The sequence below is a fragment of the Alkalihalobacillus sp. FSL W8-0930 genome, assembly GCA_037965595.1.
Classification (GTDB): domain Bacteria; phylum Bacillota; class Bacilli; order Bacillales; family Bacillaceae_D; genus Alkalicoccobacillus.
Window position 1 is genome coordinate 3400000 of record CP150183.1, and the last position, 115343, is coordinate 3515342.

The 115343-nt window shown below is 42.1% G+C and carries 109 protein-coding genes (2 of these 109 only partly in view); 36 read left to right on the forward strand and 73 right to left on the reverse strand.

The window, feature by feature from the left end:
- The 3 genes from NSQ54_17720 to pepF all read left to right on the forward strand — a co-directional run.
- Positions 1 to 1223, forward strand: partial view of a PBP1A family penicillin-binding protein gene (locus NSQ54_17720; protein ID WYP26144.1) — the 3' portion only. 835 nt of this gene lie to the left of the window's left edge; 1223 of the gene's 2058 nt are visible here — the last part of the coding sequence; its start codon lies beyond the left edge, outside the window; the stop codon is at positions 1221 to 1223.
- Positions 1224 to 1240: 17 nt separating this feature from the next.
- On the forward strand, positions 1241 to 1432 hold the full coding sequence (locus NSQ54_17725) for a hypothetical protein (protein ID WYP26145.1): 192 nt from the start codon (positions 1241 to 1243) through the stop codon (positions 1430 to 1432).
- Positions 1433 to 1532: 100 nt separating this feature from the next.
- Complete coding sequence (pepF, locus tag NSQ54_17730; protein ID WYP26146.1) at positions 1533 to 3320, forward strand: oligoendopeptidase F; 1788 nt, start codon at positions 1533 to 1535, stop codon at positions 3318 to 3320.
- 263 nt (positions 3321 to 3583) lie between these two features.
- On the opposite strand, the gene NSQ54_17735 is transcribed toward pepF, so the two are convergent.
- Both NSQ54_17735 and NSQ54_17740 read right to left on the reverse strand, forming a co-directional pair.
- Entirely contained in the window at positions 3584 to 4513 is a 930-nt protein-coding gene (locus NSQ54_17735; GenBank protein ID WYP26147.1) for a Gfo/Idh/MocA family oxidoreductase, read from the reverse strand.
- 191 nt (positions 4514 to 4704) lie between these two features.
- A complete protein-coding gene (locus NSQ54_17740) occupies positions 4705 to 5232 on the reverse strand; it encodes a YwhD family protein (GenBank protein ID WYP26148.1) in 528 nt (175 codons plus the stop codon).
- A gap of 283 nt (positions 5233 to 5515) precedes the next feature.
- Between NSQ54_17740 and NSQ54_17745 the strand changes: the two genes are divergently transcribed.
- The 3 genes from NSQ54_17745 to NSQ54_17755 are packed head-to-tail and all read left to right on the forward strand — an operon-like array spanning position 5516 to position 7600.
- Positions 5516 to 6697 carry a processed acidic surface protein gene (locus NSQ54_17745; GenBank protein WYP26149.1) on the forward strand — a complete coding sequence of 394 codons (1182 nt, stop codon included), beginning with the start codon at positions 5516 to 5518 and terminating at the stop codon, positions 6695 to 6697.
- Complete coding sequence (locus tag NSQ54_17750; GenBank protein WYP26150.1) at positions 6694 to 7359, forward strand: class D sortase; 666 nt, start codon at positions 6694 to 6696, stop codon at positions 7357 to 7359. Before NSQ54_17745 ends, NSQ54_17750 begins: the two co-directional genes overlap by 4 nt.
- Positions 7360 to 7408: 49 nt before the next feature.
- On the forward strand, positions 7409 to 7600 hold the full coding sequence (locus tag NSQ54_17755) for a 2-hydroxymuconate tautomerase (protein ID WYP26151.1): 192 nt from the start codon (positions 7409 to 7411) through the stop codon (positions 7598 to 7600).
- 26 nt (positions 7601 to 7626) lie between these two features.
- Here the strand turns inward: NSQ54_17755 and NSQ54_17760 are convergent, their stop codons facing one another.
- From NSQ54_17760 to NSQ54_17775, 4 genes are all read right to left on the reverse strand, one after another.
- Positions 7627 to 7803, reverse strand: a complete 177-nt coding sequence (locus tag NSQ54_17760; protein WYP26152.1) for a hypothetical protein — start codon at positions 7801 to 7803, stop codon at positions 7627 to 7629.
- 109 nt (positions 7804 to 7912) lie between these two features.
- A complete protein-coding gene (locus NSQ54_17765; GenBank protein WYP26153.1) occupies positions 7913 to 8416 on the reverse strand; it encodes a YwgA family protein in 504 nt (167 codons plus the stop codon).
- A gap of 15 nt (positions 8417 to 8431) precedes the next feature.
- Positions 8432 to 9736, reverse strand: coding sequence for an HD domain-containing protein (locus NSQ54_17770; protein WYP26154.1), 1305 nt, complete (start codon positions 9734 to 9736; stop codon positions 8432 to 8434).
- Positions 9737 to 9850: 114 nt separating this feature from the next.
- A complete protein-coding gene (locus NSQ54_17775) occupies positions 9851 to 11098 on the reverse strand; it encodes a dicarboxylate/amino acid:cation symporter (GenBank protein WYP26155.1) in 1248 nt (415 codons plus the stop codon).
- 229 nt (positions 11099 to 11327) lie between these two features.
- On the opposite strand from NSQ54_17775, the gene NSQ54_17780 reads away from it, so the two are divergent.
- Positions 11328 to 12161: a lipoate--protein ligase family protein gene (locus NSQ54_17780; GenBank protein ID WYP26156.1), complete on the forward strand. Its 834-nt coding sequence runs from the start codon at positions 11328 to 11330 to the stop codon at positions 12159 to 12161.
- A 42-nt stretch (positions 12162 to 12203) separates the two neighbouring features.
- Here NSQ54_17780 and pta read toward each other — a convergent pair whose 3' ends face one another.
- Positions 12204 to 13196: a phosphate acetyltransferase gene (gene pta, locus NSQ54_17785; protein ID WYP26157.1), complete on the reverse strand. Its 993-nt coding sequence runs from the start codon at positions 13194 to 13196 to the stop codon at positions 12204 to 12206.
- Positions 13197 to 13480: 284 nt separating this feature from the next.
- On the opposite strand from pta, the gene hemQ reads away from it, so the two are divergent.
- Positions 13481 to 14230, forward strand: a complete 750-nt coding sequence (hemQ, locus tag NSQ54_17790) for a hydrogen peroxide-dependent heme synthase (protein ID WYP26158.1) — start codon at positions 13481 to 13483, stop codon at positions 14228 to 14230.
- Positions 14231 to 14612: 382 nt separating this feature from the next.
- On the opposite strand, the gene yidC is transcribed toward hemQ, so the two are convergent.
- From yidC to NSQ54_17825, 7 genes are all read right to left on the reverse strand, one after another.
- Positions 14613 to 15398 carry a membrane protein insertase YidC gene (gene yidC, locus NSQ54_17795; GenBank protein WYP26159.1) on the reverse strand — a complete coding sequence of 262 codons (786 nt, stop codon included), beginning with the start codon at positions 15396 to 15398 and terminating at the stop codon, positions 14613 to 14615.
- A 40-nt stretch (positions 15399 to 15438) separates the two neighbouring features.
- Positions 15439 to 15708, reverse strand: a complete 270-nt coding sequence (locus NSQ54_17800; GenBank protein ID WYP26160.1) for a hypothetical protein — start codon at positions 15706 to 15708, stop codon at positions 15439 to 15441.
- Positions 15709 to 15792: 84 nt separating this feature from the next.
- Complete coding sequence (locus tag NSQ54_17805) at positions 15793 to 17043, reverse strand: ABC transporter permease (protein ID WYP26161.1); 1251 nt, start codon at positions 17041 to 17043, stop codon at positions 15793 to 15795.
- On the reverse strand, positions 17036 to 17935 hold the full coding sequence (locus NSQ54_17810) for an ABC transporter ATP-binding protein (protein ID WYP26162.1): 900 nt from the start codon (positions 17933 to 17935) through the stop codon (positions 17036 to 17038). The genes NSQ54_17805 and NSQ54_17810 overlap by 8 nt, the downstream gene beginning before the upstream one ends.
- Positions 17932 to 18810: an ABC transporter ATP-binding protein gene (locus NSQ54_17815; protein WYP26163.1), complete on the reverse strand. Its 879-nt coding sequence runs from the start codon at positions 18808 to 18810 to the stop codon at positions 17932 to 17934. The genes NSQ54_17810 and NSQ54_17815 overlap by 4 nt, the downstream gene beginning before the upstream one ends.
- A gap of 9 nt (positions 18811 to 18819) precedes the next feature.
- Positions 18820 to 19197: a GntR family transcriptional regulator gene (locus NSQ54_17820; GenBank protein ID WYP26164.1), complete on the reverse strand. Its 378-nt coding sequence runs from the start codon at positions 19195 to 19197 to the stop codon at positions 18820 to 18822.
- A gap of 21 nt (positions 19198 to 19218) precedes the next feature.
- Positions 19219 to 19935: a hypothetical protein gene (locus NSQ54_17825; protein WYP26165.1), complete on the reverse strand. Its 717-nt coding sequence runs from the start codon at positions 19933 to 19935 to the stop codon at positions 19219 to 19221.
- A gap of 172 nt (positions 19936 to 20107) precedes the next feature.
- Here NSQ54_17825 and NSQ54_17830 point away from each other — a divergent pair, with 172 nt between their 5' ends.
- Complete coding sequence (locus NSQ54_17830; protein ID WYP26166.1) at positions 20108 to 20539, forward strand: cell wall hydrolase; 432 nt, start codon at positions 20108 to 20110, stop codon at positions 20537 to 20539.
- 20 nt (positions 20540 to 20559) lie between these two features.
- Positions 20560 to 21033 (forward strand): spore coat protein GerQ, encoded by a 474-nt coding sequence (gene gerQ, locus NSQ54_17835; protein ID WYP26167.1) that lies wholly within the window; start codon positions 20560 to 20562, stop codon positions 21031 to 21033.
- 54 nt (positions 21034 to 21087) lie between these two features.
- On the opposite strand, the gene NSQ54_17840 is transcribed toward gerQ, so the two are convergent.
- Positions 21088 to 21462, reverse strand: coding sequence for a DUF423 domain-containing protein (locus NSQ54_17840; GenBank protein ID WYP26168.1), 375 nt, complete (start codon positions 21460 to 21462; stop codon positions 21088 to 21090).
- A gap of 128 nt (positions 21463 to 21590) precedes the next feature.
- Between NSQ54_17840 and NSQ54_17845 the strand changes: the two genes are divergently transcribed.
- A complete protein-coding gene (locus tag NSQ54_17845; protein WYP26169.1) occupies positions 21591 to 22205 on the forward strand; it encodes a GNAT family N-acetyltransferase in 615 nt (204 codons plus the stop codon).
- Here NSQ54_17845 and NSQ54_17850 read toward each other — a convergent pair.
- The 9 genes from NSQ54_17850 to NSQ54_17890 all read right to left on the reverse strand — a co-directional run bounded on the left by NSQ54_17850 (position 22200) and on the right by NSQ54_17890 (position 31597).
- Positions 22200 to 23423, reverse strand: coding sequence for a helix-turn-helix domain-containing protein (locus tag NSQ54_17850; GenBank protein ID WYP26170.1), 1224 nt, complete (start codon positions 23421 to 23423; stop codon positions 22200 to 22202). The genes NSQ54_17845 and NSQ54_17850 overlap by 6 nt on opposite strands.
- Before the next feature lie 258 nt (positions 23424 to 23681).
- A complete protein-coding gene (gene putP, locus NSQ54_17855; GenBank protein WYP28585.1) occupies positions 23682 to 25109 on the reverse strand; it encodes a sodium/proline symporter PutP in 1428 nt (475 codons plus the stop codon).
- Between the two features lie 123 nt (positions 25110 to 25232).
- The gene (pruA, locus tag NSQ54_17860) at positions 25233 to 26783 is read right to left on the reverse strand and encodes an L-glutamate gamma-semialdehyde dehydrogenase (GenBank protein WYP26171.1); all 1551 of its coding nucleotides are present in this window, start codon (positions 26781 to 26783) and stop codon (positions 25233 to 25235) included.
- Positions 26784 to 26799: 16 nt separating this feature from the next.
- Positions 26800 to 27717, reverse strand: a complete 918-nt coding sequence (locus NSQ54_17865; GenBank protein WYP26172.1) for a proline dehydrogenase family protein — start codon at positions 27715 to 27717, stop codon at positions 26800 to 26802.
- Between the two features lie 231 nt (positions 27718 to 27948).
- Positions 27949 to 28233, reverse strand: a complete 285-nt coding sequence (locus tag NSQ54_17870; protein ID WYP26173.1) for a YwdI family protein — start codon at positions 28231 to 28233, stop codon at positions 27949 to 27951.
- Between the two features lie 70 nt (positions 28234 to 28303).
- Positions 28304 to 28549, reverse strand: coding sequence for a MerR family transcriptional regulator (locus tag NSQ54_17875; GenBank protein WYP26174.1), 246 nt, complete (start codon positions 28547 to 28549; stop codon positions 28304 to 28306).
- Positions 28550 to 28576: 27 nt separating this feature from the next.
- Entirely contained in the window at positions 28577 to 29308 is a 732-nt protein-coding gene (locus NSQ54_17880) for an exonuclease domain-containing protein (protein ID WYP26175.1), read from the reverse strand.
- A complete protein-coding gene (locus NSQ54_17885; GenBank protein WYP26176.1) occupies positions 29305 to 30324 on the reverse strand; it encodes a DUF294 nucleotidyltransferase-like domain-containing protein in 1020 nt (339 codons plus the stop codon). Before NSQ54_17885 ends, NSQ54_17880 begins: the two co-directional genes overlap by 4 nt.
- Positions 30325 to 30334: 10 nt before the next feature.
- Positions 30335 to 31597 (reverse strand): ammonium transporter, encoded by a 1263-nt coding sequence (locus tag NSQ54_17890; GenBank protein WYP28586.1) that lies wholly within the window; start codon positions 31595 to 31597, stop codon positions 30335 to 30337.
- A gap of 296 nt (positions 31598 to 31893) precedes the next feature.
- On the opposite strand from NSQ54_17890, the gene NSQ54_17895 reads away from it, so the two are divergent.
- Positions 31894 to 32544, forward strand: coding sequence for a spore coat protein (locus NSQ54_17895; GenBank protein WYP26177.1), 651 nt, complete (start codon positions 31894 to 31896; stop codon positions 32542 to 32544).
- Between the two features lie 631 nt (positions 32545 to 33175).
- Here the strand turns inward: NSQ54_17895 and NSQ54_17900 are convergent.
- From NSQ54_17900 to NSQ54_17920, 5 genes are all read right to left on the reverse strand, one after another.
- On the reverse strand, positions 33176 to 34225 hold the full coding sequence (locus NSQ54_17900; protein WYP26178.1) for an AbrB family transcriptional regulator: 1050 nt from the start codon (positions 34223 to 34225) through the stop codon (positions 33176 to 33178).
- A gap of 15 nt (positions 34226 to 34240) precedes the next feature.
- Positions 34241 to 34906, reverse strand: coding sequence for a uracil-DNA glycosylase (locus NSQ54_17905; GenBank protein WYP26179.1), 666 nt, complete (start codon positions 34904 to 34906; stop codon positions 34241 to 34243).
- Positions 34907 to 35013: 107 nt separating this feature from the next.
- Positions 35014 to 36375: a YjiH family protein gene (locus NSQ54_17910; protein WYP26180.1), complete on the reverse strand. Its 1362-nt coding sequence runs from the start codon at positions 36373 to 36375 to the stop codon at positions 35014 to 35016.
- A gap of 131 nt (positions 36376 to 36506) precedes the next feature.
- The gene (locus NSQ54_17915; protein ID WYP26181.1) at positions 36507 to 38189 is read right to left on the reverse strand and encodes a methyl-accepting chemotaxis protein; all 1683 of its coding nucleotides are present in this window, start codon (positions 38187 to 38189) and stop codon (positions 36507 to 36509) included.
- Positions 38190 to 38336: 147 nt separating this feature from the next.
- Positions 38337 to 40145 (reverse strand): methyl-accepting chemotaxis protein, encoded by a 1809-nt coding sequence (locus tag NSQ54_17920; GenBank protein ID WYP26182.1) that lies wholly within the window; start codon positions 40143 to 40145, stop codon positions 38337 to 38339.
- A 213-nt stretch (positions 40146 to 40358) separates the two neighbouring features.
- Between NSQ54_17920 and pdxK the strand changes: the two genes are divergently transcribed.
- Complete coding sequence (gene pdxK / locus NSQ54_17925) at positions 40359 to 41171, forward strand: pyridoxine/pyridoxal/pyridoxamine kinase (GenBank protein ID WYP26183.1); 813 nt, start codon at positions 40359 to 40361, stop codon at positions 41169 to 41171.
- 73 nt (positions 41172 to 41244) lie between these two features.
- Here pdxK and NSQ54_17930 read toward each other — a convergent pair whose 3' ends face one another.
- The 8 genes from NSQ54_17930 to NSQ54_17965 form a co-directional block, all read right to left on the reverse strand.
- Positions 41245 to 43653, reverse strand: coding sequence for a heavy metal translocating P-type ATPase (locus tag NSQ54_17930; protein WYP26184.1), 2409 nt, complete (start codon positions 43651 to 43653; stop codon positions 41245 to 41247).
- 52 nt (positions 43654 to 43705) lie between these two features.
- Positions 43706 to 43915: a copper chaperone CopZ gene (gene copZ, locus NSQ54_17935; protein ID WYP26185.1), complete on the reverse strand. Its 210-nt coding sequence runs from the start codon at positions 43913 to 43915 to the stop codon at positions 43706 to 43708.
- Between the two features lie 139 nt (positions 43916 to 44054).
- Positions 44055 to 45413: a type I glutamate--ammonia ligase gene (glnA, locus tag NSQ54_17940; protein ID WYP26186.1), complete on the reverse strand. Its 1359-nt coding sequence runs from the start codon at positions 45411 to 45413 to the stop codon at positions 44055 to 44057.
- A gap of 233 nt (positions 45414 to 45646) precedes the next feature.
- The gene (locus NSQ54_17945; protein WYP26187.1) at positions 45647 to 46081 is read right to left on the reverse strand and encodes a DUF4064 domain-containing protein; all 435 of its coding nucleotides are present in this window, start codon (positions 46079 to 46081) and stop codon (positions 45647 to 45649) included.
- Positions 46082 to 46107: 26 nt separating this feature from the next.
- Entirely contained in the window at positions 46108 to 46539 is a 432-nt protein-coding gene (locus tag NSQ54_17950; GenBank protein ID WYP26188.1) for a DUF4064 domain-containing protein, read from the reverse strand.
- A 150-nt stretch (positions 46540 to 46689) separates the two neighbouring features.
- Positions 46690 to 48213 (reverse strand): DEAD/DEAH box helicase, encoded by a 1524-nt coding sequence (locus NSQ54_17955; protein WYP26189.1) that lies wholly within the window; start codon positions 48211 to 48213, stop codon positions 46690 to 46692.
- A gap of 354 nt (positions 48214 to 48567) precedes the next feature.
- Entirely contained in the window at positions 48568 to 49047 is a 480-nt protein-coding gene (locus tag NSQ54_17960; GenBank protein WYP26190.1) for a thioredoxin family protein, read from the reverse strand.
- A 4-nt stretch (positions 49048 to 49051) separates the two neighbouring features.
- On the reverse strand, positions 49052 to 49471 hold the full coding sequence (locus tag NSQ54_17965; protein WYP26191.1) for a disulfide oxidoreductase: 420 nt from the start codon (positions 49469 to 49471) through the stop codon (positions 49052 to 49054).
- Between the two features lie 174 nt (positions 49472 to 49645).
- Here NSQ54_17965 and NSQ54_17970 point away from each other — a divergent pair, with 174 nt between their 5' ends.
- Both NSQ54_17970 and NSQ54_17975 read left to right on the forward strand, forming a co-directional pair.
- The gene (locus NSQ54_17970) at positions 49646 to 51184 is read left to right on the forward strand and encodes an FAD-dependent oxidoreductase (protein WYP26192.1); all 1539 of its coding nucleotides are present in this window, start codon (positions 49646 to 49648) and stop codon (positions 51182 to 51184) included.
- Between the two features lie 96 nt (positions 51185 to 51280).
- A complete protein-coding gene (locus tag NSQ54_17975) occupies positions 51281 to 51475 on the forward strand; it encodes a YwbE family protein (protein ID WYP26193.1) in 195 nt (64 codons plus the stop codon).
- Positions 51476 to 51483: 8 nt separating this feature from the next.
- Here the strand turns inward: NSQ54_17975 and NSQ54_17980 are convergent, their stop codons facing one another.
- Positions 51484 to 52461: a LacI family DNA-binding transcriptional regulator gene (locus NSQ54_17980; GenBank protein WYP26194.1), complete on the reverse strand. Its 978-nt coding sequence runs from the start codon at positions 52459 to 52461 to the stop codon at positions 51484 to 51486.
- A gap of 143 nt (positions 52462 to 52604) precedes the next feature.
- Between NSQ54_17980 and NSQ54_17985 the strand changes: the two genes are divergently transcribed.
- The 6 genes from NSQ54_17985 (at position 52605) to NSQ54_18010 (ending at position 60191) form a co-directional block, all read left to right on the forward strand.
- A complete protein-coding gene (locus NSQ54_17985) occupies positions 52605 to 53612 on the forward strand; it encodes a TRAP transporter substrate-binding protein (GenBank protein ID WYP26195.1) in 1008 nt (335 codons plus the stop codon).
- Complete coding sequence (locus NSQ54_17990; GenBank protein ID WYP26196.1) at positions 53609 to 54121, forward strand: TRAP transporter small permease; 513 nt, start codon at positions 53609 to 53611, stop codon at positions 54119 to 54121. Before NSQ54_17985 ends, NSQ54_17990 begins: the two co-directional genes overlap by 4 nt.
- 28 nt (positions 54122 to 54149) lie before the next feature.
- Positions 54150 to 55448 (forward strand): TRAP transporter large permease, encoded by a 1299-nt coding sequence (locus NSQ54_17995; protein ID WYP26197.1) that lies wholly within the window; start codon positions 54150 to 54152, stop codon positions 55446 to 55448.
- A 25-nt stretch (positions 55449 to 55473) separates the two neighbouring features.
- A complete protein-coding gene (locus tag NSQ54_18000; GenBank protein ID WYP26198.1) occupies positions 55474 to 57864 on the forward strand; it encodes a glycoside hydrolase family 31 protein in 2391 nt (796 codons plus the stop codon).
- A 206-nt stretch (positions 57865 to 58070) separates the two neighbouring features.
- Positions 58071 to 58598 carry a hypothetical protein gene (locus tag NSQ54_18005; GenBank protein ID WYP26199.1) on the forward strand — a complete coding sequence of 176 codons (528 nt, stop codon included), beginning with the start codon at positions 58071 to 58073 and terminating at the stop codon, positions 58596 to 58598.
- A 33-nt stretch (positions 58599 to 58631) separates the two neighbouring features.
- On the forward strand, positions 58632 to 60191 hold the full coding sequence (locus NSQ54_18010; protein WYP28587.1) for a flotillin family protein: 1560 nt from the start codon (positions 58632 to 58634) through the stop codon (positions 60189 to 60191).
- Between the two features lie 744 nt (positions 60192 to 60935).
- On the opposite strand, the gene NSQ54_18015 is transcribed toward NSQ54_18010, so the two are convergent.
- The 4 genes from NSQ54_18015 to NSQ54_18030 all read right to left on the reverse strand — a co-directional run bounded on the left by NSQ54_18015 (position 60936) and on the right by NSQ54_18030 (position 64547).
- Entirely contained in the window at positions 60936 to 62144 is a 1209-nt protein-coding gene (locus NSQ54_18015; GenBank protein WYP26200.1) for a class I SAM-dependent rRNA methyltransferase, read from the reverse strand.
- A gap of 48 nt (positions 62145 to 62192) precedes the next feature.
- Positions 62193 to 62666, reverse strand: a complete 474-nt coding sequence (locus NSQ54_18020; protein WYP26201.1) for a GNAT family N-acetyltransferase — start codon at positions 62664 to 62666, stop codon at positions 62193 to 62195.
- 142 nt (positions 62667 to 62808) lie between these two features.
- Entirely contained in the window at positions 62809 to 64251 is a 1443-nt protein-coding gene (gene aldA / locus NSQ54_18025) for an aldehyde dehydrogenase (protein ID WYP26202.1), read from the reverse strand.
- Positions 64252 to 64268: 17 nt separating this feature from the next.
- Positions 64269 to 64547: a thiamine-binding protein gene (locus NSQ54_18030; GenBank protein ID WYP26203.1), complete on the reverse strand. Its 279-nt coding sequence runs from the start codon at positions 64545 to 64547 to the stop codon at positions 64269 to 64271.
- 166 nt (positions 64548 to 64713) lie between these two features.
- Between NSQ54_18030 and NSQ54_18035 the strand changes: the two genes are divergently transcribed.
- Complete coding sequence (locus NSQ54_18035; GenBank protein WYP26204.1) at positions 64714 to 65013, forward strand: DUF3817 domain-containing protein; 300 nt, start codon at positions 64714 to 64716, stop codon at positions 65011 to 65013.
- Between the two features lie 90 nt (positions 65014 to 65103).
- Here the strand turns inward: NSQ54_18035 and NSQ54_18040 are convergent, their stop codons facing one another.
- Complete coding sequence (locus tag NSQ54_18040; GenBank protein WYP26205.1) at positions 65104 to 66042, reverse strand: ring-cleaving dioxygenase; 939 nt, start codon at positions 66040 to 66042, stop codon at positions 65104 to 65106.
- 157 nt (positions 66043 to 66199) lie between these two features.
- A complete protein-coding gene (locus tag NSQ54_18045; GenBank protein WYP26206.1) occupies positions 66200 to 66652 on the reverse strand; it encodes a MarR family transcriptional regulator in 453 nt (150 codons plus the stop codon).
- A 223-nt stretch (positions 66653 to 66875) separates the two neighbouring features.
- Between NSQ54_18045 and NSQ54_18050 the strand changes: the two genes are divergently transcribed.
- Positions 66876 to 67220, forward strand: coding sequence for a general stress protein (locus tag NSQ54_18050; protein ID WYP26207.1), 345 nt, complete (start codon positions 66876 to 66878; stop codon positions 67218 to 67220).
- Positions 67221 to 67293: 73 nt separating this feature from the next.
- Here the strand turns inward: NSQ54_18050 and NSQ54_18055 are convergent, their stop codons facing one another.
- On the reverse strand, positions 67294 to 68952 hold the full coding sequence (locus tag NSQ54_18055) for a bifunctional diguanylate cyclase/phosphodiesterase (GenBank protein ID WYP26208.1): 1659 nt from the start codon (positions 68950 to 68952) through the stop codon (positions 67294 to 67296).
- Between the two features lie 352 nt (positions 68953 to 69304).
- On the opposite strand from NSQ54_18055, the gene NSQ54_18060 reads away from it, so the two are divergent.
- Positions 69305 to 69859 (forward strand): YpiB family protein, encoded by a 555-nt coding sequence (locus NSQ54_18060; GenBank protein WYP26209.1) that lies wholly within the window; start codon positions 69305 to 69307, stop codon positions 69857 to 69859.
- Here NSQ54_18060 and NSQ54_18065 read toward each other — a convergent pair.
- Together NSQ54_18065 and NSQ54_18070 are read right to left on the reverse strand one after the other, a co-directional pair.
- Positions 69851 to 71086 (reverse strand): M20/M25/M40 family metallo-hydrolase, encoded by a 1236-nt coding sequence (locus NSQ54_18065; protein ID WYP26210.1) that lies wholly within the window; start codon positions 71084 to 71086, stop codon positions 69851 to 69853. The genes NSQ54_18060 and NSQ54_18065 overlap by 9 nt on opposite strands.
- A gap of 56 nt (positions 71087 to 71142) precedes the next feature.
- Entirely contained in the window at positions 71143 to 71508 is a 366-nt protein-coding gene (locus NSQ54_18070; GenBank protein WYP26211.1) for a hypothetical protein, read from the reverse strand.
- A gap of 296 nt (positions 71509 to 71804) precedes the next feature.
- Between NSQ54_18070 and NSQ54_18075 the strand changes: the two genes are divergently transcribed.
- From NSQ54_18075 to NSQ54_18090, 4 genes are read left to right on the forward strand one after another with little or no spacing between them, the layout of a single operon-like run.
- Positions 71805 to 72731: a zinc ABC transporter substrate-binding protein gene (locus NSQ54_18075; GenBank protein ID WYP26212.1), complete on the forward strand. Its 927-nt coding sequence runs from the start codon at positions 71805 to 71807 to the stop codon at positions 72729 to 72731.
- A gap of 2 nt (positions 72732 to 72733) precedes the next feature.
- Positions 72734 to 73492, forward strand: coding sequence for a metal ABC transporter ATP-binding protein (locus NSQ54_18080; GenBank protein ID WYP26213.1), 759 nt, complete (start codon positions 72734 to 72736; stop codon positions 73490 to 73492).
- Entirely contained in the window at positions 73470 to 74366 is an 897-nt protein-coding gene (locus tag NSQ54_18085; GenBank protein ID WYP26214.1) for an iron chelate uptake ABC transporter family permease subunit, read from the forward strand. Before NSQ54_18080 ends, NSQ54_18085 begins: the two co-directional genes overlap by 23 nt.
- Entirely contained in the window at positions 74363 to 75265 is a 903-nt protein-coding gene (locus NSQ54_18090; GenBank protein ID WYP26215.1) for a metal ABC transporter permease, read from the forward strand. Before NSQ54_18085 ends, NSQ54_18090 begins: the two co-directional genes overlap by 4 nt.
- 142 nt (positions 75266 to 75407) lie before the next feature.
- Here NSQ54_18090 and NSQ54_18095 read toward each other — a convergent pair whose 3' ends face one another.
- The 9 genes from NSQ54_18095 to NSQ54_18135 form a co-directional block, all read right to left on the reverse strand.
- Complete coding sequence (locus NSQ54_18095; GenBank protein WYP26216.1) at positions 75408 to 75905, reverse strand: GNAT family N-acetyltransferase; 498 nt, start codon at positions 75903 to 75905, stop codon at positions 75408 to 75410.
- Positions 75906 to 75919: 14 nt separating this feature from the next.
- On the reverse strand, positions 75920 to 76672 hold the full coding sequence (locus NSQ54_18100; protein WYP26217.1) for a Cof-type HAD-IIB family hydrolase: 753 nt from the start codon (positions 76670 to 76672) through the stop codon (positions 75920 to 75922).
- 28 nt (positions 76673 to 76700) lie between these two features.
- A complete protein-coding gene (locus NSQ54_18105; GenBank protein ID WYP26218.1) occupies positions 76701 to 78068 on the reverse strand; it encodes a dipeptidase in 1368 nt (455 codons plus the stop codon).
- Between the two features lie 150 nt (positions 78069 to 78218).
- Positions 78219 to 79892: an SLC13 family permease gene (locus NSQ54_18110; protein ID WYP26219.1), complete on the reverse strand. Its 1674-nt coding sequence runs from the start codon at positions 79890 to 79892 to the stop codon at positions 78219 to 78221.
- Between the two features lie 111 nt (positions 79893 to 80003).
- Positions 80004 to 80717 carry a response regulator gene (locus NSQ54_18115; protein WYP26220.1) on the reverse strand — a complete coding sequence of 238 codons (714 nt, stop codon included), beginning with the start codon at positions 80715 to 80717 and terminating at the stop codon, positions 80004 to 80006.
- Positions 80710 to 82326, reverse strand: a complete 1617-nt coding sequence (dcuS, locus tag NSQ54_18120; GenBank protein WYP26221.1) for a DcuS/MalK family sensor histidine kinase — start codon at positions 82324 to 82326, stop codon at positions 80710 to 80712. The genes NSQ54_18115 and dcuS overlap by 8 nt, the downstream gene beginning before the upstream one ends.
- A gap of 159 nt (positions 82327 to 82485) precedes the next feature.
- Positions 82486 to 84486, reverse strand: coding sequence for a methyl-accepting chemotaxis protein (locus NSQ54_18125; protein ID WYP26222.1), 2001 nt, complete (start codon positions 84484 to 84486; stop codon positions 82486 to 82488).
- A 461-nt stretch (positions 84487 to 84947) separates the two neighbouring features.
- Entirely contained in the window at positions 84948 to 85565 is a 618-nt protein-coding gene (gene nadD, locus NSQ54_18130) for a nicotinate (nicotinamide) nucleotide adenylyltransferase (protein ID WYP26223.1), read from the reverse strand.
- 18 nt (positions 85566 to 85583) lie between these two features.
- Positions 85584 to 87254, reverse strand: a complete 1671-nt coding sequence (locus NSQ54_18135; protein ID WYP26224.1) for a nicotinate phosphoribosyltransferase — start codon at positions 87252 to 87254, stop codon at positions 85584 to 85586.
- A 375-nt stretch (positions 87255 to 87629) separates the two neighbouring features.
- Here NSQ54_18135 and sinI point away from each other — a divergent pair, with 375 nt between their 5' ends.
- Positions 87630 to 87965: a DNA-binding anti-repressor SinI gene (gene sinI / locus NSQ54_18140; GenBank protein WYP26225.1), complete on the forward strand. Its 336-nt coding sequence runs from the start codon at positions 87630 to 87632 to the stop codon at positions 87963 to 87965.
- 81 nt (positions 87966 to 88046) lie between these two features.
- On the opposite strand, the gene NSQ54_18145 is transcribed toward sinI, so the two are convergent.
- Positions 88047 to 89246, reverse strand: coding sequence for an ornithine--oxo-acid transaminase (locus tag NSQ54_18145; protein WYP26226.1), 1200 nt, complete (start codon positions 89244 to 89246; stop codon positions 88047 to 88049).
- Between the two features lie 156 nt (positions 89247 to 89402).
- Here NSQ54_18145 and NSQ54_18150 point away from each other — a divergent pair, with 156 nt between their 5' ends.
- On the forward strand, positions 89403 to 90623 hold the full coding sequence (locus NSQ54_18150) for an MFS transporter (GenBank protein ID WYP26227.1): 1221 nt from the start codon (positions 89403 to 89405) through the stop codon (positions 90621 to 90623).
- A gap of 248 nt (positions 90624 to 90871) precedes the next feature.
- Here the strand turns inward: NSQ54_18150 and NSQ54_18155 are convergent, their stop codons facing one another.
- The 4 genes from NSQ54_18155 to NSQ54_18170 form a co-directional block, all read right to left on the reverse strand.
- Positions 90872 to 92290 carry an anion permease gene (locus tag NSQ54_18155; protein WYP26228.1) on the reverse strand — a complete coding sequence of 473 codons (1419 nt, stop codon included), beginning with the start codon at positions 92288 to 92290 and terminating at the stop codon, positions 90872 to 90874.
- 330 nt (positions 92291 to 92620) lie between these two features.
- Positions 92621 to 93967, reverse strand: coding sequence for an IS4 family transposase (locus NSQ54_18160; GenBank protein ID WYP26229.1), 1347 nt, complete (start codon positions 93965 to 93967; stop codon positions 92621 to 92623).
- Between the two features lie 285 nt (positions 93968 to 94252).
- Positions 94253 to 94897 (reverse strand): DAK2 domain-containing protein, encoded by a 645-nt coding sequence (locus NSQ54_18165; protein WYP26230.1) that lies wholly within the window; start codon positions 94895 to 94897, stop codon positions 94253 to 94255.
- 140 nt (positions 94898 to 95037) lie between these two features.
- Complete coding sequence (locus tag NSQ54_18170; GenBank protein WYP26231.1) at positions 95038 to 97431, reverse strand: EAL domain-containing protein; 2394 nt, start codon at positions 97429 to 97431, stop codon at positions 95038 to 95040.
- A 235-nt stretch (positions 97432 to 97666) separates the two neighbouring features.
- Here NSQ54_18170 and NSQ54_18175 point away from each other — a divergent pair, with 235 nt between their 5' ends.
- Complete coding sequence (locus NSQ54_18175) at positions 97667 to 98683, forward strand: acyltransferase family protein (protein WYP26232.1); 1017 nt, start codon at positions 97667 to 97669, stop codon at positions 98681 to 98683.
- Positions 98684 to 98967: 284 nt separating this feature from the next.
- On the opposite strand, the gene NSQ54_18180 is transcribed toward NSQ54_18175, so the two are convergent.
- From NSQ54_18180 to NSQ54_18195, 4 genes are all read right to left on the reverse strand, one after another.
- Positions 98968 to 100908: an LTA synthase family protein gene (locus NSQ54_18180; protein ID WYP26233.1), complete on the reverse strand. Its 1941-nt coding sequence runs from the start codon at positions 100906 to 100908 to the stop codon at positions 98968 to 98970.
- Positions 100909 to 101093: 185 nt separating this feature from the next.
- Entirely contained in the window at positions 101094 to 101717 is a 624-nt protein-coding gene (locus NSQ54_18185) for a flavin reductase family protein (protein ID WYP26234.1), read from the reverse strand.
- Positions 101718 to 101786: 69 nt separating this feature from the next.
- Positions 101787 to 102380, reverse strand: coding sequence for a hypothetical protein (locus NSQ54_18190; GenBank protein ID WYP26235.1), 594 nt, complete (start codon positions 102378 to 102380; stop codon positions 101787 to 101789).
- A gap of 146 nt (positions 102381 to 102526) precedes the next feature.
- A complete protein-coding gene (locus tag NSQ54_18195) occupies positions 102527 to 103312 on the reverse strand; it encodes an SDR family oxidoreductase (protein ID WYP26236.1) in 786 nt (261 codons plus the stop codon).
- Between the two features lie 152 nt (positions 103313 to 103464).
- Between NSQ54_18195 and NSQ54_18200 the strand changes: the two genes are divergently transcribed.
- A complete protein-coding gene (locus NSQ54_18200; GenBank protein ID WYP26237.1) occupies positions 103465 to 104370 on the forward strand; it encodes a methyl-accepting chemotaxis protein in 906 nt (301 codons plus the stop codon).
- A gap of 275 nt (positions 104371 to 104645) precedes the next feature.
- Here the strand turns inward: NSQ54_18200 and NSQ54_18205 are convergent, their stop codons facing one another.
- A complete protein-coding gene (locus NSQ54_18205) occupies positions 104646 to 105512 on the reverse strand; it encodes a MazG nucleotide pyrophosphohydrolase domain-containing protein (GenBank protein ID WYP26238.1) in 867 nt (288 codons plus the stop codon).
- A gap of 395 nt (positions 105513 to 105907) precedes the next feature.
- Between NSQ54_18205 and NSQ54_18210 the strand changes: the two genes are divergently transcribed.
- A complete protein-coding gene (locus NSQ54_18210) occupies positions 105908 to 106603 on the forward strand; it encodes a DsbA family oxidoreductase (GenBank protein WYP26239.1) in 696 nt (231 codons plus the stop codon).
- Between the two features lie 45 nt (positions 106604 to 106648).
- On the opposite strand, the gene NSQ54_18215 is transcribed toward NSQ54_18210, so the two are convergent.
- Positions 106649 to 108193 carry a PTS sugar transporter gene (locus NSQ54_18215; protein ID WYP26240.1) on the reverse strand — a complete coding sequence of 515 codons (1545 nt, stop codon included), beginning with the start codon at positions 108191 to 108193 and terminating at the stop codon, positions 106649 to 106651.
- Positions 108194 to 108370: 177 nt separating this feature from the next.
- Between NSQ54_18215 and NSQ54_18220 the strand changes: the two genes are divergently transcribed.
- The 3 genes from NSQ54_18220 to NSQ54_18230 all read left to right on the forward strand — a co-directional run bounded on the left by NSQ54_18220 (position 108371) and on the right by NSQ54_18230 (position 110461).
- Complete coding sequence (locus NSQ54_18220; GenBank protein WYP26241.1) at positions 108371 to 108547, forward strand: hypothetical protein; 177 nt, start codon at positions 108371 to 108373, stop codon at positions 108545 to 108547.
- A 42-nt stretch (positions 108548 to 108589) separates the two neighbouring features.
- Positions 108590 to 109408 carry an alpha/beta hydrolase gene (locus NSQ54_18225; GenBank protein WYP26242.1) on the forward strand — a complete coding sequence of 273 codons (819 nt, stop codon included), beginning with the start codon at positions 108590 to 108592 and terminating at the stop codon, positions 109406 to 109408.
- 105 nt (positions 109409 to 109513) lie between these two features.
- Positions 109514 to 110461: a zinc ABC transporter substrate-binding protein gene (locus NSQ54_18230; protein ID WYP26243.1), complete on the forward strand. Its 948-nt coding sequence runs from the start codon at positions 109514 to 109516 to the stop codon at positions 110459 to 110461.
- A 55-nt stretch (positions 110462 to 110516) separates the two neighbouring features.
- Here NSQ54_18230 and NSQ54_18235 read toward each other — a convergent pair whose 3' ends face one another.
- From NSQ54_18235 to NSQ54_18260, 6 genes are all read right to left on the reverse strand, one after another.
- Positions 110517 to 110771: a hypothetical protein gene (locus NSQ54_18235; protein WYP26244.1), complete on the reverse strand. Its 255-nt coding sequence runs from the start codon at positions 110769 to 110771 to the stop codon at positions 110517 to 110519.
- Between the two features lie 18 nt (positions 110772 to 110789).
- Complete coding sequence (locus tag NSQ54_18240) at positions 110790 to 111302, reverse strand: flavin reductase family protein (GenBank protein ID WYP28588.1); 513 nt, start codon at positions 111300 to 111302, stop codon at positions 110790 to 110792.
- A gap of 130 nt (positions 111303 to 111432) precedes the next feature.
- The gene (locus NSQ54_18245) at positions 111433 to 112563 is read right to left on the reverse strand and encodes a metallophosphoesterase (GenBank protein ID WYP26245.1); all 1131 of its coding nucleotides are present in this window, start codon (positions 112561 to 112563) and stop codon (positions 111433 to 111435) included.
- Between the two features lie 141 nt (positions 112564 to 112704).
- The gene (locus NSQ54_18250) at positions 112705 to 113985 is read right to left on the reverse strand and encodes a TRAP transporter large permease (GenBank protein WYP26246.1); all 1281 of its coding nucleotides are present in this window, start codon (positions 113983 to 113985) and stop codon (positions 112705 to 112707) included.
- 2 nt (positions 113986 to 113987) lie between these two features.
- On the reverse strand, positions 113988 to 114470 hold the full coding sequence (locus NSQ54_18255) for a TRAP transporter small permease (GenBank protein ID WYP26247.1): 483 nt from the start codon (positions 114468 to 114470) through the stop codon (positions 113988 to 113990).
- Positions 114471 to 114858: 388 nt separating this feature from the next.
- Positions 114859 to 115343 carry the end of a C4-dicarboxylate TRAP transporter substrate-binding protein gene (locus NSQ54_18260; GenBank protein WYP26248.1) on the reverse strand. The gene runs 517 nt beyond the window's last position, so the window shows 485 of its 1002 coding nt (coding positions 518–1002); the start codon falls outside the window, past its right edge; its stop codon occupies positions 114859 to 114861.

Below are 115343 nucleotides of genomic sequence, written 5' to 3' on the forward strand. Positions count from 1 at the left end.
ATCAACTGACTTCCATCTTAGATGTCACAGAGGATGAACTTGCTACAGCTGGGTACCATATCTATACAACACTTAACCCATCTATGCAAAAAGATGCTGAGCACTGGGTGGCAGAGGAAATGCCAGACACCGACCTGCAAACATCTCTTGTTGCGATTGATCCAAGATCGGGTGGAGTGCGAGCGATGGTTGGCGGAGTCGATTATGCAGAGAGCAGCTATAATCGCGCGACGCAAAGTAAGCGTGAGCCTGGATCGACGATTAAGCCTCTTCTTTATTATGAGGCCCTGCAGCACGGGTTTACAGCTGCTTCTACCTTTGTCAGCGAGCCGACCGATTTTACATTTGACGAGGGCAGGCAGACGTATTCACCGAGAAATTTCAATCAACACTATGCCAATGATTTTATTACCATGCAGCAGGCACTCGCCGTTTCTGATAACATCTTTGCCATCAAAACGCATTTATTTATTGGACCGGATAAGCTTGTTGAAATTGCCGATACGTTAGGGCTTGGACCCTTTAAAGATGTTCCCTCTCTTGCCCTTGGTTCTCAGGCTGTCAGCTTACTTGATTTAACAAACAGCTATGTCCCGTTTGCTAACGAAGGTCTGTACGGCGAACCACAGTTTATCGTAAAAGTAGAGGATTCGGACGGTGAGATTTTGTACGAGCAAGAACCTGGGTTAACTGAAACACTTGATCCTGTTTCAAGCTTCCTGATGACCGAAATGATGACCGGCATGTTCGACCCTGCTTTAAATGGCTATACGTCGGTAACAGGAAGCTCAGTTACACCCCTTTTACATCGACCTGTTGCTGGAAAGTCCGGCTCAACTCCGAATGATAGCTGGATGGTTGGATTCACACCACAGCTTGTTACAGGGGTCTGGGTAGGACATGACAAAGGACAGAAGCTGGATCAATATGCCGAGGGTCCAATCTCCAAAAAGATCTGGGCAAACTTTACCGAGCATGCACTGGAAGGTCAGTTAAAGTTGCCTTTCCATGTTCCACAAGATGTCGTTCAGGTTGAGGTTCATCCTGAGAGCGGGTTGCTTGCAAATGAATCGTGTCCAGGCGGGGTTCCAATGTTTTTTAAAGCCGGCACGGAGCCGACTTCAGCATGTGCGAGCCCGGAAGAAGAAAAACAGCAGGAAGACGCGAAGCATGAGAAGGAACGCTTTATTGATCGATTTAAGAAATGGTTTGGTGATCACTAAGGACGAGGTGATATAGCTTGAGCACACGAACACGAATAGCCTTAATCATTGCGCTATCCACTACATTTGGTCAGACCCTGATCTTTCTCGTTGCATCGATCCTCACTGGAAACTGGAAGCTTCTCGTATGGAGCTCCTCTTTCGGTGTACTTGTCGGCATACCTGTTTTGCTAATCGTCATGAGACAGATCCGTCTGAAAAAATCATAATCACCGTATGACATTGACCCGCTTTGCATACCTATAAAGAGAACTTCAGAATAGAACATGCTACACTATGCATACATCCATACCGATGAGGAGTGATCAAATGACAACGTATAAACATAGAAGTGAAATTCCTGAAGAAGAAAAATGGAACTTAGCAGATCTGTACGCCACAGAAGCTGATTGGCATAGTGATTTAAAAAAGGTTGAAGCACTCGCACAGGAGCTTGCAGGCTTTGATGGAAACATTAACGATGGACAATCCTTATATGATTTCTTAAAAAAGCAGGAGGATCTAAGTTTTATATTCACTAAGGTTTTTGCCTACTCCATGTTCAGTACAGACATTGATACACGTGACTCAAATGCCCAATCGCTTAAAGACCGCGCGACACAGGTCAGCGTGAAGGTCGGTTCAGCGACTTCGTTCTTTATGCCTTTTCTACTAACCCTAGATGAAGCAACACTTAAGGCCTACATAAGTGAAGTGAAGGAGCTTGAATACTTTGAGGAAGACTTATGGGATTCGTTCCGATACAAAACACATGTTCTCACAAAGGAAAAAGAAGAAATCCTTTCTGCACTTGGAGAAGCGCTCTCCTCTCCTGATCGCACCTTTGGCATGCTAAACAACGCTGACATTGAGTTCGGTCAAGTGACCAATGATGACGGCGAAAAAGTAGATATGACTAGAGGCATGTATTCAAAGCTCATTGAAGATGAAGATCGCGAGAAACGTAGGGAAGCATATAAGGCATACTATAAGCCTTACGTTCAACTTAGCAACACAATTGCTTCTACGCTGTCTTCAGCCATTAAAAATAACGTGACACTCTCTAAGCTGCGCAACTATGACTCCGCTCTTAGCAAATCGCTATTTGGAGACCAGGTTCCAACAGAAGTGTATGATAATCTGATTGCAACCGCTAAGAAAAATCTTGAACCGTATCATCGGTACACAGCGATTCGTAAAGAAATCTTAGGTCTAGATGAATTGCGACAATATGATTTGAATGTCTCGCTTGTAAGTGGCGCTAAAAAAGATATCTCGTATGAGGAAGCCTACGAAACGATGTTAACGGCACTTGCTCCTCTCGGAGACGATTACATCCAAACGCTTCGTGACTTTAAAGAAAAGCGTTACATTGATGTTCGTGAAACACCGGCGAAACGCTCTGGTGCTTACAATATGGGAGTATACGGGGTTCATCCGTTTGTCTTGCTTAATCATCACGATGATCTTGATAGCCTGTTTACACTTGCTCACGAGATGGGACACGCGATGCACAGTCACTACTCAAGCAAACATCAGCCTCAGATTACAGCGAACTATACCATTTTTGTAGCTGAAGTAGCATCGACTGTAAATGAAGTGCTATTGATTCACCACTTACTTGAACATTCAAAAGACAAGGACATGCGAAAGTACCTGCTTAATCACTTTATTGATCAATTCCGCGGCACATTCTTTACTCAGGTCATGTTTGCTGACTTTGAAAAGCAGACACATGAACTCGCTGAACAAGGTGAACCGCTAAACGCTGAAACGTTTAACGCCATTTACGAAAAGCTCTTCCGCGAATACAATGGTCCGGACATCGAATTTGATGAGGAAGTGAAATACGGCTGGTCGCGCATTCCGCACTTCTACCGTCCGTTTTATGTCTATAAATATTCAACAGGCTTCGCGTCTTCCATTCAAATTGCCAAACGCATCTTGAACAAGGAAGAAGGCGCTCTTGAAGACTATCTGACGTTCCTGAAAAGCGGAAGCTCTGAATACCCGCTTGAGCTACTGAAAAAAGCAGGAGTAGACTTAACCACACCTGAGCCGATTGAATCAGCGCTTGCCTATCTGGGTGAAATTGTTTCTGAGTTTGAATCGTTATAAAAGTGAGGTTTGGGCATATTAGTTAGTAAAACTTGAACATAGGAACAAATCCGCTACAGGAGAATCCCTCGCACCCACAAGAACGGCCTCAGCCCCCTCCGCGGGAAGAACGCCGCTACAGTGTCTTCACCGCGTTCTGTTCCATAGGAGTCTCGGGTTCACACCCGCTAGTCTGATTAAAAAGTACAAATGGCGAATGATTCGATCGTAGAATCATTCGCCATTTTCCAGTTATATTTTAGTTTTGCCTCAGCCTCATTCAATTAAAGCTTTCTGGAGTCCTCAATTAATTCTTCTAACAATTTTTGTGAAGCAAGTCCTTCTGTTGCCGACACAGCAGGCATTTCATCGTCAATCAAACACTGAATAAAATGTTCAATGGCTTGAGCAAAGCCCTTTTGTTCTAAAGTGGTTTCCCATGAGCCTGAAAATGAACTCGTGACTTGATTGTTCTTTTCACTTTCAAAGTGGTTCATGTTTTTCACACGATACACAGCGCCTTCGGTAATGAGTTCAATCTGCTCTAAATTCGTCCCCGCTCCCCTATGCATCGAGCTTGTCAGAAGAAGATTTTGCGCTGAGAGATACTGTTGCTTTGTATGAGCTAATTTGGTGTCATTCAGTTTAATGAACCCATTCTCAAATGTAACCTCGCCATTTGCTAACCAACGTACTGTATCCACTAAATGTAAGTAATCATCTAAAAGGATATGCTCATACGAATACGAATCATAGCTTGAATCCAGCCGATGCTTCTCAAGATTGATCCAGGCGCTATCCTGTTGTTTGACTAATTCTTTTAGCTTCACATACATAGGCGAAAAGCGGCGATTAAATCCAACCATTAGCTTCCTGCCAAGTTTTTCACTTAGTTGAACTAACTCTTCTGCTTGTTCCGTTGTTTCTGCAAGAGGCTTGTCTACATATACGTCTAAACCGTTTTGAAGCAATTGGGATACAATCTCATAGTGAGTTTTTGTTGAGCTATGTACAAAGACGGCATCACATGACTCACTTAATGACTGAAGATCTTCAAATGGTTTGATCCGATATTGCTTACAGATCTGTTCTCTTTTATCGGCATTCGGTGTATACGCGCCAACAAATGTCCAGTTCGTTTCTTTTGTTAATATAGGAAGGTACGCCTTTTGAGCAATTCCACCTAGGCCAACCATGCCGATTCTTGGTTTCATATGAAGTCCTCCAACAAAAAGTTAATTTATAAACCGATTTCAATTATTAGTATACATCTTCTTAGCGCCCGAGCAGCGGCGACAACACAAGAATGCCAACAAGTACACCTAAAATAAAAATCCCTACATACTTTTTCTTCATAACGCCACTCCTCCACATAAAGAAAAGAGCTATCGCTAGCTCTTTCCCTTTAGTCTTTTGCTAATGCCACGTGCAGCTCTTCTTCTGAGCGATTCCACATGTCTTCATTATGGTTTTTAAGAAACTCTGCAAGTAGGACACGGGATTTCTTTTCCATGTCATCCACTAAAATATGTCCTTTAAGCGACTTATCCATTTTATTTACGTGCTCCGGCATACTTTTATACCCACGTCTAATTTCTGTATCAACAAGCATTTCGCAGCCAGCCACCCCACCGTAATAGGGTTTGCCTTCTTTTGTTGAAATTGTTACCCATACTAACCAATACAGCTTACCATTTGGTACTTTATCTTTTTCCTTTAAAAACTTAATACGCTTCTCAACTGCAGATCGTGCATGAAGTGCTCCGAGATCAACAAACACTTCTTCTTCTGCTGGATCTACAAACACAGGTGTAATATTGTCTAGATTTAACGTCCCGACACCAAACCCACCATGACCATCCGTGGAATCTCCACTTAAAATCGTAAACCCATCCGTTTTCTTCTTTAAGTTTTTGTTATTTAAAAGATCCATTTGTATGAACTCCCTTTCATTATTCAGCCGTTAGTCATTCTTTCTTTTAGTTTAACATACCCCAACCCAATTGAACTATTGCAAGACCTGTGCAAATGTCGACAGCTTCCACCAAACGTTGACAGGAGTATTCAGTAGTTATGATGAACATTTAGGAGCATATGCGACTTGACAGACAATAATATAAAATATTTATAAAATATGAAAAAATATATGGAAATTTCAAGACTATCAGACTATAATCAGTTCAGCAGTATCAATATATTTCCTTGGGAGGAAAAAGATGAAGCGTTTTGTATCGATGTTTTTAGTGGTTGCACTATTAGTATTTACGGTACCAACAGTCAGTTTTGCTGCAGTAACGGATGAAGAGTTAGAAGGGTATTTAGCAGAAAAGAATATTACAAGAGAGCAGTTAGATGACTATTTTTCTATCTTTGATACAACGGTGGATGAATTTGAAGATATAGAAGATCTAGAAGGGTTCGTATGGATATTATCCGATGAAGTTGATGAAGGATACACGTTCCTCGATATGCTTATTGACAACTTTGAAACTACATACGAAGAACTTGAAGCGTTACTCGCCGAAAATAATACATCTGTTAATGAATTTATTTTCTATGAAGAACTAGAAAATTATTTATGGGAGAATTACGAGTGGGATCTTTCTTGGGACGAAGAATGGACTGAGGAAGAAGAATGGGAAGAGATTTCTTTTGATGGCCTTTTTGATGAAATCGGACTATCTGATAAAGAACTCGAAGCATTGTTCGAGCACCTAATTAACGTTGTTGAACAAAACCCTGAGGCAATTGATCAACTTCTAGCTCTTGCTGAGCGCATGGAAGCTTTCGGTGATTTTGAATCTTCTACCGAACTAACAGCAGAAGAAATCGCTGAACTCTTTGCCATTGGTAACGAATTAATTAAAGTATTACAAATGAACCCTGAGTTTTATCTAGCAAAACCAGGTGAGCAAAAGCCGATTAGCTTCGCTGATCTATTAAAGCTGACTGAGTTAAAAGGGTATGACTTACTTGTTGTACTCTATGATCTTGAAGGAAATAAGCTAGCTGATTTTATTATCACTGCAGAACTATTTAACGGGAACACACTTGGTAATGTTGGCGATGACTTGGGTGAGACCGGAGTAATCGTTGAAGACGTTGTAGAAAACAAGCCAGCAACTGAGAACAAACCAGCACCTACCCCAACCCCTGCTCCACCTGCTAACACAAAAGCAGAAAAAGTGGAAAAGGTAGCGAAGGACAACAAAGCTGCTCCTGCAAAACAAAGCGAGTCTAAAAAAGACAATACCTCTTCTTCTAAAAAGGTAACAAAAACAGTAGATGGTGCAAAAATGCCTAAGACTGCGACTGATTATCCGCTGTACACGTTCATTGGTCTTGGAATGACGTTAGTTGGATTCATCTTATTCCGTCGCTTTAAAATGGCATCATGAGTAGACACGTAAATAGGACGAAACGCTCTAACAAGCGTTTCATCCTTCTTTTTTTAGCTGTCGCTCTGATTGCAGGTGGCCTGTGGTTTACGACAACCAATACGTACAAATTTGCAAAAGGATATTTCTTGTTTAAGACCGATCAAGTGGTTAGTGCTGAAGCGCCCAAGGAGGAAAAACCTTCTACTGAGGAACCTGTAGATGAACCGACTGAGCCAATTGATTGGTGGCCGGAGCAAGGTGAGTTGATGGGTGAGCTTGAAATTCCCGTTTTGAATGCCACCCTCCCTATCTATCATGGGACCGATGATAATGAGCTTGATCAGGGTATCGGTCATTTTGCACAGAGCGTACTTCCTGGTGATCCTGATAACTCTGTGTTGTCAGGGCATCGTGATACGGTCTTTCGTAAGCTTGGTGAGGTTGGAGAAGGCGATACGTTAATTGTCCGCACGCGTATCGGTGAATATACATTTAAGATTTTCAGAGAACGTATTGTCGATGAGGATGATCGTACGGTGATTGTTTCGACTGAGGATGCGCAGCTTACTCTCACCACTTGTTATCCATTTGATTTTGTCGGCGCCGCTCCAGATCGCTACGTGCTTGAAGCGGAATTAATTGATACCACTCTTTATCCGGAACTTGTTGATTTTGAATGATCGGGTCATCTGCTATACTAGAGGCAGATGAGGAGAAGGAGGGTTAGACATGCCAATTGTAACGGTTAAAATGCTAGAAGGTCGTAATGACGATCAAAAGCGCGCACTGATTGAACAGGTGACAAGCGCAGTTGTAGAGACAGTCGATGCACCTCCAGAGAACGTAACGGTCATCATTGAAGAGATGAAGCATGAGCACTACGGAAAAGCTGGGAAACGTCCAGCGATTGTAGACAAATAAAGAAAAAGAAGGTCACCCGATATCGATCAGGTGGCCTTCTTTTTGTCTCTCTTTATATAATGATGGGATGCGAACCACACCAAGAAAATAATTGTTAACACCGTATACCCTGCACCTGGCTTTTCGATCATAAGCCACAGCATCAAAGGAATACCTGTACCAAATAATACCCAAAACAACACAACAAAACTGAAGAACTTCATGGGTCTCACCCTTCACGTTGTCAAAAGTCTACTTTTACTATATAAAAAGATGACTCTTGTTGACATCGTAAAGCTGTTAAAAAACATGTGAGATTATGTCAGTCCCCTTTTATTGAACCATATTCTCCAATTGTTGTTTGTAATCCATCGCTTTTTCAAATTCTTCATCGGTAAACTTTTGTTTTGGTTTCACAGAGGTCACCTTTTCCTTAAGCTCTTCGCCTTCTAAGTGGTCAAAATACAGCATGGTTGATAAAAGCTCCAAAAACCTTGAGCTTTGTTCATTTAAGCTTGTTGTAATTGGTGTCACATCGGGCATATCAATCGTTGACAGAGAAAGAAATTGAGTTCCTTCCTCTGACAAACGATAACGATACTGATAGTAGTGACCTTTGTCTTCTCGAACCTCGTCGAGTAATCCAAGATTGGTCAATTCTTCTACTCGAAGACTTAGCTCTTCTGAATACGGTCCATAGACGTGAAAGGTATACCGTTCCCTAAACGGCAGACTCAGCTTCTTTTCTATGTAGATCATCTTTTGTAATTTCTTACGGCCGACCACTTCCCCTGCTTGTGAGAAAAATGTCATGAGCTTCGCATGTTCATCTAGCATCTATGTGCAACTCCTTCACCCTTCTTTGTTTAACAGCATGTATATCTCTCTTTTTTCTTCCTCAAACGCATCCGTTGCCTCAAGCCAATCTCCAGGGTAATACAGCTTATGGTCCGTTCGTTTTTTCCCTGAGATGGATTCAACCACATCCGACTGTCTGGACAGCTCTCTTAGCTTACCGTTTGGCAAAATGAGATGAATCGGTACTCTTTCCTCTTCTTCTCCCGGTCGATAAAAGTCATAAGGTAGGTCTGATGATGAGTCCACAACTAAGTAATAATCTGGATCAAGTCCAGCTTTTGCAAATAATTCACGCAGCCGTGCCCAATCCCCCATTTGAATGTTCGGATTCACTTCCACGTACTTAAACAACCGACGATTCATGAACCTGACACAAAGATCCTGTAGAATCTCGTCCTGTTCTTCTTGCCATATTTGAAAATAGTAGAGAACAACCGATTCGTCAAGACGCAAATAATCCTCTAGTGTTGGACTCCCATCAAAAAAGGAAAATAAATGTGTAGGAGCCTGCTGAAATTCGTATCCTTGTTTGTATAACCACTTTGCCCGTTGGAAAATCTTACTCAAAATCACTTCCGCACTTCTTGTTACAGGGTGAAAATAGACCTGCCAATACATCTGGTATCGACTCATGATGTAATCTTCTACGGCATGCATTCCGCTTTGCTTAATCACTACTTGATCTTCTGTCGGTCTCATCACTCGAAGAATTCGTTCCATGTCAAAATGACCATAGCTCACACCGATGTTATACGCATCCCGTTGCAAGTAATCCATGCGATCCGCATCAATTTGACTGGAAATCATACTTGTTACCAGTTTGTTCGATGATGTTTTCTCAATGACTTCTGCCACATCTTTTGCAAATGTCGGACTAACAGATGTTAATACGTCATTTACTTCTGTATCTCCAAGGATAATCGCTCGTGTCCAGTCCTCGTGATCAGAATGAAATACCTTTTCAAACGAATGAGAAAAAGGTCCATGACCAATATCGTGTAGTAATGCTGCAGCTAGAGCCAGAAGCCTGTCCTGTTCGTTCCAATGAGGACGCCCCTCAAATACATTAATCATTCGCCTTGTGATCTCATACACACCAAGCGAATGCGTAAAACGAGTATGCTCCGCCCCATGAAAAGTCATATAGCTTGTCCCAAGTTGTCGTACACGTCTAAGACGTTGAAATTCTTTTGTTCCGATTAATGCCCAAATGACCTTATCCCGCACGTGTATATATCTGTGAACAGGATCTTTAAATACTTTCTCTTCATCAAGCATACCCTGATACGATTCTGTCATGGCCGTTTCTCTCCATTTATGTCGATAATAGATTTATTATACATGAGTGGGTGCGATCATGAAATGAAAAACCAAGACAATATCCAACAATTGTCTTGGTTTTTATACACTCTCTTAAGAGGTAGCTTGCATCTCTTTATCTTCGTCAATGTGACCATTTTTGCGTTCTCCGTGGTCCACAATAACAGCACATACAGCGTCCCCTGTAATGTTGACTGACGTTCTCATCATATCTAGAATACGGTCAACCCCAATAACAAGAGCGATCCCTTCTGGCGGAAGGCCAACAGATGTTAAGACCATCGCTAGCATGATCATCCCTACACCAGGTACTCCTGCTGTACCGATACTTGCTAAAGTGGCTGTTAAGACAATGGTTAATAGGTCAGGCACATCTAATGTTATTCCATATACCTGAGCAATAAAAACGGTCGCAATTGCCTGCATAATAGCCGTTCCATCCATGTTGATGGTGGCTCCGAGTGGCTGTACAAAGCTTGATACCGTCTTTGATACACCTAGGTTTTCTTGTGCAGATTTCATAGATAGTGGTAGCGTCCCGTTACTACTAGATAAGCTGAAGCCCATCGCAATCGCCGGGAAGAATCCTTTGTAAAATTTAACAGGATTCATCTTACCGAAGACCGCTACTGCTCCTCCGTATGTCACGATGCTATGAATAATTAAAGCTCCAATCACACAAAGCATATACATCGCGAGTGATCTCATTGCACCAATTCCCGCACTTCCTAATGCAGAGGCAATGAGTGCACCTGCGCCGTATGGAGCAACCTTCATAATGACTCCAACAAGGTACATCATAATCTCATTACCCTGTTCAAACAGCTTTGTTATTCCCTTTACCTTATCTCCTAAGATCGCAAGCGCAATCCCCACGAATAGTGAGAAGGCGATAATTTGAAGCATCTCTCCAGAAGCCATTGCTTCAATTGGATTAGAAGGAATGATATTTGTGATCGTCTCCATAATCGGAGGCGCTTCTTCTGCCGTATAATTTTGATCTCCTTCGCCAAGCAACCCTTCATCACCTGGTTGAACAATTAATGCAATGGATAAACCAATGGCTAAAGCAATAGCAGTGGTAATTAAGAAAAATCCAACTGTTTTCCCACCGATTCTCCCAAGCTTCTTTGGATCACCCATTCCAGCCGCTCCCAATGCAATGGAGAAAAATACGAGCGGAACAACAATCATCATAATCAAGTTAAGAAAAATCGTCCCAACTGGATCGAAAAAATATGTATCCACATATTGAAAAGCATCAGGTGCAAAGATATTAAAAATAACACCAGTTACCGCACCAACTAAAAGACCAATTAATATTTTTACCGTTAAATTCATCTTTGTGCTCCCTTCACCAATGAATATTAATTCATTGATACCCTCTTAAAAGAAAATTGAAACATTTTTCCATCTGCGTTAAATATCTATTTATAAAAAGATAATTGCCATTGTATAACACACCTTCACAGTCAATCAATGTAAAATAATCCCTATCAATCATGTGATAGCCTGTTTGGAACATGGTATAATAGGCTAATGACCGTAAGAGAAAAGGGAGAAATTTTTTATGAATTCAGTCAGAAATCAGCAGGATTTTGTAAAAACCTGGCGATATTTTGATCATACTCAGAATGGTTCAGGCTATAGTGCGCTTGAATCCTTTGCCTTTGATGATATGTTATGTCAGTCCGTAGGAGACACTGGGGCCGCAGCGTTCAGGGCATGGGTACATTACGATACCGTTGTTCTTGGCACTCAAGACTCAAGGCTTCCATATATTCAAGAAGGAATTGATTTTCTATCTCCAGAATACCAGTCCATCGTCAGAAACTCCGGTGGACTTGCTGTTATGCTGGACGAGGGTGTGCTTAATCTATCACTCATCTTTCAGGAAATGAAGGGCTGGTCGATTAATGCGGGGTACGACTTAATGCTTGAGCTCATTCGTTCAATGTTCCCAGCGTTTCGGGAAAAAATTGAGGCGCGTGAAATTGTTGGCTCTTATTGTCCGGGCAGTTACGATCTTAGTATCAACAATCAGAAATTTGCAGGCATCTCACAAAGGCGAACCCGAGGTGGTGTAGCCGTACAAATCTATCTATGCGTTACAGGAAGTGGATCTGATCGCGCTGAGGTGATCAGACAGTTCTATAAAGAGGCGTTAAAAAACGGTGACGCTCGCTATGAGGTACCAGACATTCGGCCAGAAACAATGGCCTCTCTTGAAGAATTGACGGTAGAAGCACTAACAGTGCCTTATGTGCTTGACCTTGCCAAACAAGCGATGGAGCAACTCGGAGCAACGATTAACCCTTCTGAACCAAGTGAAGACGAACAACGTGTATTTGAACAGCAGCTCGAACGCGTGACACAGCGTCACGAGCGTTGTCTCGCCCCATAGAAAAAACGCAGCGATTAGATCGCTGCGTTTTTTAGGTTCCTATTAAACCGTGACACGTTGGTTGATTGCTTGCATCGCTGTGATTAAGCTTAATTTAAAGACATCATCAGCGTCACATCCACGTGAAAGATCGTTCACTGGTTTGTTTAACCCTTGTAGGATTGGTCCAATTGCATCGTATCCACCAAGACGTTGAGCAATTTTGTAACCTAGGTTACCTGACTCAAGGCTTGGGAAGATGAATACATTTGCTTGTCCTTGAAGTGGTGAATTCGGAGCTTTCTTTTGAGCAACAGCTGGAACAAACGCTGCATCAAATTGGAATTCTCCATCAATCACTAAGTCAGGACGTGCTGCTTGAGCAATTTTTGTTGCTTCTGATACTTTTTGTGTCTCTTGTGAAGACGCAGATCCAAGTGTTGAGAAGCTAAGCATCGCTACTTTTGGATCAATATCAAATAATTTAGCTGTTTCAGCTGTTGCAATGGCAATCTCAGAAAGCTCTTCTGCATTAGGAGCAATGTTAATCGCGCAATCACCGAATACAAACTTCTGATCTTCTTTCACCATGACAAATACTCCAGACGTACGCTTGATACCTGGTTGTGTTTTGATGATTTGAAGAGCAGGACGTACCGTGTCACCCGTTGAATGAGCTGCACCACTTACAAGTCCTTCTGCTTTATCCATATAGACAAGCATCGTTCCAAAGTAGTTCACATCAAGAAGGACCTTGCGTGCACTTTCTTCGGTTTCTTTTCCTTTGCGACGAGCAACAAATGCTTCTACCATCGCATCGAATTCTGCATAGTCTGCTGGGTTCTCTATTGTAATGTCTGAAGAAAGTTCAATTCCTTCTTTCGTTGCTACTTCTTTAATGGCTTCTGGCGCACCAATTAAAATTGGCTTTACTACACGCTCTTCTGTCAATCTGACAGCTGCCTTCAAAATACGTTCGTCTGTACCTTCTGGAAATACAATGGTTGGCTGATGTTGTTGGACCTGTTCTTTAATTTGAGTAAACAAATCGCTCATGCCAAACCCCCCTTTACTTTATTCATACCCGTTATACCCTTAGCATACCCCTGTTTTCTTTAAAAAGGAACAGGCATACACAAGATTGTCATTTTTGCAACTTAAAAAAGCGAGAGAGGGAATACGCTTACAGTCATGCGGTATTTGGCATACATCGCTTACAATTATTTTTTTCGAAACAGCCCTTTTTTATGTGCGTTTCGTTTCAAAAGATGTATTCCCAATTGGAAATATGATAATGTAAGGATGGAATAGTCAGTGATTGGACTTAGGAGGTAAGTGAAATGAACGAAGCAGCAAAGACACTTGACGGTTGGTATGTTCTACATGATTTCCGAAGAATTGATTGGACTTCATGGAAACAGGTGCCAAGCGAAGAACGCGAACAAATCATTAGCGAACTGCAAACACTCCTTTCCAATTGGGAAGAAGCAATCTCAACAGATTCAGGAACACATACAGTGTACTCCATCCTCGGTCAAAAAGCTGACCTGATGATCATGCTTATGCGTCCAACGATGAAAGAACTAAATGAACTTGAAAACGCCTTTAATAAAACCAGATTTGCTGAGTTTACACTTCCATCGTATTCGTACGTATCGGTTGTAGAGCTTAGTAATTATCTTGCAGGTGACAGCGACGAGGATCCTTACCAAAACCCTCACGTTCGCTCAAGATTGTACCCTACATTAACAGATGCCCCTTACGTATGCTTCTATCCAATGGATAAACGCCGCGACGGGAACGATAACTGGTATATGCTTGATATGGACGAGCGTCGCTCCCTTATGCGCAGTCACGGTATGATTGGCCGAGGGTATGCAGGTAAAGTAAAACAAATCATCTCTGGCTCTGTCGGCTTTGACGATTGGGAATGGGGCGTTACACTATTTGCTGAAGATGTCCTTCAATTTAAAAAGCTTGTCTATGAAATGCGTTTTGACGAGGTATCGGCGCGATACGGAGAATTTGGATCGTTTTACGTAGGATCGTTACTTAAGAAAGAGCAGCTGTCCAAGTACCTTTATGTTTAAGGATTTGGGATAGAAATGAGAAAGCGAGCCGCGGGGCTCGCTTTTTTTGTGTGAGCTGGGTTTGAGTGTGGGAAGGTGCGGGCGGAATCCTTTTGCGCGAGATTGTGGCGGAAGTGCGCGAGGTTCTTTCTTTTTGCGCGACTTTGCGGCGTTCGTGCGCGACCTCCTCCCTTTCTGCGCGACTTTGCATGGGGAGTGCTCGACCTCCCTTCTTTTTGCGCGACTTTGTATGGACCGTGCTCGACCTCCCTTCTTTCTGCGCGACTTTGCGTGGAGAGTGCGCGACCCTCCCTCTTTCTGCGCGACTTCACATGCCTCACGCACGACACTCCCTAATCACGCACAAAAAAGACCACTGAGTTCCCCTCAGTGGTCTTCATACTTACTTCGTTTCTAACTCTGCAAGCTTTGCGTTCGGGCGAATGACTACAAAGTATGTTTGGATGATCATAAAGATGTTTCCGATTACCCAATAAAGGGAAAGGGCTGAAGGTAGCGTTACACCGGCAATGATGATCATAACTGGCATTACATACAGTAAGATGTTCATTGGGTTTGGCATACCTTCTACTGTTGGCATTTGCTGCATTTGGCTCATCGACATTTTAAACTGGAAGAAAGTCGTGATTGCCGCAATAACCGGTAATACATAGTCAGGTTGTCCTAAGTTAAACCATAGGAACTCATGGGCTCTAATTTCTTCCGTACGAATAATCGCAAAGTAGAATGCCATGATGATTGGGAATTGTACAAGAATCGGTAAACATCCGGCTAATGGATTTACTCCATGCTTTTGATACAAGCCCATCATTTCTCTTTGAACTTCTTGCTGAGCTTTTGGATCTCCCTTTTTCTTTTTCATTCTTTCTTGAATTTCTTGCATTTCTGGGCGTAGCAACTGCATTTTACGTGTACTTTTTTGTTGCTTTAATACAAGTGGCAGTAACACACAACGGATCAAAATCGTTGTAATGATAATGGATAGACCATAGTTGTTATTAAAGAATACGGCTACTGTTGTAATAAGCCAAGACATTGGGTATACAAAAAAGTGACTCCAAAATCCTTCTGTTTCAGCTGTAATTGGTGCTTGCTCCATAGGTGAACAAGCGGACAAGACAACCATTAATAAGGCCATTGTTAACATGATAATATGTGACTTCTTCAAAATGAAAATTCCTCCTTGTTGGTTATACGCATTTTTGATTTTAAGCTGCTACCACAAGGGATGGAGCTTCATCATCAGAGCCATATTGATCATAAATCGACGGTATCTTCGGACGATAGGTGACCGACATAGGACAAACAGGTGGATCTACTCTAGAGCTATAGATCGTCACGAGTCGTTCTTTCAGTTGGTTCGATCTAATTTTGTGATGATTAAAAGCAAGATTAATTCTAGCGAACGCTGCCAGCATGTATAATCCAATTAATAAAATCGCACCAATCATCATCATCTCTAAAAGTAATTCAATCACACCTGCTCACCTCCTACCCTTTACGCAATAGTCTCATCGTACCACACATGTCCTACGTTCTCAAAATGCTTTTTTGGCTTTTGCTTATTTTTTTGAAAGCGATAACGCAGCTTTAATTCCTTTGAATAATGAATTGCTGCCATACATAATGACGCCACCTTTGTAAACGTTGGCTGCAAATAAGCTAAAGACGATGATCGAAACAATCATCACTCCAAAGGAAAGAATGACTTCCCATAAAGGAATGGCTAGTAGACCTAAACGCAGGAACATGATAATCGGTGAGAAAAATGGTATCCATGAAGTAACCGTAACCAGCATTGACTCTGGATTGTTTAAGCCAAAGATCGCAATAAAGAATGCAATCATCACCATATAAATGAGTGGTTGAATCAATGTGTTCACATCTTCTACACGGCTTACTAAAGAGCCAAGCATCGCTGCAATACTACCGTATAGTAAGAAGCCGAGAACTAAGAAAATGAGTGCATAACCAACTAAGTCATATGGAATGTTCGATCCGAGAAGCTCTGATATAAAGCTATCTTCTGTTGAACCTCTGATTAAAAGACCTAGTCCCGCACCGATTAAAAGGATCACAAGTTGAAGTAAGGCTGTTAATCCAATCCCTACAATCTTCCCAAACATCTGCACGATTGGATGAACACTCGACACAAGAATCTCCATGACACGCGATGATTTTTCCGTTGCTACCTCCGTCGCAATCATCGTTCCATAGACAATGACTGCCAAATAAATAACGAATAGGAGTATATACACGATCGTCTGAGCTTGAGACGTTTCTTCTTCTGTACGATCAGGAGTGAGAGAAGACTCTGCAGATTCAGTATCAAAAGAGATTGGAGCATAAATGGAAGCCAACTGCGCTTCATCAAGTCCTAGCTCTAGTGTTGCAACAGATTCTTTTACACGCTGCACCGTTGTTTCCACTTCGTTTGCCACACTTGTTGATACATCATTGGCATATAATAAGGCCGATAGTTGGCCGGACTCATCCGTTTGTAAGCTGAGTACATAATCTGATTCTGTTTCTTCAAGAACCTCGCTTGGCTCTCCCTGTTGCGCCGATTCATTTGTCGCTTCGAATTCTTGAGCAGATAACTCTTGAGTCACAATTTCTGCAATTTCTTCTTGGTCACCAACAACAGCAATGGATTCTGCACCATCCCCTTCACCAGAGAACGCTTCAAAGATTCGATCAACATTTAAGAAACCTGCAATCACCAGAATCGTAATAATGGTAGTAATCATAAACGCTTTTGTCTTTAAACGGTTCGTAAACGTATGCATAGTGACTGTCCAAAAATTATTCATATGAGGTCCCCACTTTCTCAACGAATATGTCGTGTAAGCTTGGTTCTTCTACTTCAAAGCGTTCAACAAATCCTTTTTGTGTGATTTGCTGAAACAATGATTTTGCCGCTTCCATCCCATCCACTTGAACACGTGCTCCATTTGGGAAGGCTTCAAATTTCGTCACACCTGGTTGTTCCTGCAAGAAATCAAGCGAATAATCGGCGCGAATCAACACATTCTTCTTTCCGAAATCTTGTTTAATTTCTTTCAGCTTTCCATGAACAACTGGTTTTCCCTTATGCATGATACACAGATGTTCACATAACTCCTCTACATGCTCCATCCGGTGACTGGAAAAGATAATTGTTGAGCCTGCGTTTTTTAATTCGATGACGGCTTTTTTCAGAAGGTCGACATTTAAAGGATCTAATCCACTGAACGGCTCATCTAGAATGACCAATTCCGGATTATGCAGGATTGCAGCGATGAATTGAATTTTTTGCTGATTCCCTTTTGAAAGCTCCTCAATCTTTTTGTTTTCATATTCTGGCACCTTAAAGGTCTCTAGCCACTGTTTGGTCGCTTTTAAGATGTCCGTCTTTTTCATTCCTTTTAATCGTCCCAGGTAAAGGAGCTGTTCCTTTACTGTTAGCTTTGGGTAAAGTCCTCGTTCTTCAGGTAAGTACCCCACTAAGCTAGTACGGCTATAATCGATCTTCTGACCATCCCAAGTAATCGTTCCATCTGATGGGTCCAGAAGCCCAAGAATCATTCGGAACGTTGTTGTTTTCCCCGCTCCATTTGCTCCGAGCATTCCAAAAATGTCACCTTTAGGTACATGAATCGAAATGTCTTTCACCGCTTGATGCTGACCGAACTGCTTTGACACGTGATCAATGGATAAAGTCATACGCTCACTCCTTCATTTCCTTCTAATTTTGCTCTTAAAATGTCAGTGATGTTAAGAGCTTGAACCTGTTGAACTTCATAGCGCGCTACTGCTAACGCTTCTTCTGTTGCAAAACGATCTTCCGTTAGAAGCATGGACGTGTTGCCGGTAGTCTGCACTCGCTTTACTCCTGGAATGCTTGAAAGTCCTGGTGCGTGTTCGACCCAAATGTACGCATACTGTTCGCTGAGTGTGTCTTTTTCAAAAGGCCCCTCAAGCTCGCCCTTCTTCAGTACGTGAATATAGTCTGCCATCTCCCCGATCTCACTTGGCGTATGGGTAGAAAACAAGATCGTCCTCTCTTCATCTGCCTCTAGATAAGAAATCCACTCTCTCTTTAATTGCTCCTGCCCACTAATGTCGACACCTGCCAGTGGTTCATCCATAACTAATAGCTTCGAGGGCCTCGATAATGCTAATGCCGTCATTGCTTTTTTTCGCATCCCGACAGAGAGCTTATCGAGCTTCTTCTTTAAAGGGAGGTCGAATTCGGTTACTAATCGGTTGAAGAGAACATGATCCCAACCTGTGTAGGCAATTTGTTCAAGATAAGCAAGTTCTTTTAACGAAAAGTAAGAATGCGGCCCTAACTCCTGTGGTATAAAAGCCAGTTTCTGTTTCCATTCTTCTTCCCAAGTAGTTTCTTTAAATCTATTTACGTTTCCGGAATCCACATTTACCAATCCTGTAAGAACATTTAAGAGCGTTGTTTTTCCAGATCCATTATTTCCAACTAACGCATTGATACTTCCGGGTTCAAGTCCCATCGCTTGAATATTTAACACTTGTCGGTTTTCAATGCTCTTCTTTACGTTTGATAAAATAATCGGTTTCATATTCCCCTCCTATTTATTCAATAGTGTCTTGAACAAGCTTAATAGCTCAGTATCTGAATAATGGTGCTGTCTTCCTATACTAATGGCTTTCATGAAACCCCGCTCAACTGTCTCAACCTTTTCTAACTGCTTCATCCCTGTATCTACTTCGGCAACAAAGGTTCCTTTTCCTTGCATGGTCCGGATCATCCCCTTCTCTTCAAGGTTGTGATACGCTCGTTTAGTTGTGATAACACTACAGGAAAGTTCTTTCGATAAAGCACGTATAGATGGAAGGCTTGCACCAGGTTCCAAATGACCTGAAATAATCAGAGCTTTGATTTGTTCTTCGATTTGATGATAAATGGGCGAACGGCTTGAATCTTCAATTTTAATTGGAAGTTTCATATGCTAACCTCCTTTGTATGATCACACATGATAATCCACCTTACACATGTATTGTTTCATGTAATAAAACGCTAACAGAGTTGTGATAACGAGTACGATCAAAGCAATCACTGAGGCAGTCACTGGATGATATGCTGTGTAATAATAAATTTCAGACACGATACCAGAACCCAAGTACAATTGAACCAACCAATGTAGGGCAAACAATAAAATGATGGTAATCACATTAAAAACAAAAAGGTACACTTTGGAATAACTTGCTCCTGCCTCTCCTATGACAATTGAACAAGCTATTACAATAGTTAGTACATTCCAAACAATAATCCAAGCGGGTAATGGAGTAAGCTCCTGAATAGTAGCAGGAAGTATCGTGAATAAAATAAGTACCAAAATGGTTTGAACTATGATATTAAGAGATAGAAATAGAAACAATCTTGCTTTAATAATGGTGTTTATTGAAAAGGGCATTGTTCTCAAAATAATTTGTAAGGGAGTGGCATATAAGCTTCCCTTATTATAAGAAAGATAAAACGCCTTTCTTCTTACCCCCATATGGAGCACCCAACTTACCGGAATAATTAAGAAATCTAATGCCCACATAGAACCGGGAGTTTCAAAAACAACCTTTAAGAAAGTTAACGATAACCCCATATATAATACGAATTTCAGCAATTGAGTTGGTTTAAAATTTCTAATCTCAAACATCATCAACTTCCAAACCTGCTGCCTCTCTGACATAGCCATCCTCCTAATATTTAGTGTTATAGTGTGTATATCTTTATATACACTATAACAGTGTGTATATAAAATGTGCAAGGGTCTTTTTTTATTTTTTTGAACAATTCATATTTTCATCCTTTCATTCATACAGTTAGAGGGATGTTGATTTAAAGTCATACGGAGGTGTGAGATGGCTGTTATTAAGGCATCTTCAAGTGATATTGATGTGTTGGCTCGTCTAATGAGAGCAGAGGCTGAGGGTGAAGGCGAACAGGGAATGTTGATGGCAGGGAATGTGATGGTAAACCGGGCACGAGTGAGTTGTTCGGATTTTGGCAATGTCAACACGATTCCTCAGGTTGCTTTTCAGTCACCTGGTGGCTTTGAGGCTGTTCAAAAAGGGTACTTCTATCAACGTGCAAGAGAACGCGACAAACGATTGGCAAGGCGGTTAATCAATGGAGAACGCTTTTATCCTGCTGACAATGCATTATGGTTTTTTAAGCCTGCAGGTGATTGTCCAGCCACATGGTATGGTCAGGTGAATTCGGGAAGGTATAAGTCGCACTGTTTTTACATTCCTACTCAGGCTGAATGCGCTGAGGTCTTTTCCACTTTTTAAATACTTAAGGAGGCATGTGTATGTATCAGCAACCTTGGAATTACCAGAATGGGTACTATGATCAAGGATATTATCGTCAACAACCACAGCAGGGTCAGCAAGGCCAACAGGGTCCTGAGCCGTATTTCTCAGCACAGAACTACCAAACACCAGGCTTTGCCCAACAAGCTCAGGCGGGAGCTACGCCGGCAGAGGGCGGAGCATCACTTCCAATTGAACAGTCGTTTATCGAGAATATACTCCGCTTAAATCGTGGAAAAAATGTGGTTGTTCATCAGACATTTGAGAACAATGATGAGTGGAATGCGCGTGTATTCCGCGGGCGATTAGAAGAAGCCGGCCGAGATCACATTATTGTTAGTAACCCTGAAACGGGAGAGAGCTACCTTCTTCTGATGGTTAACTTAGATTGGGTGACGTTTGATGAACCGATTACGTATTCGTATCCTTTTGGCCAACAGAGCTCAGACATCGGTACGTATTCTCCTCGGTAACATACAAAAATAGCGAACGTTCCATTATAGTGGAAGGTTCGCTATTTTTATTTGTTATAGAGAGCGCACGGCAAACGTACCAATTAAAATCCAGCCTATGATAAAAGCAAGACCTCCAATCGGTGTGATCGCTCCAAGCTTTGTAATGCCTGTCAGCGCCATAGCATATAGACTACCTGAGAAAAAGATAATTCCAATTACAAATGCCCATCCGGCTCCCGTTAAAAGGGCAGATGACGTCATTTTCATTCCTGCTAGTGCAACGGCGATGATACCTAAGCCGTGAATCATATGATATTGAACACCGGTCTGGTAGTTTTTTAGCATTCGTTCTGAAATTCTCGGCTCAAGTCCGTGGGCACCAAACGCTCCGATCCCAACTCCAAGTGCCATCACAATACTTCCAATTAGTAAAAATAACTTAACCATTCACAATCGTCCTCTCTCGTCTTTCCTTTAAGATTACCATACCTTTTATCCAAAGAATTTCATTCCATCAAACTGTCATTGAATGCTCATTTCTATTAGTATAAAAGAATGGAGGTGTTTGCATACATATGAAAAATGTCCGTGTACGACCTTATACAATGGCTGATTACCCCTCGTTACGAACGATCCAAGAAAAAGCCTTTCCTCCTCCATTTCCTGAGGAGCTATGGTGGCAAAAGGATCACATTCAAAGCCATACTGATACCTTTCCTGGAGGAGGGTTGATTGCGGAAGTAGAAGGCGTCCCGGCCGGCTCCGCCACTTCGCTTATCGTCACTTTTGACGGCAAGCCCCATACGTGGGAAGAGATATCTGATTCCGGTTACATACAAGGAAGTCATAATCCGAATGGAGACACCTTGTACGGCATTGATTTATGTGTAAGACCAAGTATGCGCGGGAGTGGCGTGGCTCAAGCCCTATATGCAGCACGTAAACAAACCGTTCGTGAGCTTGGCCTTAAACGATTTGTGGCTGCTTGTCGTATCCCTGGCTTCCATCAATGCTCACACACGCTTTCAGTTGAAGAATATGTTCAAGCGGTCGTGTCGGGTGAACGCACCGATCTAGTCCTTACATTTATGTTAAAGCAAGGGTTACGTCCCATCTCAATTTTACCAAACTATGTAAAGGACGAAGAGTCGCATGACTATGCAGTCTTAGTGGAGTGGCTCCCCTTATAAACTTTGATCTCTGCGTCTTTTTTTCATGACCATGATATCAATTAAGAGCTGGCAGTTCAGATTAAACTGATCAAATCGGATGGCAGTCAGCTCTTGAATTTGCTTTAAACGATATGATAACGTATTTGGGTGAATAAACAACTGCTCCGATGTTGCCTTCACCCGACAGTTATTCAATAAATAGAGTTCGATCGTTTTGATAAATTCAGTTTGACTGCTTGAGTCTTTGCGTTCAAGAATGACCAAATCAGGATTTTGATACTTTGTTTCCTCCTGAGCACCCGCCAGCACGTCGATATAGCGAAGCATCCCTAGCTGCGCAAACTCACGACGGTCCACGGGCTGCTCTCCCAATAGATCTGCAACCTTCGTCACTTGAAGGGCTTCGTCATAGCCTCTTGCTAATTCACTTACATTTAAACAGGACCTGCTAATTCCCATCCACATATTCGAATAGGCCTCGTCCGTCATTTCTTGTTTCAGAGCATTTAGCATACTGATGATCGTAAAAGGTGTTGGCTGCTCTCCTGTTAAGATAATCACATGCCCGTTGAAGCTTAAAACATAACTGTTTGGCAACGCGAGTTTTCTAAGTGCCTCCACTCTTTTTGAGAGAGGTGCGCCTTCTTCTTGAACAAAAATGGTTACCACCTGAAGTCGTGTATACGGAATCCCTTCTCTATACGCTCGTTCCTGTAACGTTCGTTTGGAAGTGACTCTTCCACTTAAGGCTGCTTGATAGACATCATCCACTGATTTACTCTTAGAGAGCTTAATCACCTGATTCTCGTGCATCGTCTTTGCAAGATGATTGATGGCCGCTTCAAAAAAAGTAAGCTCATTTTCTGTTAAAGGGTTTTGATATTCTTGGAGCCAAATATAGCCTTGGATTTCATTCTGATAGCGAATGGTCTTAACAATTCTTGTGTTTAATCCAATCTCTTCAATCGGGCCAACTGTAAAACGATCCTTGCTCTCCTGAAGCTTCTCAATAATCCCTCTTTCAAGGAAGGTATCATAAATATGCTGTGGACACTTTTTTGAGAAAATCGTTTGTTGGTTTGCGAGATCAAATTGATTAATATGATAGGAATGATAGGCAGCTAATGAAAAGTCTGAGCTTTCAAGAACGATCGGTCGTTTTAATTCTTTGCTTGTGAAATCAATAATATCGCTCATTTCAGTTAATGACTCAAGCTGATTTAGAGACTTGTCCATCCCACGATCCCCCTACATCACGTTTACCTTCATCATACGTTGATTGATTCTTGTTGTATAGAGGATGAAAGCGCTCGTCTATACAAAAAAGCCTGGGATAAAACTAAAAATCAATGAAAAATGGCGAATGATTCTACAATCGAATCATTCGCCATCGGTGTTTTTATTTGAACAAGCGGAGGGATTCTCCTGTAGCGGATTTGGTGCTACGTTCGTGCTTTACTTGCTACATTCATGTTATGTCCCGGCCTTTTTTCGCTAAGAAGACAATCGTTTTACTTCATCAAATTGCTTTACAACCTTTGATGATGGTGCTGCTGTTATTAAACTAACGACATAAATCATCAGCACACTAACAGCAAATCCAGGAATAATTTCATATAGAACGTCACCTAAACCAAATTCCGACCAAAGAACAACAGTAACTGCGCCAGATATCATCCCAGTGAGTGCTCCCCATGTGTTCATTCTGCGCCAGAACAAGCTTAGTAGCACAACCGGCCCGAATGATGCACCAAACCCTGCCCACGCGTAGGCCACCATATCAAGGATCGTATCAGGCTGGACCCAAGCAATACTTAATGAACAGCCTGTGACGATAAACACAGCTAAGCGACCCACAAAGATTAATTCTTTTTCAGAGGCTGAGCGTTTAAAGAATGTTTTGTACAAATCGTCCGTGAGAGAGCTTGATGTTACGAGTAATTGTGAAGAAATCGTACTCATAACCGCTGCCAGTAGCGCAGATAAGATGAAGCCTGTGATTATTGGATGAAATAAAATTGTGCCGAGTTGAATAAAGATTGTTTCCGAGTCAGCAATCGTCATGCCTTGCTGGCTGTAATAAGCCAATCCAATGAGTCCAGTAAACACTGCTCCCAGCAAGGAAATAATCATCCAGCTCATTCCAATATGCCTTGCCTTTTTTGCTCCCTTTGATGAAGATAATGCCATAAACCGGACAATAATGTGTGGCTGGCCAAAGTAGCCTAGCCCCCATCCAAGAAAGGAAATAATCCCTACTGCGCTTGCTCCGGTAAACAGATTAAGCATACTCGGGTCAATCGTACGAACTTCAGTTACAACCTCAGTTGGTCCACCAATGGTTATGAGGGTGACAAGCGGTACGAGAACGAGTGCCGTCATCATAATCATCCCTTGCACTACATCAGTCCAGCTCGCAGCCAGAAATCCACCAATCAACGTATAGATCAGTGTCACGCCAACTAATACAAGGACACCTGTTGAATAGCTAAAGCCTAGAACCTCGTTAAAAATCACGCCCCCAGCTACCATTCCTGAGGCAATATAGAAGATAAAAAAGATTAAAATGACAAGACTTGAAAAGATCCGGAGCACTCTCGTCCGATCTCCAAATCGATTTTCAAAATAACCAGGTATGGTAATTGAGTTATTCGCCACTTCCGTAAAGGTTCGGAGTCTCGGCGCGACATACAACCAGTTAATGTAGGCACCAAGTGTTAAACCTATTGCAATCCATGCTGCACGAAATCCTTGATCAAAAATCGCTCCAGGTAACCCCATTAGGAGCCACCCGCTCATATCGGATGCTCCTGCACTAAGTGCGGCAACACCAGGCGATAGCCCTCTGCCACCAAGCATGTAGTCTGAATGGGACGTTGTACGTTTGTATGCATAATACCCAATGAGAATCATGGCCACCATGTATATAATAATCGAACTTATTAAATATGAATTCACAGAACCCCTCCAGTTAAACAATCTCAACTAGTATACCAAAAGAACGAGACGGAATAAATCCGACTCGTTCTTCGTATTTAGATTGACTTAGTAGGTTTCACTTACTGTTTTAGCGTTCATGTGTAGTGTTAGATAATCTGGTCCGCCTGCCTTAGAATCTGTACCAGACATCTTGAAACCACCAAATGGATGGTATCCAACAATCGCACCTGTGCAATTGCGGTTAAAATACAGATTCCCTACATGGAATTCCTGCTTTGCACGCTCAATATGCGAACGATTATTTGTAATGACCGCACCTGTTAAGCCGTATTCTGTATTATTTGCTACCTGAAGCGCCTCATCAAAGCTCGCAACCTTTGAAAACGCTAGAACGGGTCCAAAGATCTCTTCTTGCATGATCTTTGCTTCTGCATCAACATCTGCAAAGATGGTTGGCTGGATGAAGAATCCTTTTGAATCATCACCTGTTCCGCCACTTACGAGACGACCTTCTTCTTTTCCAATCTCAATGTAACCCATGATTTTTTCATAGGAAGCCGCATCGATAACCGGCCCCATATACGTAGAATGACTCTCAGGGTTACCCGTAATTTGTTCTTCTGTAATCTCAACAACACGCTCAACAACCGCATCATATACGTCTTCGTGTACAACGGCTCTTGAACCAGCTGAACATTTCTGACCAGCAAAGCCAAAGGCAGACGTAAAGATCGACTGTGCAGCAAGCTCCACATCCCCGTCTTTGTCCACAATGATCGTATCTTTTCCACCCATCTCTGCAATCACTTGCTTTAGGTGTTGCTGTCCAGGCTGCACGACGGCTGCACGTTCAAAAATACGTGTACCGACTTCACGAGATCCTGTAAACGTAATAATGCTTGTTTTTGGATGATCAACAAGCGTATCTCCTACCTCAGATCCACTTCCAGGTACAAAGTTAATGACACCCTTTGGTACGCCTGCTTCTTCTAAGACTTCAACAAAACGAGCTGCAATGATTGGTGTCGCACTCGCAGGCTTTAGGACAACCGTGTTCCCAGAAACAAGTGGAGCCACTGTAATCCCGGCCATAATGGCAAATAAGAAGTTCCAAGGTGGAATAGATACCGTCACACCCGTTGGCGTATAGATGTACTGGTTGTACTCCCCTTCGCGACTATTAATCGGTTTGCCATTTGCAATCTCAATCATTTGTCTTGCGTAGTACTCAAGGAAATCAATCGCCTCTGCTGTATCTGCATCAGCCTCTTTCCAAGGCTTACCCGCTTCTTTCACAAGCAATGCTGAGAACTCATGCTTCTTGCGACGAATACTAGCTGCAGCACGAAACAGGATATTGGCACGTTCTTCCGCTTTTGTATATCTCCACGTTTCAAATGCCGTTGCCGCTGCCTCAATCGCTTTCTCCGCCAGCTCCTTTGTTGCCTTTGAAACACTGCCGATCACTTCATCCTTTTTCGCCGGATTGTATGAAACGATCTTCGCATCTGTCGTAATACGCTCACCGTTAATAATGAGTGGGTACTCTTTTCCTAGCCATTCTTGATTCACTGTTTGAAGAGCCTTTTCAAAAGCCTCTTGATTTTCTTTCTGGCTGAAATCTGTAAATGGTTCGTGTCTATAAGGTGTAGTCATGTGATCGTCTCCTTACTTATTTTTTCGTTAGTCCTTTTAACGCAAAGCTGATATTAGACGGTTTTTCTGCAAGCCGTCTCATGAAATAGCCATACCAGTCATCGCCATAAGGCATGTAAATGCGAACGTTATATCCTTCATCTTTGAGTTCTTGTTGTGTCTTCGTCCGCATTCCGTATAACATTTGAAATTCAAATTGATCCTTAGGTATTCCCTGACTCTCAACAAATTCCTTTGTGAAGTCGACCATGTGATCGTCATGCGTAGCAACAGCAGTGTAATGACCACTTGTCAGCTGTCTTTTGATCAATTGTTTGAAATTTTCTCGAATATCGGCCTTCTCCGTATGGGCCACTTGAGCAGATTCCTTATATGCTCCTTTAACCAAGCGAATAAAAGGCGAGAGATCATCTAACCGCGCTAGATCTTCCTCTGACCGGTACAGATAGGCTTGAATCACTGTTCCTACAGAATCGTATGTCTCTTTTAATTCACGGAACAACTCAAGCGTGGCTTCGCATCTTGACTCATTTTCCATATCAATTGTGACTAGAACCTGATGCTTTGAAGCTACCTCTAAAATCTTTTGCATGTTCTCACGAGCCAAGTCCTGACTAATATCCAGTCCGAGCGACGTGAGCTTAACCGATACTTGTGTTTGGATGGTATTCGTCGCAATCGTCTGGATCGTACGAATACATTCCTGCGTGCGTTCACGTGCAACGGCCTCGTCCATGACAAACTCACCTAAATGATCAACAGTTACCTGAATGCCTTTTTTATTTAACTGCTCGATGTGCGGGATACATGACTCAAAATCAATTCCACCAATAATATTACCGGTGGCGAGAGATTTCCCCCACCTTTTTGCCATGAAATTCAACCCTCGATTTTTAGATAAAAACAGGAAAAAATCTCTACTCAAAGCGTCCATCTGCGAACACCTCATCCTTCTCCGTTACTGCTTTCATTGTATAAGAAAGCGCTATAACGTAACAATATTCGCACAATACAACGTTTTCAAAGATATTTTGTGGTTTAGCCACAATCATTCAATTTTATGAGAGATTGCCTGACATGATGTGTTGAAAAAGGAGGGAAACAAAAAAAGACTAATGACTCTGTTTACAAAAGAAGTCATTAGTCTTAGTTAATTTAAATTTAATTAGAAATCAAAAAGGCTCCCTGGTTTTTGATCAGTTGTAGGGGACGGGGATGCAGGTTGGACTGGCATTACAGGTTGTGAAGGTACTGACTGTGCCTCTAGTTGCGGAGGGGCTGCCTTACTTCCTTGAGTTGTGTTAGGTTGTTCCTTTAATAATTGGCAATATCCTTCTATGACGGATGTATATTCACGTACTGCTTGTTGGTCATTTTGATTAACTGCCGTTCGAAGCAAAGCCAGCTGTTCTTCCATTTTTGCGATCACTCGGTTGGCTGAAATGTTCATACGTCTCACCTCTTTCCTTGTTAGTGTAGCACACAAAAAGGACCGCCCAAAGAATTGGACAATCCGTCATTCAACCGTCTGAAGACAAGATCGCTTTAATGCCTGCGATGTTAATTCCTTTTTGAATATAAGCCTTTACCGTATTCAATCGCTCAATATCAAATAATGAAAACATACGCTGGTTTCCTTCGTTACGATCCGGCTTTACAAGCCCCTGCTCCTCATAGTATCGAATTTGACGTGCGGATAAATCAGTCATCTCCATCACAACTCGAATGGGGAAGCACGCTTGTCTAGGCGGGATGTCATGATTCACAACCCTTTCCTCCTCTATCTATTTACTTTATTTACTCTTAGCCAGATGAACATAAATATCTCGCAAAGAGGTAAATCCCATTTCGTTTGCTTTTAACACATTTTCACGCCAAAGCTTTGCTGCAAGAACGGCATCCGACATCGCATGGTGACGATTCGAGGTCTCGATTTGGTAAAATGCGCAGCACTCATCAAGCGTAACCAATTCTTCGTTAGGTGCGACCACACGAGTTAAAAAAGATGTGTCGACAAGCCGGTGCTGAAATGTCAGACGTAACGATTGCCATGTTGCATGAGACATAAACCGCTTCTCATGACTGGCATGATGAGCAACAAGTGTGGCATCACCCACAAATTGATAAAAGGACACTAACACATCAGCAAGCGCAGGAGATGTTTCTAGCTCTTCCATCGTTAATCCAGTTAAAGCAAGGATCTCGTCAGACGGTTGTTTTTTAGGTTGGATTGTTGAGTAAAAGGTAGACTCTTCTATGATCGTGGGGCCCTTCATTTTGACCGCACCGATCGATAAGATACTATCTCCCACATCGGGATTAAATCCGCTTGTTTCAAGGTCAAACACGACAAATGGCAGGTTCATGAGTGGATTATCTAGTACATCATGTTGTTTTAATTGTCGCTGAATCTCGCGAACATGAGCCAATTGATTCGCTGCTGATTGCTGCTGAGAAGACGTATAGATGCCAGGACTTAATTTAGTCGATAGCTGCTTCACAAGCTGAATCATATTATTCATCATAATGAATGACTACTCCCTACTATTTTTTCGACCATGTGATAAAGCTCTCGCCCTTCCTTAATCCACTCTTTAAGCTGCTTTTTATCCTGGGTATCAAGTTGACTTACATCAACATGATGAATCTTGTCGTAGTCCTGAATCGTTGATTGCCACACCATACGTTTTTCTAGAAGTCTCCGATAGGATGATTGATAGTTCTGGATGTCGGAATGCTGATCTGGCAACTCTTCAAATCGTTTTAGTGTTTCAGATGCCATAATCTCTTCTTGAATAGCAAGAAGTCGTAATCCATTCACATAAGGAAATAACGCTAATTGCTTTAAGTCAAAGGTACCCTTGTGATCACCTTCTGTTTCAGTCAATAGTTGACCAAATAAACCTATTCCATTACGCATACGACCAGTATTATTCTTAAAGCGTTGAAGTAGCTGTTTGTTTTGTGTAACTTCATTAAAAATGATTTCCTTTAAACCGCTTAGAATATGACCAGGACCAAGTATGGTTCTTCCATCAAAAAACGTTAACACATACCGCATATGTTCCCAGGTATCTTCTCTTAACCATCCCTCTAGTTGTTCGCGAAAGTCCTCTTTTGATTTACACCACTTACGATTTGAAGCCATTACATTCCCATCACAGCGTTCATACCCCACACTTTCTAACGCTTCCACAATTTCTTCTCCAAGCTTTAAAAAATACGCTTGATTCTCTTCCTTTGTTGCCGCGTCCTCTTGCTCAAAGATGATGGCATGATCTTGATCACTCCATTGAAGCTGCTCTGCTCGACCCGCACTCCCCATTACAAAGAAAGTAAAGTGAGCAGGAACCTTGCCCTGCTCACTTTCTGTTTTTTCAATGGCAATTTGAATCGTTTCTCGCATTAACTTTTCATGGAGCCCATGAAGATTTTCTACTGACAGATCCAGTTGTTTCATATCTGCCAGTCGTTTACGATACAATTCGTCTAAACGACGTTGCCATTTGTTATGATCATCATGAATTGGTTGCCCAGTCATTCAGAACTCCTTATGCACCTGTTTTTTTCTTATCAAGTTGCTCTTGCATGCTTTCAGGATAACCGTAGCTTCCATGCTCACTAATATCAAGTCCCATGATCTCTTCTTCTTCTGTTACACGAAGTCCACCAAGAACAGCTTTGATTCCAAGAAGAATGACATATGAAGCAATAAAAGCAAAGGCACCACAAGCGGCTACGCTGATTACTTGAACACCTAGCTGAGAGAAACCTCCACCGTAGAATAAACCAGCCGAACCACCATTCATATCTGCAAGCTCAGGTGTAGCGAAGAATCCAGTAGAGATCGTTCCCCATACACCAGCAACCCCGTGTACAGATAAAGCAAAGATCGGATCATCAATTCGAGCCTTATCAAACATTTTCATACTGAAGAATACGATTAATCCACCAATAATCCCAATGATAACCGCTGCCCAAGGAGCAACAAAGGCACAAGATGCTGTGATGGCTACAAGACCTGCAAGCGCACCATTTAACATCGTTGGAACATCTGACTTACCAGTAACTGCGTAAACAATGAAGAAGGCAGCAATTGCACCCGCACCAGCTGCAAGCTGAGTGTTTAATGCAACGTATCCGAAGAATCCGTCGGCTACTCCACCTGTGCTTCCTGCGTTAAAACCAAACCAGCCTACCCAAAGAATCAGTACACCTAGTGCCGTAAACACCTGGTTATGTCCGTAAATTTCATTTGGCGAACCGTCTTTGTTAAAGCGACCAAGACGTGGTTTTAGTAAAATGGTTGCAGCTAGTGCCGCCATCGCACCTGTTAAGTGAACCACCGTTGATCCTGCAAAGTCTTGCTTACCTAGTTCAGATAACCAACCTTGCTCACTCCAAATCCAATGTGCAACGATTGGATAGACAAGGGCTGAGAAAAGAACAGCGAACAGTACATATGCTGCTAGCTTTCCACGTTCAGCAAATCCACCAAATGCAATCGTTAATGCGATTGCTGCAAATGTTAGCTGGAAGAAGAAATCAACTGCACCAGTCGTCCCTTCTGCATCGAAGCTAGTAAAATCTCCAAAGAAAAAGTTAGATAAACCAATAATGGCATTTCCATCTCCGTATATAAATCCATATCCAACAGCCCAAAAGACTAAAGAAGCAATACCGACTGTAAAAATGGTTTTTCCAGCAATATGACCTGCATTCTTCATTCGTGTTGAACCTGCTTCAAGTAAGATAAATCCACCTTGCATAAAAAGGACTAAAATTGCAGCAACCGTTAACCAAACATTATTCATCAGAAAAATTGGATCGTTCAAATTCATTCTCCCCCTTCAATCGTTTACTTGCGTAAAGATAGTTAACATCTCTTGTTACCCCTAATTATACGTGTCCGTTAAGCAATGGCTACTTAGTTGGAAGATAACCTTACATTATTTCTATTCTTCTGAAATAACTGACTAATCAGGTTTTGTTGATAGATAGCACTCGTATCCGCTTACATTTTTGCAAAAATAAACAGGTATGGTTCACGCTATTTTAAGCCACATTAAATGATGGATCGCATGGGTCCTATCAAAAGGAGGCGCACACAATGAATAGCTTACCGAATCAAAACCAGCCAAACCAAATGCAATCTGAACAGATTCCACCACAACTGAATCATGGAGGTCACGAACTTTTTGACAGCCATGAAATCATTGCCGGGATGATCAACGTGCTTGACCAATTTATGATCTTTCGTTCGTTCATGAAGGACCAAACATTGGTAGACATCCTTGATCGTCAGTACACTTTCATCGAGAGCCAATACAATCTAATTGTAGAAGCATTCCGTACAGGGCAGAAGCCTTCAGGTTCAACTGGCGTCTATAAAATGACTCAAACACATGATGTTGTTTATGGACTTACGCCTTCGCAACCAAAAAAGCCGAACCAGTCCTTACAAGATGTAAAGGAAACCGGATTATCTGCTCATATGCTAGGTTTGCTTAAATCGGAAGCGTCCTTGATGGGAATGGCGGCCACAGAGATCACAAACCCCGTCGTTCGCCGCGTCATTGCTGATTCAATCCCGAACTTTATTGAAATGGCCTATGAAGTGTTCCTATATCAGAACAAGCATGGCTACTATCAAGTGCCACAACTAGCGGCAAAAGATGCCCAAGCCATGACTCAGGCCTATGCACCCGCTACACAGCCCGTGCAAATGCCTACTCCAAAGTCCAGCCAAATGCTTCAATAAAGGGAATCGAAAAAACGAGCCTGTGGCTCGTTTTTTTGTGTGGGGAGGATGGGGTGAGGCGTGTGTTCTTATGTATTCTTTTGCGAACATGTGTCCCGGACTCGCGCATTCTGGCACCGGCTCGCGCACTCATGTCCAGATCTCGCGCAGTTCGGCTTCCTCCCGCGCACTCATATCCCAATCTCGCGCAGTTCGGCTTCCTTCCGAGCACCCATGTCCCAATCTCGCGCAGTTCGGCTTCCTTCCGCGCACCCATGTCCAGATCTCGCGCATTTCAGCTTCCTCCCGCGCACTCATGTCCCAATCTCGCGCATTTCAGCTTCCTCCCGCGCACTCATGTCCCAATCTCGCGCAGTTCGGCTTCCTTCCGCGCACCCTGGTCCTCTCCAGCGCCTTCTTCTTGATTCCAATCCAATTATTCTTACTCCCCTATCAAAACGTCTTGCTAATCTAGATCGAGTTCTTGGTAACAGCTTGTCATTCTTGCATAAATGACGTTTCTCCTTGGTATCGACGCCTACTTCTGAGTGAAGGTATCGATTTTCTTACTAAACAATTCATTCCTCTTGCTTAGGCCCCTCGGCTCTTGATTATTTTCCATAAGTCCTTGCTACTCACCAGCTTCTTCTTGCTAATGAACCTCACTACTCGCTTCGGGCTTCTTCGCGAACCATTTGATTAAAAATGGCAAAGCGGCGAATAGGCAGAGTACGCGGAGCATTTGTAGTGTGGCAACAAGGGTTGAGTCTAGATTTAGTGAGAGTGCAGTTGCTGCCATTTCTGCAGCTCCGGCTGGCACGATGCCTAAGAGTGATTCGTTAAAGGACGTGGTCGTTAGGGCGAAAAATAAGCCTGCCAGTACAATGCTTGCACCAAAGTAAATGGTTAGAGCTAGTGCACTTACTTTACCTATTCTCTTCAACTCGCGTGCGGTCTCACGGTCAAAACGAGCACCTAATATGGCTCCCATTAAGCCTTGTGCCACTCCTGGAATGACCGAGGGCATGGATATGTCAGGTAAGATGAACGTGTGAGCGACAAAGCCGAGCCCGATGCTGACAAAAACGATGGCCCCCGGAAATGGAATTCGCGCTCCGACCCATGTGGATGCTAAAGCAACTACAAGAACACAAAGCAGGACGGAAGCAAAGCTTAAACCGGAAATAGTGTTAGGTGGTTGGGCGAAGATCTGTTTTTCTACATCCGTTAATAATCCTGCAAAAAAGGGGATCGCAAGCACAAACAGCGTAATTCGCGTTGTATGGAAGGCAGCGACAATGCGCTGGTCTGCTCCGTATTCATCACTTATGGCAATGACTTCTGATGCACCACCGGGCAAGCAACAAAAGAACGCTGTATTTTTATCAAGACCAGACCACTTATGAAAATAGCGGCCTAGTACTACACCAAACATGATCGTGAGTAAGATGGATAGGAGTAATGGCAGAATGAGTTGTTTGTAGGTGACAAATCGTTCGAGAATAACGGTAAATCCGATGTTGGTTCCAATAATGGCGATAATATATGAGAAATAGTGCTTTGAAAAGGTGATTTTGGCTCCTGCTAGTGACCAGATGATACCACATACTAAAGCTCCAAGTAACCAGCCTGCGGGGACAGATAGGGCATTAAAGATGCCCCCGACCAGGATAGCTACTACGATGTAAATTCCTTTTAACATGATGCCCCCTCCCTTCTACAGCTCCCAGTCAATTGGCTGTTTGCCTTGGTCTTTTAACCATAGATTGATTTTGGAGAAGGGCTGGCTTCCAAAGAAACCTCGTCGGGCTGAGAAAGGACTTGGATGAGGTGAAGTGAGGATGTAATGCTTGGGGTCCTTTATTCTCTCCCCTTTTACTTGTGCGTGTTTCCCCCAAAGGACAAAACAGACTGGTTCCTCTCTCTGATCTAATGCATCAATGACGGCATCGGTAAATTGTTCCCATCCATGTCCTTTGTGAGAGGCAGGCTCTCCACGTCGAACGGTCAAAACGTTGTTCAACATCAGCACGCCTTGTTCTGCCCATGAGGTTAAGGTTCCATGGGGTGGTGGCTCAATAGCTAGGTCACTTTGAAGCTCTTTGTAGATATTTTTTAAGGATGGTGGAATGGGGACTTCTGGTTTGACAGAGAAGCTTAGCCCATGCGCCTGGTTTGGACCATGATAAGGATCTTGTCCGATTATGACTACTTTTACATCTGGGAAATCGGTTAGATGCAGGGCGTTAAAGATTTCATCCATCGGCGGGTAAATGGTCTGTGTTTGATATTCTTCTTTTAGGAATTCTCGTAATTGATGATAATAGTCTTTTTCAAATTCGGATGCGACTTGTTCTTGCCAACCGTTCTGTAGGATCTTCATGTTGTGCTGCACCTCTTTTTCTACTCTTTCTTTTATTGTATCACGAGAATGAAAGCATCAAAAAACGCAGCAGACATCATGCGATATCTGCTGCGTTTGGTTTGTTTTTAAAAGAATAAATGTGCCATTAAAACAATGACTGGTAAGGTAACGATGGTACGAACAAGGAAAATTAAAACCAAGTCCAAAAAGTTTACTGGTAGCTTTGATGCTAAAAGTAAGCCACCCGTTTCAGAAAGATAAATTAATTGTGTAACAGACAAACAAGCAATAATAAAACGTGTCATTTCACTTTCAATTCCACCTGCAAGTAGCGCTGGTAGCAGCATGTCTGCAAAACCGATAACCATTGTTTGTCCTGCAGCTGCGGCTTCAGGAACCTGCATCCACTGAAGGACAGGAACAAAAGGTGCGCCTAGCCATGTGAAGACCGGAGTGAGTTCTGCAACAATGAGTGCTAGTGTCCCAACGGCCATAACGACTGGGATTACACCTAACCACATATCCAATACATTTTGAAAGCCACTTTTTGCATGCTCAGACAACTTTGGTGTACGATCAGCAACACCCATCGCACGGTTGAATCCGACAGCAAACAGGTTTGTTCCCTTAGGAAATACTTCATCCTCAGATTCACTACCATCAATATACGTATCAGCTTTACGTGATAATGGTGGAATACGTGGAGTGATAATTGCGGCTGCTAGACCAGCAACAACAATCGTTAGATAGTACTGCCAAAACATGTGCGATAGATTGACGTATTCTAAAATCACAATTGTAAACGTGATTGATACGACAGAGAATGTAGTTGATACAATCGCCGCTTCTCGTTTTGTATAATGCCCTTGCTCATACTGTTGGTTACTTAATAGAACACCAACGGTACCATCACCCATCCAGGAAGCTAGGCAATCCACTGACGAACGACCAGGTAAACGGAATAACGGACGCATTAATTTGTTTAAAAGTGCACCAAGCATTTCAAGTAATCCAAAGTTTAAAAGCAATGGCAACAATAGACCCGCAAAGAAAAAGACTGCAAACAAAACTGGAAGTAAGTCACCGAATACGACCATTCCTGTATTTTCACTCCATACAGCTTCTGGTCCAAATTCGAAGTATGTCATGACTCCAAAGATAGCTCCTAATATACGAATAACAAACCAAAACGGTCCGACAACAAACAATCTCTTCAGGAAATCATTTTCCGTAAATGTTTTTGGCTTTAAAAGCGAAACATAAATCGTCATGATCACAGAGATTAATAACACAGCCAAAACAATGGTAGACATCGCTGCGCCTAACACGTCTGAAAGAAGACCTGCCATATAGGCTACAGGAAGTGTAATCTCTCCATCACTATTTTCAAGCGGAATCATGAATAAGAAGATCCCGAGCAAAGAAGGAATGAGGAAGATCAATAGATTACGTATCGAAAAGTAATTCTTTGAATCCAATGAATTCATATATATAAACCCCTTATCGTATAATAGCGGTGAACTGTTAGGTTTTCTACCTACGTTTCTAACGTCCCTCAATAATTATACATACAAATTAATATTTAGCCAGTCTTTTTGCTAAAAAAATTCGTTCAAAGTTATGGTAATTTAAAAATGGATAGCTCTTCCTCAAGCCCTTTTGTCTTTTCAGCAAGATCATAGGCCAGATCCTTTATATCTTGAGTGGAAGATAATTGTTTTTCAGTTTGTCTCGTTGCATCCTCTGTACGTCGAACATGTTCACGTGAGGCATCACTTACGTCCTGGATGTGGCGATGTAGATCTCGAATATCAGAGGATATCGAACGAGTGGAATCAGATACCCCTTCCATTTCTGTATACACTTTTTGAACCGATGCACTAATCTTTTTAAATGATTGAACCACTTGATTCATACGTGAGGTGCCTTCAATCACTTCCGCTCTTCCAATTGAAATCTCTTTAACCGCTTGATCTGTTTCCTCTTGAATGGTGTGAACCATTGCGCTTATTTGTTTTGCTGCTTCCTTTGATTTGATTGATAGCTTTTGCACTTCTGAAGCAACTACGGCAAAGCCCTGCCCATGACTCCCTGCTCTAGCTGCTTCAATGGAAGCATTCAAAGCGAGAAGCTGCGTTTGCTCAGAGACTTCAGTCAGAACGGCAACCATCTGATTAATTCTTCCGGTATTCTTGTGAAGACGCTCCATCACATTGGCTGTTTGAAAAACGGTTTGTTCAATTTTAGCGGTTTGGTGCATAGCTTCAGCAATTTGCTTTTGACCCTCTTTGGCTTGTTGATCCATGTGGTGTGAGGTGTCTGTTGCCGAGGTTGTTGCTCGGTCAATTGTCGCCACCGTTCTTTTCATACCTTCCGCTTTCTCTAAGCTTTGGATTGTTAACACAGAGTTGGACTCAGACATAGCTGCTAGTGTTTGTAGATAGGAGGTCATCGTATGTGCGGAATGTTCAGTCTCATCTGAGCTATTTGAAAGGTTATTGGCCGCTACGGTCACTGTTTTGCCGAGGGCCGTTGTTGTTCCAATCACGTTCTTTAATGCCTCTCTCATCTGATTAAATGCCGTTGTGACCACACCAATCTCGTCAGATGAAATCTTCGTTACTTCACTCCCCCTGAGATCTCCAGCTGCTATGAGGTTCGCAACACTTGCCAGTCTTCGGAGCGGAGTTGATATCATATTAGATACCTTAAAAAACAACCAGACAAACAGAAGGATCATTACACATGCGAGAATAAGAGTGATCCACTGCAGTCTCTCTCCAAACGCCACAATGCTCTCCATACTTTGATCAATACTTGCTCGTTCTTCTGCTGCTAGTTTTTGAAAGGTAGCAACCATTTCTTCAGCTATTGGAGTCGAACGTTCATTCATATTCCTTGCTGCAAGGTCAAACTCACCATCAGCCATCAACCCAAACACCTGAAAGTTTAGGACATCTTCCCACTCCTGCGCTTGAGTAATTGCCTCGATGAATGATTCTTCGTGTGTATTTTGTAAAATTTGTTCCTCAAGCTGATGATTACCCTCACTTACCTCCTTAAACTCATTTCTATACGTTTCGTCATCAAATAGAAGATATCCTCTCGATAAAGCCAAACGATCGGCGATGTTATACGTCATTTGTTCTTTTGCTGAAAGTAAAGGTAGCTGATTGGTTCGAATGTCTTCAATCTTTTGATTGGCTTGGTATGTATTCCAGCTACTATATACTGCAAATGTCATAAACAGCCCGGTAATGAGCATGAAGACCGCTAGTAATTTCCCTCGTACACTTTTCATCCAATCTTCCCCTTTCATTATTAATACCCACTATAAGCATAGGTAATTAGACCCTGTTGATCTAGTTGCTCATTGTTAAGAATTAGTAAAGGTCACGTAAAGACATCAAAAAACCTGAGGCAAATACACGCTCCTCAGGTTTTTTGGTTATGAAGTTTTTCGATTCAGAAGTTCATCGGCTTCTTCGTCTTTTTCGTCTTCCACTTCTATCTCATCATCAAGCTGATCTTCTTCTTCCTCTGGACCACGCTGCTGTTTAAATGATGAAGTGTTTGATAGGTTAAATGTTGAAATCTCTTCTAGTAAGCTGTTTGCAAGCTCCGTTAGAACCTCAGCTGAGGAGGCCACTTCCTGCATAGCTGCTAACTGTTCTTCTGTAGATGCTGCAGCTTCCTCCGTACTTTCAAGGTTTTCTTTAGCCTGTATATCAATCGTTGTCATATATTCATTTAATTTCATTGTTTGCTGAGCAATACCTTGAGTGGCTGACGATACCGCCATCATTTGGCTATTAACTTCATTAATAGATTCAGATATGTGTTCAAATGAAGTACCTACTTCGTCCATTAATTGTGTTCCTTGCGAGACTTCCTCTGTACCTTTTTGCATTTCTGTTGTCGCTGTTTTGGCGTCTCGCTGGATCGCATGAATCATCTGCTCAATTTGACTAGCTGAGTTTTTAGATTCTTCAGCGAGCTTTCGTACTTCATCAGCTACTACGGCAAATCCTTTTCCGTGCTCTCCAGCTCTTGCCGCTTCAATGGCTGCATTTAAAGCTAGCAGGTTTGTTTGTTCAGATATAGAGGTGATTAACTCTAAAATATCACCAATTTCTTTTGATCTTCTATCTAATTCTCCCATGACTTTAGCCGACTTTTCCACTGTGAGCTGAATATCTTTGATTTGGCCGACCGCTTGTACAATGAGCTCTCTTCCGGATGTGGAACGCTCTTCCATTTTCATAGATGCTTCAATGGCCGTTGCAGTAGCAAACGTAATTTGTTCCACACTTTCCGTCATTGCACTTGCTGCCTGAAGGCTGTTTCTTGAAGTCTCGGAATTTGATTCAGCGGAGCTATTAAGCGCTTGAACCGTACTAGCTATTTGATTGGTTGCAGCTGATGTTTCTTCAGAGCTTGCAGATAACTGTTCTGCTGTAGCAGCTACATTTTCCGACATACTTGCCGTCGTCCCTATTAGACCACGTAATGAGTCCCTCATTTTATTAAAAGATTGCGCCAAAGTTGCAAATTCATCCTTCGTTTTGACTGTGATTGGCTCACCTGTTAAGTCACCTACGCTAATTGAATCTGCCTCTTTCACCAGCTGTTTAAGTGGAGAGGAGATCGTTGAAGAAATACGCAAAGCAAGAACGATCATGGTCACCGTTAAAGCGACCGCAATGATTAACACTATGAGTTGGAGCTGTTCTCCGGCACGCTGCGTTTCATTGATACTTGCAGCCATAGCGTTACGTTCATTCTCTGACATTTCTTGAAACTGATTCGTTAAATTTCTAGCAATTGGTGTTGAACGCAGATTCATCATTGATTCTGCTAGATCCGCATTCCCATTCTGATACATCGGGAAGACTTCTCCGGTCAGTACACCTTCCCACGCATGAGTGTAGGTTAACGTATCAACGAGTGATTCATCGTCTCCTGCCAGGTTCATCAGCTGTTCTTCAATAACAGCCGCTTCTTCACTTAGCTCATCAAACTGTTCGAGATATTCATCATAACCGAAAAGAAGGTAGCCTCTTGAAGCTGCCAGCCGCTCCGTAATGTTGAAAGCCATTTGTTCTTTAGCAAGTAATAGTGGGAACTCTTCTTCTCCCATGTTGTGTAACCTTTCGTTTGATACATAAAGTGTACTCACACTGTAGATAGAGAAAGCTAAAAACAATACGATAATAATTGAAAAAATCCGTAAAAGCCTACCTTTAACACTTTTCAACGATCTCACACTCCCTAACATCATTAGCCTATTTATAAAACGTTTACACCTTTTAATCATATCGGCTAAAAGTCCTACGTTTTTGAGCTTTTTATCCTTATTTTTTCAATTATAATGGGAGTGTGAAGAATTAATTGTCCAGTTCCTTTTCATTCATGGTTGTACTTTAGTATAATGAAGGTAGTTCTATAGGATAAGGGGAGTTTACGCGATATGAAACGGTATAAAGCATTAACCATTGCCGGCTCTGATACAAGTGGCGGAGCAGGAATTCAAGCTGATCTTAAAACATTTCAGGAACTAGGTGTTTATGGGATGAATGCACTGACAACCATCGTTGCTCAAAACCCGCATTCAGGCTGGGCTCATGAAGTCTTCCCAATTGACCCTGCTGTCACTGAAAAACAAATAGAAACAGTTCTAGCAGGTATTGGTATTGATGCAGCTAAGACAGGTATGCTTGGTTCAATTAAGATTATTGAGCTAGTTGCTAAAAAGGTAGAGCAGTACAACATTACAAACTTAGTAGTGGATCCAGTAATGGTATGCAAAGGTGCAGATGAGGCCTTGAACCCTGAAACGGATTCGTGCTTACGTGAGGTACTTGTTCCAAAAGCCTTTGTGGTGACTCCTAATTTATTTGAAGCATCACAGCTTACAGGAAACGGACCGATTACAACCGTTGATCAAATGAAGGAAGCTGCTGCTGCGATTTATGAGCTGGGTGCTAAAAATGTTGTCATCAAAGGCGGAAGCAAGCTAGATCACTCAGGCGCAGTTGACGTATTTTATGATGGAAATGAAATGCAGCTGCTTGAATCAGATGAAATTAGTACAACCTATACGCATGGGGCAGGCTGTACATTTGCTGCAGCAATTACGGCTGAGCTTGCAAAAGGGGCATCTGTTCAAGAAGCCGTTTATAAAGCTAAAGGGTTTATTACAGCTGCCATCAAACATGGTGTAGAGCTGAATCAATATGTAGGGTCTGTGAGCCACGGGGCATTTAACGGAACATACACTTGATGAAACGTATGAAAAACACCTCCGATCTCCTTTTAAAAGGATGATCGGAGGTGTTTCTTTATGGTTTATATTGTTATAGCTTTATTCGTTGCAGACGTAAGGCATTTAATACAACAGACACCGAGCTAAAAGCCATAGCGGCTCCTGCAAGCCACGGCGCTAGGAACCCTGCTGCTGCAATAGGAATGCCTACACTGTTATACGCTAAAGCCCAGAATAAGTTTTGGCGAATATTACGGATAGTACCTTTGCTAACAACAATGGTATCGGCTACACGCTGCAGATCTCCTCGGACAAATGTGATATCTGCCGCTTCCATTGCAACATCTGTCCCTGTTCCAATGGCGATTCCCGTATCTGCAGTTGCTAAGGCCGGTGCATCATTTATCCCATCACCAACCATCACTACTTTTTTTCCTTGCTTTTGTAGTTGCTTCACAGCATCGGCTTTTTCCTCGGGCAATACTTCAGCAATTACCTGATCAATACCCGCCTCGTTTGCAATGGCTGTGGCCGTCTGTTTGTTGTCGCCTGTAACCATGTAGACATCAAGACCCATCTCTTTTAATCTGCGAATGGCCGCAGTCGATGTATCCTTTATTGTATCAGCAACAGCAAGCACACCAGCAAGGGTACCATCTATGGCCACCAGCATCGCTGTTTTCCCAGCTGCTTCAAGTGAATTCATCAAATCCATCGTCTCACTCGTTTGCACATGATACTGATCCATTAATCTGCGAGTACCTATTAGAACGTTGCGACCAGACACTTCCGCTTCCACACCAAATCCAGTAATTGCTTTGAAGTGGTTTACCTTAAGGAGTGTGAGCCCTCGTTCCTCAGCCCCTGTTACAATGGCTGTAGCTAACGGGTGCTCCGAATGAGTTTCAACAGAGGCCGCGAGTTGCAGAAGATGATCCTCTGATTCATCTCCAAACGAGTCAACATCTGTTAGTTTAGGTAAACCATTTGTGATGGTTCCTGTCTTATCAAGAAGGATGGTATCAGCAAGGTAAGCTGTCTCCAGCTGCTCTCCTCCTCTAAATAGAATGCCATATTCTGCCGCTCTACCCGATCCCGCCATAATGGACGTAGGCGTAGCGAGTCCAAGCGCACACGGGCACGCGATAACAAGAACGGAGATAAACACTTCCAGAGCCGTACCAAATTCTCCAGGCCTGTAGGCAACGTACCAGATTAAGAATGTAAATATAGCAATCGCTACAACAATTGGAACAAATACGCCTGAAATTCGGTCAGCCATTCGCTGAATTGGTGCTTTGGATGTTTGCGCTTGCTCAACAATCTGGACGATTTGAGACAAGACGGTTTCTTTGCCGACTTGCTCTGCCTTCACTTGAAGCGATCCATTCGAATTAAGAGTTGAGCCTAATACTTTTTCTCCTATTCCCTTATCAACCGGAACACTTTCTCCCGTCAACATGGACTCATCAATCGCAGCATGTCCCTCGGTAATGGTGCCGTCTACAGGGATCTTTTCACCAGGCTTCACAGAAATAAGATCGCCTACATTGACCTCCTGCAACGGAACAATCATTTCAACGCCATCCCTTTGCACACGCGCTGTTTTCGCTTGTAGCCCTAAGAGTTTTTTAATCGCATCTGAGGAGCGTCCCTTTGCTTTTGCCTCAAATAACTTCCCCAATATAATCAATGTAATTAAAACGGCACTTGTCTCAAAGTAAAGGTCGACCATGTGATGATTCGAACCGATCGATTGAAAGGCTAGATAGACACTATAAAAATATGCCGCCGATGTTCCCATCGCGACTAGGACATCCATGTTTGCACTCCCACTTCGTAAAGCTTTATACGCACCTTTGTAAAAGGGATAGCCAATCACAAATTGAACAGGAGTAGCTAATACAAGCTGAAACCACGGGTTCATAAATAAGTCAGGTAACCAAATAATTGAAGTCCAAGTAAAGTGACTCACCATCGCCCATAAAAGCGGGAATGATAGTACTGCAGACACCCAGAACCGGGTCGCTTGTTTTTTAATCTCTTGTTGTTTATGATCTGGGGCGTCCGCGTCATCTTCTTTTTGCTTTAATGTAAATCCAAGCTTTTGAATAGCCTGCTGCATGTCAGGTATAGAGATTTGTCCAGACTGATATCGAACGGTAGCCGTCTCCATAGCAAGATTAACTGTGGCCGTATTTATTCCTTCAAGACGTGACAACCGCTTCTCAATTCGAGTTGAACATGCCGCGCATGACATGCCAATGACCTCAAATTCTGCTGTTTCTTCTACAGCCTCATATCCTAAGGAGTGGAGTTTTTGAAAGAGATCATTTGGCTCAACCTTTGAATCATCGTAAGATACGTGAGCTACCTCCAGGGTACTATTTACCTGTACCTCTTCCACGCCATCCATTCTCTTTAATCCTTTTTCAATCCGATTGGCACATGCAGCACAGGTCATCCCCGACACTTGAATGGTTAGATTTTTTTGGTGCATTCCGCCACCCCTTTATAAAAAAAGAGCCGCATGTATGACGACTCCATTGTTTTTACTTTGTTACATCGTATCCCTGGTCTTCAATTGTTTCAATAATTTTGGTAAGAGGCGCTTTCGCTTGATCAAATTCCACATCGACCAACGCATCCGATAAATGAACGGTTACAGAAGATACGCCATCAAGTTGTCCTACATTTTCCTCTACAGCCTTTACACAGTGGTTACAAGACATACCTTGTACGTGGAGTGTTTGAGTTTCCATTTAAGTTCCTCCTCATCGTTGATTACTGCTAGTTTACTATACCCTATGGGGGTAATCAAGCGTTCTGCACAAAAAAAGCTAATGATTCTATTTCAGAATCATTAGCCTCTTGTTTCATTATTAAATATTCATTTAGCAATTAGAATTTTGACTGGTACGTAGAGATTTCCCAATCATGAACAGTCATGCGGAACTCATCCCACTCGCCTCGCTTAAGTTCGAGATACTCGTTAAATGCGTGCTCACCCAACGTTTTTTGACCAATACTACCCGTTTCAAAACGATCAAGTGCTTGCTCAAGGCTTGATGGAAGATTATCAATACCACGGTCTTCGAGTTCTGCAGGTGTCATGCTAAAGATATCCGCATCAACAGAAGCAGGAGCTGCTAGCTCACGATCGATACCATCCAAACCAGCAGATGCAATGACAGCAAAAGCAAGGTAAGGGTTAGCAGACGGATCTGGACAACGGATTTCAACGCGTGTTCCTGCTCCACGAGTAGCTGGAATACGGATTAACGCTGAACGGTTTGAAGCTGACCAAGCGATATAACATGGTGCTTCATATCCAGGAACTAAACGCTTGTAAGAGTTAACAAGTGGATTAGTTACCGCAACAAAGTCTTTTACATTATCAATCAAGCCAGCAATAAAGCTGTACGCTGTTGATGAAAGACCTAGCTTATTTGTATCATCATAGAATGAATTTTCTTGCTTTTCATCGTCGAAAAGAGAAATATTTACGTGCATTCCGTTACCGTTTGCTCCAGCAACTGGTTTCGGCATGAATGTTGCATGCAATCCGAATTGCTTAGCAACGGTTTTTACTACCCATTTGTATGTTGTCGCTGCATCAGCTGAAGCTAGAGCATCGGCATATTTAAAGTTAATTTCATGTTGACCTTCTGCAACCTCATGGTGAGAAGCTTCAATCGTGAATCCAAGCATTTTCAACGCTTTATAGATCGCAAGGCGAACTTTTTCTCCGTCATCCTTAGGAGACGGCTCAAAGTAACCACCCACGTCTTGTGTGCGTTGAGTGGGCAAACCATACTCATCCGTTTCAAATAAGAAGAATTCAAGTTCAGGTCCAACACTGATAGAGAAACCTTTATCTTTTGCTCTCTTCACTGTCTTTTTTAATACGTTACGAGGATCTCCCTCAAAATCGGACCCGTCAGGCTTTTTTACACTACATAGGAAGCGTGCTTCAGAATATCCTTCCTCCTCTGTCCAAGGTAAGACAGCAAAAGTTGTGATATCCGGTACTAGATACAAGTCAGATTGGTTGATAGGTGTGAATCCTGTGATTGAAGACCCATCAAACATTGTTTGTCCGTTCACTGCTTGATCAAGTTGTCTCGCTGTAATGGTTACGTGTTTTAATGTACCTTCTAAGTCAACAAACTGCATGTGTAAAAGTTCTACACTTTTCTTCTCAATTGTTTCCTTGATTGTTTCCAAGATGCTTTCTCTAGTTGGTGCATTTACCGACATCCCCACACACTTCCTTTTCATGTAATCTTTTATAACACATTCTTGTTATCTTTTACTTTATGATCGAAAAGCCTTCAATGCAATTGATATGTCAGATTATCTTACAAGGAAATCTTTTGGTAAAATCCAGCAAACACTTGCTATACCAGCGAGTAAGCGCTTTATCAGTCTAATTTAAACTTTCTAAATATTCCTTAGAAAGGGAATCCGCAAGCGAATTCCCTTTAAAGTGTTTATACCGTTTCATAAGGTTCTGTCGTTGTCGGAGCTTTACGTACTAATGCCATAATTCCAGCAATGACATAAAGAATCGCAGGAATGATTGAAGCTATACCAACTACCCCACCTACAATAAAGAGGATTCCAGAGAGTTTGGTTTTTTTCTTAACAAAGATCGTTGCAATAATTCCGAGGATCCCTGCAATGACCCAAGAAATCGTCACTGCTACTGTAAATGACCCTAAAGCCCCAAAAATCTCTGTGGCAGCTTCCATTTCTGCATCACTAATTGCAGGATCGTTCTGTAATTCTTGGGCAAAATCTTCTTGGAACTGATTGTTAAATTCATCGCTCCCAAATACAGTACTAAAAGAAAAGCCTATAAGGATTCCAATTAATAAAAGAACACTACCGATAATCCCCATAACTAATTCGCCTGTTCGTTTCATCTTCTCACTCCTATTATTTAATAAATTTAATATACGATCGGACTCTCTTCCTTTGGTTTACGTACAAATGCCAAAATTCCCGCTATAAAGAATAAGATTGCTGGAATAAAAATCAAGTACCAAATAGCTATGAGACTTATAATAGCTGCTAACACCCACATGATTCCTGATACAATCGGCATCTTTTTTACAAACACTGTCGCTAAAATTCCTAAGATCACTGAAACTAGAAGAGCCATTACAATAATCCATCCAGTTGAGACAAAGAAATTCACCAGTTCATCCGCCCCTATATCAGCACCCGTTGGATTGATTTCCGGATCCTGTAGCATTTCCTCTAATTGAGCTTGGCCCTCGGGCGAAGAAATAACAAATGTGGTTAAAGTGAAAAGGATGAATCCTATTCCCATCATAATGCTTCCAATAATACCCAATACTCGTTCTGCTGTTCTTTTCACGACTTGCTCCTTTCTGTACTTTTATGTACACATCATTTCCATTGTATTACATCACGTAATTATTCGTAAACGATTAAGAGTAGAATGAGTACCTATTCGATTATGAAAAAAGCCTCTTCAGGAACAAAGTCCTAAAGAGGCGATTCAACCTTACTTATTATATGCGTGTTTCTTTGGCTTACGGCTTTGACCTTGGCTCGAGCTATTGCTATTGCTTCCACCACGATATTCGCGACGACCGCCACTTCCACCACGGTTGTCACCACCACGACCACCTTGACGACGACGATCATCTTGACGGTAACGTGATCTTCCACCACTACCGCCACCATCGCGACGAGGTTTTTTCGAACGAAGTGGTGCTTCATCTGTTAGACGAACAGGTGTAGCATCTGGTTCTTTTGTTAATAGTTTTAATGCTGCAGACAATGCAGTTGTAGCATCTGTATCTTTTAATAGCTCTTCAGCTGCCTCGCGGTAAGACTCTGAGCTATTTTCAACTTCAGTTAATGCACGTAATTGCTCAAGTGCAAGCTTTTGTTGACCTTCGATTGCTTGTTGAAGAGTTGGGGCACTGTGGCGAACCATTTTCTTCTTAGACAAACGCTCGATTGCTTTGATGTGGTCTCTTTCACGTGGTGTACCAAACGTAACAGCGATACCTGAACGTCCTGCACGACCTGTACGACCAATACGGTGTACGTAGCTTTCAGGATCTTGTGGAAGATCAAAGTTGTATACATGAGATACTCCACTGATATCTAAACCACGAGCAGCTACATCTGTAGCAACAAGAACATCAATTAGTCCTGTTTTAAATTTACGAAGAACGCTATCACGCTTCGCTTGGTTTAAGTCACCGTGAATTCCTTCTGCACGGTATCCACGTTTAATTAACGCTTCAGACAATTCGTCTACACGACGTTTTGTACGTCCGAACACAATGGCAAGCTCTGGAACTTGAATGTCAATTAGACGAGTTAGGGCATCAAACTTATCACGCTCATACAATTCAATGTATTGCTGTTCGATGTTTTCCATCGTTACTTCTTTTGATTTCACTGCAATAACTTCAGGGGAATCCATGAAAGTAGTAGCTAGCTTTTCAATACGCTTAGGCATTGTAGCTGAGAATAAAAGTGTTTGACGTTCAGATGGTGTTTCTTTCAAGATGGTCTCAATATCTTCAATGAATCCCATGTTTAGCATTTCATCTGCTTCATCAAGTACAACTGTGTCAACTTGATCAAGAAGAATCGTTTTGCGGCGCATATGGTCCATTAGACGACCTGGTGTCGCTACGACAATGTGAGGGTTTTGTTTTAAGTCACGAATTTGCTTACGCATATCTTGACCACCGTAAACGGTAACTGTACGTACACCTTTTTTACGGCCAAACTTGATTAGCGATTCAGCTACTTGGTTAGCAAGTTCTCTTGTTGGAGCAATAACTAGCCCTTGAACTTCACGCTTCTCCGTATTAATTCTTTCTACTAGAGGAACACCAAATGCTCCTGTTTTACCAGTTCCTGTTTGTGCTTGACCAATAATATCTTTTCCAAGTAATGCTGTTGGAATCGTTGCTTCTTGGATTGGTGTAGCCTGGTCAAATCCCATACCTGTAACTGCCTGAACAACTTGCTCGCTCAGATTAAAATCATAAAATGTTGCCAAATGACAAATCTCCTTTTGGGCACCCTTCCGATGGTGACACGTTAGTCAGCCTTTCATCTCTACTTAGAGACGCGTAATCTATAACGCAGAAAGACCATACCCCTTAACAACCTGGATATGGTCGTCTGCCTGAATATATGTGTCGCCTACATCCTAAGGCGCTTGTAGTTTTTTTTCCATACATAATCATATCACGGGTGTTTAGTTAAATCAATGGCACTTCAAGATTAGAAGAGCCAATTTACCTCATGTAAATGCATTCATTTCTAGCATAGCCTAAAGAAAAAAGAAATATTCGGGTTGTTCAAAAAAGCCGAATGCCTACTCTCTGAGGCACCCGACATGTAAAAATGATTATTCAGATGGGAACGTCGTTAAAAATTGTTCAAATACTTCATTTTCAGCCGCACCGACTAGCCGTTGTTCTTCTACCCCATCCTTAAAGTGTACTAAAGTTGGTGTTGATTGAATGTTGTAGTCATCCCATCCTTGCTCGAATTCGCGTAGGTTGTATTGAGGAATATCCTCACCCAATTCGTCTGCAATTTCATTCAGTCTTGGCGTAGCTTCACGACAATGCGGGCATTCTGACGCATAGAAATAAACCGTAAACGTTTCTTCATTATTTAAGCGCTCTTCAAGCTCATCCGGCAGAATCGCGTTTTGATAGTTCGGATCATCTACAATTTCCATTGTTGCAGGCAATAGCTCGTCTTTACCGAACTGATTTTCACCTACAGATTCCATCTTTTGCTTATTAGCTGTCACTGTTAATATGGCGAGCAAGGCAAATATCACAACGATAATGCCTCCAAAAATTGCGATCTTTTTCATTTCATCAACTCCTAGATTTCTTTAAAATGGTCACACTTGTGACAAGAATGATTAAAAATGCAGTTCCCGCAAGAAATGGGATCGTAACAAAGCCAAACCAATTAATATATTCTCCTGTACATGGAACTCGTCCACATCCCGGACCAGATCCAACTGTATCAGGTAGCTTTTGAAGGGTGTAATGATAAATCGAAATACATAACCCTATACCGGATAAGACGGCTGCATAAATAGCTGAACTTGCTTCTTTTCGAATCACACCAATCAATAGGATAATGACTAATGGATACATTAAGATGCGCTGGTACCAGCATAACGTACATGGTTCAAAATGACGAATCTCCGAAAAATACAATGAACCCAAAGTAGCTATAAAGGATGTTCCCCATGCAAATAACATCAGATTCTCAACAGCTTTTTTCATCTCGTACCCTCTCACCTAATTCATATTAAAATCACTCTTAACAATTTATCAATTTCCAATGAACTTGTCACTACATTTGTTACAAGTTTAACAAAAATGAAATGATTCTTTATACATGTTTTTGTCACATTTAGCCAAACTATCCCTAGACATGACAATAGGAGGCTACTAGAAATGAGCGACTTACCTAAACAACCGCTTGAAAACACTTATTGGCGAAAAGACGTTACAATACCTGAATTCCCATCCTTATCAGAGAGTATAACTGTCGATGTCGCCATTATTGGTGGAGGGATCTCAGGGTTAACAACCGCATACTTGTTAAGCAAAGAAGGTAAGAAAGTGGCTCTTCTTGAAGCCGATCGACTTTGCGAAGGAACAACCGGTCATACAACGGCTAAAATAACCGCACAGCACGGAGCCATTTACGATGAATTTGTGAATCACCTTGGTATAAGTGGGGCAAAAACCTATTATGAAGCAAATCAGCGTGCCGTTGAGTTTGTTCGTACTCTTGTAAAGGAAAACGACATCCCATGTCAATTTGATATGGAGGATGCTTATCTTTACGCAACTACAGATCAAGGAGTAGAAAAGCTCCGCAAGGAAAAAGAAGCCTATGAGGCACTTGATATTCCTCATGAATGGCTTGAGTCCATTCCTTTAAACATTCCGGTAAAAGCAGCGCTTGTTATGAAGGAGCAGGCACAGTTTCATCCCTTAAAGTATATGGCTTTTTTAGCAAATGAAATCGTTAAAAATGGTGGAAAAATCTTTGAACATACGATTGCGCTTGATGTGAATCATGACGCAAAACCGACAATTTTAACGAAAAATGGCTTTCCCGTCACCGCGTCTTCCATTGTTGCTGCCTCTCACTTCCCTTTTATTGATAAAGGAGGATTGTATTTCACACGGATGAAAGCAGACCGGTCGTACATTGTATCTGGTGTCACAAAAGAGGAATGGCCAGGTGGGATGTATTTACATGTAGACCGTCCAAGTCGTTCGATACGAGCCTGTACAAACGAGGAAGGTGAAACAACGATCCTGATCGGCGGAGAGCATCATAAAGCCGGACAAGGTGGAGATACGAGACCTTATTACGAGGCGCTTGAATCGTATGCAAAAACCCACTTCGATTCCTTTGATCTCACATACGAGTGGTCAGCACAGGATTTGCAGACTTTGGATAAAGTCCCTTATGTCGGTCGCCTGTCACCGGTTCACACGGATCTATTTGTTGCCACAGGGTACCGGAAATGGGGTATGACAGGGGGCACAAATGCCGCCATCATCCTCGCGAACGTCATTGCTCATGGTTCTGATAAGTATGAAGAGATCTTTTTACCGAGTCGTGTTCATGCGGACCCGAGTATTCGTCACTTCTTAAAGGAGAATTTGAATGTTGCAGCAGAGCTTATAAAAGGAAAAGTGAGCCCAGACGAGCAAAGCATTGAGAGCTTAAGAAACGGTGAAGGGGCTGCCGTTCACTACAAGGGACAAAAAGCTGGTGCATGCAGAACGAGTGATGGTGAGCTTTATATTGTAGACACTACCTGTACACATATTGGATGTGAAGTTGGTTGGAACAAGGCCGATCAGACATGGGATTGCCCTTGTCACGGGTCTCGGTTCTCTCACTCAGGAGATGTGATTGAAGGTCCAGCTAAAAAGCCACTTACCCTCCTCTCATCTAAAAAATCCTCATAATTTAACCCGCTAGCTAGTGATCCATATCATAGCTAGCCTTTTTCATGTAAAATAACATGTAGTTTTATAATTTATACTGATAAGGAGTGGCCATATATGGATGGTAAAAAACGAGCAAACATTCAAGCCGGCTTACGTGTTGAAATTGTTCTTAAACAAGACCAACGCACAGGCAAACGAACAGAAGGAGTGGTGAAGGACATTCTAACAAACTCACCCTCCCACCCGCACGGCATAAAAGTCCGCTTAGCAGATGGACAAGTTGGAAGAGTACAAGCGATTCTAGGTTAATCGGTTTACTAGCGAACTTTTTCGGAGGATCGTCTCACAACAAGCTCTGGTACGAGTTCACACCCGCTTTGCTTCTGTTCCGGATTCTCTATTAATTGAACAAGTTCGTCTACCAAGGTTTTTGCCAGTCGTTCAACGGGAACACCGACTGCAGAGATTGGAACGTCTGTTTCTTCGAATTGCGGGATATTGTCATAGGAAATAAGAGATACGTCGTCTGGGACCTTAAGTCCAGATTGATGCAACGCTCGATAGGTTCCTATGGCAATATCATAACTTGAGCAAATCATCGCATCTGGTATCGGCTGTTCTTTAAGATACTTCTTCACTTCCCTCAACGCGTCTCCTACATCCAACCCATTTGTTTGAATAAACAACGGCTCCATCGAGTTCTTTTCCATTGCTCGTGCGAACCCTTCTTCTTTCGCCTGTTGTCTCCGGCCTGAACCTCCAATCACACCAACATAGGCAATGGATTGATTTTGGCAGCGTACAAGTTCCTGAACAGCAAGCTCCATAGCCAATTCATGTTTAACTCCAATCGTTGGAAATTGATTAACACTTGGCACGCCATATGATAGTAACGGGACATCGAGTGTTTTTGGAAGCTGGTCTTGAGGAAGATCCTCCTCAAACAACAACATCCCGTCTACTCTCATTTTTGAGAAAAGGTCAATTGAATCTAATGCATCATTAATTGATAGCAGCATTTGTTTATGTTGTTTTTTCATTTGTACGTTTACCTGACTAGCAAGCTCCGATAATGCTAAGCGGTTAATTTCCGGCCAGACAAGACCAATCGTGTTTGTCCGCTTAGTTACAAGATGTTTCGCTGAATAATTCGGAGTGTATCCTAACTCATCTGCCTTTTCTAAAATAAACTGTTTAGTGTCTGGTTTTACTAAAGGGCTATCATTCAATGCTTTTGAAACAGTTGAATAACTAACATTGGTTGCTTTTGCTATATCTTTTATCGTTATTTTCATCTGTTCAATCCGCCTTTTTTCAACAAGTTCTCTCCCCATTCTATTAAATTCACGAAAAAATAACAACGTTTTCATTGATTTTGATAACGCTTTCTCTTATGCTGATAACAACGTTGTTATTTGACTTAGGAGGAGAAAGTGACATGAAAAGCCGTACTGTACTTTTTGTTGTAAGCGCTCTACCTGTTTTACTAACAGCTTGTTCAAGCCCTGTAGCGCAGTCCACGGATACAACTGTATTACGTCTGGCTCACAATATGAACCAATCGCATCCTATCCATCAATCACTAACTCACTTTGCAGAAATTGCTGAGGAGAAAAGTAATGGATCATTGGTTTTTGAGTTCTATCCAAATGAACAGCTTGGATCAGAACGTGAAGCGATTGAATTAACTCAAACCGGCGCAGTTGACGTAACCAAGGTAAGTGCTACTGCACTTGAGTCCTTTTCACCCGTATATGCGCTTTTCAGTATCCCTTATTTGTTTGAAGATCAAGATCATTACTATGAAGTGATGGAAAGTGAAATTGCGACTGATATTTATGACTCTACATCAGAAAACGGATTTTTCGGATTAACATTCTATGATTCTGGTGTCAGAAACATGTATACCGTGAATCAACCGATCAAAGAGCCTGAGGATTTGGCTGGCCTTAAAATACGTGTTCAGCCTAGTGAAACAGCGATTCAGATGACGAGATTAATGGGTGGAGCCCCTACTCCAATGGGCTTTGGAGAAGTGTACACAGCTCTTCAACAAGGAGTGATTGACGGAACTGAGAATAACGAAACCGCATTAATTTCAACAAACCATGGAGAAGTTGCTAAGGAATACTCGTATACAGAGCACGCCATTGTCCCTGATCTTCTCATCTTTAGTAAAAACCGTTGGGATAGTTTTACAGAAGAAGAACAACACATCCTAAGAGAAGCTGCTGTTGAATCCTCTCAGTTTCATAAAGAGCTTTGGGCCGAGGAGATTAACACATCGATTGAAGCCGCAAAAGAACTAGGTGTTACTTTTCACGAGGATGTAAATAAAGATGCATTTCGTGAATTAGTTGAACCCATGCACGAACAGGTTCGTAATAATCCAGATCTGACTTCTTTTTATGACAGGATTCAAAAAATGAGTGGAGGAAGTGAATGAACATGATTAATTCTATCAATAAAGTTCTTGGTAAAGTCATCATCTTCCTATCCTCAACCATGTTTGGGGTCATGGTACTCGTAGCTGTATGGCAGGTTGTCAGTCGCTACCTTTTAAATTCACCTAGTACATTCTCAGAAGAATTCCTACGCTATTCACTCATTTGGGTCACGATGATCGGGGGAGCCTATGCCTTCCATATAAAGAAACACATTGCGATTGAAATGTTTGTTGAACGATTTTCTACAGGAATTCAGAAACGTATTCGGCAGTTTGCTCTCGTTTTTCTAGTCCTCTTTGCACTTGTTGTGATGGTGTATGGCGGGATTCAAATTGTTTCACTAACGATGACGCAACAAACGGTTTCCCTTGGTATACCCATGGGCTATGTGTATCTATCACTACCAGTCTCTGGAGTGCTCATTACATGGTTCACGTTAGTAGAACTTATAACCGGTTCTAACGGTGCAAGACATGAGAGTATCGAAGAAGATTTGTCCATTCACTAACAATACATATTAGATAAGGATGATCAACATGGCTCTTCTAGCAGGCATTAGTCTAGTGGTTGTGTTTATACTACTACTTCTTATTGGTGTTCCCATTGCGATTAGTATTGCAGGGGCATCCATTGTCACGATGTTTTTGATTGCACCATTTGATGTGGCTATCTTCACATCAGCACAAAAACTAGTGACTGGAATTGATAGTTTTACATTACTTGCGGTTCCGTTCTTTTTGCTCACTGGTATTATCATGAACCAGGGCGGAATTGCCCTTCGGTTGGTTAACGTTGCAAAGCTACTTACTGGTAAACTTCCAGGTTCGCTTGCTCAAACAAATATTGTCGGTAATATGCTGTTTGGCTCCATTGCTGGTTCATCTGTTGCCTCAGCCGCTGCAATTGGAAAGGTCATGAATCCCTTACAAGCGAAAGAAGGATATGATCGCAAATTCTCAGCTGCAGTAAATATTGCTTCTGCTCCTGTGGGATTAATCATACCCCCTACCGGTTTATTTATTATCTATTCTTTAGTCAGCGGAGGCACATCTATTGCAGCCCTATTCCTAGCTGGATATCTACCAGGCATACTATGGGGCCTTGCTATCATGCTCGTCGCCTTTATTATCGCCAAGAAAAAAGGCTACATCGCTTCAGCAGCAACAAAAGTTGATTCTCCGTTAAAAGTCATTTGGGATGCGATTCCAAGTTTGTTTCTGATCTTCATTATCATTGGAGGTATCATTGCGGGGATTTTCACAGCGACTGAAGCCTCGGCTATCTCCATTGTTTACTCACTCATTCTTTCTTTTATCTATAAAGGAATTACGATTAAACAATTACCAGGCATTTTTAGAGAAGCTGTTGAGCTTACGGTTGTCATTATGTTTTTGATCGGTACTTCTGCCATGTTGTCTCTTGTCATGGCTTTCACAGGCATTCCGGATGCATTAAGTTCATCTATTTTAACGTTAACTGAGAATCCAATTCTCATCTTGTTGTTAATCAATCTCATTCTATTACTGATTGGTACAGTGATGGACGTAACGCCAGCTATTTTAATTTTCACACCGATTTTCTTACCGGTTGTAACAGAATTCGGAATGGATCCAGTCCATTTTGGTGTCATTCTTATCTTTAACTTATGTATCGGTAACATTACTCCACCAAGTGGTAGCGCATTGTTTGTTGGAAGTACGGTTGGTCGTGTCAAAATTGAAGAAGTTGTTCGACCACTTGTACCATTTTATATTGCCGTCATTTGTGTATTAATGATTGTGACAATGATTCCTGCGATCAGCACATGGTTACCTGAGCTTTTCGGTTTAATGTAACATTTACTAAAAGGAGAGAATTCATATGAATATTCAGCACGCTTACCAGTTTGCCCTAAAAGAGAAAAATGAGGCTTATGTAACGTTTTACAATGAAGAATCCCAATTGTTTGCCCATATTTATGTGCTAGAGCAAGACCTGTTCCGAGTGCTTTTTGAGAAACAAGAAGGACTTGAGCTTCCTACTACATGGAGTATTGCTCCTGGTGAATCCGATGTCGAGCTTACCGGGCGCCCTCGTAAAGCAACGGCTGGGTTTTCATGCCCAACCTATTCGTTCCATGAAACGGAATCAACTTTTGAAGTGAGCACTGAAACGTTAAAAGCCACTATAGAAAAGGAAGGCTTTAAAATTACATGGTCAAGAAAAGATGCTGATCAATGGATTGTTTTTGCGGAGGATCGAGAAACTCAGGCGTATAACTATAATGGGGAGCTTGGGTCCACCATTAAACATTATTTACGCAGAGAGATTACAGAGCAATACTTCGGACTAGGCGAGCGTACCGGTTCCCTAAATCGTCATCATGGTCGGTTCCGGAATATTACGATTGACGCAATGGGGTACGATGCCCAGTTCTCCGATCCCTTGTACAAGCATATTCCGTTTTACGTTACACGTAATCCAAAAACCGGCTTCTCATATGGATTGTTTTACGATAATCTTGCGCCGGGATACTTTGATTTAGGTCGAGAACTTGATAATTATCACTCCTTGTATCGTTACTTTGAAGCCGAAAGTGGCGACTTGGATTACTACATGCTCGCTGGTCCAACGGTACGTGACGTTGTCCAAACCTACACTTGGATGACAGGTATAACCGCGATGCCTCCTAAATGGAGCCTTGGCTATTCTGGTTCAACAATGAGTTATACCGATGCACCGAATGCCCAGGAGCAGTTGCAGCAGTTCATTAAACACTGCGAGGAACACGACATTCTATGTGACTCTTTTCAGCTTTCATCCGGCTACACATCCATTGATGACAAGCGCTATGTGTTTCATTGGAATAAAGAAAAGTTCCCAGATGCCAAAAAACTTGCTGCAGACTTTAAAGCCAAAGGGCTAAGACTTGCGGCAAATATTAAACCCGCATTCCTACGAAGTCATCCAAAGTATGATGAACTAGAAAAACAACAATTCTTCATTCAAAATGAGCACGGTGAAACAGAACTCGCTCAGTTCTGGGATGGTGGTGGAGCGTATCTTGATTTCACAAATCCTGATGCATTTAACTGGTGGAAGGATCAAGTAAAGGAACAATTGCTTTCTTATGGCATTGAGTCCACCTGGAATGATAACAATGAATACGAAATTTGGAATCATGGTGCCAGCGTCCACGGTTTTGGCGACCGACAAGACTTCCAAACAATCCGAGCCGTGTTCCCGCTTCTCATGATGAAGGCTTCGTTTGAAGCACAGGAGGAGCATGATAGTAATCAGCGTCCATTCCTCATCTCTCGATCAGGCGCACCAGGAATGCAACGATATGTTCAGACATGGACTGGAGATAACCGGACAGAATGGAAAACCATTCGCTATAATATTAAAACAGGTCTCGGTTTAACCTTGTCCGGCATCCATAACATTGGTCATGACGTAGGTGGCTTCGCTGGCCCGAAACCTGATGAAGAGCTATTTGTACGCTGGGTTCAAAACGGCGTCTTCCACCCACGATTTACGATTCATTCATGGAATGAGGACGAGACTGTTAATGAACCGTGGATGTATAAAGAAGCTACACCTGCGATCAGAAAATTGATTCAGTTACGATCCATGCTAACACCTTACTGGTACACAGCTTTTTATCAGTCTCACACTGAGCATGAGCCTATCATGAAACCAACCTTCCTAGATTTTGAGGACGACCAAAAGACTTGGGAAGAAAATGATGATTTCTTAGTAGGACCTTCTTTACTTGTTGCATCTGTTGTCGAGCCCGGTGTAACAGAGAGAAGAGTCTACGCACCAGATCATATAGGTGGATGGTTTGACTTCTATCGCGGAACACATGTAGAAGGTGGTACGTACGCAACATTACCTGCACCTCTTGACGAAACGCCTTTACTTGTTAAAGCTGGAGCTATTATTCCGATTAATGAGGCTCCACGGACATTTAAGGAGAAGGATAAAGATGAACGTGCCTTCTTCTTATATCCATCTAAAGAGAATACGCAAGTTCGTTACACTCTTTACGAGGATGACGGGGTTTCACGTCATGTAAAAGAGTCTCATGCAACAGTTACAGTGACAATGGAAACAACGGACGAGTCTATATTAATAACGACTGACGTTGCTGAAACGGGCTACAGCCTACCTTATACAAAAGCAAGCTTCAACGTCAAAACAGGTGATACGCGTGAGCTTTACGTAAATGGTCAGTTAATTAAAAACAACGAACAAGTATCGATTTAAGCTGTTATCAATTGAGTCCGGGGATCATCCTCGGACTTTTTTCTCATAAACTTTTCAATTTGTGCAACCTTTCTCTGGCTACTCCGTATATTCAGACATAAGACCTACACATTAGACATTTCTATATAAAGGAAGGAGTGATACTATGGAAAGGGATGGAATTATATCTCTTTCATTTTACTGGGACATCGTAAGGGGGGATTAGCATGGAGAACATTGAACAAATTTACTTATACGGGTTAATCGCAGGTGGTGTCTTAACACTCGTTTACATCTTAGTAAGCGACATCCTAGATGGCTTGTTCGAATTTATCCCAGACGGTTGGTTTAACCCTACTTTACTTCTTTCGTTTGTCACGTTTGTAAGTGCCGGTGGGTATCTTCTTGAAACGTTGACTTCGATCAATAGTGTCGTCATCTTGATTTTGTCAGCCCTTGTCTCATTGGTTCTTGTCTTACTACTTAACATTTTTGTTTTAATTCCATTATCTAACGCAGAAGAGTCAAATGCTTACACAGAAGATGACTTGATCGGCCGACCAGGGCATGTGATTGTCTCCATTCCTCAAGATGGATTTGGAGAAGTGATCCTCTATGATTCGGGAGGAAATGTCTCTAAAACGGCTAAATCCTTTGACGACGTGGAGATTGCATCTGGCACGGACATCTTTGTGATTGACATTAAAGAAGGCGTTGCGTACGTATCAGTCAAAGAGAAAGAGCTATTATTTTAATTTAACTTAGGAGGAATTTTATTGGATACTTTTATTAGTCCGACCATTATTGTTATTGCAGCAGCTGCTGCTATTGTTCTTGCATTAATCGGGGTATTTGTGACAAAGTACCGTACAGCAGGCCCAGATGAGGCGTTAATTGTTACAGGTAGTTATTTAGGTGGAAAAAACGTAAACATCGACGGATCTGGGAATCGTATTAAAATTGTTCGTGGTGGCGGTACGTTTGTTATGCCTGTTTTCCAACAAGCGAAACCTCTTAGTCTACTTTCTAGTAAACTAGATGTTCAAACACCTGAGGTCTACACAGAGCAAGGTGTACCCGTTATCGCTGACGGTACAGCGATTATTAAAATCGGTGGTTCCATTAGTGAAATCGCAACAGCTGCTGAGCAGTTCCTAGGAAAAACGCGTGAAGATCGTGAAACGGAAGCAAAAGAAGTTTTAGAAGGTCATTTACGTTCAATCTTAGGTTCAATGACTGTAGAAGAAATCTACAAAAACAGAGAGCGCTTCTCACAGGAAGTACAAAAAGTTGCTTCACAGGATCTCGCAAAAATGGGATTAGTGATTGTTTCATTTACGATTAAAGATCTTAGAGATACAAATGGATACTTAGAATCATTAGGGAAGCCAAGAATCGCCCAAGTCAAACGTGATGCCGATATCGCAACGGCTGACGCTATAATGGAAACACGTATTAAGCAAGCGGAAGCAAATAAGCTAGCCCAGCGTTCTGAGCTTGAGCGTGCAACGGAAATTGCCGAAGCCGAAAAAGACAACCAACTAAAAGTGGCTGAATATCGTACGGAGCAAGAAAAAGCGAAAGCCCTTGCTGACCAATCTTACCACTTACAAGAAGCACGCTCGAAGCAAGAAGTAACCGAGCAGCAAATGCAAATTCAAATCATTGAGCGTCAAAAGCAAATTGAACTAGAAGAGAAAGAGATTCTAAGACGTGAGCGTCAGTATGATTCAGAAGTGAAGAAAAAAGCCGATGCCGATCGTTATTCGGTTGAGCAAGCTGCAGAGGCTGCGAAAAGTAAGCAATTAGCTGAAGCCGATGCAGATAAGTACCGTGTTGAAGCGATGGCAAAAGCCGACGCTGAAAAAGTTCGTGTAGATGGTTTAGCGCGTGCGGAAGCAGATCGTGCACAAGGGGAAGCGGAAGCCGAGGTTATTCGTCTGAAAGGTCTTGCCGAAGCCGAAGCGAAAGAAAAAATTGCAGAAGCCTTCGAAGGATACGGTCAGGCTGCTATGCTTGATATGATCGTAAACATGCTTCCTGATTATGCGAAACAAGTGGCAGCTCCACTTTCTAACATTGATCAAATTACAGTTGTAGACACGGGTGGCAATGGCGAAAACAGTGGTGCCAACAAAGTCACTGGATACGCTACAGACTTGATGAGTACACTACAACATTCCTTAAAAGCTTCTTCTGGCATTGATATGAAAGAGCTAATTGAGAACTTCTCAGGCAAAGGAAATGTGCGCTCTTCTATTGAAGAACTAACAAACGAAGTCAAACGCTCAAAGCCGAGCGAAGAGACAGAAGCACAAACGAGTGAAGATGTAACTGAAGAGAAATAAAAATGCAGTAGAGCGAGCATCTTGGATGATGTTCGCTCTTTTTTGGTATGTGGAGTGGTAGAATGTCGCTACCGTGATGGCCGGCAAGTCTCGCCGGGAGGGCGGTGAACTAATCCTGGCTGCGCCAAGGATCATTTCACCCCTGCCCTTTTCTCCCTCAGGAGTCGGCCTGCCATCTCGTCCGCTTGAACTCGTGCTAAAGCTTTTTATTGCTAACCCGTTCCTTAAAGACGAGTGACTTCTATTGATAAATTAGCTTAGTAAGTTGCTAGCGGGTAATTATGCGCTCTTTTTGATGTGTAGTGGAATAACCTCGCTACCGAGATGGCTGGCAAGTCTCGCCGGGAGGGCGGTGAACTAATCTTGGCTGCGCCAAGGCTCATTTCACCCCTGCCCTTTTCTCCCTTAGGAGTCGGCCTGCCATCTCGTCCGCTTGGATTTGCTCATCTAACTTTTTGATCTGTTATTTCGTTGAGTTGTATTAATGAAATTTAAAACCTGTCTTGGCCTTTTGATTAAGTTTAACAATGTAATTAGATCACTTCCACAACCCTAGCGGACGGAATGGCCGACCGACTCCTGTGGGGTGCAAAGGCGAGATTGAAATAACACTGGCGTTAGCCAGTTTAGTTCAATGCCCCCCGGCGAGACTTGTCGGCCATTCAGGGAGCGGCATTCTACCACACACCTTTCCTCTTCACACGAAAAAGGCGAACATCCAAAGTGTCCGCCTTTTTCGTGTTATTAATCCTCCCGCTGGATAAACAACACCTTCAAATAGTTACTTTCCTTATACTGATTTAGATACGGATAATCCACTGGCACTGTAAATTCTTCGAGGATCGTGTAACTGACCTTTTGGCTTTTGAATGCCTGCTCCACAAACGTTTTAAACTTACGCATACCGAGTACACTGTTATTCGTTGACGCCACAATGACCCCGTTTTCCTCTGTGATCGCAATCGCTTGACTGAGCAATGATGGATAGTCCTTTGCCACGCTGAACGTCTGCTTTTTTGATCTAGCAAAGCTCGGTGGATCTAGCACAACTAAATCAAACGCAAGGCTCTTCTTTTGTGCGTACTTAAAATAATCAAAGACATCCATCACATGAATGCGCTGCTCTTCCGGGTCCACTTCGTTCATCTGAAACTGCTCAATCGTCCGCTCTTTACTTCTAGAAGCCAGATCAACACTTGTTGTCTCAATTGCCCCTCCCGTTGCAGCAGCTACCGAGAACGCACCCGTATAAGAAAATGTGTTAAGCACGGTTTTTCCCTTTGCATAATGCTCGTGGATTCGCTTCCGCACTTCACGTTGATCTAAGAAAATACCTGTCATCGGTCCATCGTTTAAATAAACCGCATAGCTGATTCCATTTTCTACGATCGCTAGTGGTTCTGGCGCTTCTTCCCCACTGACAAAGTCATCGTCTTCTACATACGTTCCTTTATTAGCAAAACGCTTTTTCTCGTAGATTCCGACAAATGGATACGTACGCTCTACAGCCTCCATCACCCATTCCTTCATGGAATAAATGCCTTCGCTGTAATACGTAATCACACCAAATTCAGCGTAAAAGTCGATCGTGATCCCACCAATACCGTCTCCTTCTCCATTAAAAAGACGAAAGGCATTAGTTTTCTCATCTGCAAAAAGCTGTCCACGTTTGGCCACTGCTTTTTGAATCCGTTGCATAAAAAGAGATGCATTAATCTCTTCTTGTTTTTTTGTGCTTAAGACCCATCCGCGTCCTTTATTTTGCTGTCCGTAGTAGCCTTTCGCGACAAACTCTCCACGTTCATCCTCAATCGTGAGAAGGTCTCCTTCTTGCAATGGCTCTTCGGACTGATCAACCAGTTCTTGTTCAATTAATGGGAAGCCTTTTTTATACAAAGCCGCTAACCGACTGTCTGCTTGAAGTGTTACATTTAATCTATCCAAGGTACTCATCCTATCCTTCTCCAACGTTTAAAACCAATTATAACACGAGCAACAAGGCTACAACGTAAATGACTGAATCGTGCGCTTCTCATGATCCTCTAATTGCTCGTAATCTCCGTTTGTATACTCGTCAATGACACGATTCCAAAATGCTTGAGCGGGTTTGTTTTCTTTTAATTGAGCGACAACCCAGTTGCCGTGCCAGCGTTTAAATATGTCAAAGGCTGCTTTTTTACCTACACCTTTTCGTTTGTATGGTTTCAATACAAAGAATTCATTTACTGAATTAGGCGATGAATCAGGTGTGGCTTCAATCAGAACAAAACCAGCCAGCTGATCATCCACTTTAATAAACAATGGATGAAGATGTGGCTCAATCCAGTAGCCATCTAATTTAAATGGCTCAAATCGACCGTCCTCTTCAAGCCTTATATCATGTAAGTATTCGCTAAATTCGTAAATATAATATTGCATAAGATTATGCAGGATAGGAGCCTCCTCTTGCTTAACCGGTACAATCTGTACATCCACAGGAAAATCCTCCTCTTATTCGGCTCATCATCTACATTCTTTTATTATGCAGAATATCCCTTTAAAAAAACAAGGATTAATACATTTTTATCCCATTAAAAAGTGCCTGTGATTCATGGATTCACAGGCACTCACGTTCAGTTTAGTCTTGTTTAAATTGCATGTATACCGTGTGTGTAACAAGGAAGTCACCTATACCATGCTTTCCATCTGTTCCGCCTAGTCCCGATTGGCGTAACCCTGCATGATATCCCTGAATGGCTTCAAAGTTCTCACGATTTACAAAGGTTTCTCCATACAATAGCTCATCCGCAGCACGCATCGCTTCGTGGACATTTTCCGTATAGATAGAAGAGGATAAACCATACTTGGAATCATTTGCCCATTCAATTGCTTGATCAAAGGATTGATATGTCATGATTGGAAGGACGGGTCCAAAGATCTCTTCCTGGATGATTTCTGAGTCCTGCTGAACATTCATAAGTAAAGTTGGTTCGTAAAAGAATCCTTTATCTGATTCGGCAGGCTGGCCTCCGGTTAAAAGCTCTGCTCCCGATTCGAGTGCACGTTGAACCATGTCATGTACGCCTTCAAGGTGGTCTTTACTAATCAACGGACCGATATCTGCCTTTTTGTTCTCGAGTGGATTGCCGTATGTTTTTTCGTTAAACGCTTTTTTCAGCTTTTCAATAAACTCTTCTGACACATCCTCATGAACATAGACACGCTCAGCATTGGTACAAGCCTGACCATTGTTTGTTAGGCGTGATTCAGTAATGCTTTCAACAGCGAGATCAATGTCTGCATGCTTTGTGACAATGGCAGGTGCTTTTCCACCCAGTTCAAGGTTTACTTTTGTCATATTTTGAGCAGCCGCTTCCATTACTTTTGTACCTGCTCCAACGCTTCCAGTCATTGTAACCATCGCCACCTTAGGATGACTAGCTAGCACGTTTCCAACAGATGAACCTTTTCCTGTGACAAGGTTATAAACCCCTGCAGGCAACTCTGATTCATCAACAAGCTTCGTGAATGCAACAGCTGTATTTGGCGTTTGTTGACTTGGTTTAAGAACAATTGTACATCCGGTAATTAAGGCCGTTGCTACCTTTCTGGCCAGAATAAATACCGGGAAGTTCCAAGGGACAATCCCCCCGACCACTCCAATCGGCTTACGTTGCATGTAGATTTGTTCATTTGGACGATCACTAGGAACGATTTCACCTTCAATACGTCTAGCCCACTCAGACATATAATAAAAATAGTCTATGGCTGTTTGTACTTCACCATTGGCAAGCTCGTAATCTTTTCCTTGTTCTTCAATTAGAAGTTCAACAAAATGCTGTTTATTTGCTTCAAGGCGCTGACCAAGATCTCGTACAAGCTTGCCTCGTTCAACCTGTGTTTTTTTCGCCCAAGCTTTTTGCGCTTCATAAGCGGCTTCAATGGCTTGATTGGTTTCCTCTTCAGTCGCATTCGCGATTTTTGAAATGACCTCTTCTGTAGATGGATTCACCACCTCAATGATTTCATCTGATTTTGATTTCATGTACGATCCATTAATATATAATTGGTGAATATCCATCCAAATCACTCCTATCCCTATTCTTCTTTATCTAATAGTGACACGCCACTTGGTCTATAATGAATTTTCACCGTTGAATGAACTTCACTAGCTCCAAGCGCAATGCTTTTTTCTTGTGCTGTTTTAATAACTTCGAATACCGAGTCTAGTTCACCTTCAATGACAGTCTCCATCGGACCTACTTTATAAGGTAATCCAGAATCCTTTATCACTTGTACAATCTCCGTAAGATCACCATGAGTCCCGTCATCCTTGCCATTCGGTAAGATTTGAATGCCTGCCGTTACTGTAGACAACATCATCACTCCTTGATAGTAGATTGTAGAGAATGTGTACCCTTTGAATCTTTGGACAAACCTTTTAGTTGTTCTTTCACAAAAAATTCATGAGCCAGGACGTATTCTTGTCCGGTAGAGTAGTACAATAGAAGATATAGGCATTTTATAAAGGAGGACTTTACACATGAAGGACCCCATTAAACAATTTAAAGTAATCGGTTATTTAGAAGGAATGTCATTTTTACTATTGCTTGGCCTAGCTATGCCCCTTAAATACGGACTCGGAATGGATATGGCTGTAACAATTGTTGGATCTGCACATGGCGCTTTGTTTGTGTTATACATTGCAGCTATTTTCTATATGATGGTGCGTGTTAGATGGTCACTATTCACAGCATTACTCGCGTTTATCGCATCGATTGTTCCATTTGGACCTTTCATCTTTGATGCTAAGGTATTAAAGCAACAGGAAACGACTGTTTAAATTTACTCATGTGGGTAACGTAAAATAGTGGGTACGATCAACGTTAATGATCGTACCCACTATTTTTAGTTCCATTCTTCACTAAATAGGTTAGTCTAGGCTTCTTACTTCAAACGGTAATACAAGAGATTCAATCTTCTTACGGCTCTCCTCGTATTGTGCCGGAAGCATTAAATGACTTCCCATTGTTTCTTGTGACTCGTCATGAGCAAACCCTGGAGGATCTGTTGCAATCTCAAAGAGAATCCCTCCATATTCTTTAAAGTAAATAGCATTAAAATAATTTCGATCTTGAACCGGAGTTACACGTAAGCCTGATTGTTCAACATGTGCCTTCCAATCAAGCTGATCTGTGTCATCTTTCGCTCTCCATGCGATGTGGTGAACAGTCCCTACACCCATTGATCCATTTCCAGTAGTTGATGTTTTTAAATCAATTACATTACCGATATCTGAACTTGAATGAAAACGAATGTAGTCTCCGGATTCCGCCACTTTCTCCAGCCCCATCGTTTGCCTAAGAACGGTAGCCGTTTCTTTTGGAGAAGCTGAGAATAGAGTTGCCCCACCAAATCCTTTAATAGCAACCTCAGGTCTCACCTCACCAAATTCCCAAGTATTTAACTCTCCTTCTTCTCTTTCTACGATCTCTAAATGCAGACCGTGCGGGTCATCAAACGTAAGATATGTTTCTCCAAAACGTTCTGATTTAATAAAAGGAATATTGAATTTCTCTAATCTATTTATCCAGAATTCCATTGCACCAACTGGAACAACATATGAGGTTACTCCAACCTGACCATCACCAATTACACCTTTATACGCATTGGCCCACGGGAAGAAAGTAATAATCGTACCAGGTTTTCCACCTTCATCTCCGAAGTACAAATGATACGTTCCAGGGTCATCAAAGTTTACAGTTTTTTTAACTAAACGTAAGCCCAGTACTCCTGCATAGAAGTCTACGTTTTCTTGAGGGTGTCCAACAATTGCCGTAAGATGATGAATTCCCATTGTTTTCTTGGTCATTTGAATCACTCCTAATTTTATTTGATTGTCTGATATGACTATCCCTAATGGTTCCCCGCTTGTTCTTTTCTCTTCACTGAGTCTGTCGTATCTGCCTATTTCTATACACATTTGTTTCGAATAAATATATTACGAATTCGAGATATAGGATAAAAAATTAGGCCTCTGCGTGATAACCTAGTTTTTTTAATTGCTCAATTAATGATTGTTTTTCATCCTTGCTGAGTCCTCCACAAATATTGTTTATGGCTTCTCGGTGCTTTGGAAACACTTCATCCATAAATTGTGTTCCTTTTTCCGTTATCACCGCATAAGTGGACCGGCGATCTTCTGGCGATGGCATTCTTTTAAGTAGTTCCTTCTTTTCTAGTTTATCTACAACGTACGTAATACTGCTACTAGCAATCAGCACTTTTTCACCAATCTTTTGAATTGGTTGATCCCCTTTGTTATAGACTAACTCAAGTACAGCAAATTCAGTTGGATTCAATCCCATTCCTTTGATATCTTCTTCAACTTTCTTTTTTACTGATTGGATTGCTCTTGTTAAAACTACGAAGAGCTTTAATGACAAATCCTCATCATGTTTATTTACTGATTCTTTATTCATAAATACTCCTCTTTAGTATATCTTTAATTCGAGATAAATATACCTCGATCTCATTTTGTTGTCAAGTGATTTAAGCAAGGTTCGCTTAACTCTTTTTATCTGCTCAATGTTTAGTTTCAAAAACAATCCATAAGCTTTCGTCATTTTTACACCATAAAACCACAATTTGAATGTTTTAATGGTGGTCCACCGGGTACACATACAGTACAGGAGGCGATACATTATGAAACCAGTTTATAAAGAATTTAAAAATGACGAAGAAGTAGTAAGTGCAGTGAATTCTCTTAAAACACAAGGTGTTCATGAGGACAACATTTATGTAATCACTCATGACGATGACCGTACAAACCGCGTTGCTGACAACGCAGATGCTAATACGGTTGGTGTAAGTGAGACTGGATTAGGTACGTCTATCAAAAACGTGTTCCGTAAAAAAGGTGATGAGCTTCGCGCGAAGTTCGAAGAACTAGGCTTCAGCCATGAAGAAGCAGGGTTACTTGAAGACAAGCTTGACCAAGGGAAAATTATTCTTGCTATCAAAGATGCTCCAGAAACTGTAACAATCTAAGATTTCCCCCTTGAAATCCATAGAATAAAATAAGCCTGCGAGGAATCATTCTCGCAGGCTTATTTCTTTTTCTTTACTGTACAAAGCTAGCCATTTCTTCTCTAATTGAAGCAGTGACCCCAGCAAGAGATTCAATCGGTACCGGTTTGCTAAAATAGAAACCTTGTATTTCATCACAATTCATCTTTTGTAGCATATCAACCTGTTCTTCGGTTTCAACACCTTCTGCTGTCACCGTCATTCCGAGCTTCTGAGCAAGCGCAATAATTGACGTTACAATATGATAGTCTTTTGAACCCGTGGTTACGTTTTGAATAAATACTTTATCAATCTTTATTTTATTTGCTGGCAGAAGGCGCAAATAATTGAGTGATGCATGGCTCACACCAAAGTCATCAATCGCAATTTGAAAGCCAGCCTGGCGTAACCGTTTCAATTTATCGATTGTCGCTGCTTCATTTTTTAAAATGGAATGCTCCGTAATTTCAAGCGCAATATGACGAGGGTCTACATTATGTTTTTTTGTTGTATGTAAAAGTAGAGCCTCTAGTCGATCGGATTCAAGTGTTTTTGTAGAAAGATTAACAGACACTCTTATTTCGTCCCGATGAATGGACCGTATCTGTTGGCAGACACGGTCAACAACCCACTCATCAATCATTTCAATTAATCCACACTCTTCAGCGACCAAAATAAATTGGTCAGGAGAGATGAATCCAAGCTTTGGACTCACCCAACGAATAAGTGCCTCATAATGAATGACCTGAGAAGATAATTGAATGATTGGCTGATAATATAATGTGAACTCTTGATTTTCAATCGCACTTTTCAGCTCACGTTCAAGCATATTTCGGTCAAGCTCATTACCTGTTCGATTAGAGCATTCATCAAAGTGTTTGACCTTATTGCCACCCAGCTGTTTCGCTTCAAACATCGCACGATAGGCCTGCATAATAAATTGATCCACAGTATCCGACGAATTTGCTGCTGTAGCCATCCCCATGCTGGCTGTCACATAAATCTCTAGTTCATTCATCTTGAACGGTGCGGACAAACTTGATTGTAGGTTAGTGGCACAATCAAAAGATGCCTCACGGTCTACGAGAATGATTAATTCATCGCCTGTTACTCGAGACATCATTGAATACTCGGGCAGGATCAATTTTAGACGAGCAGCGATATCAATCACCATCTGTTCAATGCGTGCGTGCCCAATTCGATCAATAATTGTACTAAACTGATCTATGTTTATATAAATGAGAGATAACGATTGGTTGTCTTGTAAATCTTTTAGCTTCTGTTGGACGGATTCTCTAAAATAATCAAAACTGGGTAAACCTGATCTTGCCTCAAATGTTTCTTCTCTTATACTTACTAATCGTTTTGAATAAACGAGTATATATGGATGTTCTTGATCTTTGAGAGGTAGTGGAACACACATCATTCGTTCAAAATCAGCAGCATTCAGACGCTCAGTATATTGTAGGGCCTTTTGCTCTTCCACAGTCCTCATTAGTAACGAAGTAATCTTCTGTGTGCGATAACTTGGAATCACATCCTCCACGTACTTCCCAATTGATTCTTCTGTTAGATAAGTAGATTCATTCTCGTTGACACTAATGTATTCATATTGAAACCGACCACCCACATACTTCAGTATATACACGGAATCATATGCATTTTGTAGTGCATCGACTAGTTTTTCTAATTGAATATTAGCTTGTATAGTCAAGGTCGATTACTGACTCCTTTCTTCTGCGCCCACAGAAGTCCCTACCTATATATCGTAAAATCACGTTGAATTTTAAAGTTTTTCGTTCCAATGAAATGAATTATTTCCTTTTTTGAGTACCATTAAATTCACTCTGTTTTTTCTTACGATCCCTTAGTATCTTACGTACAACTGGATAAAGGACAGGTCCCCATCTTAGTGCAAGTCTTATAATTCTTGGCATGCTCCCACCTACCTTCTTCTTTGTAGGGTTTCGTATTCCCCTAATAAGGAAAATAGAAACATAATCAAACGATTTGAGGTATGATTAAAAGAAACATACTCGTAATCTTGAAAATTGGTAGGTGATCACATGAATAGATGGGTGTCTACGTCAGAGAAAGCCGCATTCTTACATTGGTTCCTTAAGAACCACCGATTAAAAAGCAGAGAAGCCAAAACTATACTTGATTATTTAGTTAATCATTTACATGTTCTTGAACATATCACGTTTACATCTACACTACCTGCAAATGGAAAAACCATTGTCATTTCCAGTATGCAATCCGATGAGCCTGGCTTTGTCTATTATGATCAAGCTAAAAAAAGCGAAGACCCTTCAAAAGTACTTGGAGAATTTATGGCTCATCCTACAACCAAACGTTATTTGATGATTCATTTTTATGGAAGTCACATCCACACTTCCTACCAGCAGCTTATTCAAACTCCCATCAAGGAACAATTTCAAAACTACAAACGATTTAAGGGATACGAACAGGTCACACAAAAAGTACTTGAAAACGTTCAAAAGCAAACAGACAGAGCGACCCTGCTTTCTCAAATTGATCAGGCGCTTGATGAACGGAACGAAGCAAAATTTAAAGAGTTGACTCTACAATTAAAAGAGATGGACCAATCATCAAACTGATTGGTTCATCCGATTAATAGATTCTAGAGCATGTGTGAGGAGCAATGGGGCCACTTTTGTAGAGTATGAAAGCTGTAACCGTTCTGAACGTTTATGTGCGTCCTTCCCAAATGGGCCAATATTCAGTGTGGGCACATCTAATTCGTTGATTTGTTTTAGAGGAAGGTCATAACCATTCTTGTATAAAGGCATGTGGCGTAAAAGCGACTGATATGCCTGCGTGTCTCCACTGTTTTTGCAGTAGCTTACGTCAGATAGACCTGGAAAAAATGTCTTGATCGCAATCGTCTCTTCAAACTCCTCTTGCGCAAATGTAGCCAGTCGCTCAACCATTTGGACAAGCTCTGCATCTTTGGTCAAATCTAAGCTTACATGAGGGTAATAAGGCGGTTGGAGCATCACTAAATAAAATGGTGCCAGGTCAAGAAAATAAGTTGAGAGATTGCGAGCAATGGCAAGTGTTGCCTCAGAATAATCTTCTGTATCCTTCTGTTCTAGCAGAATCGTTTGATACATTCGGTCAAACTCCTGACCGTATTTACGTATACCCATTTGGTACATTTCTTCTAATGTGAACACCTTAGGTTCTGGCGTTCCACCCTCTAGATCGGTTGACACATGTGTTTGGATTGAACGAAGGTGCAAAAGACGTTGATAGATTTGTACGCTTGAATGCTTGCAAGCTTCAACCATTTTCTCCATCACTTCTTCGGGCTGTGTAGATAATGTTAGTACGTTATAAAGTAAATATGCCTCGTTTGGTGTCTGCACATCATAACTGTCCTTTAAGTCACGAATTCTAAGACACGTTGGTGATGGTGATTTTTCGCCTAGTGCCTGATCGGCAAAAACCTCTGACCACTCCATTTCAACTGCCAGTTGAGCTGCCATCACTGATGCATTAATCCCCTCAAGCGGTTGACCCACATGCGTTTCTCTGCCTAGACAATAGATAAAGGGTAAAAGTTTACCTGTTGAACCTGTGTAAACATACTTTTGATAATCATTTGGATAGGCTGAGAAGTTGGGCTCACTGCAAATACATGCATCAAATTCCCATCCCTTTTGTTTCATTTGATAAAGTTCGCCTACTGCCGCAAACATTCCCTTTGATAGCTTTTCTTCATCCGGCACAGCTACAAGTACAAGGTTTTGGGTGATTCCCTTCGCCTCACTTAAATCCTGAAGAACTGAAAGCTGCATCGCAAGTCCTGCCTTCATATCCATTGTGCCCCGACCAAATAAATAATCACCAGAATGAAGATCTTCCTTTGCATCGGCATTTAAGTACCCTTCTTGCTCGTTTTTGATCGCTTGTTCCAGTTGGCAAACGACTTATACTGACCAAAATCGTCTACACCTACAACATCAAAGTGACTTAATAAAAGGGTGGCGTGATGTGATTCCGGATTTCCCTCCATTAACGCAATGACCGCTTCACGTTTTTGTGGATCTCCTGGAATTGGCACCTTCACAATTTGTTCAGGGTGCTCTTTGAAATAGTCCAAGCGCTTGAGGATCTTCACAATGACATCAGCCATCTCGCGTTCGCCTTCTGTACCTGAAATACTTGGCTGGTTCACGAGTTCAATCGTTAATTCTTTGATCCGTTCTGCATGCTTATAGTACTTCATTGTTTTGTGCCCCAAGCTATCTCCCCCTCATTTTTTCCCTATGCGTGGCAGGTTGTTATGACTCAACGTATGCACAATTCTTCGAGTTTGCTTCATCTAAATATAACTGTTTGTCCCATCATACCAAGATTGACGAAACGTGACGATTCATTTTCACAATTTTTATACAATTTATGTGAGGTTATCTTCTGTATCAAACACTCTTTGTTGACAAATTTGCAGTTGACTATTAAAGTTTACTTAACGCAACTTTTAGTCGCTTGTCATACTTTTTTAAACGAAGCAAGGTTTATGACAAAAGGAGATGTATGATGCAACCTAGAGGAAAATGGATCTACTATATAATATTTTTCATACTGGTCTTAACAGGCTGTCAGTCTAATGAGTTTAAAGATGATGACACCCTTTCTGTTGTCACAACAACTGCACAAATTGCCGACCCTCTGCGTATAATTGGGGGCGACCGCATTCATGTTGAGAGCCTAATGGGGACAGGGGTTGACCCTCACTTATACGAGGCTTCACAAGGAGATATTAGTAAACTGGAACAAGCAGATATCCTTTTTTATAACGGTATTCATCTTGAAGCGAATATGAGCGAGGTCTTTGAACATACCTCGGTTCCTACTCTTGCTTTTGGAAGTGCTGCAGATCCCAATGACTTACTTGAAGATCCGGCGTCAAAGGGCTCACCCGATCCTCATATCTGGTTTGATATCGATATTTGGGAAGAAGGGATTATCGCTGCAGTTGAAAAGTTAAAAGAACTTTCTCCTGATGATGCCGAGTATTTTGAAGCAAACAAACAAGAATACCTTTTAGAGTTAGAGGAATTAAAGTCGTATTCTAAGAATAAACTTGGCTCCATCGATAAAGAAAAACGTGTGCTGGTCACCGCACATGATGCCTTTCAATACTTTGCACGAATGAACGATCTTGAGGTCGTTGCACTGCAAGGATTAAGTACAGAATCAGAGATTGGTATTTCAGATGTTCAATCAACCGTTCAAACAATTGTTGATCAAGGTATCCCTTCCGTATTTGTTGAATCCAGCGTGAACAAAGCAGCCATTAAATCTGTTATAGAAGGCGTTAATCGAACAGGCCACGACGTTTCGCTTGGAGGAGAGCTTTATTCCGATGCGATGGGAGAAGAAGGCACAGAGTCAGGCACATATATAGGGATGTATCGCTATAATGTAGATACTATATACGATGCTCTTTCAGGAGGGACATAAGCATGTCGCATGTATTAGAAGTAGATAACGTAAGCGCCGCATATCGCAAAAACAAGGTGTTGGACCAGGTTTCATTTGCTGTGGAGCAGGGGACTTTAACTGGTATTGTTGGTCCAAATGGTGCTGGTAAATCAACCTTAATTAAAACCTTATTACAGCTCCACCCTTCTTTAGGTGGGAACGTTTCGTTTTTCGGACATTCATTAAAAGCCGAGAAAACACGAGTAGGCTATGTTCCACAAAGAGGGTCCGTTGATTGGGATTTCCCGACAAATGCTCTGGATGTTGTCATGATGGGTTTATATCAGAAAATTGGCTGGTTCAGATGGCCGGTGCGTCGTCACAAAGAGAAAGCCTTTGAAGCCTTAGACAAGGTTGGCATGGGTGCCTATGCGGAGAGACAAATTAGCCAGCTTTCTGGCGGACAGCAGCAACGAGTCTTTCTTGCTCGGGCGCTAATTCAAGAAGCGGATCTTTATTTTATGGATGAACCGTTTGCCGGGGTTGATGCGTCAACAGAGAAAGCGATTATGACGATTCTGAAGGAACTGAAGAACAATGGCAAAACGGTTCTTGTTGTTCACCACGATCTTCAGACCGTTCAAGACTATTTTGATCAGGTTCTTTTATTAAACAAATCCGTCATTGCTCACGGTCCAACACAGCAGGTGTTTAACGCGGAAACCATTGCGAATGCATATGGTGGTGCAGTTCGTTGGATGAAGGAGGGAATAAACAATGGCCATCCTTCTCTCCAGTAACTTTCAGTGGGTTCTACTAAGCACAACACTGCTTGGAATTGCTGCTGGGATGTTTGGGACATTGGCTTACTGGCGGAAACAAAGCTTAATGAGTGATGCTCTTTCACACGCGGCTCTTCCAGGTGTTGTGATTGCCTTTATGATTATGAATGAAAAGAACCTTCCATTTTTAATACTTGGTGCGGGTATAAGCGCCTTACTTGGTGCCTTTTTCATTCAGGCCATTAAAACCTCGACCCGCATTAAAGAAGATACCGCAATGGGTATGATTCTCTCTGTTTTCTTTGGTGGGGGCATTATGCTTTTAACCATCGCAAACCGTTCTGGTGGCGGAAACCAAAGCGGACTCGACAGCTTTATCTTTGGTCAGGCGGCCACTATGGTTCAATCGGACGTCTATATGATGGCTGGGCTTGCCGGGCTCGTCATTTTAATCATTATTGTTGCCTTTAAAGAGTGGAAGCTCTTTTTATTTGATCCCGATTTTGCAAAAGGTCTCGGCTATTCACTAAAAGGCTTAAATGCTGTTTATCTTGCTGTACTTGTTGTGACAATTGTAATCGGGATTCAAGCTGTAGGTGTCATCTTAATGGCAGCCCTCCTTATCATCCCTGCAGTGAGCGCAAGGTATTGGACCCATTCATTTAAAACGATGATGGGCTTATCGGCGGCTTTTGGAGGGATATCCGGTGCACTTGGTACCTTTATTAGTGCTCAAGGAGCAGGCTGGCCTACTGGACCTTTTATTGTTCTCGCAGCTTCATGCCTCTTTCTTGTGTCCCTTGTCATCGGAAAAGAAAAAGGTTTGTTGATCGAATGGCTGGAATATCGTTCTTTACGGCGTGAGAGCGAGCCTAAGGGAGGCAAAGCATGACATATGTAGCTTGGATACTTATTACCGCTTCTTTAGTTGGAATGTCGTGCGGGATGATTGGTGTATTCCTCGTCCTCCGACGGATGGCCATGATGGCAGATGCCATCAGTCATACGGTACTTCTTGGAATTGTGCTTGCCTTTATGATTACACACAGCCTAGAGGGTGTGCACATGCTCATTGGAGCCGCTCTTGCCGGACTGTTAACCACTTATCTTGTACAGTGGTTTCAATCAAAGGGTGTGCAATACGATGCTTCCATCGGAGTTGTTTTTACAAGTTTATTTGCCATCGGGGTCATACTTGTTTCAACAAGTATTGGTAATACACATCTCGATATTAAACACACGTTAATGGGAGAGATTGCATTCATCCCATGGAATACAGTTCCTCTACCGTTCATCGGTTTTGAAGTGCCTGTTGCAACCTTGACGTTATTCTGCGTGTTTCTGCTTGTGCTGGGGCTGATCCTGGCCTTTTATAAGGAATGGAAGCTCACTGCATTTGACCCGGCGCTTGCTGCAAGTCTCGGTCTGCCCGTAATTGGCCTTCATTACTTGTTCATGACACTTGTTTCGTTAACAACAGTGGCGTCCTTTGATGCGGTTGGAGCCATTCTGGTTGTTGCGATGTTAATTACACCGGCAGCTTCTGCTTACTTATGGACAGAGCGCTTGTCTGTCATGCTTTTGTTAAGCGCATTGTTTGGTGTTATTTCTTCAATAGCCGGGTATTACATTGCCGTTTGGCTGGATACCTCCGTATCAGGATCCATGGCTTTTTCCACTGGAATTGTGTTTGTGATTAGCTTTATCTTCTCCCCAACACATGGGGTCATCTCTAAGTGGATTCGACCACAGCCAGTGCAAAAGACTACGTTGAGCAAGAACACCAACTAAACAGAGGGCGGAATATAACATAAATGGTGCGACAAATTCGCTACAGGAGAATCCCTCCGCTTGTTTTAAATAAAATCACAAATGGCGAATGATTCTGCAATCGAATCATTCGCCATTTTCTAGTTGATTTTAAGTTTTTCAATTAGTTCGTTTCATCCACAGTAAGAAGCGTAGAATGAGTCATAATGATAAAGTCGGCATCTTGTGCTGGAAAAGAGGCCACACGGCGGAATCCGATCGACTCGTACAGCTTGATCGCCCGCTTATTAAACGTCGCAACAGACAGCCGCACGCCCGTATTAGGATACCTCTCTTTTAAAAAGGAAGCGATTTTCTGAAAAAAAGCATGTCCTTTTCCCTGTCCTGTTAGCTGTGGTGCCATCCCAAGTCCGATATCAATAAACCGCTCCACGTACATACCCGTTGCTCGACCTTCGGGCACTTGGGCAGAGGTACCAATACAAAAGATCCCGACAAGCTGCTCCCCGCATCGAATGGTATAATAAGGGTTCATCAAAAACTCCTGCATCGCTTCAGCCTGCGCTCGTATATTATAAAAGTCGTAGGGTGCCTCATATTTCCAGTGAATGACTTCCACTGCATCCTCAGGTGTAATATCTGCAATCACACCGTTCTCCATGTGAGTCACCTGCCTTATGAAAGTACCCACGTTCTGATGGCATGAGCCACTCCTGCTTCATCATTTGTCTTTGTTACCCAATCAGCTGTATCTTTTACAAGCGGTTGAGCATTGCCCATTGCCACACCGAGACCTGCCTCTTTGATCATCGCTAAATCATTTAAGCTATCACCAACAGCCATCACTTGATCCATTGTCAGTCCAAGAAACTCACATACTTTCTTAAGTCCTTGAGCTTTATTTACGCCTGCAGCGTTAATCTCAAGGTTTGAAGGGCTTGAGTTACTAATCTCAAGCTCAGGATGCGACTGAAGCTCTTTTAAAATGGTGAGCCTAGTGTCATCGTCCATCACGTCAAATCCAAATTTTAGCCATTCTGACTGGTGGATATCCTCAGGCATTTCGTTTCTCCATACTTTGTCCACTGATGTAGCCCAAGCATGTGTACCATGCTCGTTACGAAGGTCCCACATTTTCTGAACAAACTGGCTATCCAGCTTATTTCTTTCAACAAGGTTTAAATCACGATCCCAAATCTCGCTCCCGTTTACAGTAACAAGATACGATGTAAGCTTTAATGTTTCTGCGTGTTCACTCGTTGTCATTAATGAACGTCCTGTACTTAGAACAACATAGACACCTTTATCCTGTGCTTCTTTAATGGCTGCGATATTCTCTTCTGATAAAGTGTGCGAAGAGTTAAGTAAGGTTCCGTCAATATCTAATGCAACTAGTTTAATTTCTTTTTTCTCTGTCTGTATAGTCATGGTAATCTCCTATCTCTTGTGACGATGTTTATAATGAAAGTGTGTCCCAGAATGTTAGTAATGTTTCAATGCCCTTGTCATAATTCTCTAAATGGAAATGCTCATTCGGCGCATGGAAGTTCTCACTTGGCAATCCGAAGCCCATTAACAAGATCGGAATCGATAATACTTGGTCGAATGTTTCCACAACAGGGATCGATCCTCCCATCCGAGTAAACAGAGCTGGTTCACCGTACACCTTTTCGTATGAGTCGGTTGCCGTTTTAAAGGCAGGGTGATCCGTTGGTGCGAGAAACGGTTTTCCTTTATCAAAACGAGTGGTTTTTACAGTCACTCCAGGTGGAGTATGAGCCTCTAGATGTTTTTCAATCAGCTCTGAAATGGTATCTGGATCTTGTCCTGGTACAAGTCGGCAGGTGATTTTTGCATGAGCGAGAGATGGAATTACGGTTTTTACGCCTTCTCCTTGAAACCCTCCATAGATACCATTTATTTCTAGAGTGGGACGTACCCATGTATGTTCACGGGCTGTGTATCCCGCTTCTCCAAACAGTTCATTCACACCGAGTTCTGACTTAAGCTCTTCCTCGTAATTTCCAAGCTTCTTGTAGCCTTCTCGTTCTTCTTCAGTCGGCTCAATGACCCCATCATAGAAGCCTTCAACTTGAATTCTTCCCTCTTCGTCCCGCAGCGTACTCAGTAATTGAACAAGTGCATGAATGGAGTTTTGCACGGCTCCCCCGTACAATCCTGAATGCAAGTCGCCTTTTGCCCCTTTTACATCGACTTGGAGACTGCATAATCCACGCAATCCTGTGCAGACGGCAGGTTTTCCTTTACCGAGAATTGGTGTATCAGAGATCATTAGAATATCAGAGGCAAGTAAGTCTTCATGCTTTGATACAAAGGCATCTAGGCTCGGACTTCCGATTTCTTCTTCTCCCTCAATAAGGAATTTCACATTAAATGGTAGGGTCCCATTCACTTTAAGCATGGCTTCTACTGCTTTCACATGCATAAACGTTTGACCCTTATCATCACTTGCACCTCGTGCATAAAGCTTTTCATCATGGATAACTGGCTCAAAAGGAGGGCTGTCCCACAGCTCTACCGGATCAACCGGCTGTACATCGTAATGACCGTATACAAGAATGGTATGTGTGTTATCTGGATGACTCCACTCTCCGTACACTACTGGATGACCAGGTGTCTCCATCAGTTGAACGGTTGAAAGTCCTGCTTCCTTAAGAGATTCAACCATCCACTCCGCTGCTTTTCTAACGTCTGCCTTGTGATCCGACAACGCGCTAATACTTGGAATACGTAGAAATTCAATAAGCTGATCTAAATGCTGTTGACGATTGTCACGAATGTATTGGGATACTTGAGATACCATATAACCTCTTCCTTTCGTGGTTCATTATGTAGGTAAAATAAGTGTATCATAGCCTACCCTAAATGAAACGGGTGTTGCCTATAAATAAAAAAAGCATGTTAAATGGTCGAATTGCTTCCCACTTAACATGCATTCTCACTTTGTTTTGAGTTATCTAAAATTTTCAGGGAAGACAGATAAATCAATTCCCCACAATAGAGGCAGCAATAAGTAGACTGCTGCGATAATTAAAAACGTTGCAATGATATTCACGATAAATCCGACACGCACCATCTCAATAATTTTCAGCTTACCTGTACCAAATATAATTGCATTTGGTGGTGTTCCTACCGGCAGCATAAATGCACAGTTTGCAGCCATTGCACACGGAACCATCACGGCATATGGATGAATATTAATCGCAACTGCTAGCGCTGCAACAATCGGGAGAATCATTGTTGCTGTTGCAGTATTGGATGTGATTTCTGTTAAGGCCATAATCAGTAAGGTTGAAGCCAGGATGACAATAAAGATATGCATTCCATCTAATACTTGCAGCTGGTCCCCCATCCAATCAGAAAGCCCAGAGGATGTGAAGCCTGAAGCAATCGCAAGACCTCCTCCAAAGAGCAGGAGCACTCCCCATGGAATGTCTTTTGAGTCCTTCCATTCAAGGATACGCGTTCCAAACTTCTTTGAAGCCGGTAAAAGGAATAAAGCAGCCGTTGCTGCCATAGCAATGATTCCGTCTGTAAGATCCAGGTCTTCAAAGATATTTGTCCAAATCAGCTCTCTTGTAACCCACATAAAAGCTGTGACAACAAAGATAACCAAAACCGTTCCTTCTTCAAAGGACATCTTACCAAGAGCCTTCCGTTCTTTCGTAATCACTTCTTTTCCACCCGGTAATCCTTTAATGTTAATTTTAAAAGCAAATCTCCCTAAATAAATCCAAGTGAAAACAATTAAAAATGCAACAACGGGTGCAGCAAAAGCCATCCAAAGCGCAAATGAAAGCTCAACACCAAATAATTCTTTTACTTGTGCAGCAAGGATGATGTTTGGTGGGGTTCCTATTAATGTCCCTAATCCACCAATCGTTCCTGCGTACCCAATTCCAAAAATTAAGGCTTTTTCAAATTTAGGAAGTTCTTTTTCCTCAGGCTTGCCTTTTAATGCGCTCGCCACTTGTGCAGTAATCGCAAGTCCCATTGGGATCATCATCATAACCGCAGCTGTGTTTGAGACCCACATTGATAAAAATCCTGTGGCTACCATAAATCCAAGTAAAATTCGCTGCGTGCTTGTTCCGATTAACGAAATAATTAATAAGGCCAACCGTTTATGAAGATTCCACTTCTCCATCGCTGTCGCAATAAAAAAACCACCTAAGAATAAAAAGATAATATCATTTCCATAAGAGGACGCGACTGCCCCTGAATCAAGTGCACCTGTTAATGGCAGTAAAATAATTGGTAACAAGGACGTTGCCGGAATTGGCATGGCTTCGGTAATCCACCATGTAGCTACCCAAAGAGTCACTGCTAAGACGGCTTTCCCCTCAAATGAAAGTCCATCTGGTTGAAAGAAAAGAAGAGTCAGTAAAAAAAGAACAGGTCCGAGAATGAGTCCGACCAATTGGGGTGTTTTATAAGGTTTCTTTTCGTCAGGCTCTTTATTCGGATTTTGTTTAGGGGATTGTTGATCTGCTCCTTGATGAGCGTCCTGGTTCGTCCCCTTTCTGGCAGTTGAATCCTTGTGATAGGCAAATATATTCAGTAAACGTTTTGTTTGTCGGTGCGATTGCCACAAGCTTTGCCAAATTCCTTGCGTGAGAGTTTTCATTGTCAGATAACCTCCTACTGAAAGCGTTTACTGTATTCTGAATCAAATTCGTAAATGCGTCCACTAAAAGAAACTAATGATTAGGCTTATGAAACTTTTGAAAGCAGTGAGCTACTCTGATAACAGAGACATATAATACTCACTGCCTTTTTGACTTAGCTTAAATTGATTAAGCGGCCGACCCGTTCCTTCATACGATACTCTACTTTCAACCATCCCTTGTTCCTCTAGATAGCGAAGGTACTTTCTGAGAGAAACTCTAGAAATAGCAGAGGCTTCTGATAACTCAGCAGTAGAGAACCATCCACTTAGACAGTTAATTTCCTGAAAGATTTTTTTGTACGTAGCCTTTGTAATTCCTTTTGGCAATTCCTCTTGCTCTCCCGTAAGCTCATTGCTTCGATTTAGAAATAGTTGATCCACCTCATCTTGTTTTAATGCTTCTGCCTTCAGCTTGTTAGATTGATCGGCATATTGCAGTAATGCTTCTTTAAACCGATCAAAATCAAAGGGTTTCATTAAATAATCTACAGCTCCATAACGCAGTGCAGTTTGAATAGATGCCTGATCATTGGCAGAACTTACAACAATGACATCGATCTCCATGCGCTTAGCTCTAAGCTCTGATAACAAATCCAGACCGTTCTCATGATTCACATACAGGTCAAGCAGGATCAGTTGAACCTCTTGTTCTCCAATGATCTCCCAAGCTTTGGTCATTGTGCTTGCTGTTCCTGTTAACGTAAACCCAGGTATCTGCTCAAGATAGATCCTATTAAACTTTGCAACCATTGGGTCATCTTCAATGATTAAGACTTTAATCATGTTCTTCTCCTCGTATTGGCACAATGGCCTTTAATGTAACTCCCCCATCAACGTTTGCGGTGAGGGTTAACTCTCCATGTGCATCCTCTATATATGTACTCATTAAGTACAAGCCGTATCCTCTACCGGTTCCCTTTGTTGAAATCCCTTTTTCCATTAATTGATCTAGCCGTGATTGACTGGTTTGTCCCCCGTTATCTTTGACCTGCCAAAGGATCTGTTCGCCGTTACAATCAATCGTCAAATCAATGGTTGCATCATCCATGTCTTGCAGGGCTTCCATTGCATTATCCAGGCTATTCCCTATGACCGTAATCAACGCATTTAACTGAGTTGGATCTTTTATTGTTGGCCATGAGAACTCACCATCGAATTGAACCTTGATTCCTTGGTTCTTAACCATCTTTAGCTTGTTAAGGAGATAGCCAACTAGTACTGGGTCATTCACTTGCCTTGAAATCCAACCCACATCCTCTTGATAATAGGTTGAGATGGTTTGAATGTACGCTTGCAACTCTTCATATGACTCCGTATGAACCATGGCTGATACAACGTGCAGCTTATTCATAAATTCGTGAGTCTGTAACCGAAGGGCCTCTGCATAGGACTTCACTCCAGATAATTGGTCCAATGCAAGTGTAAGCTCTGTTTTGTCTTGAAACGTGACCATCGCTCCTAGTCTCTGGTCATTCAACTGAAGGGGGACCCGGTTTACGACAAGCTCAAGCTCTTTGAGAGATCGTTGTTTATTTCGTTGAATCTTTCCTGATTCGAGCACCTCATCCAGCTCAAATTCAGGTAAAACTGCGGCAATATCCTTATGTAAAACATGTTCTGTCTTACCGGCTTTTTGCAGAATTTTTGTGGCCGCCTCATTTTGTAGAATAATTTTACCATACGCATCCACTGCAATGATTCCTTCTTGAACGGAGGAGAGCATCGCTTCTCTTGTTTCAAGCAATTGGGCAATCTCCATTGGCTCAAGATTTTGCATGGATCGTTTAATTTTTCTTGCAAGTAAAACAGCGCCTACTAGACCGGCAATCAAGCCAGCGAACCCACCGATCCAGACCATAACCTGACTACGGTACACAGCCGATTTAATATGATCAGTTAATATCCCTACTACAACCACACCTATTTGTTCCCCTGTTTGTTCATTGTAAACAGGAATGAATGTGCGTAGTGATTCACCTAGTGTCCCCTCAGCAGTCGAAGAATAGGTTTCTCCTTCAAAGGCTCGTTCTTCGTCACTTCCTACAAATCGTTCTCCGACCTTTTCCGGTGTAGGATGAGTTAACCGAACACGATCCATATCGATCACGACAATATATTCTACATTTGTTTCACTTTGGACTTCCTCTGTATATTCTTGTAATCGTGCCTGTGTCTCTTCATTCTCTAGCCCGTCGATAACAACTGGTGATCTAGCGAATGAAGTAGCAATCGTCCATACCTTGTCCTCAAGCGCTGACCTTGTTGATTTCGCATTATCAATTGCAACAAGTATTCCAGCTAATGATAGCGCGAGTACTAGACCTGAACAGACAAGTAATACGATAACCGTTTGTAGCCGATAGTTACTTTTCTTTGGTTTTTTATATGTCATAAGTCTCTTTACTACCTTTCGTACGATAACCCTTCATCACACTATACCAAAGAAAATATTCAGATAATAGAGTTCAGGTAGAAAACAAAATGGAAAAGACGAATGCCCACTTTTATAAATGGAATCATTCGCCTTTTCCGTTGCATTCTTTCTATGTCTCTACCATTTAAATACTTGAACTAGCTTTTGAAGCTCCTCTGATAGAACAGATAGGTTTTCTGCCGAGCTTGCAATTTCCTCCATAGAAGCTAGTTGTTCCTCTGTTGAAGCAGAAACGGTTTGCATTTCCTGAGTGGTCTCCTCGGTACTCGCAGAAAGCTCCGTGAACACCTTGGCAAAATCCCTTGCCCCTGTTGAGACGTGATTTGCTTCTTTTGAAACGATTTGAATTTTTTCCACCATGCTACGCATTTGCTGATCGATACGTGCAAACGATTTGCCCGCTTGTTCTGCTACCTTGATTCCGTTATCTACCTCTGAACCACCCACCTGCATTGCAGCCGTTGCATGGTTTGCCTGTTTTTCAATCGAGACAATCATCCTGTGAATCTGTTCGCTTGCAGCTGCAGATTGCTCTGCAAGTTTTCGAACCTCCTCGGCAACAACTGCAAAGCCTTTTCCATGCTCTCCAGCTCTTGCTGCCTCAATGGATGCATTTAGTGCAAGTAGATTCGTTTGTTCTGCAATTTCTTTAATAAGTGATGTAACTTGATTGATTTCCTTTGAACTGTGAGCCAGCTCGCTAATACGCTCTGCCACCGTCACACTTGTTTCTTTAATAATGCTCATCTGATTCATACTTGATTTGACCGCCTGGCTGCCCGTGGCTACCACCTCTTGCACCTGATTTGCCGTCGAGTTAGCGGTTGTTGTTTCATCTGTAATTTGCAGGACAGATTGATAGAGTTGGTCCGCCTTTTTGGTACTTGTGTTCATCGATTCCGTTTGCTCATCAGACGCACTTACGACCTCTTGTACAGCTCTGGTGATCTGCTCAGTGGCTTGTGTATTCTGCTGTGAGCTGGCTAGTAACTGTTGGGACGCAGCTGCCACTTGAGTGGATTTGTCTAGCACACCTTCTAGCAACCCAAGAAAGGACACTCTCATTTGTTCAAACGACGCGTCAAGCTGACCAATTTCATCATGTCGCATCGCTTTCTTTTCCTTACTTGCACTCAGATCTCCGGTACCAATACGTGCAGCGGTCTTAGTGAGTCTTCGGATTGGTTGTACAATAGATAAGACCATTCCAGATGCCATGATTAAGCCCAAGACTAGTGTGATAACAATAACGGTAACGGTTGTCCACCAAATCGGATTTACAGCGTCATCGACTTCATCCATAAAAAACGTGCCGGCAAGCTTCCAGCCAGTTTGTTCATTTGTTAGAAAGCTCATATACTTTTCTTCAGACTCGTAAGCGTACGAGAACGATCCCTCTTCCGATTGATACATTTTTGCAAAGAAGTCTTCCTGAGCGACCGTCCCTAAATCATTGGTCGGATGAGAGATAAAGCTCTGACTACGATCCAAGAGAAACAAGTATCCACCTTTCCCCACTCGACTTGATTCAATCATCGATGTTAAGTGATCCAGCTCCAAATCAATAGCTACAACACCCGCTTCATTTTCTAGTGCTTTCGCAAGCGTTACCGACACTTTTTTTGTCGCAAGTGACATGTAGGGGGCTGATACGAAGATCTCTCCCTTAGACGCTTTAGCCTGCTGATACCATGAACGTTCTCTGACATCAAACGAGTCAGGATATTCAATAGAGGATGGCTGATGGACAAAGTTCCCATTATCCAACCCTATCAATACCTGTTCGACCTCATCTTGAGAAAGGCTGTATTGCTCTAGTAAGTTAGATACATCTCTCTCACTTGCTTCGTCATCTAATGAATCTTCAGCTAACGCATTAACGAGCATTTCTAAGTTCTGTGATTGTGAACGTATGTATTGATTAATCATTTCATCCATTTGTTCAATATTTTCCAGTGCATCCTCCATAATCATCGTTTCCGTATTATCTCGTGCACTATGATAGGAGAAATACCCAATAACTAATGGTGGAACAATAAGTATAAGAAGATATGAAATAACAAGCTTCATCCGTAGACTGAGGCCTTTTTTCTGTTGTTTTTTCTTTTTTGTTCGCATCCGACGCTCTCCTTTTCAAATTAAAGGCATACACTTGTTTTTATCGGATTCTTTTATAGAGATTTGAAGAAGAAGATGGAAAAAGAGGAGAGGAATATGAAGGGGACAAACAGAAAATGTAGAAGAATATTGTCTACCATAGATACTTCGCAATCACTCGATTATTGTTCTATAAACACACGAAAGGCAAATGATTCGCTTGGTCATTTGCCTTCCTTAATCAATTTTTAATTTCCCTCAGCCTATTTAGTTAATCGATGATAGCAAGAGATATACTGTTCCTGCAGACACTTAGCGGACGAGATGGCAGGCCGACTCCGAAGGGAGGAAAGGACAGGGTTGAAATACACTGGTGCAGCCAGTTTAGTTCAACGCCCGCCCGGCGAGACTTGCCAGCCATCTCGGGAGCGATTCTTCAAATAAAATTGTTCTTCAAATTAAGAGGCTTCACCTATATCACCCTACTCACTATCCTGATACAACCCGTGCCGCATGATATATTGATAGCAGCTTTCTGGTAGAAGATATCTTGGTTCTCCGCCACGACTAAATTCTTGGCGAATGTAGGTAGAGCTAATTTCCATAGCGAGTCCTTTATCAACAAGATGGAACCGGCCATCGTCTGCGTTTCTAAGTAAGGGCGAAGCTGAGATGGTTTTTAGCATATCAATTCCATCACGTGCCATCACAATAAATTGATGCTCTTCCACTAGCTTTTCACCCTTTACCCAACTTCCATTACCAATGTCTACGAGAATATCAGCGCCCATCACAAAGTATAGTTCATCATTTGGATATTGTTTCTTTAACCGTTGCATCGTGTAGTATGTGTACTGCTGACCGATTGGCGCATTCATTTCTTCTGTAGACAGCTCAAATCTCGGGTCATCGGCAATAGCCAAATTCACCATCTGCGTTCGATGCTCGTCACCACCTTGAAGACTTTTATCACGTCGTTCCTTTGCTGATGGTAGAAACAAGATCTTATCAAGCTTTTTTCGGTGACAAATCGTTGAAGCTGTCCAAAGATGTACATTAGTGATTGGGTCAAATGATGAACCATATACTCCGATTTTCAAGGGTTCCACCTCATGAGTTTATTTAGTATTTTTTGCCTGAATCATTTGTTCTTTAAGCTCCCGCAGTTCATCTGAGAGGACTACTGGGTATACCTCAGGAACCTCTAAGCGTAGATACTCTTCCCAAAACGTTGCTTTACTTGATTGATGATAGTCACGAATTTGTGGAAGGGTTGGCTTCGTGTATACTAATTCACCATTTTCAAAGATTTTCTTATGTAGCTCCTCGAAGGTGAAGTGTCGAATCACCTTTGACTTCAACGGGTTTGTTGGATGCTTTAAAACAATCTCGTCTTTGCCTTCTAGCGATTCGTGCGCCAGGCAAATGTAATCTCCCTTTGCCATGTGGTTATGATCATATAATCGATACACCTTTTTACGACCGGGGTTTAACACTTTATCAATGCTTTCAGAGATCTTAATTAACGAAATCCAATCATCCTGTTCATAGGAGGTGCCATCCTCTTTTTCTTCGTGCTGAAATGGACTTCTGGCAACGATTTTATGAACGCCTCCAAGTGCCGGGTGATCATAAGCCGTGATGAATTTGGTGCCGACTCCCCATATATCGATTTGGGCACCTTGCTGCTTTAACGAGGCAATGGTTGCTTCATCCAAGTCATTTGTTGCTGAAATTTTTATATAATCGAGGCCTTCCTCGTCTAAACGCTTGCGCACTTTCTTAGACAGGTAAGCCAAGTCACCACTATCTAATCGCACGGCTACAAGACGTTGGCCTCGCTGTTCCATTTCCTTAGCAATTCGAATGGCATTAGGAAGACCGCTCTCCAGTGTATTCGTCGTATCGAGTAACAGAATGACTTTCTCAGGAAATGTATCTGCATATGATTTAAACGCCTCGTACTCGTTTTCATGGAACATAATATAGACATGCGCCATGGTACCCGTAATAGGAAGATCAAATGCCTTTCCAGCTTTCACGTTGCTTGTCGCATCAAACCCAGCGATATAAGCCATTTTCGCCCCATAGACACTTGAATCTCTTCCTTGTGCACGTCTTTTTCCCATCTCAAGCAACACATCTCCGCCCGTTACTGTCACTAGTCGAGAACCCTTCGTCAGTAATAACGACTCAGAGTTAATCGTGTTCAGCAGCATCGCTTCAATCCAAATACATTCCCAAACGGGTGCTTCAATTCGAAGAGTTGGTGTATTAGGGAAAACCAGATTCCCCTCTTCAATCGAATAAAGATCTCCACTAAAGCGTAACGTACGCAATTCATCTAAAAAGGCTTCATCAAAAGCCTCAGGCTGTTGTCGCAAATAGTCAATATCCTGTTCATTAAAATAGAGATGATCAAGCATCGAAATTAGATGATCCAAACCACCAAATGCAACATAGCCACCTAATTCCCCCCGATAATCACCCACTCCACGAACAAAAGGAGGTTTGCGGTAAAAATCATCATAAACCACCTTATTTTTGTGGATATCCTGCTTCCATAACGCATACATCATTGTAATCGCATAATAATCTGCATCTAGCGCATAGTCCTCAGCAGGATTAAAAAACGGAACCACATTGTATTCATTCCCTGAACAGTTTAGACAAGAGGCTGTTCGTTCTTCTCCTTTTGAGAAGTGCGGATGTCCACACGCGGAACATACTTGAACAAAGCGAAATTCTTTAGGGTCAATAAAATCAAACAACGTTTTACCACGTACCATCAAACGTAACTCCTTCTTAAGACAAACCAATACTCCCAGTCTTGGCCCCTCTTTCTTCTCCCCTTATCTTAGCCCTCCCTCTTTGTGCTTGCAACGACTTTCTCTCTTAGAAACGTGACAGTAATTGTATAGATCTAAAGATTTTTTTAGCCTTTGTTCTTATTCGAATGAACGACGTTCGGTATATCGAACAATACTCATTCACCCCTAATTTACAACCATTTCGGGTAATAAAATCAAGTTGATGTTGGATTGGGAAAACAATCGCGAAGACCCTGTCTTGTCAAGTGTTGAGTAAAATGTTCTGTTTACAGAACAAAACGGAGGCTGTTATAATAGCCACTAACATCAGACAGATAAGCGAGGGACTCACACATGATTGGAAAACAAGTGAAAAAATGCAGACTAGATCGAGGACTTTCCTTGTCAGAGTTAGCTGAAAATGCAGGGGTAGCAAAATCTTATTTAAGCTCCATCGAACGTAACATCCAATCAAATCCATCTATCCACTTTTTAGAGAAAATATCTCTCATTTTAAATGTTCCGATTGAGACGCTGCTCTACGGAAATGAAGCAACAAACGACTTAAATGGGTTGGACAAAGAATGGGTTCAGCTAGTTAAAAATGCGATCGAATCTGGAATTAGCAAGGAACAGTTTCGTGAGTTTATTGAATTTAATCGTTGGAAAAAAGAACAACTCCACCCGTAAGCATCGTACCGTCCCTTCGGAATTACTAATCCCCATTTTTCAAACAAAAAAAGGCCGAAAGATCGACCTTTTACTATCATTCTATTTCGCATGATTTAAAACCGAATAAAGCTTTTGGAATGCCCAGTCAAGTTCTTCCTCTGTAATAATGAGTGGTGGAGCCAGTCTAATGACATTCATATGTGTTTCTTTACAGAGCAATCCTTTTTCCTTTAATTTTTCACAATAAGGTCTGGCTGGCTCTGTTAATTCGATTCCGATAAATAGCCCTCTGCCTCTAATCTCTTTAATGATTGGATTCTGAATGGTCTTAAGCTTCTCCATCAAGTACTCTCCAAGCTCGAAGGACTTTTCAACAAGCTTTTCCTCTTGAAGAACATCTATTGCGGCTATGGCCACAGCACTAGCTAAAGGATTTCCGCCAAATGTGGATCCATGGGATCCTGGATCAAACACCCCAAGTACGTCTTTGCTGCCCACAACAGCGGAGATGGGCATCACTCCACCACCTAATGCTTTTCCTAATATATATAGGTCTGGCGAAACATCGGCCCAATTGCATGCAAAGAGTTTTCCCGATCGACCCAGTCCAGATTGAATTTCATCCGCTATAAAGAGAACCTGATTGTTGTGGCAAAGCTCGGCAGCCTTCTTTAAATATCCATCAGGTGGAATGATGACTCCTGCTTCTCCTTGAATCGGTTCAACTAGAAAAGCTGCCGTATGTTCAGTAATTGCTTCTTTTAACGCGTCAGCATCACCATATGGGACGACCTTAATGCCAGGTAGCATCGGTCCAAATCCCCTCTTATATTCATCATTTGAAGAAAGTGAAACAGCCGTCATCGTTCGACCGTGAAAGTTATCCTCACAAACAATGATTTCTGCTTGATCCTTCGCTACACCTTTGACATCGTACGCCCATCTTCGTGCAGCCTTAATAGCTGTTTCCACTGCTTCTGCACCTGTATTCATTGGAAGAACCATCTCGCAGCCTGAAAGCTCTGCTACCTTTGAATAAAAGGCACCTAATTGGTCATTATGAAACGCTCGTGAAGTTAACGTGATCTTCTCTGCTTGCTCCTTTAATGCTTGAACGATTTTCGGATGACAGTGACCATGATTCATCGCAGAATATGCACTTAGCATATCCATGTATTTGTTTCCCTCAGGATCACGTACCCATACGCCTTTTCCCTCTGAAAGCACCACCGGAAGTGGATGATAATTCTTTGCACCAAATTGTTCAGTCTGGTTTATAACATCCTGTGATCGAGTCATCGTAAACCCCTCCTTGAACTGATTGGTCCTACCCTTTTATTGTATGTCTCAAAAAGCCTTTCAGGCAACCTTCTTGCAAGCGCTATCAACATATATTAGGTTTAATAAGGGTAGATAGAGAAGAGCATCTAAGGTATACCTCGGGAGGACTAGTTTATGGAAGCCATTCAGAAAAAAAGTATGACTATCACAATTGGGGATCATGTTTTGTTTTTATCGACGGTGTTTTGCTTTTGGTTTGCTACATATATTTACGTACCAACGTTTAGTTTGTATCTAGAAACAAAGCAATTTACATATTCTGCGATCGGGATTATTTTGGGAAGCTATGGTGTGACACAGGTCCTGTTACGGTTTCCTTTAGGCATCCTTTCAGACATACTTCATCGCCTTAGAAAACAACTTTATATCGGGGGATTTGCTGTTGCAATCATTAGTGGACTGTTGCTCGTTTGGTTTGATTCGTTTTTAGCCATTTTTATCGCTCGTCTGCTCGCTGGAATAACGGCATCGATGTGGGTCATGGCAACAATTCTTTATGCTCAATATTTTGACCGGACGCAATCCTCCCGGGCAATGGGCACTCTACAATTTCTCACGGTTATGCCTCAGTTTGTGAGTATGGCGCTCGCTGGTCTAATTGTTCAATCCTTTGGTTGGACGTTGCCCTTTTGGATTGCTGTTCTAGCCTCAGCAGTTGGACTCATTTTGTCCTGCTGGATAAAGGTTGTTCCACAAGAAAGCACTCAACAAAGCACGCGTAAATCATATAAGAGTTACGTGATGGCAACGATTCGGGTTCCAACGCTTTTTGCGATCACTGGTTTATCTATGATCGGGCATGGCATTCTCTTTATCACCATATTTGGATTCACTCCATTGTATGCAGCTACAATTGGAATTGATGAAGGGACACTTGTCTGGCTTGTGATGGCGTTTTTTATTCCACATGCCATTGCTTCCTTGAGCCTTGCCTTTCTACCGTTACAAGAGCGACACACTAAACTCATTCTTCTTATTTGTCTAATTGCTACAGTGGTTTCCCTTGTTCTGATTCCATTGACAGAGTCCCTTACAAGCTTAAGTGTCGTCCATGGTCTTCTGGGTCTGGCACTAGGATTGTTTTTCCCTTTATTACTTGGGAAAATTGCCAGCTTACCTGTGGATTCATTACGAACGTCAGTGATGGGATTTTATCAGTCCTTTTACGCGCTCGGAATCTTTTTAGGTCCGATCCTAGCAGGAGCCGTAGCTGAGTGGGTTGGATTATCAGCAATGTTCTGGGGTGGTGCCTTCCTTGCCTTGCTCGGGATTCCAATGCTCCTATACGCGAATCAGAGATCAATGGATAGCAAAGAAGACTGGGACATAACATGAATGTAGCCAGTCAAACACGAATTTAGCAACAAATCGCTGCGGGAGAATCCCTCGCACCCGCCGTGGACGGCCTCAGCCCCTTCCGCGGAAGGGCACCGCTACTGTGTCTTCATCACGTCCTATTCCGTAGGAGTCTCAGGTTCTCCCTCCGCTCGTTTTGAAAAAAAACGAATGGCGGATGATTCCGAAATCGAATCATCCGCCATTTTCTAATTGATGTTTGGTTAGTTCTCAATCTCTCTTCCTTCTTACCACAATCCTAGAACCTTCCACCAAAGCCCGCCAATTCCGAGCCAAACAACAATATGGATGATCGAAATCAGAAAGCCGAGTGACCACCATTTTTGTTGGGTCACATATCCTGCACCAAAGAAGGCAGGAGCAGGTCCACTTCCATAATGAGTCGTGCAACCGAAGAGGTTACTGAAGAAACCAAGGAGTAATGCGGAAAGAACAGGGGGCGCTCCAGCTGCCACGATGACCGATAGGAAGGCAGCATACATTGCACTCACATGAGCCGTATTACTTGCAAAGAAGTAGTGGGAATAGAAGTAAACCACCGCTAATATGACAAGCGTGTACGTCCACCCAAGTCCTTGAACAGCTCCTTGCATTAGGTCACTAAACCAAGGAATCATGCCTAAGCTATTTAAATACTCAGCCATCATAACAAGGACAGAGAACCAAACCAGTGTATCCCAGGCTCCCTCTTCTTTCTTTATATCCGACCAAGACAAAACCTGTGTAACCAGTAAAATAACAAGCCCGATGAACGCTGCAACGGTTGCATCGATTCCGAAGCTCCCTCCTGCAATCCAAAGAACAAGTAAAACGATAAAGACGGCAATCATAAACCATTCTTCTCGCTTAATCGCTCCCATTTCCTTTAACTTTTCAACAGCCATTTTTGGTGCTTCTGGTGTTTCCTTCACCTCTGGCGGATAAAGCTTATAGATGATAAAAGGTATGATAAGCAAACTAAGCAAACCAGGTACAAGCGCGGCCAACATCCACCCCGTCCACGTAATTTCAGTACCTGTAATATTCGCAGCAATTTGAGCCGCAAGTGGATTCGCAGCCATTGCGGTTAAAAACATGGCAGATGTAATCATATCTCCCTGGAAGGATGCCTTGATCAGAAAGGATCCTACTTTTCGCTCGGTTCCATCCTCAACTCTTGAGCCGTATGCTTCAGATAGTGAGCGAATAATTGGCATAATGATTCCACCTGCCCTCGCCGTATTGGACGGCATTGCTGGCGATAACATGAGATCACTGGCAATCAATGAATAAGAAAGACCCAGCGTTCGTTTCCCGAACATCCGGACAAATACATAAGCAATTCTGGCACCAAGCCCCGTTTTGATGAATCCTCTTGAAATAAAGAAGGCGATCACAATGAGCCAAATCGTTTTGTTTTGAAACCCACTTAATGCTTCTCCAATTTCAAGTGTTCGGGTGAGGACAACGGCTGATAAGCCTATAATCGCTACACTTCCCATAGGCATCGGTTTGATAATAAGTCCAATGATTGTTGCGACAAAAATAGAGAATAGCTGCCATGCTTGCTGATCCAGACCTTGTGGGGCAGGAATAAACCAAAGAATGATTCCAATGGTCAGCGTAATGGCTAGCTGTGTATATCTTACTTCTGGTGTTTTCTTCATCTTTTCACTCCGTTATGTACCGTGTAATCGGACAAACTATATCACGTATTAGTGTGTGATAAAAGCTGAACACCATACCTTAGCCCCTTTTTTAAGTTAAAAAAATAATGAACGAACGCAATCGTAAAGTTGAATAAATGGTTAACTGATATAAAATGCCGCTACGGGATAACACTCGCTTTCCACGGGTACGGCCCATAGCCGTCAAGTTAAGAAAGGAAAAAGAAAGAGCTCATCCTTTCTCTTGTAGTGGATCTAGTATTTTCCATCAGGGTACGTATGGGTAGATTGGCTCTTTTTCTATTTTTTTTTGCACCGGATTCTACCGTTTTACTCCACACGCGCATGTGTTTCATAGGCGATCTGTAAGATGTCATAGGGACTTTGATGGCGGTGGCGATGGTCTTTTCGTCCATGTCGGTAAATGCTCTCGTAGATATTTTCTAGAACGTCTTCTAATGAAGAACGATGATAGAGAGCGTATCCTTTTGACTCTTCTATAGCCCTTTTGGCATGATGGATACACTTGTATTCACTGCCTTCGAGGTGGTGCTTTTGATGAAGATAGAACCGGCATTGAAACGCCACCATCGAGGAAAGCAGAATGTGTATAAGTTTCCCATACATGTGGCAGAGAAACCGATCTGGATTCATCGCGCGCACGTGATCAATGGCGAAAAGGGATTTCCACGTTTTGAAAAGAATCTCGACTTGCCAGCGTAAGGAATACATCGGATACAATGCTTGCACATCCATTTCTTCCTGTGTTAGGTTAGTGGCAAGGATTTGGGTATGATCCTTTTTGTCGGCGGATTGGGTATGACCCCCTTTCCGTCTTCTTTTTCGTAAACCGGCTTTCCTCTTGTTTTGTTGATCCTCTGTCAATCGTTGCACGATGACACGGGTTTGAAGGGTGTTCTTTCCTTTGACCCCTAATTGGATGACCCCATAATCTTTGATCGCTCCCGGTTCTAGCTGCTTCGCATCTTCTTCTGGTTTGATTTGGATTCGTTCCCCTTGATCATCTCTAGTCCAATAGGTCATATTGGCCGGCGTCCGCGTGATATAAGAAGCGCCTGCACGATCGATTTGTTTCAAATGGTCGCCAGAAAAGTAGCCGAGATCACGGATGATCAAATCACCTGGTTGAATCGTATCGGCTAATGCATAGGCGGCGTGATGGTCACTTTCTCTTGAACCGGAAAGTAAGGTATGCAAAAATTTCCCCTCATATAGCTCATACTCTAAATGAATTTTCGCTCCATCTGAAGAAGTACCATCTTTCTTTGGTCGTTCAAATGAAGTCGCATCTAAGATGCGGATCCGAGAAAACGGGGTCTCAGGAAGAGGTGGCATGGCCATCAACTCTTGTTTGGCCGCCAATTGAAAAAACACATGCTTCAAAAAAGCCGCTCCTTTTTCATCGAAGCGTTGATGTAAGGCTTGTTTGGAAAGGTGGGTATTGGATTCACGTGAAAGAGCCCCGCAAAGCTGTGTTAACTCTGTCGCACCGACGGGTTGAGGAAGAAAGGAACAAATACTTAGGAAATCCTCAGGTTTTAATTTCTTTAGACGCTGTACAAACCCAACATCTCGGGCAGATTGGCGAAGGTTCGGTACAGATAAAACGTCCAACACGGTTTTCGCAAACGTACTGAACTCCTCTTTTAAAGACACAAACGATCCCTCCCTAGGACTGGTTAAACCCCCATCCTAACGAAGAATCGTCTATAGTTAAACCGATTTTACTTAACTTGACGGCTATGGGGTACGGCCTCAGCCCCTTCCGCGGAACGACCACCGCTACAGTGTCTTCACCACGTACGGTGCCGTAGGAGTCTCATATTATCCCTCCGCTTATTCCTTAAAAACATTAAAAAACAAATGATTCGTCAACTGAATCATTTGTTTTTCATTACCCGTAGTCTATTCAGTTTGCACCAACCTCTATTAAATGCTTACTTAGGATGTTTGTTGGATCGGTTCATTCGCTACTGCCTCACTTAATACGTGAGTTAACGCGTCAAACAGATAATAGCTTGAAACAGTTCCGGGGTCTAAGAATCCAACGGAATCTGAACCGTATTCGGCGGCCTTCCCTTTTTGGGCTAATAGGTACTTGGACGCTTTTAATACCGTTTTTGCTTTATCTTCAAAATTGATTGATGACAAGGTGGTTTCTCTTTCTGTCAGCTCAGCGATTGCTTCCCACACATCCACTAATGTCTTGTCTCCGCGTTTGGCCTGGCCCACTTCTTTCATCTTTTCAACAGCAGCACGCATCGCTTGACTAAACTCATCCAACGAGGCTTCGCTTCCATGAAATGATAAGGCCATCTCTTTGAAAGCGACACCATATAAATGAACAGCAGAGGACCCTTTTTCTTTCATTAACACGTCTCCTGTGTATTCAAAAACCTCACGTAAGGTCATGAACGATGATGCTCTAAGAGGAGTAATCTGTTCAAATGCACGTACGACATGCTCTCCGTGATCCCCATCTCCAACATCTTGATCTATAAGTGAAAGGTACTCTCTAACGGATGCCAGATCCTTTTTTGCTTGTTCAATCCATGATGTTGCCAGTTCTATTGTAAAGACGTTCATGTAAATCACTCCTTCAGTTTATGAATGATGACTTTGTATCTGTGTATACCCTCGTCTCACTGAAAGAAACCCACTCCTACAAAAACAGAAAAAACGAACACATATATATCATGTGTTCGCCCGAAAATGCCTGTTTGTATTTAACTCACGGCTGTCTTCATATACAACGCCTCAATTTGGTCAGTCGGAAGTGGTCTGCTGTAATAGAATCCTTGTATCTCCATCAGGTCATTCATTTTTAAATAATCAAGCTGATCCTTTGTTTCAATGCCCTCCGCTGTAACGTCCATCTTCAAATGCTTCGCCATTGAAATAATGGTAGAAACAATGGCCTTATCATGCTCACTTGTCAGGATTTCAGAGATAAAGGATCGATCAATTTTTAATCGATTAATGGGAAACTGTTTTAAATAGCTTAATGAACTATACCCTGTTCCGAAATCATCCAGGCTGATCTTCACACCTAATTCACTTAGCTTCTGAAGGGTTTGAGTAGATGTATTCACATCCATCATCATACTTTCAGTAATTTCTAATTCCAGAAACGTTGGCTCTAATTCTGTTTCGTGAAGAACGGACCGAACGTGCTCATCAAAATTTAATTGATGAAATTGCTGAGAGGAAATATTCACAGCTACCGGAATCTTTAATCCGCCCTCGTCCTGCCATTGCTTCATCTGCATGCACGCACGCTTTAATACCCAGGCACCGACGTCAAATATGAGTCCAGTTTCTTCAGCAACTGGCAAAAAAGCCGCTGGTGACAGCAATCCTCTTTGAGGGTGCTTCCACCTAACAAGTGCTTCCAACCCAAGAACCTTTGCCCCATCAATTGAGAACTTGGGTTGATAATATAAGACGAGCTCTTGATTAGCGATTCCTTTTCGCAAATCAGACTCCAGTGTAAGTTTTTCCTCAAGATGTTCATTTAACGCTTCTGAATAAATTTGATAGCCATTTTTCATATTTCTTTTTACCTCATATAGCGCAGTATCAGCATTTCGAAGCAACACATCAGCTTTTTTTCCATGCTGCGGATAGATGGCGATACCAAGGCTTGCGGAGATATAGAAATCATGCTCCTTTAAGTGAAAGGGCTTTTGAATGAGTGTCAGAATACGAGAAGCAAACGATTCCAGTGAGTGTCCCATCTCCTTTTTGTAGATAAGAACAAATTCATCGCCACCAAGCCTAGATAGGATAATGTCTTCTCCATCTATAAGCTTCGTTATCCGATTACTCACCTTCTGTAAAAACAAGTCTCCGTACATATGGCCTAAGGAGTCGTTAATCATTTTAAACCGATCAATATCAAGTGTAAGAACGGCAAACGAGTGGCTGTTTTTCTTACACTCATTTACAGCCTCTTCGATTAAATCATTAAATTTGCGACGATTAGGCAGTCCTGTCAGTTCATCATGATAAGCTAAATGTTTAATCTGCTTTTCATTCTGCTTCTGCATGGTGATGTCCTTCATCATAAGATGGGTTCCAACAACTTGTTGATCAGTCACAACAGGAACATGCATCAGAGTTAGATAGAGAACCTTTTGATCCGGACGGGTAAGCATGGTTTCATACTTTCTACGCCTGAACTGTTGAAATTCAAGGTGTGAACTCACATCGATGAACCCCATGTCACGAGCTTGTTTTTGCACGATGTGCGTGGCATCAATCCCCATCATTTTCTGTGCCGCGTCATTTACTTGTTGAATGGTTCCATCTGAGCTTACAGATATAATTCCATTCATATTATGTTCATACAGGGACCTGTACCAGCTCTCATGACGAGCAATGTCACTATCCTTCTCATTAAACCGCTTATGTAAAAAGATTCCTATAGTGGTTAGAGTAAGAGACAATAGTGTACCGACTGAGATCCAATACGTAAGTCCTCTAGGATTAATGAATCCCGAGCCCATTTCCTCTCCGTATTGAAACGAAGCAGCGGCCATTCCTGTATAGTGCATTCCCGTAATGGCAATAGCCATGACAAACCCACAACCAAGCTTAATGAGCAGAGAAAACCGATTTGTCCCACCAATTGATAGGAGAAGCCACAGAGCTGCGAACGATGCCAGCGCAGCTATAGCAATTGATAGAGCCACCACACCAAGATCATATGTAATCTCCAATGATATGGCAGCCATTCCGACATAATGCATTCCCGAGATCGCAGCAGCCATACATATGCCTCCTGCAAACAAAACGAAGGAATGCTTATCACCTCTTAAGCCGACAACTAATAAAGCAATTGCTGATGCACCAATGGCAAGTATTACCGACAGCAGAACAGTACCTACATGATAGTAAACTGGAACCGAAAAGGTATAGGCAAGCATTCCAATGAAATGCATCGACCAAATTCCCATTCCCATTGTCAGAGCCCCACCTACCAACCACAGGAACCGTTTAACGCCACTTCCATTTCGAATTCGCTCAGCCAAATCTAGAGCTGTATATGATGCAAATGTAGCAATAATAAATGATAAAAGAACAAGAGGTAGACTGTACGAACCATGAAAATGCTCCATTAGACGTTCTCCTTTACGTACCTAGAAACAATATGAAATCCACTTATAATAAATCGTCATTCTATTGTAATAATCAAGACGTTTAGATTGCAACTATAGACCTATTTTACCATATAATCTTGAAACACCTTGTATAATTTCTCATCATTCTATGTAATGGTTTTCAATTCTTCCATTAGAGGGTAGGCTATACTATATCTTTGACTTCCATCGCACTAGTAGAGGAGCCATATCTATGAACCAACGAGTAAAATGGATTGATGTAGCAAAAGGAATCGGTATTATACTGGTTGTTTTAAGTCACGCCCCAGTAAACGATACCTTAAAGAGCTTTTTGTTCGCGTTTCACATGCCCTTATTTTTTTATTTATCTGGTATTGTCTTTAAACCATCCTCTTTACCGATAGGTGCTTTTGTTTGGAAAAAAGCACGCGGATTACTTTTACCTTATTTTATCTTTTCATTTATTACGTACGTCTTCTGGTTTTATGTGACAAGGAACTTCCCATTTACCTCAGGCGATGATGTCGATCCCATCGTTCCATTTTCCGGGATCTTTATCTCAACACCCGTGGACTATCAGCTTACGTATAATCCAGCCATCTGGTTTTTAACATGTTTGTTTGTTGTAGAGCTACTCTATTATTTCACTCATCGAATCTGTCGAAATGAAAAATGGATCCCCTTTTTTCTAATTGTCTTTGGAGTATTGGGGTATGCGAGCTCAGTCTTTATCAGTGCAAATCAATTGCCCTGGAGTATCCTAGTATCATTAACTGCCGTTGTGTTCTATGGAATAGGCGCATTAACAAAACAGGTCTGGGAAGAGCCTACTTGGAGGAAAACCATTGTTTCTCTTGTTGTACTGTTCCTCATTACCTATGTAGCCCAACACTTTAATTCGGAAAGGGTAGATATGAGAGGCAATCTTTATGGGGAGAGCTGGTTCTTTTATCTAGGAGCGTTATCAGGTTCCATTGGGATCATTCTGCTTGCTCTGAAACTTCATCATCTAAAGGTTCTTTCTTTCCTAGGACAGTATTCAATCGTCATCTTACTCCTGCATTTTCCAGCTTTAAATCTCGTAAAGGCAAGTGTCTATTATGGGCTGAATCTTGAAATGAACGAAACGAACACATTACCTTGGACATTGTTTTATACCATCGTGACCTTGTTGTTGATGATTCCATGTATCATCGTCTTAAAGAGAGTACCTATATTACTTGGAAAGGCACGTCCTAAAAAAAGATAAAACAGAAAGAGGGCGGGACATAACTTTAATGTAGCGAGTGAAATTCGAATATAGCAAATAATCCGCTGCTGGAGAATCCCTCGCACCCGCCGTGAACGGCCTCAGCCCCTTTCGCGGAAAAGCGCCGCTTCAGTGTCTTCACCGCGTTCTGTTCCGTAGGAGTCTCGGGTTCTCCTTCCGCTTGTTCGAATAGATCACAAATGGCGAATGATTCTGCAATCGAATCATTCGCCATTTTTGAATTACTATTTAGTTATGATCCAGGCTCTTTTGCATTTTATTCTTTATTGTGGCGTTTCAGATGACTCGTTTACACCTTTTTCGCCATAGAAATAGTTGCTTGGATCTACTGGTTTAAATCCGTCCACATTATGGAAACGAAGGAGATCCTGGTATAACACTTCATCTGATAACTGAAGCTGCTCATCAACCTTTTCCTTTAAACGCTCGGTCTCAGGGTTCGCTTCGGCTTCTTCTCCAGTGTCAGTATGATATAGCGTTCCTTGTACATTTGTGTACTTAGGTGTCACGAAGCTCCCGTCACGGAACGCAATCGTTTCATCATGTTCATCTGAAAAAAGATCCGTACCAAACATTAAATACTTCTGTGCATCAATTCCCTGAAGATGAAGTAAGGTTGGCATGACATCAATTTCTCCACCATACGTGTGATTGACACCACCCTCTACTCCTGGTACACGAATCATAAGCGGCACGCGTTGATTTTGGGCATTTTGATATGGTGTAATATCCGTACCCAGTACCTCAGACATCGCTCGGTTATGGTTCTCTGAAATTCCCTGGTGATCTCCATAAATCATGATAATCGAATCATCATATAATCCAGATTCCTTTAATTCATCAAAAAACTCTTCAACCGCTTCATCTAAATAACGAGCCGTTTGGAAGTATCCATCAACAGTTTTGTCTCCTGTTGTCCCACGATCAAGTGTAGCGTCCTCTTCATCCAATATAAAAGGATAATGGTTCGTAAGTGAGATCAAATGTGAATAAAAAGGTTGATCTAAGGACTCAAGCATTGGAATGGATTCCTCAAAGAAGGGTTTATCCTTTAATCCAAGATTCACAACCGTTTCATCTTCCATTGAATAGGAGCTTGCATCAAAGAAATGATCGATTCCAAACTGTTTATAAATTTGATCCCGATTCCAGAATGATTTGTAATCACCATGTAGAACGGCACTCGTATATCCCGCTTCCTGATTTAAGACCGCCGGAAGTGATTGATACGTATTCTGTCCCTTGGTTACAAAAGCCGACCCAGTAGGCAAGCCAAACATACTGTTATCAAGTGTTAGCTCTGCATCAGCTGTTTTGCCTTGACCTGTCTGATGGAAGAAGTTATCAAAGTACGTCATATCCTCCGAACCATGAGCGAGACTGTTTAAGAAAGGTGTAACCTCTTCCCCGTCTAACTCATAATCAAGCAGGAACGACTGAAAACTCTCTAAGTGGATTTTAATAATGTTTTTCCCCTTACCTGCTCCATACAGTTCTTCGTTTGGTTCAGCATAATGAGACGTTGTATAATGCTTTGCATTCGTTAGGTCATCACTACTTGCATAGGCTCTTTGAGACTCCATCTGCGCCGTTTGAATGCCATCATAAACGGTGTAGTTGTATAATCCAAGATACTTAACAATATAATTACGATCAAACGTCCTCGTTAATAGCTGTGGACGATCAATCTCAGCAAGCGTTAAATTCACTGTGAAAATAGCGATTCCTGTGATAATGGCAGTTGATGCAAGACTTTTTCTAAACTTTATTTCTTTAAATGCTTTGTTTTGAATTAACACAAATAAAAGGATAGCTAAGTCAACAAAATAAAGAAAATCATGACCATACATCGTCGAGAAAATACCTTCAGTCATGTTGCTCACGTTATCTGTCTGCATTAAGTTCGGTAACGTAAGAAAATCATCAAAGAAACGGTAAAACATAATATTTGCGTACAACACAATCGTCATGAGTGTACTGAATATCAAAATCCACCAGCCTGCACGTCTTCCTTTGGCAAATAACGCTAAACCAAACAGAATGATCGCAGCACTTAGTGGATTAATAAAAAGTAAAAATTCCTGCATCGTCCCTTTTACACCTAGGTTAAATTCAACCTTGTAAGAGACATATGTCTTGATCCAAAGAAAAACGAGAGCAAGCAGAAAAAAGCCCTCTTTACTGCCTAATCTTCTTTTGTTCATTTTCAATCTCTTCTTTCTAAACAAATTCATGAGCTTTATTTTAGGGCGAAGCGCCTAAAGTGACAAGTATCAAAATAAGGAGAATTCGTAAGTATACTGGTCTCTACCTTAAAAACATGAGGGATTTATCGGTTTTCCTTGTGCCAGATCACGTACCCTCGTACTTGCACCTTTTAAGCTCATGATTACGTTGGTCTTTTTAACTCAAACGGTGTCTGAATCTGGGCGTAGTCATGCCCGGCAAGTCTTGCCACAGGCTTTAATGTATCAGTCTTGATATACCCTGTCTCCAATTCATACACTGCCTCTGAAACATGATAACACACCACTCTCGCAAGGATAAGGTCATTCACAACAACCCCTTGATCATCACGAATCGGTATATGCTCATGAAGTGTACATTCGTAGCGGATCTTCGCTTCTAGTATCCCCGGAACTTTTACAATTTCACTTGGTTTTACATGGAATTTCGTTAAATTTAGTTCACTTTCCAAAGGAGGTAATGAAGCCGCTGTCGCGTTAATGTCTTCAAGATTTTCTTCATCTGTCAGGTGAACAACAAGTTCTTTATGTTTAAGTACGTTCCGTGCTGTGTCCTTTAACTCTCCAGTTTTCCTTGAAACCGATATCGCTAGGATAGGCGGATTTGAAGAAACAATGGTGAAGAAGCTAAATGGTGCTGCATTGACTACTTGCTGGTTCTCTGAAGATAGAGTGGTTACAAACGCAATCGGTCTTGGCACCACAGAGCCAGATAATAATTTGTAGTGGTCTTTCGCTGTTAACTCCGTAGACAACAATGTATGCATTAGTTGTTTTCCTTCCTTCTGAAACTTGTCATTTTATACCCGTTTACCTGTTTTTATAATCCTGTACTTTTACTTAAAATCGGAAATATAGCTGTACACTTTATCTATTTCTTCCTCGCTTCCAAAGGCATAGGTCACGCCCCAGAGCTTATCAACCTTCGTTTCATTTACATGTGCATCCAAATCATGAAAAATTCGATGCAAATAACGTACAGACATCTCATCCTCATGTTCCTCTGATAATTCCATTAATACTTTAGCATTCTTTAGATCATTAATGGCTTCTGAGGGAGCTAGTCCATGCTGACTCAACCACTCCACATCAGCTTTAAGCTGACGCCATTTATCCTTATCAGCTAGACTGTTGTGGTCAATTCGTTCTACTGCACCCCAGCCAGCTAACGTATTAAGGTTGTCGTGTTGTTCCTTTAGTATTTCGCGGACTCGTTCCTCTTCCCCTTCTTGAAATACAATTCGTTCAGTTGACGGTTCATATTCGATGATTCCATTTGATTCTTCTGTTGCTGTTCCGAGTTCACGAGTTGTTTCACTATCTGGCGTTTCCTTCGAGAGTATACTGTTTTGCGTTAAACCAAGATATATGACAACTGCACATATCAGAGTGATTAAAAGTGTAGCTCCAACAGCTATTTTCTTCTTCAAACGAATTCAGCCCCCAGGCAAACAGAATGTCTTCTTTTAAATGTATCATAGAGAACCAATTTTTATCAGTAAATGAAGAAAATCTTAAAAAAGAACACATAAATAAAGAAGACTGATGACTTCATCGAATCATCAGTTTTGTATGATTAAATAGCCCGGATCATCCCACCATCCACTAAGATGGAGCTCCCAGTCATGTAGCTTGAAGCATCTGAGGCTAGAAATGTAACAACGTTTGCAAATTCCTCAGGTTGTCCGTATCGTCCAAGCGGGATATTCTTGCGCGCCTGCTCACTGACTTCTGTCTTATCTATCCCTTGCTTCTCAGCCTTTAGTTGATCTAAGTGATCCACCCGGTCTGTAGCAATTCGTCCAGGAGCCACGGTATGCACTAGGATTCCATATGGGGCAAGCTCTTCTGCAAGGCTTTTAGCTAATCCTTGGATGCCCATTCTAAATGTGTTAGAGAGAATTAATCCAGGGATCGGTTGTTTAATGGATGAAGAAGCTATATTTAAGATCCGCCCTCCATTTTCTTTTAGATCAGGTAAGACTTCTCGAATTAATCGAATATAGCTTAACAAATTTAATTGAAAGGCTTGCTCCCACTCTTCATCAGAAAAATCCTCAAACCCTCCACCTGGAGGTCCACCTGCGTTATTTACAAGAATATCAATCGTTCCTAATTCTTCTCGTGTTCGCTTAACTAACTGCTTGATTTCATTAGGTTTCGTGATGTCACATACGCAGTATTCCACTTTGCCCTGACCCATGTCCTTAAGTTCGTCTTGTACCTTTGCAAGCTTATCTGCATCTCGACTAGTCAGCATGACGTGAACGCCTTCTTTAACAAACTTTGTGGCCACTGCTTTTCCTAGTCCTTGACTCGAGGCGACAACTAAAGCCACTTTCCCTTTAAGACCCAATTCCATAATGATCCCTCCAATTAAATGTGCTCTTCCCATCTATTGTGAAGAAGTCTGTACAAATAGGCAACCATTCCGCAACGAAGAAGTGTGACGTTTGTCCCTCTCCACAAAAGGGTACAACGTACTATAACTTATAAGACGCGGAGGATACCCTTTTGACTCATCAACCCAATGAAGTAAGTGAACAGCATGTAATCGAGGCCCTTGAGAAAAACCTGGCAATGATTCGTTTTGATTTAAATCGTCGAGTTGCCTACGTAAATCCTCTTTTTGCCCAAACGATGGGCTATACAGTAAATCAAATGCTCGGAATGGGGCATCAGGAGTTATGCTTCCCTGAATTTCGCCATAGCCTGCGTTACGAACAATTTTGGCGAAGCTTACTATCTGGTGTGAGCTTTCAGGATAAGATTTTGAGAATGAGTGCAAACGGCAGTAAAATCTGGTTAGAAGCTACCTACATGCCAATAAAAGATGAATATGGAGCTGTGGTTGGCGTATCAAAGGTCGCTACCAATATCACACAAAGACAGGAAACCATCACATCCTTCGCCTCTAATCTGCAAGAGATGTCAGAGAGACTAGACGAGCGGGCCGAAGTAGGGATTGACCGTAGCCAGAATTTAATTACTAGTATTAATCAGGTTGCCTTATTATCTACTCAAAACACAGACACCCTAGTTGGGCTTCAAGATAAAGCAAATGCGATTCAAGGCATTATTAAGACCATTCAAGGCTTTGCCTCACAAACGAACTTGTTAGCTCTAAATGCTGCCATTGAAGCAGCAAGAGCAGGGCAATACGGGAGAGGGTTTGACGTAGTAGCGAAAGAAGTTCGAACCTTATCTAAACGAATTGAGGAATCAGTCATTGAAATTCGTGACAGCATACAGTCAATGACAAATGAAGTTCAGACCATTTCAAAGGGAACACATCAGGCAAAAGAATATAGTCTCGAGAATCAAAAACAAGTTCATGTGACCATAACGGACTTTGAGACCTTTTCAAAAGACGCAGGAGAACTAAAAGAGAAAACAACGACATTAAAGAATATTATTTGAATGAAGTAAAAGAGGGCGGACATAACGTAAAACAATTTGAAAAGGCGAATGATTCGATTGCAGAATCGTTCGCCTTTAGTGGTTTTATTTGAACAAGCGGAGGGAGAACCCGAGACTCCTACGGAACAGAACGCGGTGAAGACACTGTAGCGGCGCCCTTTCCGCGAAAGGGGCTGAGGCCGTTCCCGTGGAAAGCGAGGGATTCTCCTGTAGCGGAATTGGTGCTATGTTCGTGTTTGACTCGCTACATTCATGTTATGTCCCAGCCTCTTCTTTTAGTAAACCGATTTGATTATGTACGTAGCGAGCCCCTCTGTTTCTTGCGCAGATACGGAAAAACGTGTTGGGTCAAGCTGGAATTGCTTGTGTACATCTTTTTCTTGGGGTGGCATGGTTAGTATGAGTCCATCTAATCCCTCAGTGCGTGCGCATTTTTTAAAACGGTTAACCGTTAACTGAGTGATGGAGAGATTTTGCTCTTTAGATTGAGTTGGATCCCATGGACAGGCTGACCAAAAACGAGAGCCCTGTTGAAACAATGTGGATAACCCAAGAGCTTCCATCGCAACTGGCTCAGTAATCGGATCGGACGTAATCGCGAATCTATTTTGATCGCGTTTTAAATTTTTCCGGATGGTGGTTGCTACATGGTCAAATAACGAGCAACGAAGAGCCGATGCGAAATGGAAAAGCTCCTGGTGAAAAATAGCAATTTGACCACCCAGCGAGAGCGGCTTCTCTGTCTGTTTCATTGGTTTATCGCCATCATAATGGTTGATGATACGTGCAATCGTTCCTGCTCTTCTTATTAAAGCAAGTAGCAAGTCAGATGCCGGGACGTTTTTATTGGAGAATTGAATTTCACTCACATTGGTTGGTAGACCAATTTTTTCGTACTCTCCAGTTAAATCTGTCGCAAACTGATTGGCTAGACACGTTGTAATGATAAACACATCAGCAAGCTCCCCGCCAATTGTATCCGGATCCTTTTCTTTCGTGATCAGTAACTCTGCAAGCTCTCCCACTTCCTCTGTCACGCGGGCCAGCCCAGAAAGTGTACGCCAATACCCACCAAGGCGTCTGATTGATTGATCGATTAGCTGTTGATAATCGAGAATGGTTTCTAATTTGTCACCTATCATATAGTCGTCCTCCAAAAGATATGTTCTCTCATTAGTATACAGAAATTTATGAATGAAGTGGCGGTGAGGGAATGGAGGGTAAGGCTCCATTTCTCTCGGCTAATGCTCCACTTTTTGTTCTAACGCTCCAGTCCTCTCGGCTAACGCTCCACTTTTTGTTCTAACGCTCCAGTCCTCTCGGCTAACGCTCCACTTTTTGTTCTAACGCTCCAGTCCTCTCGGCTAACGCTCCACTTTTTGTTCTAACGCTCCGTTTCCCTCAGCTAACGCCTTACGTTCGTTCTCGTTCTCCCATTCTAATCATTTCACGTCATCTCCCATCCCCCCAAGCTCACTTGCTTGATATATTCCACGTTCCGGCATACACTACGTGTACATAAAGGAGGGTTCCACCTGTGAATATTGAAATTTGGTCAGATTTTGCTTGTCCATTCTGTTATATAGGGAAACGTAAATTGGAGAAAGCACTTGATCAATTTGAGCATCGTAATGAGGTGACAATGGAATTTAAAAGCTTTGAGCTTGATCCCCATGCACCAAAGCATACAGATCGTACGATGGCTGAGATTCTTGCTGGTAAGTACCGGATGCCGGTTGAACAAGCTGAGGCGATGACGGCAAATGTTGCTGCGCAGGCAGCAGACGTTGGTCTTACGTATCGGTTTGATACGATGCAGCCAACGAATATGCTAGATGCGCACCGCCTCACTCATTTTGCGAAAACAAAAGGGAAAGCAAATGAGCTAGCGGAACGTTTGCTTTATGCATACTTCACAGAATCAAAGCATCTGGCCTCAACTGATACATTGCTTGAGCTTGCTGCTGATGTTGGAATTGATCCAGAGGAAGCGAGACCCGTTCTTGAGGGTGATCAATATACGGAAGATGTTCGAGGTGATCATAACCGCGGAGTAAGTCTTGGTCTGCAAGGCGTTCCATTCTTTGTGATTAACAATACTCACGTGGTATCAGGTGCCCAGCAGCCTGCTGCTTTCTTAGAAGCTTTAACAAAAGCCCATGAAGAAGAAGCCGCTAAGAATAAAAACAATACTCCGGACAATGGATGTAGTGACGGACTTTGTACCTTTTAACCAAAAAAGCACCTGCCTCCCTTTAACAGGGTCAGGTGCTTTTTCCTATGTTGCTTTTGAAAATTTGTTCGCGAGCATTGTAAACACAAACGCACTTAATAGCGAAGCAAGCATCGCTAAAAGGAATCCTAATGCATTGTCAGACAGACTCGGGGCAACAACGGATGGGACATAGGCCGTGCCTCTTAAGTTAAATAACCCTACCACTGCTCCTCCAATCCCTGCCGAAACGAGAGCCCCAATGAATACGAGTCGATTCGCAAACATAAACGGGTATGCAGATTCTACGAAAGTACCAAAGAACATGTTTATTCCAAAGGACGGGGCTGCTGCTGTGGCTTCAACTTTTCTCCTCGGAAAAATAATATTGGCTAGGTTTATACCGGCAGCAACCATCACGAGCCCTACCATGTCAATTGCGCCAAGAAAGCTGTTTCCCGTGTTTTCCATTTCAAGCAATACAATTGGTAGGATTGCCGCATGGTAAATCCCTCCCAAGATGGCCGGCCAAATTAATAGTCCTGCTACAACCCCGGCTATAATTGGGTTAAAGGCGATCGTTGAATCAATCGCTACTCGAATCCAGTCACCCACCTGCAAGGCAATGGGACTTAGTACAAAGAAAACAAGTAAGCCAGGAATTAATCCACCAAACCCGCCTGCTACAATGTTCACTGTGGTTGCGGGGAAATTAAGCTTTAAGCACCTTCTAAATAAGAACGAAACCAAATATCCAGCTCCGATACCAGCAAGTAAGCCCCCAATGATTCCTCCATTTACTGACAGCAATCCTGCGACAATTCCTGCAACAATCGTAACTTCATCTAAATCAGCAATTTGTTTTGTCGCAATCACTGCAACAACTACCGGTAATGCTCCAATCAGTAAATCGAAGACGTCCCCTAGTGCTTCAAGTCCCGGGACTTTACTGAATGCCAGCACAATTGCCAGGGCGATAAATGCAGGAAGTGATGACGTCATAATTCCTCGGAGATTCACCCTTTTTGTTTTTGTCTGTTCCTCACTTATTCCACTATGAAGTGTTGGGCGATAGCTTGTCCCCCAATGTTTAGATAAAGCGGTCATGAATCCAATGGCACGTGTTTTATTTGATGTCCCAGTGGTCCCAGACTGAGCAATAATATTTGCTCCTATGCTGCCAATCTCGGCCATGGACGTCCCACCAGTACCGACTACAGGAATACCTGCTGCTGCAACGGCTTCAACGACCTTTTGGTTTACCCCACTTGGATCCGCACTCATAGCGATTAGCCCATCCACTTCTCCTTTTTCAATTAACTGAGCAAAATGCTCATCTATATTCATTGCTTTTTGATTCACTTCTTCTAGCGTACCAGAGTCCAATTCTTCTATTTCCTGGTTATGCTTGTTCCAACCTAATAGCTTTGCGCTTGATGTACGTTTTATTGAATCCATTGATTGTTCAGTTGATATAAATTGAATGCCTATAATCTCTATACTTGCTGCCTGAGCTTGATTAGCTAATTCTCTCATTAACCGATCGGGCTGACTGCCACCAAGACTGTATAGATTTCCTCCACTACTAGCAATGATAAGAACTCGTTTCATCCTGTCCGCTCCGTTCTATCCGTAATCAACTATTTCACTATTCTAACAGTTTAACAGAGTAAAGAATTATTTGAAAAGATAAATCTACTTCTTTCGACATGCTTTTTGTGGTGCCCAACTGTTTACCTTCTGCATAAGATAGGGAAGGAGTAAACATTTCTAAGGAGGGGTCAGCGCTTGAGGGACTTTATCTTACTACGTCTTAGTGTATTTGTTTTCTTAGGTGTTCTGGCATTTGTTCAAGTGAAGCAGTATTTAACGCCGCCGGCTATACTCATCGTCTTGTTTGCAAGCTCTGCCGCATACTTTTTAATATGCTACTACTTAGCTATGAAAAGAATTCCACCCTCGTAAAGATGGTTGGATTTTTACATAGTCAAGAAGGGATAGATGTATATGGGATTTAAGGTGACAGTTGAATCAGGAGTCGGCTTGTATGTTCATGACATTGGTCCAGAGGATGGAAAACCAATCTTATTTATCCATGGTTGGCCACTTAATCATGGATGTTTTGAGTATCAGTACAACCAGCTACCTAAAGCCGGTTATCGCTGCATTGGACTTGATTTACGTGGGTTTGGTCAATCGGATAAACCATGGTATGGCTACACCTATGATCAGTTAGCTGATGATCTTCGTGTTGTGATTGATACGCTCGACTTAAACGATGTTACCCTTCTCGGTCATTCGATGGGAGGAGCGATCGCCATACGTTATATGGCAAGACATCGGGGACACCGGATTAGTGAGCTAGCTTTAGTTGCAGCTGCAGCCCCAAGCTTTACCCAAGGACCAGACTATCCATTTGGAATGACAAAGGAGGAAGTGGACTCGCTAATCTGGCAAACGTACAAGGATCGACCTGCCTTGTTAGATGAATTTGCTGATTTATTTTTCGAAAAGCCTATCTCTCCTCCTTTTAAGCAATGGTTTATTGGTCTCGGTCTTGCGGCTACTGGCTACTCCACTGCCTACACTGCTGTATCGTTACGAGATGAGGAACTGTGGGAAGACTTAGCAAGTATTCATGTTCCAACAGGAATCTTTCATGGAAAACAAGACAAGATTTGTCCTTTTGCATTCGGAGAGATCCTACATGCCATGATTTATGGATCAACATTTTATCAATATGAGGACAGCGGTCATGGATTATTTTATTGTGATCAGGATGCCTTTAATACCGATTTGTCCACGTTTATTGAACAAAATCGCTAGCTTTTTTATCTTGACATTATCTTACTACGGCTTTAAAGTTTCCTTAGGTAAACTTTTTATGACTCGTACATTTTTTTTAGCCTAAGCAAAAAAGGAGGGTTTTTGATGAAAAAAAAGGTCTATGCTTTAGCTGGTAGTACGGTTTTTAGCTCGTTGTTTGTTCTTGGTGCATGCAATTCCTCTGACGGTACAAATTCCCCTACAGAAGAATCACCAGACGGACCCATTGAGATTGTGGCAACAATTGCCCAAATTGCCGAACCTCTAGAGGTGATTGGAGGAGAGCATGTGTCTGTAAAAGCATTGATGGGACCAGGAGTTGATCCTCATATGTATGAAGCAACACAAAGTGATATTGCGACGCTTCAGGAGGCAGACCTCATTTTCTATAGCGGTCTACATCTTGAAGCCAACATGCTTGATGTCTTTGAAAACACTGATGTTCCTGCTCTTGCCATTTCAGAAGTGATACCAGAATCAGACTTATTGGAGGACGAGGATGGCGGTGCCACAGATCCACACGTTTGGTTTGACCCTTCTTTGTGGACGGTTGCATTAGACGCAGCTGTTGAAGAATTAAAAGTCCATGCGCCTGATCATGCCGATGAGTTTGAAGAAAATAAGCTAGCATACTTTGAAGAGGTAGAGGCCCTTGCGCAGCAGTCAAAAGAAGCTCTAGCCGCGATTCCAAGTGAACAGCGTGTGCTTGTCACAGCCCATGATGCGTTTCAGTATTTTGGCCGTGCAAATGACTTAGAGGTTGTGGCCTTACAAGGACTGAGTACGGAGTCTGAAATTGGATTATCAGATGTCCAATCCACAATCGATACAATTATTGAAAAGGAAGTTCCTGCTGTGTTCGTTGAATCAAGTATTAGCGACAGTTCCATTCGATCGGTCATTGATGGAGCAGCAAACGCAGGCGTAGATGTTGAGCTTGGCGGAGAGCTTTATTCTGATGCGATGGGAGAAGCGGGCACGGAGACTGGGACCTATATCGGAATGTATCAGCACAATGTGTCAACGATTGTTGAGGCGTTGTCTGGGGAGTAATAACAAAAAAGGTGTGCACTCCATTAAAGGAGATGCACACCTTTCTCATTTTAAATTAAAAGAGCATAAAGCTGAAAACCCCTAAAAACATAAACACAATGTAAAGAACCTGAAGAATGATAGAGATCCACGCAATCACTTTCGTCGCTGTTTTTAATCCACTGTGCTCCGGTGCCGTTACTTTACCAATCATCACTAACCCAATAATGGCTGTAATAATTCCTATTACCGGAATAAAAAGACCTAAGATAGCTAAAACCAATGCTCCAGTGGCAGTACCCTGTTGATTTGTTGTTGTTTGTGTTGTCATTCAGAACGCCTCCTTCATTTATTCCAATCGATGTATATGTACATCGGTTGTATCGGAAATGATCCGGTATTCTGAACGCCCCATATACGTTGGAAGCTGTAATTTCGTAAGGTCTGGCAACCCATTTTGGAGGAATAACGAGTCATCTTTGTATGTAAGAAGGACTTCTCCTACAATCCACTCGTGATCTCCATATGTTGTGATATCAACAACCTTACACTCATATGCGAAGTATGCATCTAAAAGAATGGGTACGTTCACTTTTTCTCCTTGTTCAAAAGGAATGTGAAGTGTTTTAAACTTATCCTTAGTTGCTCCAGACATCGTCCCGGCCGCTTGAATCCACTCAGAACGATTTGCCGGCAGAAAGTTCACTCCGAACCCTCCACTCTCCTTCACTAGATGAAACGAATGCGTTTCTTTTCGAAGGGAAATCCCGTAAAACCCTGGATCTTGACCAATATACGTATGCCACCCTGCTGCCATGACATTGCTTTGATCTTTATGTGTTGATGTGACCATGGCGACCATACTAGGGTACGTGTGCCATCCAGGACGAATTGTAGGTTTTCTCAAGATACTCTCTCCCTCACCTAATTGAATAGGTTAGTTTTCTATACCCCAAACAAATCATGTTCAACCAGACATTTACAAATTATTTTTATTTTTCAAAGGTTACGTCTATCTGTAATACTTCAGAGCGACTTCCAATTCTAATTGGTGGGCCCCAGGATCCATAGCCTGATGAGACAAGAGCATGCATCTTTCCCTTTTGCTTGTAACCGTAATCGAGTTCAAAAAGTCGGGAAGTGATGAGATGGTTTGGAGCCATTTGTCCTCGGTGAGTGTGACCAGATATCATCATATCTGCACCAGCCTTCTCCGCTTTCTCTAAATGATATGGCTGATGGTCTAACAACAGGATCGGCTTCTCATGATCAAGTGGTGCAAGCAGCTCTTCCACCGTTTGACGACCGCCATATCGGTCACTTTCTGCTGTCTTATCTTTACGACCTACTACATAAAAGGATTCATCTATTTCAACAGCTTCATCTTGTAACAAGTGAATCCCTGCGTCTTTTACAAGTTGAACGAATTCATCAACAGCTCCTCCATAATACTCGTGGTTGCCAAGTACAGCGTAGACTCCAAGTGGAGCTTTTAATGAACGTAACGTTTCATTCATCTGATTTCGCTTAAACGGTTCAATCTCTCCATCTAATAGATCACCTGGTATAAAGATGATATCTGGTTGGACTTCACTTGTGATCTTAATCAAGTTCTTCAGAAATCGATTTCCCTTTATGTGACCTAAGTGTACATCAGAGGCAACAAGGATACGTAGCTTGGACTTAGTTCCACCTTGTTTTGGTATGTTTAAAGAATACGGACGAATAACCGTACTCCAATTATTCCTTGACCCCCATAGTAAAAGGATCACCAACCCTATAGCGACAATAGTACCGATTAAAGGAATGTGTAACGAAGGTGCCCATCCTAATAAACTGGCTATCCAAAGTGCCAGGTCTAGTATAGGGAAGAGTAAAATCGTATATTGCAGAATCGCAAAGTAAAAGGATCCAATAACTTTTAGTAACCGGCCAACTGGGCCTTTCATGGCGAGTGCTAAGATATAGGATAGTGCAACAATATAAAACAGGATCCAATAGATGATCTGACCCGTTTGACTTTCAAGTCCTAACGATTGGAACCACGCAATTCCGTGCCAGCCAATGTACATGTTTATTCCTATGTACATGAGCGCGAGTAGTATGTAACGTCCAATTTGCATCAATGTTTACCTCATCTCTTGTTCATTCTTACCTTCTTTTATAGTACATGATTATAAGAAAAAACAGCTAATGAGAACCTTAAAAAAAACGCTCCTGAGAGATGTATCTCAGAAACGTTTTTATACATCGTGCGTCCTTTTTTATAGAATAGATGGTAACCATAATGAGATGGCTGGAATATAAGCTACTAAAAGAATAGCGACGATAAGGGCTAGCCAGAACGGCCAAACTTCCTTGATGAATGCTTCGATCTTTACTTTGGTAATGGCTGCTGTGGTAAACATGATTGTACCCACAGGTGGTGTGATGGTACCAACGCTTAAACATAAGATAAAGAACAAGCCAAAGTGAACAGGATCAATTCCAAATGAATGAACCATTGGTAACAGAATTGGCGTTAAGATAATAAGTAAGACGTTCCCTTCAATTAACGTACCAACCGCTATCAGAAAAATCATAACTACAAACAAGAACATCGCAGGACTACTAATATAACCTGTGACATATTCCGTTAAGAATTGTGGAACTTGTTCCAATGTGAGAATCCAGCCAAATGCTGTCCCCGCAGCAATGATGATCATGATTGTTGCTGTTAAATTCACTGATTCCTTTAAAGCCGCAAACAAATCTCTGCCTGTCATTTGACGGTAAATCAAGAACCCTAGTAATAACGCATATAAAACGGCTATGGCTCCGGCTTCTGTTGGGCTAAACACACCAAACCGGATTCCACCGATAATAATAATGGGTAATAAGATAGCTAGAATCGCATCTTTTGAAGCAAATAAGATTTCCTTTGGTTTAGCTGCCGGTTTCTTCTCAACCTCAAAGCCACGTTTCTTTGCAAGAAAATGAACCAAGATTAGAAAAATAACACTAAGCATGATGCCCGGAACAATCCCGGCCATAAACAATTTACCGATTGAAACGTTTCCAATATATCCGTACATAATTAACGCGATACCCGGTGGAATAATTGGTGTAATGAGAGACGTAGCCGCAGTTAGTGCCGTAGAAAAGGCAGGTGGGTAGTTGCGCTTTGTCATTTCTGGAACGAGTACCTTTGATTGCATCGCCGCGTCGGCAATGTTTGATCCAGAAAGTCCACCCATCAATACACTTAACAGGACGTTTACTTTAGCTAATCCGCCGGTCATGTGCCCAGTCAGAACCTGAGCAAATCGCAGCATCCGTTCTGTGATTCCTGTGTAATTCATCAAGATACCGGCTGTAACAAAAAACACGATCGCGAGTAGAGGAAAGGATTCAATTCCACTCATCATTCGTTGAATCAATATTTCATTGGCGAAGCTATCATTAAAGATAAAGTAAAACGCACAGGCTGCAATCATCGAGTAAGCAACCGGTATATTCATAATCATTAAAGCGAGCATTAATAAGAGTGTAATTGTTAAAATCATAGCTATTCAATTCCTCTCTCTTGATTCACATAGTCTTTATCTTTTCGTATAAAGACGCGAATAAGATGATATAAAACAAGAACAGAACCAACAGGAACGGCGAGTGTAATAAACGTGTAGCTGACACCAAGCACAGGTGTGACCTTGGCCACGCCATGAATGGCAAAAGCTGCTCCCCAATATACAAACACAACCATCGTTACAATAAAGATAAAGATTAAACGAAATACCTGAAGTCGAAATCTCCATACTTCAGGGAGCTTTCGAACAAAATAATCAATTCCAACGTGTGAATTTGTTTTCATAGCTGAGCTGAGTCCGACAAAAACAAGCCAGATAAATAAAGCGAGACTGATCTCTTCTGTCCACGTGATCGGATTATTTAGTACAAAGCGAAAAAATACATTCGCACTAATTAATCCGATAATCCCCGCAAGTGCTGCTGCAGATATAAAATCATCCAGGTTGTTTATCACCTGTTTCATGTTGTACCCTCCCTTGATCTGTAGTTAGTGGTTGGAGCTTGATAAGCGGCGTATTCCTCTTGGTGCTGCAGGAGTTCTTGCTTAGGCTCCTGTTCTTCTTACGATCTCGCCTGGACTACTTGGTTCAGGAGTCTTACTTCTTGCTAAACGAGGGTGCTTCTTGGTGAGGCTGGTTCATGTCTTGCTATGGGCTCCTGCTTCTTGGTTGGACACGCTCCAAACTTGGTATATCTTCCATTCCTCTTGCTAACGCCTTACTTTTCTGACTAAAATCGGCGTATAGCTTGGTATATGGGGCTTTCTTCTTGGTATCCCGCTCCTCTTGCTCGATCGTAGGTACCCTTACTTCATCTCCCGTTTCCTCATGATCGCTCACACGGTCTTGCTTTTAACCACGATCTGCAAGCAACTCATCAATCGTTTCTTTTAAATCCGGACTCCACTCAGGTGTAACCTCGAAGATTCGTTCCGCTTTTTCCTTAAATGCTTCCTGATCGACTTCATTTATAATGATGCCTTGTTCTTTAAACAGCTCTAGCACCTCTTCTTCTTGCTCATAGACAATGGCCTTTCCGTACTCTCCTGCCTTGTCTCCTGTTGTACGCAGAATGTCTAATAAGTCATCTGGTAACTCATCCAAGAACTCAGTCCCACTTACCCAGGGACTCATAATTTTTGTGTGACCGGTTAGGGCTAGGTAGTTTGCGACTTCATTTGTTTTTGATGCTTCAAGAACAGGGATTGGGTTCTCTGCTCCGTCAATCACACCCTGCTGCAGGGAGGCATACATGTCTCCTAGCGGAAGAGGTGTTGGGGAAGCACCTAGAACACTAAACGTATTAATGTACATCTGATTGTTCGGTACACGTATTT

Bases quoted from the DNA above. Each gene is read 5' to 3' on its own strand.
- pepF (WYP26146.1), top strand. From the start codon at position 1,533: ATGACAACGTATAAACATAGAAGTGAAATTCCTGAAGAAGAAAAATGG.
- NSQ54_17735 (WYP26147.1), bottom strand. From the start codon at position 4,513: ATGAAACCAAGAATCGGCATGGTTGGCCTAGGTGGAATTGCTCAAAAG.
- NSQ54_17740 (WYP26148.1), bottom strand. From the start codon at position 5,232: ATGGATCTTTTAAATAACAAAAACTTAAAGAAGAAAACGGATGGGTTT.
- NSQ54_17745 (WYP26149.1), top strand. From the start codon at position 5,516: ATGAAGCGTTTTGTATCGATGTTTTTAGTGGTTGCACTATTAGTATTT.
- NSQ54_17750 (WYP26150.1), top strand. From the start codon at position 6,694: ATGAGTAGACACGTAAATAGGACGAAACGCTCTAACAAGCGTTTCATC.
- NSQ54_17755 (WYP26151.1), top strand. From the start codon at position 7,409: ATGCCAATTGTAACGGTTAAAATGCTAGAAGGTCGTAATGACGATCAA.
- NSQ54_17760 (WYP26152.1), bottom strand. From the start codon at position 7,803: ATGAAGTTCTTCAGTTTTGTTGTGTTGTTTTGGGTATTATTTGGTACA.
- NSQ54_17765 (WYP26153.1), bottom strand. From the start codon at position 8,416: ATGCTAGATGAACATGCGAAGCTCATGACATTTTTCTCACAAGCAGGG.
- NSQ54_17770 (WYP26154.1), bottom strand. From the start codon at position 9,736: ATGACAGAATCGTATCAGGGTATGCTTGATGAAGAGAAAGTATTTAAA.
- NSQ54_17775 (WYP26155.1), bottom strand. From the start codon at position 11,098: ATGAATTTAACGGTAAAAATATTAATTGGTCTTTTAGTTGGTGCGGTA.
- NSQ54_17780 (WYP26156.1), top strand. From the start codon at position 11,328: ATGAATTCAGTCAGAAATCAGCAGGATTTTGTAAAAACCTGGCGATAT.
- pta (WYP26157.1), bottom strand. From the start codon at position 13,196: ATGAGCGATTTGTTTACTCAAATTAAAGAACAGGTCCAACAACATCAG.
- hemQ (WYP26158.1), top strand. From the start codon at position 13,481: ATGAACGAAGCAGCAAAGACACTTGACGGTTGGTATGTTCTACATGAT.
- NSQ54_17805 (WYP26161.1), bottom strand. From the start codon at position 17,043: ATGAATAATTTTTGGACAGTCACTATGCATACGTTTACGAACCGTTTA.
- NSQ54_17810 (WYP26162.1), bottom strand. From the start codon at position 17,935: ATGACTTTATCCATTGATCACGTGTCAAAGCAGTTCGGTCAGCATCAA.
- NSQ54_17815 (WYP26163.1), bottom strand. From the start codon at position 18,810: ATGAAACCGATTATTTTATCAAACGTAAAGAAGAGCATTGAAAACCGA.
- NSQ54_17820 (WYP26164.1), bottom strand. From the start codon at position 19,197: ATGAAACTTCCAATTAAAATTGAAGATTCAAGCCGTTCGCCCATTTAT.
- NSQ54_17825 (WYP26165.1), bottom strand. From the start codon at position 19,935: ATGTCAGAGAGGCAGCAGGTTTGGAAGTTGATGATGTTTGAGATTAGA.
- NSQ54_17830 (WYP26166.1), top strand. From the start codon at position 20,108: ATGGCTGTTATTAAGGCATCTTCAAGTGATATTGATGTGTTGGCTCGT.
- gerQ (WYP26167.1), top strand. From the start codon at position 20,560: ATGTATCAGCAACCTTGGAATTACCAGAATGGGTACTATGATCAAGGA.
- NSQ54_17840 (WYP26168.1), bottom strand. From the start codon at position 21,462: ATGGTTAAGTTATTTTTACTAATTGGAAGTATTGTGATGGCACTTGGA.
- NSQ54_17845 (WYP26169.1), top strand. From the start codon at position 21,591: ATGAAAAATGTCCGTGTACGACCTTATACAATGGCTGATTACCCCTCG.
- NSQ54_17850 (WYP26170.1), bottom strand. From the start codon at position 23,423: ATGGACAAGTCTCTAAATCAGCTTGAGTCATTAACTGAAATGAGCGAT.
- putP (WYP28585.1), bottom strand. From the start codon at position 25,109: ATGGTGGCCATGATTCTCATTGGGTATTATGCATACAAACGTACAACG.
- pruA (WYP26171.1), bottom strand. From the start codon at position 26,783: ATGACTACACCTTATAGACACGAACCATTTACAGATTTCAGCCAGAAA.
- NSQ54_17865 (WYP26172.1), bottom strand. From the start codon at position 27,717: ATGGACGCTTTGAGTAGAGATTTTTTCCTGTTTTTATCTAAAAATCGA.
- NSQ54_17870 (WYP26173.1), bottom strand. From the start codon at position 28,233: ATGAACATTTCAGCCAACCGAGTGATCGCAAAAATGGAAGAACAGCTG.
- NSQ54_17880 (WYP26175.1), bottom strand. From the start codon at position 29,308: ATGATGAATAATATGATTCAGCTTGTGAAGCAGCTATCGACTAAATTA.
- NSQ54_17885 (WYP26176.1), bottom strand. From the start codon at position 30,324: ATGACTGGGCAACCAATTCATGATGATCATAACAAATGGCAACGTCGT.
- NSQ54_17890 (WYP28586.1), bottom strand. From the start codon at position 31,597: ATGAATAATGTTTGGTTAACGGTTGCTGCAATTTTAGTCCTTTTTATG.
- NSQ54_17895 (WYP26177.1), top strand. From the start codon at position 31,894: ATGAATAGCTTACCGAATCAAAACCAGCCAAACCAAATGCAATCTGAA.
- NSQ54_17900 (WYP26178.1), bottom strand. From the start codon at position 34,225: ATGTTAAAAGGAATTTACATCGTAGTAGCTATCCTGGTCGGGGGCATC.
- NSQ54_17905 (WYP26179.1), bottom strand. From the start codon at position 34,906: ATGAAGATCCTACAGAACGGTTGGCAAGAACAAGTCGCATCCGAATTT.
- NSQ54_17910 (WYP26180.1), bottom strand. From the start codon at position 36,375: ATGAATTCATTGGATTCAAAGAATTACTTTTCGATACGTAATCTATTG.
- NSQ54_17915 (WYP26181.1), bottom strand. From the start codon at position 38,189: ATGAAAAGTGTACGAGGGAAATTACTAGCGGTCTTCATGCTCATTACC.
- pdxK (WYP26183.1), top strand. From the start codon at position 40,359: ATGAAACGGTATAAAGCATTAACCATTGCCGGCTCTGATACAAGTGGC.
- NSQ54_17930 (WYP26184.1), bottom strand. From the start codon at position 43,653: ATGCACCAAAAAAATCTAACCATTCAAGTGTCGGGGATGACCTGTGCT.
- copZ (WYP26185.1), bottom strand. From the start codon at position 43,915: ATGGAAACTCAAACACTCCACGTACAAGGTATGTCTTGTAACCACTGT.
- glnA (WYP26186.1), bottom strand. From the start codon at position 45,413: ATGTCGGTAAATGCACCAACTAGAGAAAGCATCTTGGAAACAATCAAG.
- NSQ54_17945 (WYP26187.1), bottom strand. From the start codon at position 46,081: ATGAAACGAACAGGCGAATTAGTTATGGGGATTATCGGTAGTGTTCTT.
- NSQ54_17960 (WYP26190.1), bottom strand. From the start codon at position 49,047: ATGAAAAAGATCGCAATTTTTGGAGGCATTATCGTTGTGATATTTGCC.
- NSQ54_17965 (WYP26191.1), bottom strand. From the start codon at position 49,471: ATGAAAAAAGCTGTTGAGAATCTGATGTTATTTGCATGGGGAACATCC.
- NSQ54_17970 (WYP26192.1), top strand. From the start codon at position 49,646: ATGAGCGACTTACCTAAACAACCGCTTGAAAACACTTATTGGCGAAAA.
- NSQ54_17975 (WYP26193.1), top strand. From the start codon at position 51,281: ATGGATGGTAAAAAACGAGCAAACATTCAAGCCGGCTTACGTGTTGAA.
- NSQ54_17980 (WYP26194.1), bottom strand. From the start codon at position 52,461: ATGAAAATAACGATAAAAGATATAGCAAAAGCAACCAATGTTAGTTAT.
- NSQ54_17985 (WYP26195.1), top strand. From the start codon at position 52,605: ATGAAAAGCCGTACTGTACTTTTTGTTGTAAGCGCTCTACCTGTTTTA.
- NSQ54_17990 (WYP26196.1), top strand. From the start codon at position 53,609: ATGAACATGATTAATTCTATCAATAAAGTTCTTGGTAAAGTCATCATC.
- NSQ54_17995 (WYP26197.1), top strand. From the start codon at position 54,150: ATGGCTCTTCTAGCAGGCATTAGTCTAGTGGTTGTGTTTATACTACTA.
- NSQ54_18000 (WYP26198.1), top strand. From the start codon at position 55,474: ATGAATATTCAGCACGCTTACCAGTTTGCCCTAAAAGAGAAAAATGAG.
- NSQ54_18005 (WYP26199.1), top strand. From the start codon at position 58,071: ATGGAGAACATTGAACAAATTTACTTATACGGGTTAATCGCAGGTGGT.
- NSQ54_18015 (WYP26200.1), bottom strand. From the start codon at position 62,144: ATGAGTACCTTGGATAGATTAAATGTAACACTTCAAGCAGACAGTCGG.
- aldA (WYP26202.1), bottom strand. From the start codon at position 64,251: ATGGATATTCACCAATTATATATTAATGGATCGTACATGAAATCAAAA.
- NSQ54_18035 (WYP26204.1), top strand. From the start codon at position 64,714: ATGAAGGACCCCATTAAACAATTTAAAGTAATCGGTTATTTAGAAGGA.
- NSQ54_18040 (WYP26205.1), bottom strand. From the start codon at position 66,042: ATGACCAAGAAAACAATGGGAATTCATCATCTTACGGCAATTGTTGGA.
- NSQ54_18045 (WYP26206.1), bottom strand. From the start codon at position 66,652: ATGAATAAAGAATCAGTAAATAAACATGATGAGGATTTGTCATTAAAG.
- NSQ54_18050 (WYP26207.1), top strand. From the start codon at position 66,876: ATGAAACCAGTTTATAAAGAATTTAAAAATGACGAAGAAGTAGTAAGT.
- NSQ54_18060 (WYP26209.1), top strand. From the start codon at position 69,305: ATGAATAGATGGGTGTCTACGTCAGAGAAAGCCGCATTCTTACATTGG.
- NSQ54_18065 (WYP26210.1), bottom strand. From the start codon at position 71,086: ATGGATATGAAGGCAGGACTTGCGATGCAGCTTTCAGTTCTTCAGGAT.
- NSQ54_18075 (WYP26212.1), top strand. From the start codon at position 71,805: ATGCAACCTAGAGGAAAATGGATCTACTATATAATATTTTTCATACTG.
- NSQ54_18080 (WYP26213.1), top strand. From the start codon at position 72,734: ATGTCGCATGTATTAGAAGTAGATAACGTAAGCGCCGCATATCGCAAA.
- NSQ54_18085 (WYP26214.1), top strand. From the start codon at position 73,470: ATGGCCATCCTTCTCTCCAGTAACTTTCAGTGGGTTCTACTAAGCACA.
- NSQ54_18090 (WYP26215.1), top strand. From the start codon at position 74,363: ATGACATATGTAGCTTGGATACTTATTACCGCTTCTTTAGTTGGAATG.
- NSQ54_18095 (WYP26216.1), bottom strand. From the start codon at position 75,905: ATGGAGAACGGTGTGATTGCAGATATTACACCTGAGGATGCAGTGGAA.
- NSQ54_18100 (WYP26217.1), bottom strand. From the start codon at position 76,672: ATGACTATACAGACAGAGAAAAAAGAAATTAAACTAGTTGCATTAGAT.
- NSQ54_18105 (WYP26218.1), bottom strand. From the start codon at position 78,068: ATGGTATCTCAAGTATCCCAATACATTCGTGACAATCGTCAACAGCAT.
- NSQ54_18110 (WYP26219.1), bottom strand. From the start codon at position 79,892: ATGAAAACTCTCACGCAAGGAATTTGGCAAAGCTTGTGGCAATCGCAC.
- NSQ54_18115 (WYP26220.1), bottom strand. From the start codon at position 80,717: ATGATTAAAGTCTTAATCATTGAAGATGACCCAATGGTTGCAAAGTTT.
- dcuS (WYP26221.1), bottom strand. From the start codon at position 82,326: ATGACATATAAAAAACCAAAGAAAAGTAACTATCGGCTACAAACGGTT.
- NSQ54_18125 (WYP26222.1), bottom strand. From the start codon at position 84,486: ATGCGAACAAAAAAGAAAAAACAACAGAAAAAAGGCCTCAGTCTACGG.
- NSQ54_18135 (WYP26224.1), bottom strand. From the start codon at position 87,254: ATGGTACGTGGTAAAACGTTGTTTGATTTTATTGACCCTAAAGAATTT.
- sinI (WYP26225.1), top strand. From the start codon at position 87,630: ATGATTGGAAAACAAGTGAAAAAATGCAGACTAGATCGAGGACTTTCC.
- NSQ54_18145 (WYP26226.1), bottom strand. From the start codon at position 89,246: ATGACTCGATCACAGGATGTTATAAACCAGACTGAACAATTTGGTGCA.
- NSQ54_18150 (WYP26227.1), top strand. From the start codon at position 89,403: ATGGAAGCCATTCAGAAAAAAAGTATGACTATCACAATTGGGGATCAT.
- NSQ54_18155 (WYP26228.1), bottom strand. From the start codon at position 92,290: ATGAAGAAAACACCAGAAGTAAGATATACACAGCTAGCCATTACGCTG.
- NSQ54_18165 (WYP26230.1), bottom strand. From the start codon at position 94,897: ATGAACGTCTTTACAATAGAACTGGCAACATCATGGATTGAACAAGCA.
- NSQ54_18170 (WYP26231.1), bottom strand. From the start codon at position 97,431: ATGGAGCATTTTCATGGTTCGTACAGTCTACCTCTTGTTCTTTTATCA.
- NSQ54_18175 (WYP26232.1), top strand. From the start codon at position 97,667: ATGAACCAACGAGTAAAATGGATTGATGTAGCAAAAGGAATCGGTATT.
- NSQ54_18180 (WYP26233.1), bottom strand. From the start codon at position 100,908: ATGAACAAAAGAAGATTAGGCAGTAAAGAGGGCTTTTTTCTGCTTGCT.
- NSQ54_18185 (WYP26234.1), bottom strand. From the start codon at position 101,717: ATGCATACATTGTTGTCTACGGAGTTAACAGCGAAAGACCACTACAAA.
- NSQ54_18195 (WYP26236.1), bottom strand. From the start codon at position 103,312: ATGGAATTGGGTCTTAAAGGGAAAGTGGCTTTAGTTGTCGCCTCGAGT.
- NSQ54_18205 (WYP26238.1), bottom strand. From the start codon at position 105,512: ATGATAGGTGACAAATTAGAAACCATTCTCGATTATCAACAGCTAATC.
- NSQ54_18215 (WYP26240.1), bottom strand. From the start codon at position 108,193: ATGAAACGAGTTCTTATCATTGCTAGTAGTGGAGGAAATCTATACAGT.
- NSQ54_18225 (WYP26242.1), top strand. From the start codon at position 108,590: ATGGGATTTAAGGTGACAGTTGAATCAGGAGTCGGCTTGTATGTTCAT.
- NSQ54_18230 (WYP26243.1), top strand. From the start codon at position 109,514: ATGAAAAAAAAGGTCTATGCTTTAGCTGGTAGTACGGTTTTTAGCTCG.
- NSQ54_18235 (WYP26244.1), bottom strand. From the start codon at position 110,771: ATGACAACACAAACAACAACAAATCAACAGGGTACTGCCACTGGAGCA.
- NSQ54_18240 (WYP28588.1), bottom strand. From the start codon at position 111,302: ATGGTCGCCATGGTCACATCAACACATAAAGATCAAAGCAATGTCATG.
- NSQ54_18245 (WYP26245.1), bottom strand. From the start codon at position 112,563: ATGCAAATTGGACGTTACATACTACTCGCGCTCATGTACATAGGAATA.
- NSQ54_18250 (WYP26246.1), bottom strand. From the start codon at position 113,985: ATGATTTTAACAATTACACTCTTATTAATGCTCGCTTTAATGATTATG.
- NSQ54_18255 (WYP26247.1), bottom strand. From the start codon at position 114,470: ATGAAACAGGTGATAAACAACCTGGATGATTTTATATCTGCAGCAGCA.